84 protein-coding genes, 1 rRNA gene and 2 riboswitches (1 of these 87 running past the window's edge) are annotated in these 115343 nt (G+C 49.1%); of the genes, 21 read left to right on the forward strand and 64 right to left on the reverse strand.

The annotated features are described in order from the left end of the window. Positions 1–94 (reverse strand): 16S ribosomal RNA (locus GC101_RS09670); the annotation flags it as partial. Positions 95–496: 402 nt separating this feature from the next. Between GC101_RS09670 and GC101_RS09675 the strand changes: the two genes are divergently transcribed. From GC101_RS09675 to GC101_RS09685, 3 genes are all read left to right on the forward strand, one after another. Continuing rightward, positions 497–1747: an MFS transporter gene (locus GC101_RS09675; RefSeq protein WP_171717074.1), complete on the forward strand. Its 1251-nt coding sequence runs from the start codon at positions 497–499 to the stop codon at positions 1745–1747. A 170-nt stretch (positions 1748–1917) separates the two neighbouring features. Beyond that, the gene (locus GC101_RS09680; RefSeq protein ID WP_171717075.1) at positions 1918–3192 is read left to right on the forward strand and encodes a molybdopterin-dependent oxidoreductase; all 1275 of its coding nucleotides are present in this window, start codon (positions 1918–1920) and stop codon (positions 3190–3192) included. Positions 3193–3400: 208 nt separating this feature from the next. Beyond that, on the forward strand, positions 3401–4672 hold the full coding sequence (locus GC101_RS09685) for an alkaline phosphatase (protein ID WP_171717076.1): 1272 nt from the start codon (positions 3401–3403) through the stop codon (positions 4670–4672). Between the two features lie 82 nt (positions 4673–4754). Here GC101_RS09685 and ligA read toward each other — a convergent pair whose 3' ends face one another. The 17 genes from ligA to GC101_RS09770 all read right to left on the reverse strand — a co-directional run bounded on the left by ligA (position 4755) and on the right by GC101_RS09770 (position 27856). Beyond that, positions 4755–6767 carry an NAD-dependent DNA ligase LigA gene (ligA, locus tag GC101_RS09690; protein ID WP_171717077.1) on the reverse strand — a complete coding sequence of 671 codons (2013 nt, stop codon included), beginning with the start codon at positions 6765–6767 and terminating at the stop codon, positions 4755–4757. Positions 6768–6843: 76 nt separating this feature from the next. Further along, on the reverse strand, positions 6844–9207 hold the full coding sequence (gene pcrA, locus GC101_RS09695) for a DNA helicase PcrA (RefSeq protein ID WP_042140155.1): 2364 nt from the start codon (positions 9205–9207) through the stop codon (positions 6844–6846). A 36-nt stretch (positions 9208–9243) separates the two neighbouring features. Next, the gene (gene pcrB / locus GC101_RS09700; protein ID WP_171717184.1) at positions 9244–9960 is read right to left on the reverse strand and encodes a heptaprenylglyceryl phosphate synthase; all 717 of its coding nucleotides are present in this window, start codon (positions 9958–9960) and stop codon (positions 9244–9246) included. A 218-nt stretch (positions 9961–10178) separates the two neighbouring features. Then, the gene (locus tag GC101_RS09705; RefSeq protein ID WP_171717078.1) at positions 10179–11045 is read right to left on the reverse strand and encodes a phosphatidylinositol-specific phospholipase C/glycerophosphodiester phosphodiesterase family protein; all 867 of its coding nucleotides are present in this window, start codon (positions 11043–11045) and stop codon (positions 10179–10181) included. A gap of 123 nt (positions 11046–11168) precedes the next feature. Beyond that, positions 11169–12569, reverse strand: coding sequence for an undecaprenyl-phosphate glucose phosphotransferase (locus GC101_RS09710; RefSeq protein WP_171717079.1), 1401 nt, complete (start codon positions 12567–12569; stop codon positions 11169–11171). Continuing rightward, the gene (locus GC101_RS09715; RefSeq protein WP_047014025.1) at positions 12566–13465 is read right to left on the reverse strand and encodes a glycosyltransferase family 2 protein; all 900 of its coding nucleotides are present in this window, start codon (positions 13463–13465) and stop codon (positions 12566–12568) included. The genes GC101_RS09710 and GC101_RS09715 overlap by 4 nt, the downstream gene beginning before the upstream one ends. 428 nt (positions 13466–13893) lie before the next feature. Further along, positions 13894–14907 (reverse strand): glycosyltransferase family 2 protein, encoded by a 1014-nt coding sequence (locus GC101_RS09720; RefSeq protein ID WP_171717080.1) that lies wholly within the window; start codon positions 14905–14907, stop codon positions 13894–13896. A gap of 441 nt (positions 14908–15348) precedes the next feature. Further along, positions 15349–16209 (reverse strand): dTDP-4-dehydrorhamnose reductase, encoded by an 861-nt coding sequence (gene rfbD, locus GC101_RS09725; protein WP_171717185.1) that lies wholly within the window; start codon positions 16207–16209, stop codon positions 15349–15351. 8 nt (positions 16210–16217) lie between these two features. Continuing rightward, positions 16218–17240, reverse strand: coding sequence for a dTDP-glucose 4,6-dehydratase (rfbB, locus tag GC101_RS09730; protein WP_171717081.1), 1023 nt, complete (start codon positions 17238–17240; stop codon positions 16218–16220). A 233-nt stretch (positions 17241–17473) separates the two neighbouring features. After that, positions 17474–18391 carry a glycosyltransferase family 2 protein gene (locus GC101_RS09735; RefSeq protein ID WP_171717082.1) on the reverse strand — a complete coding sequence of 306 codons (918 nt, stop codon included), beginning with the start codon at positions 18389–18391 and terminating at the stop codon, positions 17474–17476. A 330-nt stretch (positions 18392–18721) separates the two neighbouring features. Beyond that, positions 18722–19726, reverse strand: a complete 1005-nt coding sequence (locus GC101_RS09740; protein ID WP_042217967.1) for a glycosyltransferase family 2 protein — start codon at positions 19724–19726, stop codon at positions 18722–18724. A gap of 49 nt (positions 19727–19775) precedes the next feature. Beyond that, a complete protein-coding gene (locus GC101_RS09745; RefSeq protein WP_171717083.1) occupies positions 19776–21272 on the reverse strand; it encodes an ArnT family glycosyltransferase in 1497 nt (498 codons plus the stop codon). Between the two features lie 25 nt (positions 21273–21297). After that, positions 21298–22404, reverse strand: coding sequence for a glycosyltransferase family protein (locus GC101_RS09750; protein WP_171717084.1), 1107 nt, complete (start codon positions 22402–22404; stop codon positions 21298–21300). After that, the gene (locus GC101_RS09755; RefSeq protein WP_171717085.1) at positions 22397–23446 is read right to left on the reverse strand and encodes a glycosyltransferase family 4 protein; all 1050 of its coding nucleotides are present in this window, start codon (positions 23444–23446) and stop codon (positions 22397–22399) included. Before GC101_RS09755 ends, GC101_RS09750 begins: the two co-directional genes overlap by 8 nt. Continuing rightward, positions 23424–25757 (reverse strand): methyltransferase domain-containing protein, encoded by a 2334-nt coding sequence (locus GC101_RS09760; RefSeq protein ID WP_171717086.1) that lies wholly within the window; start codon positions 25755–25757, stop codon positions 23424–23426. Before GC101_RS09760 ends, GC101_RS09755 begins: the two co-directional genes overlap by 23 nt. Next, the gene (locus GC101_RS09765; protein WP_042217973.1) at positions 25747–27042 is read right to left on the reverse strand and encodes an ABC transporter ATP-binding protein; all 1296 of its coding nucleotides are present in this window, start codon (positions 27040–27042) and stop codon (positions 25747–25749) included. The genes GC101_RS09760 and GC101_RS09765 overlap by 11 nt, the downstream gene beginning before the upstream one ends. Positions 27043–27058: 16 nt before the next feature. Then, positions 27059–27856: an ABC transporter permease gene (locus GC101_RS09770; RefSeq protein ID WP_042217975.1), complete on the reverse strand. Its 798-nt coding sequence runs from the start codon at positions 27854–27856 to the stop codon at positions 27059–27061. Between the two features lie 401 nt (positions 27857–28257). Here GC101_RS09770 and GC101_RS09775 point away from each other — a divergent pair, with 401 nt between their 5' ends. Continuing rightward, the gene (locus tag GC101_RS09775) at positions 28258–30999 is read left to right on the forward strand and encodes an O-antigen ligase family protein (RefSeq protein ID WP_171717087.1); all 2742 of its coding nucleotides are present in this window, start codon (positions 28258–28260) and stop codon (positions 30997–30999) included. Between the two features lie 121 nt (positions 31000–31120). Here the strand turns inward: GC101_RS09775 and galU are convergent, their stop codons facing one another. The 5 genes from galU to GC101_RS09800 form a co-directional block, all read right to left on the reverse strand. Beyond that, positions 31121–32008: a UTP--glucose-1-phosphate uridylyltransferase GalU gene (gene galU, locus GC101_RS09780; protein ID WP_042217979.1), complete on the reverse strand. Its 888-nt coding sequence runs from the start codon at positions 32006–32008 to the stop codon at positions 31121–31123. A gap of 245 nt (positions 32009–32253) precedes the next feature. Further along, the gene (locus tag GC101_RS09785) at positions 32254–34773 is read right to left on the reverse strand and encodes a U32 family peptidase (protein ID WP_171717088.1); all 2520 of its coding nucleotides are present in this window, start codon (positions 34771–34773) and stop codon (positions 32254–32256) included. A gap of 318 nt (positions 34774–35091) precedes the next feature. Further along, complete coding sequence (locus GC101_RS09790; RefSeq protein ID WP_171717089.1) at positions 35092–37053, reverse strand: stalk domain-containing protein; 1962 nt, start codon at positions 37051–37053, stop codon at positions 35092–35094. Beyond that, positions 37034–38179: a S1C family serine protease gene (locus GC101_RS09795; protein ID WP_246354260.1), complete on the reverse strand. Its 1146-nt coding sequence runs from the start codon at positions 38177–38179 to the stop codon at positions 37034–37036. Before GC101_RS09795 ends, GC101_RS09790 begins: the two co-directional genes overlap by 20 nt. A gap of 128 nt (positions 38180–38307) precedes the next feature. Then, positions 38308–38517: a DUF2759 family protein gene (locus GC101_RS09800; RefSeq protein WP_039307102.1), complete on the reverse strand. Its 210-nt coding sequence runs from the start codon at positions 38515–38517 to the stop codon at positions 38308–38310. A gap of 425 nt (positions 38518–38942) precedes the next feature. On the opposite strand from GC101_RS09800, the gene GC101_RS09805 reads away from it, so the two are divergent. After that, positions 38943–39182, forward strand: a complete 240-nt coding sequence (locus GC101_RS09805; RefSeq protein ID WP_171717090.1) for a DUF3977 family protein — start codon at positions 38943–38945, stop codon at positions 39180–39182. Between the two features lie 69 nt (positions 39183–39251). Here the strand turns inward: GC101_RS09805 and uvrA are convergent, their stop codons facing one another. Continuing rightward, on the reverse strand, positions 39252–42128 hold the full coding sequence (gene uvrA, locus GC101_RS09810; RefSeq protein ID WP_171717091.1) for an excinuclease ABC subunit UvrA: 2877 nt from the start codon (positions 42126–42128) through the stop codon (positions 39252–39254). Positions 42129–42595: 467 nt separating this feature from the next. Next, on the reverse strand, positions 42596–44587 hold the full coding sequence (uvrB, locus tag GC101_RS09815; RefSeq protein WP_042140176.1) for an excinuclease ABC subunit UvrB: 1992 nt from the start codon (positions 44585–44587) through the stop codon (positions 42596–42598). Positions 44588–44768: 181 nt separating this feature from the next. Here uvrB and GC101_RS09820 point away from each other — a divergent pair, with 181 nt between their 5' ends. The 3 genes from GC101_RS09820 to GC101_RS09830 all read left to right on the forward strand — a co-directional run bounded on the left by GC101_RS09820 (position 44769) and on the right by GC101_RS09830 (position 47164). Continuing rightward, the gene (locus tag GC101_RS09820; RefSeq protein ID WP_171717092.1) at positions 44769–45557 is read left to right on the forward strand and encodes a flagellar motor protein; all 789 of its coding nucleotides are present in this window, start codon (positions 44769–44771) and stop codon (positions 45555–45557) included. After that, complete coding sequence (locus GC101_RS09825; protein WP_171717093.1) at positions 45554–46447, forward strand: OmpA/MotB family protein; 894 nt, start codon at positions 45554–45556, stop codon at positions 46445–46447. The genes GC101_RS09820 and GC101_RS09825 overlap by 4 nt, the downstream gene beginning before the upstream one ends. Positions 46448–46531: 84 nt before the next feature. Next, the gene (locus GC101_RS09830) at positions 46532–47164 is read left to right on the forward strand and encodes a hypothetical protein (RefSeq protein WP_171717094.1); all 633 of its coding nucleotides are present in this window, start codon (positions 46532–46534) and stop codon (positions 47162–47164) included. 133 nt (positions 47165–47297) lie between these two features. Here the strand turns inward: GC101_RS09830 and gcvH are convergent, their stop codons facing one another. Next, a complete protein-coding gene (gene gcvH / locus GC101_RS09835; protein ID WP_171717095.1) occupies positions 47298–47690 on the reverse strand; it encodes a glycine cleavage system protein GcvH in 393 nt (130 codons plus the stop codon). Positions 47691–47874: 184 nt separating this feature from the next. Further along, a riboswitch (glycine riboswitch) is annotated at positions 47875–47971 on the forward strand. Between the two features lie 3 nt (positions 47972–47974). Next, a riboswitch (glycine riboswitch) is annotated at positions 47975–48074 on the forward strand. An 86-nt stretch (positions 48075–48160) separates the two neighbouring features. Between gcvH and gcvT the strand changes: the two genes are divergently transcribed. Genes gcvT through gcvPB form a run of 3 tightly spaced genes read left to right on the forward strand, consistent with a single transcriptional unit; the run spans position 48161 to position 52091 of the window. Next, the gene (gene gcvT, locus GC101_RS09840; RefSeq protein ID WP_171717096.1) at positions 48161–49282 is read left to right on the forward strand and encodes a glycine cleavage system aminomethyltransferase GcvT; all 1122 of its coding nucleotides are present in this window, start codon (positions 48161–48163) and stop codon (positions 49280–49282) included. After that, the gene (gene gcvPA, locus GC101_RS09845) at positions 49282–50634 is read left to right on the forward strand and encodes an aminomethyl-transferring glycine dehydrogenase subunit GcvPA (protein WP_171717097.1); all 1353 of its coding nucleotides are present in this window, start codon (positions 49282–49284) and stop codon (positions 50632–50634) included. The genes gcvT and gcvPA overlap by 1 nt, the downstream gene beginning before the upstream one ends. Then, positions 50631–52091 (forward strand): aminomethyl-transferring glycine dehydrogenase subunit GcvPB, encoded by a 1461-nt coding sequence (gcvPB, locus tag GC101_RS09850; RefSeq protein WP_171717098.1) that lies wholly within the window; start codon positions 50631–50633, stop codon positions 52089–52091. Before gcvPA ends, gcvPB begins: the two co-directional genes overlap by 4 nt. A 117-nt stretch (positions 52092–52208) precedes the next feature. Here the strand turns inward: gcvPB and GC101_RS36720 are convergent, their stop codons facing one another. Further along, a complete protein-coding gene (locus GC101_RS36720; RefSeq protein ID WP_171717099.1) occupies positions 52209–53015 on the reverse strand; it encodes a LuxR C-terminal-related transcriptional regulator in 807 nt (268 codons plus the stop codon). A gap of 215 nt (positions 53016–53230) precedes the next feature. Here GC101_RS36720 and GC101_RS09860 point away from each other — a divergent pair, with 215 nt between their 5' ends. The 4 genes from GC101_RS09860 to GC101_RS09875 all read left to right on the forward strand — a co-directional run bounded on the left by GC101_RS09860 (position 53231) and on the right by GC101_RS09875 (position 56441). After that, positions 53231–53581: a hypothetical protein gene (locus GC101_RS09860; protein WP_171717100.1), complete on the forward strand. Its 351-nt coding sequence runs from the start codon at positions 53231–53233 to the stop codon at positions 53579–53581. 201 nt (positions 53582–53782) lie between these two features. Continuing rightward, a complete protein-coding gene (locus tag GC101_RS09865; RefSeq protein WP_042140186.1) occupies positions 53783–54799 on the forward strand; it encodes an ABC transporter ATP-binding protein in 1017 nt (338 codons plus the stop codon). Positions 54800–54814: 15 nt separating this feature from the next. Next, positions 54815–55624, forward strand: coding sequence for an ABC transporter permease (locus GC101_RS09870; protein ID WP_246354261.1), 810 nt, complete (start codon positions 54815–54817; stop codon positions 55622–55624). Positions 55625–55643: 19 nt separating this feature from the next. Further along, positions 55644–56441 carry an ABC transporter permease gene (locus GC101_RS09875; RefSeq protein WP_171717101.1) on the forward strand — a complete coding sequence of 266 codons (798 nt, stop codon included), beginning with the start codon at positions 55644–55646 and terminating at the stop codon, positions 56439–56441. Positions 56442–57579: 1138 nt separating this feature from the next. Here GC101_RS09875 and GC101_RS09880 read toward each other — a convergent pair. The 5 genes from GC101_RS09880 to GC101_RS09900 form a co-directional block, all read right to left on the reverse strand. After that, entirely contained in the window at positions 57580–60603 is a 3024-nt protein-coding gene (locus GC101_RS09880; protein WP_171717102.1) for an efflux RND transporter permease subunit, read from the reverse strand. A gap of 238 nt (positions 60604–60841) precedes the next feature. Then, positions 60842–61996, reverse strand: a complete 1155-nt coding sequence (locus GC101_RS09885; protein WP_171717103.1) for a cation:proton antiporter — start codon at positions 61994–61996, stop codon at positions 60842–60844. A 166-nt stretch (positions 61997–62162) separates the two neighbouring features. Beyond that, positions 62163–63326, reverse strand: a complete 1164-nt coding sequence (locus tag GC101_RS09890) for an ABC transporter permease (protein WP_171717104.1) — start codon at positions 63324–63326, stop codon at positions 62163–62165. Beyond that, entirely contained in the window at positions 63319–64485 is a 1167-nt protein-coding gene (locus tag GC101_RS09895; protein WP_171717105.1) for an ABC transporter permease, read from the reverse strand. Before GC101_RS09895 ends, GC101_RS09890 begins: the two co-directional genes overlap by 8 nt. A 16-nt stretch (positions 64486–64501) precedes the next feature. After that, a complete protein-coding gene (locus GC101_RS09900) occupies positions 64502–65437 on the reverse strand; it encodes an ABC transporter ATP-binding protein (RefSeq protein WP_171717106.1) in 936 nt (311 codons plus the stop codon). Between the two features lie 216 nt (positions 65438–65653). Between GC101_RS09900 and GC101_RS09905 the strand changes: the two genes are divergently transcribed. Continuing rightward, positions 65654–66814, forward strand: a complete 1161-nt coding sequence (locus tag GC101_RS09905; protein WP_171717107.1) for a sensor histidine kinase — start codon at positions 65654–65656, stop codon at positions 66812–66814. Between the two features lie 52 nt (positions 66815–66866). After that, positions 66867–67526: a response regulator transcription factor gene (locus GC101_RS09910; RefSeq protein ID WP_171717108.1), complete on the forward strand. Its 660-nt coding sequence runs from the start codon at positions 66867–66869 to the stop codon at positions 67524–67526. 751 nt (positions 67527–68277) lie between these two features. On the opposite strand, the gene GC101_RS09915 is transcribed toward GC101_RS09910, so the two are convergent. The 5 genes from GC101_RS09915 to ftsE all read right to left on the reverse strand — a co-directional run bounded on the left by GC101_RS09915 (position 68278) and on the right by ftsE (position 74286). Next, entirely contained in the window at positions 68278–69600 is a 1323-nt protein-coding gene (locus GC101_RS09915) for a PDZ domain-containing protein (protein WP_425497140.1), read from the reverse strand. A gap of 169 nt (positions 69601–69769) precedes the next feature. Beyond that, a complete protein-coding gene (locus GC101_RS09920; protein WP_076246471.1) occupies positions 69770–71236 on the reverse strand; it encodes a S41 family peptidase in 1467 nt (488 codons plus the stop codon). Between the two features lie 117 nt (positions 71237–71353). Then, positions 71354–72652, reverse strand: a complete 1299-nt coding sequence (locus GC101_RS09925; RefSeq protein ID WP_171717109.1) for a murein hydrolase activator EnvC family protein — start codon at positions 72650–72652, stop codon at positions 71354–71356. A gap of 43 nt (positions 72653–72695) precedes the next feature. Further along, a complete protein-coding gene (gene ftsX / locus GC101_RS09930) occupies positions 72696–73610 on the reverse strand; it encodes a permease-like cell division protein FtsX (RefSeq protein ID WP_171717110.1) in 915 nt (304 codons plus the stop codon). After that, the gene (ftsE, locus tag GC101_RS09935; RefSeq protein WP_171717111.1) at positions 73600–74286 is read right to left on the reverse strand and encodes a cell division ATP-binding protein FtsE; all 687 of its coding nucleotides are present in this window, start codon (positions 74284–74286) and stop codon (positions 73600–73602) included. The genes ftsX and ftsE overlap by 11 nt, the downstream gene beginning before the upstream one ends. Before the next feature lie 289 nt (positions 74287–74575). Here ftsE and GC101_RS09940 point away from each other — a divergent pair, with 289 nt between their 5' ends. Then, on the forward strand, positions 74576–76003 hold the full coding sequence (locus GC101_RS09940; protein ID WP_171717112.1) for a VanW family protein: 1428 nt from the start codon (positions 74576–74578) through the stop codon (positions 76001–76003). Between the two features lie 209 nt (positions 76004–76212). Next, positions 76213–76611: a CBS domain-containing protein gene (locus tag GC101_RS09945; RefSeq protein WP_171717114.1), complete on the forward strand. Its 399-nt coding sequence runs from the start codon at positions 76213–76215 to the stop codon at positions 76609–76611. 54 nt (positions 76612–76665) lie between these two features. Here GC101_RS09945 and GC101_RS09950 read toward each other — a convergent pair whose 3' ends face one another. The 8 genes from GC101_RS09950 to GC101_RS09985 all read right to left on the reverse strand — a co-directional run bounded on the left by GC101_RS09950 (position 76666) and on the right by GC101_RS09985 (position 85123). After that, positions 76666–77268: a DL-endopeptidase inhibitor IseA family protein gene (locus tag GC101_RS09950; protein ID WP_171717115.1), complete on the reverse strand. Its 603-nt coding sequence runs from the start codon at positions 77266–77268 to the stop codon at positions 76666–76668. Between the two features lie 222 nt (positions 77269–77490). Continuing rightward, positions 77491–78102, reverse strand: a complete 612-nt coding sequence (gene pilO / locus GC101_RS09955) for a type 4a pilus biogenesis protein PilO (RefSeq protein ID WP_171717116.1) — start codon at positions 78100–78102, stop codon at positions 77491–77493. Then, positions 78086–79690 (reverse strand): pilus assembly protein PilM, encoded by a 1605-nt coding sequence (pilM, locus tag GC101_RS09960; RefSeq protein ID WP_171717117.1) that lies wholly within the window; start codon positions 79688–79690, stop codon positions 78086–78088. Before pilM ends, pilO begins: the two co-directional genes overlap by 17 nt. A gap of 15 nt (positions 79691–79705) precedes the next feature. Beyond that, on the reverse strand, positions 79706–80455 hold the full coding sequence (locus tag GC101_RS09965) for a prepilin peptidase (RefSeq protein ID WP_171717119.1): 750 nt from the start codon (positions 80453–80455) through the stop codon (positions 79706–79708). 79 nt (positions 80456–80534) lie between these two features. Next, a complete protein-coding gene (locus GC101_RS09970; RefSeq protein ID WP_171717120.1) occupies positions 80535–80996 on the reverse strand; it encodes a prepilin-type N-terminal cleavage/methylation domain-containing protein in 462 nt (153 codons plus the stop codon). Between the two features lie 192 nt (positions 80997–81188). Then, positions 81189–82394, reverse strand: coding sequence for a type II secretion system F family protein (locus GC101_RS09975; RefSeq protein ID WP_171717121.1), 1206 nt, complete (start codon positions 82392–82394; stop codon positions 81189–81191). Beyond that, positions 82394–83443: a type IV pilus twitching motility protein PilT gene (locus GC101_RS09980; RefSeq protein WP_171717122.1), complete on the reverse strand. Its 1050-nt coding sequence runs from the start codon at positions 83441–83443 to the stop codon at positions 82394–82396. The genes GC101_RS09975 and GC101_RS09980 overlap by 1 nt, the downstream gene beginning before the upstream one ends. Before the next feature lie 15 nt (positions 83444–83458). After that, a complete protein-coding gene (locus GC101_RS09985; RefSeq protein ID WP_171717123.1) occupies positions 83459–85123 on the reverse strand; it encodes a GspE/PulE family protein in 1665 nt (554 codons plus the stop codon). Positions 85124–85430: 307 nt separating this feature from the next. Here GC101_RS09985 and GC101_RS09990 point away from each other — a divergent pair, with 307 nt between their 5' ends. Further along, positions 85431–90245, forward strand: a complete 4815-nt coding sequence (locus GC101_RS09990) for a collagen-binding domain-containing protein (RefSeq protein ID WP_171717125.1) — start codon at positions 85431–85433, stop codon at positions 90243–90245. A gap of 75 nt (positions 90246–90320) precedes the next feature. Here the strand turns inward: GC101_RS09990 and GC101_RS09995 are convergent, their stop codons facing one another. From GC101_RS09995 to GC101_RS10005, 3 genes are read right to left on the reverse strand one after another with little or no spacing between them, the layout of a single operon-like run. After that, on the reverse strand, positions 90321–92201 hold the full coding sequence (locus tag GC101_RS09995; protein ID WP_171717126.1) for a hypothetical protein: 1881 nt from the start codon (positions 92199–92201) through the stop codon (positions 90321–90323). Positions 92202–92216: 15 nt separating this feature from the next. Further along, positions 92217–92798 (reverse strand): PulJ/GspJ family protein, encoded by a 582-nt coding sequence (locus GC101_RS10000; RefSeq protein ID WP_171717127.1) that lies wholly within the window; start codon positions 92796–92798, stop codon positions 92217–92219. After that, positions 92782–93384, reverse strand: a complete 603-nt coding sequence (locus GC101_RS10005) for a type IV pilus modification PilV family protein (protein WP_171717129.1) — start codon at positions 93382–93384, stop codon at positions 92782–92784. Before GC101_RS10005 ends, GC101_RS10000 begins: the two co-directional genes overlap by 17 nt. Before the next feature lie 205 nt (positions 93385–93589). Here GC101_RS10005 and GC101_RS10010 point away from each other — a divergent pair, with 205 nt between their 5' ends. Next, positions 93590–94393: an alpha/beta hydrolase gene (locus tag GC101_RS10010; protein ID WP_171717131.1), complete on the forward strand. Its 804-nt coding sequence runs from the start codon at positions 93590–93592 to the stop codon at positions 94391–94393. Between the two features lie 235 nt (positions 94394–94628). On the opposite strand, the gene argH is transcribed toward GC101_RS10010, so the two are convergent. From argH to GC101_RS10090, 16 genes are all read right to left on the reverse strand, one after another. Next, positions 94629–96044 carry an argininosuccinate lyase gene (argH, locus tag GC101_RS10015; protein WP_171717132.1) on the reverse strand — a complete coding sequence of 472 codons (1416 nt, stop codon included), beginning with the start codon at positions 96042–96044 and terminating at the stop codon, positions 94629–94631. A 137-nt stretch (positions 96045–96181) separates the two neighbouring features. Then, a complete protein-coding gene (locus GC101_RS10020) occupies positions 96182–97417 on the reverse strand; it encodes an argininosuccinate synthase (protein WP_039302739.1) in 1236 nt (411 codons plus the stop codon). A gap of 687 nt (positions 97418–98104) precedes the next feature. Continuing rightward, the gene (gene argF / locus GC101_RS10025; protein ID WP_171717133.1) at positions 98105–99073 is read right to left on the reverse strand and encodes an ornithine carbamoyltransferase; all 969 of its coding nucleotides are present in this window, start codon (positions 99071–99073) and stop codon (positions 98105–98107) included. Further along, positions 99070–100362, reverse strand: a complete 1293-nt coding sequence (gene argD, locus GC101_RS10030; protein ID WP_246354262.1) for an acetylornithine transaminase — start codon at positions 100360–100362, stop codon at positions 99070–99072. The genes argF and argD overlap by 4 nt, the downstream gene beginning before the upstream one ends. A 151-nt stretch (positions 100363–100513) precedes the next feature. Continuing rightward, the gene (argB, locus tag GC101_RS10035; RefSeq protein ID WP_171717134.1) at positions 100514–101329 is read right to left on the reverse strand and encodes an acetylglutamate kinase; all 816 of its coding nucleotides are present in this window, start codon (positions 101327–101329) and stop codon (positions 100514–100516) included. Between the two features lie 112 nt (positions 101330–101441). Then, positions 101442–102674: a bifunctional ornithine acetyltransferase/N-acetylglutamate synthase gene (gene argJ, locus GC101_RS10040; protein ID WP_171717190.1), complete on the reverse strand. Its 1233-nt coding sequence runs from the start codon at positions 102672–102674 to the stop codon at positions 101442–101444. Between the two features lie 22 nt (positions 102675–102696). After that, positions 102697–103746 carry an N-acetyl-gamma-glutamyl-phosphate reductase gene (gene argC / locus GC101_RS10045; RefSeq protein ID WP_171717135.1) on the reverse strand — a complete coding sequence of 350 codons (1050 nt, stop codon included), beginning with the start codon at positions 103744–103746 and terminating at the stop codon, positions 102697–102699. 189 nt (positions 103747–103935) lie between these two features. Next, positions 103936–104820 (reverse strand): YitT family protein, encoded by an 885-nt coding sequence (locus GC101_RS10050; RefSeq protein ID WP_042140219.1) that lies wholly within the window; start codon positions 104818–104820, stop codon positions 103936–103938. A 97-nt stretch (positions 104821–104917) separates the two neighbouring features. Beyond that, a protein-coding gene (gene prfB / locus GC101_RS10055) for a peptide chain release factor 2 (RefSeq protein WP_340985084.1) occupies positions 104918–106031 on the reverse strand; the annotation gives its coding sequence in 2 pieces (ribosomal slippage) (positions 104918–105958 and positions 105960–106031; 1113 coding nt in all). A 552-nt stretch (positions 106032–106583) separates the two neighbouring features. Next, the gene (secA, locus tag GC101_RS10060) at positions 106584–109088 is read right to left on the reverse strand and encodes a preprotein translocase subunit SecA (RefSeq protein WP_076246415.1); all 2505 of its coding nucleotides are present in this window, start codon (positions 109086–109088) and stop codon (positions 106584–106586) included. Between the two features lie 312 nt (positions 109089–109400). Continuing rightward, a complete protein-coding gene (gene hpf / locus GC101_RS10065) occupies positions 109401–109958 on the reverse strand; it encodes a ribosome hibernation-promoting factor, HPF/YfiA family (RefSeq protein ID WP_042140221.1) in 558 nt (185 codons plus the stop codon). Between the two features lie 260 nt (positions 109959–110218). Continuing rightward, positions 110219–111658 (reverse strand): S-layer homology domain-containing protein, encoded by a 1440-nt coding sequence (locus GC101_RS10070; protein ID WP_171717136.1) that lies wholly within the window; start codon positions 111656–111658, stop codon positions 110219–110221. A 340-nt stretch (positions 111659–111998) separates the two neighbouring features. Next, entirely contained in the window at positions 111999–112196 is a 198-nt protein-coding gene (locus GC101_RS10075) for a cold shock domain-containing protein (protein ID WP_019915069.1), read from the reverse strand. Positions 112197–112461: 265 nt separating this feature from the next. After that, the gene (locus tag GC101_RS10080; RefSeq protein ID WP_171717137.1) at positions 112462–114216 is read right to left on the reverse strand and encodes a glycosyltransferase; all 1755 of its coding nucleotides are present in this window, start codon (positions 114214–114216) and stop codon (positions 112462–112464) included. A gap of 37 nt (positions 114217–114253) precedes the next feature. Next, complete coding sequence (locus GC101_RS10085; protein WP_171717138.1) at positions 114254–115315, reverse strand: tetratricopeptide repeat-containing glycosyltransferase family 2 protein; 1062 nt, start codon at positions 115313–115315, stop codon at positions 114254–114256. Then, positions 115316–115343, reverse strand: partial view of a glycosyltransferase gene (locus GC101_RS10090; RefSeq protein ID WP_171717139.1) — the final stretch only. The gene runs 1748 nt beyond the window's last position; 28 of the gene's 1776 nt are visible here — the last part of the coding sequence; its start codon lies beyond the right edge, outside the window — the gene reads right to left on this strand; its stop codon occupies positions 115316–115318.

The raw sequence follows: 115343 nt of genomic DNA on the forward strand, positions 1-115343 counted from the left end.
ATCCGGAGCAAGCTCCTTCATAACTCCGCTCGACTTGCATGTATTAGGCATGCCGCCAGCGTTCGTCCTGAGCCAGGATCAAACTCTCCAAATTGGTTTTAGAAAGAGCGATTGCTCATTTTGAAACTGACGATTCATTAAATGAATCTTGTAAAAATTAACGCGTTCCATTTGTTCAGTTTTCAAAGAACTTGCTCCCGGCGTTTCAACGTTATGTATCTTGCACAGGAATTAGATCATATCATGTTTCTATGTTTCATGTCAACTTATTTTTTCTTCGCCGCTTGTTTCAGCGTCGATGTCTCATAAGCACAAGAGATAATATATCATGCCGCCCAGATGTTTGCAAGCCTTTTTTATAAATAAAACCAGGAACGCATAATTACGCTCTATACCGCACAAATTGATTCCCATAATACATCGCTTATGGCTACAATAGGATTTATCTTCATCTTATAGATGCTCTTTCTAATTCCCGTCTCTGAAAGGAGTCCTAATGTCCAACAAGTCTATACCCGCTGCTCCTGCCACCGCTATTGAGGAATCCAGCAATTTGCAGCAGGCAACCATTTACCGGATTTTACTCGCAGTCAGTTTTGTTCATCTGTTCAATGATTCCATCCAGGCGCTTATTCCGGCAATGTTTCCTGTACTGAAGGATAACATGCTGCTCTCTTATGCCCAGATTGGCTGGATTGCGTTCGCGCTTAACCTCACCTCCTCGGTGATTCAGCCCATTATCGGCTTTGCCGCTGACCGCAAACCCCGCCCAATTCTGCTTCCTCTGGGGATGTGCTGCACTTTTGCCGGCGTCTTCTTACTCGCTTTTGCCGGGAACTACGTACTTGTTATCGTATCCGTGATGCTCGTGGGCTTTGGTTCAGCCGCCTTTCATCCGGAAGGCATGCGTGTAGCCCATATGGCCGCCGGTCAACGGAAGGGGCTGTCGCAATCTATTTTTCAGGTGGGCGGCAACGCCGGTCAGTCCTTGGGTCCGCTTCTGATGAAATGGGTATTCATCCCCTTCGGGCAGATGGGGGCCCTCGGGTTCACCGTAATCGCTGCTGCCGGGATCGCCGTCCAGACTTATGTGGCCCGCTGGTACCGGGAAATGCTTGATGCCGGGTATACTTTTCGCAAAAAATCGGTGTCCCGCTCCATTGACCCCGCCCGCAGCAAACGTATTCTGATTACAACGGTCATTCTGGTCTTCATTGTGTTTGTACGCTCCTGGTACGGCGCCTCCATCGGCGGCTATTATGCCTTCTACTTAATGGACAAATACGGAATGACACTTGATGATGCCCAGATCTATATTTTCATGTACCTCGCGGCTGGTGCAGTCGGGACGTTCTTCGGAGGGCCGCTCGCCGACCGTTTCGGCCGCCGTAATCTCATCCTCGTCTCGATGATCGGGACAGTGCCGTTTGCACTTGCTCTGCCTTTTGTGAATCAGTTCTGGGCGGCAGTGCTGCTGATCATCTCCGGGTTCATCCTATTATCCAGTTTCTCCGTAACTGTGATCTACGCGCAGATGCTGTACCCCGGCAATATCGGTACGGTCTCAGGTCTGATTACCGGACTTGCCTTCGGTCTTGGCGGTATAGGATCTGTCGTAATCGGACATTTAATTGATACGATCGGAATTGCGACGGTGTTCGTGGCATGCGGATTTCTCCCCCTGCTTGGTCTGCTTGCGCTGTTGCTGCCCGGTGACAGGAAGCTTGAGGAATGGGCGGCTGAGTAAACAACTGGACCCGCTATCTCTGTATGAGAATAGTCCATCCTTCCCTGGCGGGAACTTGTAAAAAACGCGGTGAATCGCAGAGAATTATTCAAGGGACTTTTTTTGCGGTACAATTAGTTTAAACTTGAATTAATTATCGTCAGGCTGAAGGCTCCTAAGGAGGTAGGCACATGAAGAACATACTTACAAAAATCCGCAAAGGCTACGGCAAAAAACTTGTATCTATTCATATGTGGAATGCTTGGCTGGTCCTGTTTCTGGCGCTCAGCGGCCTGATGCTGGTGGGCGGTTTCTGGAGGGAGATGCTGGGCGAAGGCAGAGTGTGGCTGAAATGGGGCCATATTGTGTTTGGACTAGCGCTGCTGATCCCTGTCGTCTATTATCTGCTGCTGGCTGCGAAGCATTGGAAGCGATTGAAGGGCAAAACGGGTCAAAAGGCTAATGTCATCTTCGTGCTCACTCTTCTGATCGGCTGGCTGGTCTCCGGAGTTGTCCTGTGGCAATTCAGACTTGCCGGGCCCAGAGCGGCTAATAGTGCGCTGTTCGTTCATGATCTGCTGACCTGGGTAGGACTCCCGGTGATCATCTACCATTCCGTTACCCGGGTTAAATGGCTGAAGGAGCCTAAGAAGCGCTCTATCATAGCGGAGACGTTACCTGTAGAGAGTAATACTGAACCTACTGTACGGCCACGACCCGCAGCTTCGTCAGAAGCTCAACCTATGTACACACGCCGAGGTTTCATCAAAGTAGCTGTAGGAGCAGGTCTCGCCGTAACGCTCGGCCCAACCTTTGTACGCTGGATCGGCAAATCCCTGCAGCTTCCGGGTACAGCCGATTATGCGGCCTCCAATGCCAATGCCCTGATTCCCGATCCGGTTCCGCTGGCGGAATCAGCCCCTCCCATCGGCGGGGGAGCCGAAGGCAGCTTCCGTGTATACACCGTCACTGACATTCCCGCCTTCGATAACTCCAACTGGTCTTTTACAATCGACGGTCTGGTGGACAAGAAGTTTACCTGGAGCTGGGAAGAATTCGTCAAGCTGCAGCGCGAGGTGCAGGTCAGTGATTTTCACTGTGTAACCGGCTGGTCGGTCTATAAAAACACATGGGAGGGTCTTCCACTCTATAAGCTGCTGGATATGGCCGGTGTGCAGGATGATGCTGTCACGGTCAAGCTCTACTCGGGAGACGGTGTCTATACGGACTCTCTAACGCTGGCTCAAGCGCGGATGGAGGATATCATGGTGGCTGTAATGCATGACGGCAAACCTATCCCTAATCAGCTCGGCGGACCTGTACGCCTGGTTACTCCGCAAATGTATGCCTACAAGTCAGTTAAATGGCTGAACCGCATCGAATTGATCGCAGGTGATCATGTCGGCTATTGGGAACAGCGCGGGTATGACATCGATGCCTGGCTGCCTAACGCCAAGCGGGTCTAACTCTTCCACTCTACTCTATTCCATTCTACTCTCTATAAGCTGTAACTTAAGGCTACTCTTAATCTCTCGCTTCCCTGGATCAGGGGCGGGAGATTTTTATTTTATCGAAACAGCCTCATCTTTACATTATATGTATATTCGAGTAACACTCTCTTAATGAATGCTCTCTAGTATAAGGGTGTAAACCATAGATTATAGGAGGGTAAATATGAAATCAGCTAAAAAGTATGGAGTGAAGACAGCTTTTGCCGCATCTGCAGCCGCTGCGCTGCTCGTCTCAGGTGTAGTCACCACAGGATCTTCAAGCAATCAAGCCGACGCGGCAACCTCCAAAACCAAAAATGTAATTCTATTCGTCGGTGACGGCATGGGGACTGCTCAGCGTAATGCCATCCGGTTAGCCACTGTAGGTGAAAAAGGCAACCTTGCTATGGACTCAATGCCATACGTCGGCCTCATTCATACAAGCTCCACGGTTCCGGTAACGGACTCTGCGGCATCCGCAACTGCCTACGCAAGCGGTGTGAAGACTTATAACGGGGCCATCGGCATGGATGCCGACAAGAAATCGGTTGCGACTCTTATGGAATATGCCAAAAAAGCGGGTAAGTCCACCGGAGTGGTGACGACGAGCCAGGTTACTGATGCTACGGGAGCTGCTTTTGGCGCACATGTCGAAGACCGTTCCAAGCAGAGCGATATCGCACTGCAGCTGCTGACCAAGAGCAAGGTAGATGTACTCCTCGGCGGAGGGGAGGATTTCTGGTATCCGGCAGGGCAGCCCGGCAAATTCCCGGACGAGCCTGCTGAAGACCCATCCGAGAAGAGCAAGGGAACCCAGGGCAACTTGGTAGATAAAGCGAAACAGCTGGGCTACAGCTATGTTTCCACTAAGACCGATCTGCAGAAGGCTAAGGGCAGCAAGCTGCTGGGGCTTTTCGCCAATGAGGAAATGTTCCAGCAGAATGAAGAAGGCAAAGGCGATATCTATAAACCGGTAGTGTCTCTGGCTGAGATGACGAAGAAAGCGATTGATACGCTGGACGCTAACTCCAAAGGATTCTTCCTGATGGTTGAAGAAGAGGGCACGGACGAGTTCGCCCACAAAAACAACGCCAAAATGACGATTAAATCCGGCCAGGAGCTTGACAAATCGGTTCAGGTGGCCAAAGACTATGCGAAGAAAAACCCTGACACTCTGGTACTTGTACTAGCTGACCATGAAACTGGCGGATTCTCGATTGAAGCGGTGGATGCAGAGGATGAGAGCGGAGACAGCATCTCCCAGGAAGATGGTCCTTTTGCCATTGCCAACTCTAAGCTAAACTTTGTAGTCGACTGGACGACTTCGGGACATACCGCTGTTGATATTCCGGTTACGGCTATGGGCAAGAATGCCCAGCTATTCACTGGCGTCTATGAGAACACTCTTATATTTGATAAGCTTCTGCAGTCAATGGGGCTGAACGCAGCGAAGTAATTCAGGCATAGTCTATATTTGAGATAAAAAAAAGTCCCGGTGTCTTTCGCTAAACGCGAGGACCCCGGGACTTTGTGTATGCTTAGCTTTCCAGAAGCCGGATCAGTTCGTCTTCATCTTCAATAACCTGAATGCCGAGTTGCTGCGCTTTGGCCAGCTTGCTGCCTGCCTTCTCGCCGGCAATGACCAGATCGGTCTTCTTGGAGACACTTCCGGAAACTTTGGCTCCGAGAGCCTCCAGACGCTCAGCCGCTTCCTCGCGGGTCATTTTCTGCAGGGAACCGGTCAGGACGACTGTTTTGCCGCTAAAGTAGGTGTTGGTACTGACTACACGCGGAGCTTCAGGCGCCTTAGCCTCGACACCCAGCGCCAGCATGCGGTTAATGCTTACCACCACGAAGGGGTCGGCAAAATAATTCACGATGCTCTCAGCTACAATCCCGCCAATATCCGGCAGACCAGCCAGCTCCTCCGCCGTAGCGGACATTACAGCGTCCAGACTGCGGTAGTGGTCAGCCAGCATTCGGGTGGTTGCTTTTCCGGTATTCGGGATACCGAGGGCATATAAGAAGGAGGCGAGATCCCGCCCTTTGCTCTCTTCCAGTGCTTGTAGCAGATTATCCGCCTTCTTCTCCCCGAAACGGTCCAGCTTCACCAGCTGCTCGAAGGTCAATTCATAGAGATCCGCCGGCTCACGTACACTAAGCTCTTCATGCAGCTGAGCAGCCGTCTTCTCACTGAATGTCTCAATATCCATGGCATCTCTAGAGGCAAAATGCGTAATCCGGCTGACAATCTGCGGCTTGCAGTCCAGCTTGTTATTACAGAACAGATGTGCACCGCGCATCTCCAGCGGGAAGCCGCAGGCCGGACAATTCTCAGGGAAAATAATCTCCCCGCCGTCACTCTCTTCTGTCACCTTGCCCAGAATCTCCGGGATTACATCATTGGAACGGCGGATGAACACCCGTGTGCCCAGTGCAAACTTAAGATTCTTCCGTTCAATGTCGCCCACGTTGTTAAGCGTGCAATTCTGCACAGTAACACCGGCCAGTTCCACAGCCTCTACCCGTGCCAGCGGCGTCACTTTGCCGGTACGGCCTACGTTCCAGCTGACCGATTCCAGGATCGTCGTGGTTTCTTCCGCCTCGAATTTATAGGCAACCGCCCAGCGGGGAAACTTATCCGTATAGCCCAGCGCTTCACGAATCCGGAAATCTGTCACCTTGATGACTGCCCCGTCAATTAAATAGTCGAGGCCGGAACGGCTCTCTTCGATCTCAGCCAGCTGCTCGGTAACGTCATCGAAATTACTGAAGTAGTTGAGATACGGGTTGACCTTGAACCGGTTGCTGCGCAGGAAATCCATCATCTCCTGGTGATCGGCAAACTGTACGCCTTCCGAGTACCCCACATTATAAAAGAATGCATTCAGTCTGCGGTCTGCAGTCATCTTCGGATTCAGGTTGCGCAGCGCACCGGCTGCACCGTTGCGCGCATTCTTCAGCGGCTCCGCCGCACGTGTATTATAGTCAGCCAGTACAGACAGGTTCATGATCCCCTCGCCCTGCACTTCGATCAGGCCTTCCTTGAACGGGATGTTCAAAGGAACGGACTTGATCGTCTTCACCTGAGCAAGGATACCTTCGCCTGTTACGCCGTTGCCCCGTGTTGCTGCCTGGATAAGTACGCCGTCACGGTAGGTCAGGTTCAGTGTTAAGCCGTCAAACTTCAGCTCCACCGCATAACACGGGTCAGGCAGAGGATTCTCCGGATTCTTGGTGTTGTAGTCATTCACCAGTTTCAGCACACGGGCGTTCCAGGTCCGCAGCTGTTCAATGTTCTGCGCCTTGTCGAGACTCCACAATGGCGCCAGATGGCGGTGTGGCGTGAAGCCCTTCAGCAGCTCCCCGCCCACCCGCTGGGTTGGAGAGTGCGGCAGTACAATTCCGCTCTCCGCTTCCAGCGCCACCAGCTTGTCATAGAGCGCATCATATTCCTTGTCGCTGATCTGCGGCGCATCCATTGTATAGTAATGATAGTTATATTGATTCAGCTCGGCTACGAGCTCTTCCATCGTGAACATAATATCCATCCGGCACATCCCTCCGTCAAATAGGTTTCCTACGGTTAGCGTGATCCAAAAACACAATCGTTAATCGCAGCTTGCTTTATTCAACTTTGGTGATCGGTGCAAAGCCGGCCAGCAGCCGCTTCACGCCCACCGGCGCCGGGAAGGCAATCTGCAGCTCCGTATCGTTGCCGCTGCCCTTCACGGCCACAACGGTGCCTATGCCCCATTTGCCGTGGGAGACCTTGTCGCCCGCCTTGAAGCCCGCGGATGCTGCGGCCCCTGCTCCCGGAGCGCTCTGCGCGCCTCCGGTCGTCACTACGACACGGCCCGCGCCCGGCACCGCGCTCGCCGAGCTGCCGCTGCCGAAGCTGGCGGCCCCGCCGCCTGCCGGCGCATTCCCGGCAGCAGCGGTGCGGCTGCCGAAGTTCCCGCGGCTGCCTCCGCCTCCGCCGAAGCCGCGGCCGCCATAAGCACCGCCAACCTCCGCGCCTCCGCGCCGGAAGCGGTCCGATTCCTTCACGGTGTCTTCCTTCAGCTCCTCCGGAATCTCCTCCAGGAAGCGGGACGGCGCATTCGCGGTCGTCCGCCCGAACAGCGTGCGCATCCGTGCACAGCTGAGGAACAGCTGCTTCTCCGCACGGGTAATGCCCACATACGCCAGCCGGCGTTCTTCTTCCAGTTCGTCATTGTCCTGGAAGGCACGGCTGTGCGGGAACACGCCCTCCTCCATTCCGATGATGAATACAGTCGGGAACTCCAGGCCCTTCGCGCTGTGCATCGTCATCAGCACGACGGCATCGCTGCGCTCTTCTTCGTCATTCACGCTGTCAATGTCGGCGATCAGCGCCAGATCCGTCAGGAAGGAGACCAGCGACTTATCCTCGTTGTTCTTCTCGAATTCCATCGTTACGGACAGGAATTCATCGATATTTTCCAGACGGGAACGGGATTCAAGAGTATTCTCATTCTGCAGCTCCAGTCGGTACTGGGACAGTTCAAGAATCTTCTCTGTCAGCTCGGTCACCGAGAGGAATTCCACCATGCGGTGCAGGGCTTCGATCATATCATAGAACTCCACCAGCGTATTACGCGTCCGGCCGGCAAAACCCAGGTCATCCACCGTCTGCAGCGCCCGGAAGATTGATACTCCCTGGGAAGCCGCTGCTGCCGCCAATTTACCGACAGTCGTATCCCCGAGGCCACGCTTGGGAACATTGATAATCCGCGTCAGGCTGATATCATCATCAGGATTGGAGAGCAGGCGCAGATACGCCAGCAGATCCTTGATTTCTTTGCGGTCATAGAACTTGATCCCGCCGACAATCTGGTAAGGAATATCCGACTTGATCAGAATTTCTTCTATTACACGGGACTGGGCGTTCGTACGGTACAGAATCGCATGGTTCTGGTACGCCTGGCCCTGCTTCACATTCTTGCTGATCTCTCCGGTGACGAAGTATCCTTCATCATGCTCGGAGTCACCGCGGAACACCTTGATCTTCGCGCCTTCGTCCGAATCGGTCCACAGCTTCTTCGGCTTGCGTCCGGTATTGAGTGCGATAACACCATTGGCTGCGTTCAGAATATTGGAGGTTGAACGGTAATTCTGCTCCAGCAGAATGGTTTTGGCTTCCGGGTAGTCTTCTTCGAAATTAAGGATGTTCGAAATATCCGCCCCGCGCCAGCGGTAGATCGACTGGTCACTGTCCCCGACTACGCAGATCCGGTGATGACCCTCGGCCAGCATCTTGCAGAGCATATACTGCGCCCGGTTCGTATCCTGATACTCATCGACATGAATATATTTGAACTTCTTCTGGTAGAAATCCAATACCTCAGGAACTTCCTTGAACAATTGGATCGTCTTCATGATGAGGTCATCAAAATCCAGCGAGTTATTGCTTCTCAGCCGTTGCTGGTATTTGGTGTACACTTTGGCCACAAGGCCTTCGAAATAATCGCCGATCTTCTGCTCATACTGCGCCGGTGTAATCAGCTCATTCTTGTTCGTACTGATCACAGCCTGAATGGCCTTCGGCTCGAATTTCTTGGTATCAATGTCCAGATCCTTCATACAATTGCGGATAACGGATAACTGGTCTGTCGAATCCAGAATGGAGAAGTTCGAAGTGAAGCCGATTCGCTCAATATCCTTCCGCAGGATCCGCACACACATCGAGTGGAAGGTGGATACCCAAATATCCCGGCCCTCCGTCCCTACCAGCTTGGAGACACGATCCTGCATCTCCCGGGCGGCCTTGTTCGTAAAAGTAATCGCCAGAATCGCCCAAGGCGGTGCCTTGCGGTTCGCAATCAGCCAGGCGATCCGGTGGGTAAGCACGCGGGTCTTACCGCTGCCCGCTCCGGCCATGATCAATAAAGGCCCTTCGGTAGCTTCTACAGCCTGACGCTGCGGGGGGTTCAGCCGGCTTACGGCGTCTTGTATGTTAACAAGTTGCATGTGTGACATGCTCCTTTCTGAATATAAGCTTGAAATTTATAAGTTCTCCCGGTCCAGCTGCGGCGTATTTCTCACTGCCTGAACGGTCAGCAGCGCCTGCTCCACATCATAGTAAATAATATTGCCGACCACTACTGTATCACATAGAGCAGCTGCCTGCATGGCTTCTTCCTCACCTGTAATACCGCCTCCATAAAAAAGCTGGCTGTGCTCGACCATTGCCCTGACCTCACGCACAGTCTCCATATCTCCGAACCTTCCGCTGTACTCCAGATAAACCACCGGCAGATTCATCAGCTTGTCCGCAATCTGTGCATAAGCCGCTGCCCCGTCTGCGCTAAGCGAGTGGTCTGCTCCTGTAAGCCGCGCTACGGATGAATCGCCATTGAGCACAATATAGCCCTCAGTCAGCAGCAATTCCCATGGAATCAGACTGCCGAAACGTTCAATTGCCCGGCGGTGATGACCAAGAATCCATGAAGTATCGGCAGTGTTGAGCACCATGGGAATCATATACAGATCAAATCCGGGCACAGCGGCTTCCAGATCCGACACCTCCAGCGCACAAGGCACATCATACTGCCGGATTCTCGAGAGAAGACTCACCGTATTCTCATAAGTCACGCCAGTGGAGCCGCCTACCAGTATCGCATCGGTTCCCGAGAGACAGACAGCAGCGAGTTCCTCGTCACCAAGCTCACGGTCCGGGTCCAGCTTAAACACATGCCGCCACGGCTTGATCATTTGCCGCATTCCATTCATTATCGTCCATCCTCAATGTTCATCTAAGTGAATACTCTATTTCCCAGTAGTTCAAAACAACAAATATACTCCTGCACACGCAAAAGCCGTATCTCTAGTCTAAGTCAGTACGAAGGCGGGTGTCAATTTAAAGCGAACAAAAATGCGAACATTTTTTCGTATTTTTAGAGTATAAGCTTTTGATGTACAGAAGCCGGCACGTTCAACTACTAGCGGACACCCTTGATCCGGCTTAAGTCGTCCTCAGAGACAAAATCGGTATAGAATCCGTCGACTCCCATCCGGGACAGCTCCGAAATTTCTTTCTCGTCATTCACCGTATGCACATAGATTCTTGCCCCGGCATTCTTCAGCTTCCTTACGAAGCTTTTGGTAGCTCTTACCGTCGGCATTGTGATGTCCACTCCGGTTTGACTGGCGAAATCAATGACCACCTCATCACTGTCTTGCGTCTGATACAGCGTAAAGATCACTTCAGGAAAAGCGTACACCCGGTTCACCACATCCAGCATATCCCGGCTGTAAATCTGCGGAACAATCCGCTGCAGCAGGGCAGGGTCCTTCTTCTCGGCCGCTTCCACAATAAGCTGAAATTGTTTCGTTACCCGCTCCGGTTCGAGCTCTTTCGTGTCCGTTACAATGTAGGCATCCGGATAGATCACCATCAAGTCCATGATCTTATCAATATCCAGCGGGGAGTAGAGTTCTAGAACCGGGCTGCTCATGACATCCTCATAGTTCAGCACAGCCCCTTGCTTCGCCGCGGGAAGAACATTCTGCTGGCCCAGCAGTTTGCTCATATTGGCAGTCCATTCATGCCGGGCCACCAGCTTATCATCACTAGTCAGCAGCAGATCCGCCTCAAAAACCCGGGTTCCCTGCTCATAGTTAGCGATAAAAGCATCCAGTGTATTCGTATACGTATAGTTATGAATCCCTCCCATAGCGTGAGCTACAATTCTATGGGCTGCAAAGCCGGTAGCGGGCTGTTTCTCTTTTTCCCCAAGTGTGAGTACAAGCAGGAGTGCAATAGCTCCGATCATAATGACGGAGGCGATAATCTTTTTCTTATCCATGATGGCAGGTTCCTTTGCAAGTGTTAGAGTAGTTGGCCTGAAAACAAGAAGAAACGGCTGTGTCTTCCTCCGGGGAGGGTCGGCAACCGTTTCTATGGAATAATATAGTATGAGACCGGTCCATTAATAAGCGTTCTTGAAGCCGTTGCGAATGGTTTTGGCGATGATCCGGATGTCGAACAATAGTGACCAGTTCTCGATATAGAAAATGTCATGTTTGATCCGGTCCTCAATCGACGTGTCCCCGCGCAGACCGTTACTCTGAGCCCAGCCGGTAATCCCCGGACGCACATGGTGCTTCACCATATACTTCGGAATCTCACCGCGGAACTGCTCTACAAAGTACGGGCGCTCCGGACGAGGACCGACCACACTCATCTGGCCAAACAGCACATTGAAAAATTGCGGCAGCTCATCCAGACTGGTCCGGCGGATAAATGTCCCAAAACGTGTGCGGCGCGGATCTTCACGCGTACTCCAGCCCGTATCCACTTCACCGTCTGTCTGCATCTTCATCGAACGGAACTTGTACATCATGAAGTTACGGCGGTTAAGTCCTACACGCTCCTGCTTGAAAATAATAGGTCCAGGCGAGGTTAGGCGCACACCCAGCGCTACAATCAGCATTACAGGAGACAGCATAATAATGGCGAACAGGGAAAATACCAGATCAAACGCCCGCTTCGCCATTTTGTTCCCGGCCATATCCAGCGGAATGTCGCGTACGTTAATCATCGGCATCCCGGCGAAGTTATCGAAGTAAGGACGGGCCGGCAGGTAGTCGAAGAAGTCAGGGATAATCAGTGTCCGTACACCCGCCTTCTCGCAGGTAGCGATAATGGTCGGATATTTCGAATGGGCATCCAGCGGAAGTGCCAGAATGACCTCATCGACAGGCAGCATCTCCAGCATGCCTTCCAGCTGATCCACGGTGCCGAGAATCGGCTTATACCGTTGTTCCTCAATACCATCCCATTCGTGGAAGTCATCCAGGAACCCGATAGCCTCATATCCCAGCTCAGGATACTGCTCAAGATTGTTGTAGAATCTTTTACCCAGCGTACCTGCACCGAGAATCAGCACAAACTGGCGGTTAAAGCCTTTTTCACGCAGCGATTTCAGCATCTTCTTCAGCACATAACGGTACAGCATAATGGAAAGAATATTGAAGCCCATATATATTGCGAGATATTGACGGGAAACGTCAATTTCCTTCAGGAAAAACATCAGGCCGAGCAGAATGAAAATACCCATGGCGTGAACCTGAAAGATTTTAACGAATTCGTCAATGAACCGTTTCTTGCGCTTCGGCAAATACAATTGAAGCACAATTCCGATCAGAATAGCGATGGCTCCGTAAATAATACTCCAGTAAGCATAAGACTCTACAGGAAGGGTCCTGTAGGATTCCAGCAAACCGCTTTTGAACTTCAGCCACCAGGCAGCCAGAAAGGCCACTTGAATGACCAGGAAATCGGCAACCATATATAACTGTGTTAGAAACTTTTGATTACGGCGGATCATAATCTCACCTCAGCATTCGATTCATTGCGTAAACCGGCTTCCCCGGGGACTGTCAGACTCTGTGCTGGTGTTGGAACCTTGCGTGGAGCAATCAGCGCATTGCGCAGCAGCGAAAGCGTGAACTTGACGCCGACTCCCGCATACACCGCTCCGTTTATCATACTGTTGTACCGCCTGCTATAATGCTTCTTATGGAATAAAATCATCGCCCGGTGAAATTCGTACACGATCTTGAACGGTCTGCGGCGCGCACTGCCACCTTTGAGATGCACGATCGATGTCTGCGGATAGTAATAAATCCCCCAACCGGCTGCTTTGATCCGGTAACACCAATCCAGATCCTCTCCATACATAAAGAACGTCTCATCCAGGCCGCCCACCTGCTCGATGGTCTCCCGCCGCAGCAGCATGAACGCTCCAACCAGACAATCTACCGGGTAAGAGTCATCCGGGTCCAGATAACCCAGCTGATAGCCGTTGAACCTTGGACGGTCCGGAAACAGCTTACTGAAGCCAAAAGCATAATAGAAGGAAGCGGATGGTGTCGGGAATCCTCTTTTGCAGGCCTTATCCAGCGAACCATCCGGCAGTATCACCTTGCAGCCAGACGCACCCAGATCCGGACGGCTGTCCATAAAAGCAACCATAGTCTCCAGCGTATCCTTACGGACCACTGTATCGGAGTTAAGCAGCAGCACATAGCGCCCGGAGGCCGCTTCCATCCCCTGATTATTACCCTTGGCAAACCCTACATTCTCCGAATTGGCAATCAGCAGCACATCCGGGAATTCCTTGCTTATCGTCTCTACCGAGTGATCGTGGGAGTTATTATCTATTAAAATAATTTCATAGGAGTAGCGGGTCTCGGAGTCATATACCGACCTCAGACAGTCCATCGTCAGGCGGCATGTGTTGTAATTTAGAATGATTATACTAACATCTACATTCACTGCTATACTCTCCTGACAAATATAGTAATCTATCGACAATTATTATAACACAAAACCTCCCTTGATAGGCGCAGCCTGTTCAGGGAGGTTTTTACAAGTGTGAGGATAAGTATTTTTTCTATTATAGGATTGCCGTGACTCCAAAGAATGTTTGGCCCTCCGGCCGCTGTTGTCTGCAGATTTCTTGATTTTTACCGCAGTTCGCGGTGGAAATCCGCAGACAAAGGCGGACGCTATCGCTCCTACAGTTCCAAAATTCTCCTCCGCCACTTTTCCCTGTCCATTTATTTTTAAGTTCAATCTAAATAGCTGACGGAAATCCGGGGAATAGAAGAATCTTTTTCACAATCGGTTGAGTTCTCTCTCGTTTCGCTTCATAATCCCTGACGCTTAGCCTTCTCCTGAATATAACGGCGCTTGCGTTTCAGAGCTGTCCACTGCGAGAAGAAAGATGACCAAGCTCCCATTAACTTTGGTTCCTTCAATAGCGAGTAGCCATGTGCGGCGATCTCGTAAGGCAGAGAATATAGTAGGGTAAGCAGCATCCTGCCGGAGGACTCGTTCTTGTAGATCATTTTATAACGGTTGATATATGAGATCCGCTTGATGAACATCGCCTTGCCGCTCCGCCCGGATGTCTTCCAGCCCCGTTCGTGGTAACCTATCGCTTCCGCATCATAGTAGGCCTGCCAACCGAACAACCCGGCGCGCCATGCCACATCCACATCCTCCTTATAGGCAAAAAAGTCCGCATCAAAAAACTCACCTTCAACGCTGATATCCTCAATCATCCGCCGGGAGTACATCGCCGCCGCACCGGATACGCCGAATACAACACCGGACTCGTTCCACAGATCAGCGGACTCTCCCGCTCCACGGTCAAACGCCCGCCGGGCTTTATTCATCCGCAGTCCTGTACTGTCCACAAGTGAGTGGTCCGCCCTAAGCAGTAGCTTGCCTGTGGCACTGCCGATTAGGGGATTAGCTTCAAAACGAGCGACTAGTCTGGATATATAATCCGGGGCAAGCGTAAGATCAGGGTTTAACACCAGCACATAATCTGTATTTGTACCGGCAATAGCCTGATTGTGCGCGGAGGCAAAGCCGGTGTTATGTTCATTTTCAAGAAGGACAAGAGATGGCATTCGGGTAATGCTACCTGCAGAGTTGGGCGCCTGAGAGTCTGCTGAGACTACTTTAGCTGAGTTAGAATGCAGCTGGTGATAGAACGCTCTGACTTTATCCGCCGAGCCATCTGTTGAAGCGTTGTCCACTATGACAATTTTTTTGACTGGATAATCCTGAGCCAACACAGCCGATAAGCATTCAATGATGTCATCCGCGCTGTTATAGGTAACGATATGTACACTGACTGTTTTAGGGTTCATAGGTGACCTCGAATTTCTGGTTCTTTAATCAAATCTATATCTATTATAGCGAAAAGAAGGTTGACAGGCTATGTTAAGCACAATAGAAGGTAATGTTAGTTACATAGTTATTGTGGTTCCCCCCTATTGCTATATTGTCTAAGACAGCAAAAAACTCCTTACCGCATATGCGATAAGGAGTTTCATTTGTGGCTATATAAGAGGCACTTTTGATTTGAACTTGAAGCTTCGTCGTCACTGCGGTGAACATTTGGACTTCCGGCCGCTGATGTCCCCAGATTTCTTGATTTGAACCGCTATTCGCGGTAGAATCCGATGACAAAGGCGGTCGCTACCGCTCCTACAGTTCCAAATTTCCCCTCCGCTTCTTTCGCTTTTTGTTCTTTTTTTAGTGCGTCTTATATAGTTAGTTAGTTCTTTCTGCAAATCCCGTGCCAGTGATTACTTCAGCTCCATCAAAAAGTCTCTTAGACCTTCCCGCCAAGGACGGATATCCTGGAACCCGTTGGTACGGATGGCCAGATGCTCCATCACCGAGTTGCGCGGACGCGGCGCAGGACGCGGGAACTGTTCGGTAGCACACGGCTCAAGCTTCGCTGTGAACTTCAGCCCCAGAATATCTTCTGCTTCCGCAAAGATGGCCTGGGTGAATTCATACCATGTACAAGACTCTGTGTTCGAGGCATGGTACACTCCATACTTTTCAGTCTGGATAAGCTCAAGCAAGAATCTTGCCAGGTCCACCGTATAGGTAGGCGAGCCCTTCTGGTCATCTACAACCTGCAGCAACGGCTTTTCCTGCCCCAGCTTCAGCATGGTTTTCACAAAGTTATTGCCGTATTTGCCATAAACCCAAGAGGTACGTACGATAAAGAATTTAGACGATAAAGACTGGACCAGGATCTCTCCAGCCCGTTTAGACTTACCGTAGATACTCTTAGGATCTGTATTATCATATTCATGATAAGGCTCTACACTCATACCATCGAACACATAATCCGTGCTGATATAGACCAGCTTAGCTCCAGCCTTCTCTGCGGCAAGAGCGACATTTCGGCTTCCGGTAGCATTAATCAGATACGCTGCGTCAACATCGGTCTCTGCCGCATCAACCGCTGTATGGGCCGCACAATGAATGACAGCATCAGGAGCAAAAGCACCGATAACCTCCTGGCACTGGTCCAGATCAGTAATATCCATCTCCTGACGGTCACAGCCCAGAACCTCATAATCCTGACCTTGAAGCAAGAGCATAAGATCTTGCCCCAGCTGTCCTCCCGAACCTGTAACTAACACTTTCATTTTCGCCATTAGAGTGAATCCCCCAGACGGCTGCCGTACTGAAGTGCGGCATACTTCTGGTATTCTCCGGACTGAATGCGCGTCCACCATTCCTTGTTATTCAGATACCACTGAATGGTTTCCTTAATGCCGGTTTCAAACGTGTGTTTAGGCTTCCAACCCAGCTCGTTCGTAATCTTTGCCGGATCTATACCGTAACGGCGGTCATGTCCAGGACGGTCCTGAACATAAGAAATTAACGAATCTGGTTTACCCAGCTCCTGAAGTACGGTATTCACGATATGCACATTCGTCCGCTCATTATTGCCGCCGATGTTGTAGACTTCACCATTCACACCTTCATGAATAACCAGATCAATCGCGCTGCAGTGGTCCTCCACATACAGCCAGTCACGGATATTCATTCCGTCACCATATACAGGCAGCGCCTGATCAGCCAGCGCACGGGAGATCATCAGCGGAATCAGCTTCTCCGGGAATTGATAAGGCCCGTAGTTATTGGAGCAACGGGTAATATTAACCGGCAATCCGAATGTTTCGTGATAAGCTCGAACCAGCAAATCCCCGCCCGCTTTGCTCGCGGAATAAGGACTGTTCGGTGTCAGCGGTGTTTCTTCAGTGAACAGACCCGTAGCGCCAAGCGATCCATAAACCTCATCCGTGGATACTTGCACGAATTTAGTTATACTGTATTTCTTAGCTGCATCCAGCAGCACTTGAGTACCCAGCACATTCGTCTTCACGAACACTTCCGGCTCCAGAATACTCCGGTCCACGTGAGACTCTGCGGCAAAGTTAACCACGACATCCACACCGTCGCCGATCAGCGCATCCATCGCCGCTACATCGGTAATGTCCGCTTTGACAAATGTATAGTTCGGATGATTCTCGATTGATTTTAAGTTTTCAAGATTCCCTGCGTAAGTCAACGCATCTACGTTGACGATCTTGTAATCAGGGTGTTGCTGCAGCATGTAAATTACGAAGTTGCTGCCGATGAATCCGGCTCCGCCGGTGATGAGGAGTTTCATTTGTTGACCACCTTTATTTTTATGAAATTTATAATTTTAAGTTTAGCACAACAACGAATATTTTCACTTCAATATCGGGTTATATCATTATATGCTGTAATTATTTTGTGGATAATGGTATTAGCCTTAAAATGAATACTTTAGGTGTTGAAGTTAGTCCGTTCCATGAATTAATATATTAAGAAATCCTTGTATTTATACTTAACAGAGAATAGAGCATATACTTCTTGAAACTAGATATACCCAATTAAAATCAGAATTTTAAAAAGCAGATCTTCTAAAAACGAATTCCTATATAACTTTGACTTTTGAAGGAATTGATACTTCTCTTTTATTGACTTTCGCTCTTGAATGAATAGATGTAACTGGTCTTTTTTTTCATCATCTAATAAATTCATATAGAGCCTATTGAATTCAATTGCTTGTTTTTTTAAAAGCTTATGACCCGAATGCTTACGAAAGCTACTCCACTTATTCCTGAACTCATGTAGAATGCTTCTATGACCACCAACAACATTATTGTTATGCTGCCTATAATAAATCGTCGGTCGCTCATCATAAAATACATTACCAAATGCAGATATACATATGTAAATCCACCAATCATGCATTTGAAGGTTTTTTATATTAATTTTTCTAGAGACGATTATGTCTCTTGCTGCTTTATTAATAGCCACGGTTGCACCTACAGCAATGTTTTGCACTATAGCATTGTAGAAGTCTGGATCCTTTTTCGGAGGAATTGGCCATACTTTAATCGGACTAAGATTTTGATCTGCTAGCATTGTAGATGAGCAGTACATTCCAGCAGTATGACATGAATGCAGGTACTGTACCGATCTTTCAACTTTATCATTCATCCAAACATCATCTTGATCACAAAAACAAAAATATGATGCATCTAATTCAGTTGAATTCAGTAATTCAAAAAAACTTTGGATCACCCCTACATTACTCCCTTTAATGAGGTGGAACTTACCGGGGTACAAACCCATAAATTTTTGAATTATTGGTACGGTGTTATCGCTTGAACCATCGTCACGAATAAGGATGAATATATTATGATAGGTTTGTTGAAATATACTCTGAAGTTGTTCTTCGATATATGCCTCGCCATTAAATGTCGACATGAGAATTTGAACTTTCTCCAATTTTTTCACCCTACTTAAATGAGTTGTGGAAGATTATTATTTATCTTCAATGTTAGATTATAGAGCAATTAAATCTAATGTGAATTATTATTTGGACTACAAAGAAAGAGACCACTACGATAAAAGCAGCGGCCTCCATTAGTGCATTTCGACAAGATTGTAACTCTGTAATCCATTTGTACGGTTGAATTATTTGGGAATTGTGGAGTTTATAAAAGCAGATAAAACAATCGCCGATTTACGTTCTAATCTTGTCTTTACTAAGCAAATTCAGAGAGCTATTGGCTATCTCCCCCAATACTAGCCGAACCTATAATGTAGAGGATTTAGTCATTTACGTAATTCTCTAATTAATGTAGGTTCAATATCCAGCTTAAATTCTGTTGACTCAGTCAAATATTCCTCAACAATATAGAGTGGACGTCTTTTCACTTCACTATAAATCTTTGAAATATATTCTCCTATAACCCCTAAAGCTAATAGTTGAATACTACCAATAAACCAAAGAGATATCATTATTGAGGTCCACCCAGAAACTGTATGATCTGCTAATTTAGAGAATAATGCATACAATCCAACTGCAGCGCTTATCCCTAAGCTTATAAATCCAACCGTTGTTACTAAACGAATTGGCTTGTTGCTAAATGATGTGATTCCGTCCCAAGCGAATGCCAACATTTTTTTCAAAGGATATTTTGACTCACCTGCAATTCTTTCCTTACGATCATATTCAATAGTACATGAACGAAATCCTATCAAAGGGATAATTCCTCTTAAAAACAAATTAGTTTCCTTAAACTCGTTCAAATGATTTAGCACTCTAGAACTTAACAACCTGTAATCCGCATGATTAAAAATGACAGGTACCCCTAACTTGAGCATTAACTTATAAAATGACTCCGCACTTACTCTCTTAAACCATGTATCTTTGTCACGACTCTTTCTAACACCATATACAACCTCAAAGCCCTCAAGATATTTAACTACAAAGTCTTTAACTACCCAAATATCATCCTGCAAATCGGCGTCCATAGAAATTACGCAATCAGCAAACTTTCTGGAAAACATTAATCCAGATAATAATGCTTTTTGGTGGCCTGAATTTATTGAAAGTTTAAGTCCTAGAACCATTCTTTCCCTTTGATGTTTACTTTTTATAACCTCCCATGTACGATCTTTACTTCCGTCATCAATAAATAATAATCGGCTTTCTTTTGAGATTAACTCACTATTAATTAAATTATTCATTACAACTAAAAGGTGATCAATAGTTTTGGCTAAAGCTTCTTCCTCGTTATAACAAGGTATGCTTATATATAATATTGGAGCTTTCACGACGTACCCCTTCCTAAACGAAGCGAAATTTGATTATTTATAAAATACACTAATTAGACTCTCGTTTCTTTGTATTCAAGCTCAAGCCAATTGTTTTAGTTAAATTGATATTTTTAAGTTTTTGACTAAAATACTTATTTATAAAGCTAAGAGAGTAACCAAAAAATATAATTAGCACAGGCATAATGAAATATCTATATCTTGTCTGTATCTCGATAAATAGGTGAATAGTTAAATACCCTAATACAAGTAACAAAATAAATATATATTTATTATTTTCTCTACGACTGAACATCAAACAGATAATAGAAATAAATGAAAAAATATAAATTAATAAATAAACTACCTGCGAACTAACAATAAGTGAAGCCGATAATTGAGGCTTCCCTGATTCACTAAGACTCCAATAAATCGAGGTGTCACTTTCTCCCCACATATTCCCGATTTTTTTTATCAACAATCCAGGGATTTTTTCGGTTTCATTCAATCTATTTATTACTATCTTTTTTTCAAACTCATCACGTTCTCTTCCAAGCGGATACTTAATAACTTCTTCATAGTCCGAGTTCGAATATGAACCAGTTGTTTCATAATTCATACCAAGCACAAATTTCCACATAGGCTCGTGATTAGTCAAATGCGAATTTGAAAATCCTGCTCCAATTGCTATATAACTAGTTATATAAAACACGCTATAGAAGCTAATTATGAATATAAATATTAACTTTGAAAGATAAATAAATGAATTTTTTTTCATTAAATATAAATAGATCAACACATATAGAATAACGGCTATAATCACCAACGCGCCAATTGGACGAATAAGATTTCCTAAGCTAATTAATGCTGCTGATATTATAAAGGTTTTATAATTTAACTTATTATTCCTAATAAGCAAATAAAATCCAAAATAAAACAAAAAAGAAGATAAATGATCATTAGTTAAAACAGAGCTCAATACTATATTAGGAATAAATAAGGCATATGTTAAACTAGAAATTCTTGCAGTAAATTCATTAAAAATAATTTTCGCAATTTTGTATATCAGTACACATATCCCTGTAGAAAACACAACATTAAGAAGCTTCAACACTATGTCATAGTTGCCAAACAACTTCATAATAGCGGCTTGATACATTGTAAAACCAAGTTGATACGTCCAACTTTGGAAATATGGGTACGAAAGATAAGACATATCGCCTTTAGATAATTTCAAAGCAGAGTCATACAAAAGGGAATAATCAGATATTTGTTTTGAATCTATTGTAAATATCCACATCCATCTGATTGTGAAACTCAACATAATAATAATTAATATAAACTGTTTAGATTCGGGATAATATTTTTTTGAAATAAATGAAATAATAAATACAATTGGGACAAACAAAAAAGAAAGATAGTAAGTACCAGTGTGGCTTGTTGCATACGGAGTAGTTGCTCTTAATGTAAAATAAACAATAAAGGAAATAAAGACCAACGCTATAAATAATAATATTTGCTTTAATACTACACCAATTTTCAAATCACGTAGATCAGAAGAGTCCATATTCTACCTACTTTCATAAAATTAATTACTCCTCCAATTTTAAAGCTAAAATGATTACCTTTTTTATTTCATTAATCCTTTCATTCCATGTATTTTCTTTCAAGTATTCAAATGACTCTTTAGTTTCGTGTGGTCCTTTCATCACTTTATTTATTTCTTCTAAAATTTCATCCTTGTCTTCATAAAGATATACATACTCTTCAAACTTCTTTACTTCTGGGTACCTTATACAGAATACAGGTTTGTTAAACAAAATATATTCATACATCTTGACTGGATCAACAGCCTCTATCAACCTATTTACAATAAAAGGCATTATAAATGCATCAACATCTTTTATATAAGAAGCTAGAGAATCATGGCTAACTGCACCTACATAAATAATCCGTGGATGCGTAATCTTTTTCACGGTGCTAGGGCCTATAAGTTTAAATTCAATTTTTTCATTTTTAGAAAGAATATACTTAAGTAAATCAAAGTCAAACCAATCACTTATTGTGCCAATATATCCAATTACATAATTTCTATTTTTATTATATGTAGTGTGAATATTGAGGTAATCATCTCTTTTACTTAACCATTTTTGACTAAGTGCGTTATTGATTACATATACTTCTTTAGTATTAATAATATTTTCATAACGGCTTTGAAGACGATCTTTTAATGTACTTGATGAGGTAATAATAATAGCCGACTTGTTAACCAATTCTTCTTCCAATTGCTTGTGCTTATAGATGTCTTTCTGATGTTCAAAAAACTCTAGATAATCATCCATACAGTCATAAATAACCTTACAATTATTTATATTATCAGCATCAATGAAGTCTAATATAATGGGTGAAGTCACCCAAATTAAATCATACGAAGAAAAGTCGATGTCTAAAATTTTCTGATTCAATCTATCTTGGACTATTTTCAACCACTTATTCCTTCCAGAATAAGGAAGTTTAATTAATTTTAACACGTTTAAGTTTTTACTAACTTTTTGTTTTTTATATCTGCTACTATTTGCAACTTGTTTTATATATATCAGATCTACCTCATAGACCTCTGATAATTTTTCGGCAATAAAGTGAGGTCTCTGTTTTGCCCAATTCCAATCTATATGCATTAAATATGCAATCTTAACCATATTGCTTACCACTCATAAGATTATTCCAATCCTCTATGAATTGATTATATTGCAGTTTAGATTGGTGGTTTTTTAATGTTATTTGATAATCATTATAGTGCCTATTAACTTCTGCTAACTTAGATACCGCTTCTTCTATATTTCCGATAGTGTATAAAAATCCATCATCACCTGAAACAAGCTCATTGTGAGCCACTATGTCTGATAATATCACTGGTATATCACTGCATATCGCTTCAGCAGCAGAAAGTCCAAAAGTTTCTTGCGTTGATGAAGATATAAATACTCCTCTATGATTTCTAACCATCTCAAAAATTTTATGAACATTTTCAAATGCAATAGGGGGCATAATAATAGTCCTTCCCCTAACTTGATATTTATCGAGTAATGAAATTAAATCTAGTTCATGTTTAATAACATGACCAACTAGTACTAGAATCATGTCATCATCAATATTCTGCTTATATTGAGAAAAAATTTTGATAACCTCTTCTACATTCTTAAGTTTGTCCATTCTTCCCAAATAGAGCATCGGCTTTTTATTCCATATCCGTTCGAAATGCTCACTTTTATTTGTAGGTGCAATTACAGCATTAGAAATTTTGAAGACAATATCTGTATGGCTGTTAGTAACTTCTTTTATTAAAATATTTCTAAAATGATTGCTTGGAACAATGATACCAGCAATATTCTGAGGTAATTTGCGAATATATGCTCGATTTTCTTTGTAAGCAGTATGGCATTCTATAAATACTTTCTCATTTAATTTAACCATGTCAAATATTTCAGGTGTATCAACTGAAAAAATAAAGTCGTACTTTTCTTCATCGATTGAGTCAACCACTTGAATAAAACTATCTAACTCATTCCTCTTAATATAATCTTTAAATTGTGTCAACCCACCACTATCATACATAAAATAAATATCATATATAACGGGGCAATTGTATTCTTTAAACGCATGAGCTCTGTTTAGAAATACCCTTTCTACCCCGCCCATTGTCGCCCATTTATATACATTAAGAATTCTTAGCTGTTTCATAATGATATATCTCCGTGTTATAGATATTTTTGTATTCCATCATCTTTTTAAAACGTTGATCCCAAGAGGATTCATTCAGAAATGTTTCAACAACCAGATCATTATTTTCTATTGGATCCTTATATACTTTATAAATAAAATCAGCTATCGGGATTTCATCACTATATAATAATGTATTTGGAAACAACTCAAGATGTGGAATTCCCGTTACAACTACCTTTAATCCAAAATAAATATATTCATAAATTTTTATTGGATCTACAGCTTCAGATAATTTACTTTTTTTAAAAGGTATCATCCCTATATCCCAATTTTGAATATACTTATATAAATTTTTCGGTTCAACTTTTCCAATATATTTAAAATTAGAGTATTTTTTGAGATTGTTGATCGTAGCTTCTTTAGCGCCGTATCCAATGATCTCAACAAAAATCTTCTCATTTTTAAGCATACTTTCCACCAATTGCCAATCGAACCATGACTCAGTCAGATGACCAAAATATCCGACCGTTATTTTATTAGAAGTATTATTTTTTCTGGAGATATATTTATTGTTTTCTCCCAATAAGTCATCGTAATAGCCATTACCAATACATATAATATCAGTCCGCAAAAAACTAAACTTTTCCGATAGTGGAGGGGACACAGCTACAACACTATCTACATTGATAATCATTTCTTCCTCTAACTGTTTATTGTACCAAGCAGCTTGTCCTACTTTGTTGAACTCTTCCCAATCATCCATAATGTCATATATAGTACTATACCCTAGTTCTTTAATACGATATAAAGCGGTATTCCATTGTTCCGAAGGTATGTTTAATATAGCTTTTCTGTTACTTATTTCATTCATTAATTGCAGCTTCTCTATGTTTTCTGTAAACTCAAACAAAGGTATTTGGAAGACGTTTGGATACACTTCTTTAAATGCACCTGGGATTATTTCATTTTTATTCCACTGCCATACAACAAATAAAACTGCTTTATTATCTTTAGATGAATATTTCGCCAAATTTATTGTTCTTTGATTGTATAATTCATCAAACTCAAAAGCTGAGGGAATAATAAAGAGGCCATTTATTTTATTTTCTTGATATTTTTCATTAATATTGCTATACAATGTCTCAATATTTTTATTCACTTTGTTTTGAGGTGTTGGTTTAGTGATTTTATGTTTAATTTGCCGACACAATGCATAAAAACCATGTCTTTTCCAAATCCGCAAACCTTTATAAACATGTTTTACGATCGGCACATTATCCCTAATTTTGTAATATTTTCTAGATATTTTATATATATTTGAAGATTTAATCTCATTAATCTCAGTATCTAATCTATACTTTTCTGCTATCAACCATTTTTCTTGTTTATCGAAAAAATCCAACTTTTCTTTAGAGGCTAAATTTTGCGAAATAGAAGTATTCAATTCATTTTCTAGGCTATTCACTTGTTCTATATATCTAATTTTTTCATCGTTAAGTTTATCTGTGTTAATTATATTAGTATGGATCAATGCTAATTGTTCTTTGTTTGTTTCTATTAAGTGATTTAAATTAATTTCAAGTTTCTTGTTGTTCTCTTTTAAAGAAGTGTTTTCAAGTTGAATTCCTTTCAATTCTTTCTTTAAATCACTATAGTTATAAGTTAATGAATTTATATAATCTTTTAAAGTTACATCTTTCTTTCTTTTCTGATTTTCTTGGTTTCTTTCATAAATCACCAATAGTTGCTTTCCAGCCCAAAAAATATTTTCTTTTATTGAACAATCATATTCCTGAGCATAAACAACAGTAAAACCATTATATTCAACATTAAAATCCTTATAATCAAAAGTATGAAAATGCTCGCTGAATCTTTCATATTCTTGAAAGGGAATTAATACCACAGTGTATTGGGAAGATATTCTAAATAAATCCCTAATAATGTCAAATGGATTAATGAAATGTTCTAAAGTATTAGATGAGAATACTACATCGAATTTCTTATCAATAGATTTAATATCTGCTTGGATGAATGTTTGTTCTGGATAATATTCTTTTGCTTTCCTTATAGCTGATTCAGAAAAATCAATACCTGTGAAATCGGTGTTAGGAAATAATTTGGAGAAGAAATTCGTGCAGTCTCCTTCTGCACAACCAACATCAGCAAACGTTACCCCCTCTGATAAAACGTTCTTAAACCAATCAGGAAGCATTTCAATAGCAATACCCCCAAAATATAGTGTTTGTTCTCTTCCTGAATAGGAATCCCAATTCGTTTCAAATCTAGTATCCCAGTACTCTTTGCTATTCACTGTAAATTCATTTTCCACTTGTTAGGTTCACCTCTTTATTCAACAATATACGATAGGGTGTATGAACTACTCCAAAGAGTTGCTTTGTCGCAATCGATTTAAAGTATGCTACCCCTTCTATAAAATCATAATATTCTGGTTGTATTCCCTTACGATTTTCCAGTGCAGCCACGAGAATATAATCGCCTTCTGTTAGATAATTAACAAATTCAAAGGTCAGTTCAATCTCATTAGATGTTGATTCAAATATAGTATTTTTTTCATCATGAGTAGTAAACACAATTAAATCGAGTCCCATTGTATTTTTAATCGAGATGGCTGCACTGAAATGCAATAAATCAATATTTTCTGGCAAGGTAAATTTAAGAATGATCCTAACCGTCTCACCATGTTGAAACACTGTTGTGGATCTTCCCTTTTCGTTTATTAAAGCCACACTCTTTATTGAATTTTTGTGAGATCCCCACCGATTTATTGCATCGATTTTAATTTCACTAAACATTTCAGCAGGTTCCACATCTGACAAACCCTCTTCATCAAGTGCTTTAATATCAGGCTGTTCTGATTCTTCTGAATTCATAAATTCCATATATTCCGCTGTCACGCCCAGTGTATCACCAAAAGCAACTAACTTACCTTGATGCAACCACATAGCCTTATCACAAAATTTACGAATACTAGATACATCATGTCCTACAAACAGAATAGTAGTTCCTTTGGTTTTCATCTCTTCAAACTTCCTGAAGCATTTCGCTTGAAATTTCATATCTCCAACCGCTAGAGCTTCATCAACAATTAAAATATCTGGTTCGACATTAATTGCAACAGCAAAAGCTAATCTAGCGAACATTCCACTCGAGTATGTTTTAACCGGCTGATTAATAAAATCACCAATATCTGCAAATGCCAAAATATCATTTAGTTTTTTGTTCATTTGTTCCTTATTCTTCCCTTGGATCGTACCATTTAAATATATATTTTCTAATCCGCTATACTCTTGATTAAAGCCTGCACCTAGTTCTAATATTGCTGAAACAGAACCTTGAATGTGAACACTACCTGTTGTCGGAGTAGAAACTTGTGCTAATATTTTCAATAAAGTCGATTTCCCAGATCCGTTCCTACCAATTATACCCACTGTTTCCCCTTTATTTATTACCAATGAAATATTATTAAGTGCATGGAAATCTGATGAAAATTTTTTCTTAGTTATACTTAATGTTTCTTTCAATCTATCTCCAGGAGTATTATAAACTCGATACACCTTAGAAAGTTGGTTGATTTTAATTATTGGGGTTGCCATAATAGCTCCTTTCAAATCAAAGCACATCTGAAAAATGGGGACTCAATTTTTTAAACAAACTAGCTCCAACTACCAAAAGAAATCCAGTGATTAACCAAAAATAAATGGTTAAGTTATAGTGATGCCAAAACCATATTTTATTAATCAATGAATCTCGATAACCTTCCACAATGTAATACATAGGATTTAATTTAAATATCCAATGAAATTTAGTAGGAACTTGATTGAACGACCAAAATATTGGTGTAAGCCAAAAACCAAATTGCAATATAATATTCACCACTTGCCCAACATCTTTCAAAAAAACATTAAGTGCAGATACAACCCAAGATAGTCCAGTCAGAAAAAGAAATAAAATAAATGAATAATAAAATATCTGAAACTGATATAAATCTATGGGTCTACCATAAAAGTAATAAATTATTAAACTCAACGCGATAAATACAATATGAACTATTAATGCCGACGCAATTTTAACAACAGGTAACAAGAACGTATTAAACGCTACTTTTTTTACTAAAAAACTATTTTGTTCAATTGAAGTGGTAGCTGACGCCAAACTTTCAGAAAAGAAAAACCATGGAACAATACCCGCTAAAAGCCATAAAATAAACGGTGCATTTTCAACAGGGTTATTTCTAAACCCAACTTGAAACACAAACCAATAAATTAGAATCAATAAAATCGGTTGAAAAAAACCCCAAAAGCTCCCTAACGTTGATCCAAGATACCTAGCCTTAAAGTCTTTTTTAGCAAGCTCTTTAACCATGTTTCTTTGTTTAATAATACTGAGGGTATAATTAAATAACGTCATAATAATTCTCCTTCTAAGTCACTATCTCAGATACATATTAACAAGCTCGTAGCCCTTTACTCAAAAAACACCAAGAGTGCACGGCATAATTTAGTGTTATGAATAATTCCGATTTAATCCGTTGATAATCGTAAATAGGCTTTCAAATCAATAACTCAGATAACATTATTATCAAAAAATCAATGAGAGTCATTTATTATTCTATCAATAATTAATCTGAACTTTTTAACAAGGTAAAAGAAGAACTAAAATTACCATCTAATACAGCAACATTTCATATGATCCCTCTCTTTAACGTCATCAGAAGTATATGTCTTTAATTTCAAAACGAATATATACTGACTCTGAATATAATCATATGTTAAAATATCCTCGTACCTACAGGAAAAGGAGATCATAACGTGTCGAAACCAGTATACGGTAAAAATGCTGTACAGTCGAGAAATGTTGAAAAGATATCCAGTTACATATGGGCTTTGGTTATTGGTTTCATTGTGTTTTTGGTTTGGACCCCGTTTCAAGTGGGATTGTTTAATGGGCAGCAGATCGACTTTGAGAAGCCGATTTATGTGTCATCGCTGCTGAGCAGCCTCTTGCTGCTGGTATGGATAGGCTTGTACTTCACAAAATTCAAGCTGGAAGGACAGCGTGACTTACTGGCTATGGCCTCGTTGCTGCTTCCCGCTACGTATGCGTTGTCGCTTATTGGCGCTGTTTCGCATTATATGGCGATGAACCTGCTGTTTATACAGAGCATGTATGTCGCAATATTCATTATAGCGTTATATCTGCTCCAGCAAAAGCAACTAAATGTTGTCATTCAGAATGCCATTCTGGCGATTGCCTATTTCATCGTGGGCTTTGGCCTGCTGAACTGGCTTGGAAGCTGGAAATTCGCTGGAGGCCTTGTAGGCTGGTTCTCCAACACAGTACGCAGTGGTAAATACTTGGATGCCGTGATGACAGACTCGAACGGCTTGCGTCTGACTTCTATTTTCCAGTATGCCAACACTTACGCTGCGTTCCTGATGGCTTTCTTGTTTGTTGCAGTGTTCGCACTCGTCCGCTCTAAAAAATGGTACGGCACATTGACTCACAGTTTCATGCTTGTACCGATTATTGTATCTCTGCTGCTGACCTTATCCCGTGGCGGACTCGTAATGCTGCCAGTTGTGTTTATTCTTCTGCTGTTGTTCCTGAAGCCTGCTCAGCAGATTCTGTGGATTATTCATCTTGCGATTTCCGGTATCGCTGCTCTGCTGGTTACCAGCCCGCTAACTACGCTTGGAACAGAGTTGAATACCACCTTCACTTCGTCAGCCGCGTTAAAGGCCTGGGCTTACCTGCTTGTGGCCTCAGCGGTTGTTGCAGCTTTTGGCTGGGCGATTCAGCGGTTTGCCGCTCCGTGGCTGCAAAAGAAGCTGGGAAGCTGGGAAACGCGAAAATTAACAGGGCTGTGGATTCCACTCGGCTCAATCGTTCTTGTAGCTATTGTTGCTTTCCTGCTTATTGGGACAAGCGTACGCAGCGTTTTGCCTGATAATATTGAAACACGGCTGGAGAACATCAACTTCAAACAGCATAGCGTACTGGAGCGCATCACTTTTTATAAGGATGCTATGAAGGTTGTTAAGGATTATCCGGTCATTGGATCCGGCGGGGGTGGTTGGGCCTCCCTTTATGAACATTATCAGAACAACCCTTATGTAAGCCGTCAGGTTCACAATTTCTTCCTTCAGTATTTGATTGAGGTCGGAATCGTCGGATTTATCGTGTTTATGGGCTTTATCGGATATATTTTCTATAAATACATCCGTGCTTACCTGAAACGGGACAAGGACGAGTTCAATAATGGATTCTTCTTCTACATTATTGCTCTGTCCATTCTTGTTCACAGTCTGCTGGACTTTAACATGAGTTATGCGTTCATGGGGATTCTGGTATTCATTGGTTTGGCTGGTATGGGAGCGGTTATGGACAACAAGCCTCTACGCCAGAACTGGAACAAGGCTGGACTACGCTTCGGTTACTTTGCTGTACTGGCCATCGGCTCTGTGTTCCTGCTCTTCCTGTCCATCAGCTATATCGGATCCAGTAATGCCGCACTCAAAGGTAAAAATCTAGTTAGCGTGAGTCAATCATACGAAGAGATTAAGACTCCGCTGGTCGAAGCACTGCAGAGTCGTCCTTTCCACCCGGAATCGGCAATCTATCTTGCATCCCTTGACCTGACGGTCTTTAAACAAACACAAGATGAGCAGTATCTAGCTGAAGTTTATAATGTTCTGAGCCGTGCACTCAAGGATGAGCCATACAATAAAGATTTACTGAAACAATTGATCAGTTACTACGATCTCAAAGGACAAAGTGATCTGGGCTTCAATGTCTACCGCGACAACGCAGATAAATTCAATTGGGATATCGATTGGTATGAGGCATTGATTAGCCGTGCACAGGCTTTTGCAGCTGCAGCCAATGTGCAAAAAGACGAAGCTAAGAAACAGGATTACCTAACTGCCGGTCTTGAAGCATACCAGCATGTGGTTGACGGTGTAGAGCACCTGAAGACTTTGCCGCCTGAACAGCTGCAGGGCCGTCCGTTCTCGATTACTCCGACGATTGCATTGAATGCCGGCAAGCTGCAAATGCTGTCAGGCCAAGCTGAGCAAGCTGCTGCTACGTTGAAGCTCGGTTTTGCAGACAACTATGCAGATATCGTCAGTAGCACAACACTATGGGACACTAACTGGTATAGCTCTCTGATTGCCCGTGCCTTCGAATTGGCACAACAATCCTTCGCTCAGCAGGATGAGGCTAACAAAATCATTCATCTCAACATTGGACTGGATGCCTACAATCAAGTGGCATCTGATCTGCAAGGCCAGCCTCTTCCTTCGTCAATCAACTTGAATGCAGGGAAACTCCAGTATATGGCAGGTCAGGTGCAGGCAGCCGCAGCCACTTTAAAGCTTGCCTTGAGCGATGATTACAGTGATGCAGCCAATCGCGAAGCAGCCCGCTGGTATCTAGCTGCATTGAAGAAATCTGAGACCGCGCAAGACCAGACGGTCTATGATAAGCTCATCGCCGCTGATCCTGCAGAGGCTGCAGAGATTGACGTCATTGTTAATACACAATACTAAAACGTTCAAAGGATACAACCCTAAAAACGCATAGAGAAAAGCGGTCCACTGTCTGAGTACAGTAGACCGCTTTTTTTATGATTAAATGATGATATTCTGCGCAAGATTGTAATACAACCTGCTACCTGCTGTACAGCTTCTCTTCATTTTCTATAACCTCTTTAAGATACTGCAATAGCCCTTCTTTAAGCTCCTCATGCTGAAGTGCATAATGGATGCTTGTCTGAATGAAACCCATCTTCTCACCGACATCATGACGTTTGCCTTCAAAATCATAAGCAATAATCCGCTCTACTTCACTTAAACGTGAGATAGCATCCGTAAGCTGAATCTCTCCACCTACGCCCACCTGCTGTTCGCCAAGCATGTCGAAGATACGCGGAGTCAGGATATACCGTCCCAGGATCGCCAGGTTGGATGGAGCATCTTCTCTCTTCGGCTTTTCGACTAGGCGGTTGGCCTTGTAGACACGTTCTGCTAATTCAGTTCCATCCACCAGTCCATACCGGGAAACTTCTTCCCACGGCACCTGTTGAACTCCCACAATAGAGGATTTGTACTGATCGTATACATCAATCATCTGCTTCAGACATGGCTTATCCGACTCTACAATGTCATCCCCAAGCAGAACGGCAAAAGGTTCATTGCCGATGAATTTACGTGCGCACCAGATGGCATGTCCGAGGCCGCGCGGTTCTTTTTGACGGATGTAATGAATATCGGCCATCTCCGAGGATTTACGTACCGATTCCAGCAGCTCCCACTTCTGCTTCTCAGCCAGGTTGAATTCCAGTTCGAACGAGTTGTCAAAATGGTCCTCAATCGCACGCTTGCCCTTCCCCGTCACAATAATGATATCTTCAATCCCGGAAGCTACTGCTTCTTCAACAATATATTGAATTGTCGGTTTATCTACAATCGGCAGCATTTCTTTGGGCATCGCTTTGGTCGCAGGCAGAAAGCGGGTACCCAGGCCAGCTGCGGGAATAATGGCTTTACGGATCTTCATGACATAGCTCCTTCTGGCTTCTTGTTTTCATTACTGATTTCTTATAGAAAAATGGCATATTTGATTCAATTATAGCAGTTCTAGCAGAATATTGGCAGACTGTTTGTGCTACATCTTGGAACAGATGTAGAAAAAGCAAAGGCCAGATGTCCTGAGAGTGTATGGCTCCTCAAGGACAGTCTGGCCTAGCATGTATTATTTGATCCTGCATCAATACATATACGTCTGAAGATTACACAAATTGCCTATTTCGCATTAACCAACTGCCCGCGTGTAACCCCAAGCTGGTTGGTGGCCTTCAGGCTTTTCCAAACCTGCGTTCCGGAGATTTCTCCGCGCAGTGCGCGGCTGTATAGGCTGATAACCTCAGCTACCTGTTCCGGTGTTTCCTCTAGGAACTCTACACGGAAAGAAGATACGCCAAGCTCACGGAAGTGATTCAGGTATTCTGCACCTGACTGTTCAACAGCGTTATAGACAGTGTTACGGCAGCCTTCATCTACACGGACGGGATGGGACATACCGATCCGGTCCTGCAGTGAAGCACGCTGCTCCTCACAAGGGCGGCCACAGTTGGTGTAGTCAGTGCCTTCACTCATGAAGGTACAGTACACGCAGTGCTCGGTGTGGAACATCGGCAGATGCTGGTGAATAACAACCTCCATCCGCGAGGTGTCGCTATGTCCGAGCAGATCAACCATCTGCTGGATGTTCAGGTCATACGATGGAGTGACCACGTCACAGCCGGTATTCAGGAACAGATCAACTGCTCTGTGATTAGCGATATTCAGCGAGAAATCGCCGATCAGCCGGGGATGCACAGCATCCGGATGCTCCATCCGGTGGCGCAGGTAATAATACAGCGCGCCGGTATTGCGCACCAGCACAGCATCCGGCTGCAGCCGCAGGATGTTGGCATGGTAGCCGTTCTCGTTCGGCATATGGATGCGCGGTGTGGCCAGCGTGATGCTGGCCCCTGCAGCCCGCACAGCGTCTACTGCCGCCGGGAACTGCTTGATGAACTCGAAATCGGCGTAAATGTTCGTCACGCCGGCTTCGAGCGCAGCCTGCACCTGCGGCAGGCTGCGGCACAGCGCGGTGAGCTCCGCTTTACCGCGCGCCTCTGCAGCGCCCCTGCGGGAAGCGCCGCCGTAGACCTCTACCTCCCGTTTCACATACACGGGAGGCTTCGGGCGCTCGCCTGCAAGCAGCTCCACCGCCTGGCGGCGGATGCTGTTCAGCTCGCGCATGGGCACAATCACGTCGCCTTGCAGATGCGACTCCAGCGCCTCAAGCTGGAACACGGTTCCGCCCAGGCGGCCGAATTGTTCTTCCAGCAGCGCGGTATCCATCGGACGCTTTTGCGCTGTCTCCAGCGCGAGCTCCGAATCCACACGGACGGTTACCTTCTTCTGAATGTCCGTCCACCAGGTCGTCAGCTTCTCACCCGCGCAGCCTTGCACTCTCACATGAACCGGGAAGACCCTGTAAGGTTTCTCGGTCTCATACGACTGGCGAAGCGCTTTGTCGAGCGCCGGATCGTTCGTCTTCCAGATGCGGACGCCTACATGCAGACGGCGCAGATCCACGTCATTACGGCCGGGTACGATGTCGATAATCCAGCCTTCGCCGGCTTCGCCCTCCAGCTTGACGCCTTTGCGGCGCAGATCGTAGACGCGGCCGCCCTCCTCCTTCTTGGTCGGATCTCCGGCATCGAACACGATTCCGTCTCCGCGCTTAAGCGGAGCATGAATACGGCAGACTACACCGTCGCGCAGAATCTGTTCGACGGTTCCCATGAACACACCCCGGCTTTTCGGGAAGGTGCCATCAACTAATTTCTTATTGTTAGTACCGTCCAGGAAACCATGAGTGAAGCCGCGCGAGAAGCTCTGCTGCAGCTCACGCATGTCCTCCTTCGAGGTCGGTGTCCAGTTACCGTCAAAATACTTATCAATCGCTTTGCGGTATTTACTAACCACATTCGCAACGTATTCGGGAGTCTTGAGCCGGCCTTCAATTTTGAAAGAGGTCACTCCAGCTTCAATCAGTTCGGGCATCAGATCAATAGCGGCAAGATCTTTCGGGGACAGCAGGTAGGTTACATCACCCATCGGCTTCACTTCTCCGTCTACCACCAGGTCATACGGCAGGCGGCAGGCCTGGGCACATTCTCCGCGGTTCGCAGAGCGTCCGCCCCACATTTCGGAAGTCAGACATTGTCCGGAATAGGATACACATAGTGCACCATGCACGAAGACTTCCATCGGCAGGCGGGCTTGTTCGCCAATCGTGCGGATCTGCTTCAGATTATTTTCACGGCCAAGGACTACACGTTCCAGCCCCCAAGGCTTCGTGAACTCCACCGCTTCCGGTGAAGTAATCGTCATTTGCGTAGAACCGTGAATCGGGAAATCCGGAGAGATCTCTCGGATCATTTGGACCAGACCCAAGTCCTGTACAATTACCGCATCCACACCGGCATCTACGCAGGCATCAATAAGTTCTTTTGCATCCGGCAGCTCATTCTCAAACACCAGTATATTAAAGGTCAGAAACCCCTTCACTCCATAGCTGTGCAGAAAGGCCATAATCTCCGGCAGCTCGTCCATGCGGAAGTTGTTGGCTCTGGCCCGTGCATTGAATTTCTCTACGCCAAAAAAGACAGCATCCGCCCCGTTCGCCACTGCTGCACGCATGCAGTCCCAGTCTCCCGCCGGAGCCAGCAGTTCTACGTCTTCTCTGCGTATTTGTTGCTCTTTCATTTATATCCTCCTAAACCGCCTGTTCGGCGGGTCATTTACAGCTTTTTAACTTATTAATTGTATCAAATATCACACCTCTGCGCCATCAAAATGGCAAGAATTATATGAATAATAGGAGGACAGAAGCATCATGCTGCATTTTTTTGTCTTTTACATCGCAAATCACCAGGGTACGAAATACCGTCCGGCTGTAGTCCATCAATCTTTTCCAATATCCGTACAAACTCCACAAACTCTTTCCCATCATAAAAAAACGTCCCGCTGCCTGCCGGCAACTGAGACGTTCTTAGTCATAGCTAATTATACGCTAACATTAAACTATGAGGATTCCCCCCACCCAAACGACCCCAGCACCCTCTCCAACACCGCCAGCTGGCTGGCCGTTGCATTGGCATCGTTCAGCGTGACGGTGATCGTGAACACCACATCATTCTTGCTGAAGATAACATTCCGAGTGCTCACAGGGATGCTGCCCTTGGTCTGCTGTACGGTGAGAATTGTGGCAGGCACTCCCGCAAAGGTGGTTTCCTCCACACTTGTCACCTGCGGCCCTTTCGGGTCTTTTTTGGTGTTCTGATAATAGCTCTGCAGCTGGCTGACGGCATATTCCATGGTTACATCCGGACTGGCATAAATCTGGAACCGTCCGCCGGTGAAGCGGTATTCCACGGTCTGGCTCTCAAAAAGATCCTGATATGGCGTCCACAGGCGCGGAATATCAATGCTGTAGCCGTATGCTTTGGAGCTCTTAGGGATCGACTTTGTGCTGAGCAGCGCGTAATCATCGGTTTCCAGACGGCCAAAGTTCTCCTTGATCTGCGCAAAATCAATATCAATGGAGTTAAGCACATCTGTGAACCGCGCCTTGTCGCCATCCTGTCCGGACGCTGTCCGGTATTCAAAATAATAGCGGTAGCCGTTCTTCAACAGCAAAATCTGATATTCCGTACTCCAGCCGTTGCCTGGATTGAGTCCGATTTCATTGATCAATGCCGGCTCACCGGAGACTTTGCCTGCGATGCCGTTCTTCAGCGTATAAGCTTCGGCCACGTAGGTGTCACGCAGCTGCGACTCCAGTTCCCGGCTCCAGCTCTCGAGCGTTGAGCCCGCAGGGGCAGAGCTCACTTTTACACGCAGATAGCTTCCCTGTTTGCTCTCATAATATAAATGCTGGTCATCCACACTCCAGTCTGCCGGCACCAGCAGTGAGATTCCGTAGTCTTCGTTATATCCTTCGCGCAGGCCGTTTGTGACTGTGGAGAGATCACGGATGCTTTTGTCGGAAGAATTATAGGAAGGTTGGAAGGAGTCCAGCAGCACGGCATACTGATCCAGATCTTTATAGTTCACCGCGTTATCGTCCGTCAGATAAATTTCATACAGCCTGCCGTCAGCATAATATTGCCTGCCTTCCCACAGCGCTCCGCTGGAATCCTTGCTGACTATCCGGGCGTAAGGAACCTTGGCTTCAGGCACGACCTCCCGGTCCAGTACAGTCTCTCCGCCCTCCTCCGATGACCGCACCAGATTCTCCAACAGCCCTTCCGGATCAAGCAGCACCTCCTGCGGTGAAGCATGGACCTCCAGATAACAATCATTCTCTGCACTCATAAAAGTCGCTACATTCTCATTCCCCCCGCTGTCACCCACAACAAGTCCGGGAGGATAATTCATGCTCCATTCAAAATAACTGTTGCCGATCCGGGTCTTGCCGACATCACTGTCGATGCCGCTCTCCGATTCTGCTGCCGCTTCCTTCTCCGAAGGAGTAAGTGTAACCAGCAATCCCCCGCCATCTGCCGCAGTAATCCGCGCACCGAGCACTCCGGTCACGAACCGCAGGGGCACCATCAGCACACCGGAAACCATCCGCGGCGGCGCAGCAAGCTTAATTTTGATGCCATCCTTCCAGGCAGTGGTACTGCCTATCGTCATCGCTCCGGTATGTGCACCGTACATCACCTTCACCACATCGCTACCTTCAAGCGAGACTGTGCTGCCGAATGCTTTTTTGAAAATTCCCAGCGGTACCATGACCGCCCCGCTCTCCGTAAAAGGCTTCTGAATCACTATCGGTTCCCCGTTAACCTTTGCAGATGTACTGCCTACTTTGAGGCTTAGCTTTAGAATCGGAGTTTCTGCCGCATAAGCATTCATGCCCGGAAATACAGCTAGCAACAATAGCACTACCAGCATGACAGACAGTCCGCGGAATATATATCCCATCCCCAATCGCGGCGTTCCTGCTCCTGCAAGCCTTCTACTCTTCCGCCTGATCATCGCCATCCCCCTCCGCCTCTTCCGCATTCACCAGAGGATCACCTTGCCCCAGAACAAGGCTTCTGGCGACGATATCGCCGTCACTTTGCATGAGCAGCTTGACCACTGCACCCGGTTTGTATTGCTTGAACCATTCGTTAATGTCCACAAGTGACGTAACCCGGTGGCCATCTATCGCATACAGTACATCTCCCTCGGCAATCCCCGCCTTCCGTGCTTCTGCAGTGACCACCTTCGTAACCGTTAAAGGCTCCTCGGTAGGCAGCCCGACAATGACGGGCCAGCTCTCCTCCAGCTCCACTCCGAGACTCGGACGGCGGACTTCACCGTATTTGAGCAGCTGATTCATAATATACTGCACCGTATCCGCCGGAATGGAGAAGCCCATATTTTCCACACCCACTGCCGCATATTTCAAGCTGTTGACCCCAAGCACCTCACCCTTCATGCTGATCAGCGGCCCTCCGCTGTTGCCGGGGTTAATCGCTGTATCGCTCTGGATCAGCCGGTAAGCCGCATCGACCGAACGGTTGAGGCCGCTAATCACTCCTACTGTAGCCGAATTTCTGAGGGAGAACGAAATAGGCGTACCGATCGCTATAACCTTTTCTCCAACTTGTATGCCTGCCGGGCTAGCGGCGAACTTTGCCGGCTTCAGGGATTTGGCTGTAATCTTGATCAGAGCGAGGTCACTCACCTCATCCAAATATGTATCCGTAATGTTATAGCTCTTGCCGTCTGAGGTAACCACCACTGCATTCTGCAGCCCCTCCATGACGTGGGCATTGGTAATAATCCACCCGTCTGCTTTGACGATAATTCCGGACCCGTGTGTCAGATTGTAGCGGTCATCCGGGCCTACGGGGTCGCCACTGGCTTTGCCGATAATGCCCACGACTGATGGCGACACAGCGCGGATAATTTGTGGTACCGGATCCACTGCGGGTTTAGCCGTTTGCTCCTTGTTAACGGGTTTGACTCCACCTATTTGTCCAGCCGTTACAGGGCCTGTCCCTCCGTACACTGCGCCAAATGCAGACAGCGGACTACCTGTGAATCCCGACAATATCAACCCGCACAACAGCACAACGCCACTCCGGGCAACTGCGTTCTTTCCCCCGTTCATCGCCTTCCCCCTTTCTCCTGTACAGCTGATTCCTTTATCCTGTTAAAAAAAGACGCCTTTAGGCTCGCCGGGTGGCGGATAAAGGTGTCTTTGAAAGACCTTGCTTCTGAAGTTAGTTGTGCCTGAACTTAGCTGAACCAATTCATAATCATTGCATAGTCAGAGACTGCAAAAACCAGCAGGCTCACCACTCCGAAGCCGATTGCAAATTTGTTCTTCTGCGGAGCTTTCAATAGCCGGACCACACCAATAAGAATCAGGATCGTGAATAGAATCATAAATACATCGAAGGTATGAAATGTAGACGGTTCTTGCGCGGCAGCTTCTGCAAGCAGCATGGCAATCCCTCCCTGAAAGTGTTGTCAAGCAAGTTCATCTAATCCATATCACCTTCTATGTTATCGCTACCATTTCAGTGACGCAATAGAAATTGTCTAAAAATTATGTATTTGTCATAAAAAATATTTCCGAAGCCGGAAATCAGCTGAAATACAGAGATATTTATCATTGACCATTCGTTGTAATATGTATTTTTCAAGGAGCTGATTTCTATTGCAGCTGCAAACAGCCTCTGCTAATCATTCAACGCAAAACCCTCTCTTTGAATCTTACTGCGGACATGCTGTAGTTATGACTGTTCTGATTCTCTCCCGCCAGCTTAATTTTTGTCTGCACACATGAAATCGCATGCCACAACCCTCACTGTAAAACTCCAGACGACGATGTTATGATCAGTCATGCAGAACTGGAGGTGCCCGCCGGCTTGAAATACATCGAATTCGGAATAGGAAATAGATGGCTGGTACGAACTGAGACCGAGAAGCCTGATGGTACAGAGATCGAAGCACGGGGAATTATCGGGCCTGTTAAATGCCGTTCCCTGTATATAAGAGTCTGGATCAGAAGAACGGTATGGATTCTGGATTCACAGGATGGCTTCAAGAAAGCCACCAAAGCGCGCAATCAATTCAAAGTGATCTTCGGCATCCGGAGTGAGTTGTAATTAAAAAAAACAGCCCATGTCCCACCTCGCAGTGGACCATGGGCTATTTAAGTTTGCAGCTTCCTCCGGTTACACCGTATCAGAGGTCTGAAGTTCAAGCGCCTGAGTACGTTCGGTGTCGCGTATGAGGACTGGCTTCAGATACCGGCCTGTGTAGGATTCCTCGACAGTAATCAGCTTCTCCGGAGTTCCGGTTGCAAGCACAGTTCCTCCGCCGCTGCCGCCTTCCGGACCCATATCAATTATATAGTCAGCAGTCTTGATTACATCGAGGTTATGCTCAATGACCAGGACCGATTCACCGGAATCCACCAGACGGTGCAGCACCTCAAGCAGACGGCCAATGTCGTCTACATGCAGGCCGGTCGTCGGCTCATCCAGAATGTACAGCGTCTTGCCGGTACTGCGGCGGTACAGCTCGGAAGCCAGCTTCACGCGCTGCGCTTCACCACCGGACAAGGTTGTCCCCGGCTGGCCGATGTTGATATAGCCCAGACCCACATCAAGCAGCGTCTGCATTTTGCGGTGGATACGCGGGATATTCTTGAAGAATTCCGTTGCATCCTCGACGGTCATCTCCAATACATCGGAGATACTCTTGCCTTTATATTTCACTTCCAGCGTTTCGCGGTTATACCGTTTGCCCTTGCAGACTTCACAAGGCACATACACATCGGGCAGGAAGTGCATCTCAATCTTGATAATCCCGTCTCCCCGGCAAGCCTCACAGCGGCCGCCCTTCACATTGAAGCTGAAGCGCCCCTTCTGGAAGCCGCGTACCTTAGCCTCATTGGTCTTGGAGAACAGGTCGCGGATATCATCGAACACACCTGTATAAGTGGCCGGATTGGAGCGTGGTGTACGCCCGATCGGTGACTGGTCAATCTCAATTACTTTATCCAGATTCTCAAGACCGCGGATTTCTTTATGCACACCGGGACGGACCTTGACGGCCTTGTTGAGCTGGCGTGCCAGGCTCTTATAGAGAATTTCGTTAATAAGCGAAGATTTGCCGGAACCGGATACTCCGGTGACTGCTGTAAAGACACCAAGCGGAATCTTCACATTTACATTCTTCAGATTATTCTCTTTAGCCCCGCGAATCTCTATCCAGCGCTCATTATCGGTAGGACGGCGTGTGGAGGTGACGGGAATGAATTTGCGTCCGCTTAAGTATTCACCTGTCAGGGAGTTCGGATCGTCCATAATCTCCTGAGGCGTACCTTGAGCAATTACCTGTCCGCCATGTATTCCAGCACCGGGACCAATATCGATAATATAGTCGGCAGCCATCATGGTATCCTCATCATGCTCAACGACGATCAGAGTATTGCCCAAGTCGCGCATATGAGCCAGCGTGGCAATCAGCCGGTCATTATCCCGCTGATGAAGCCCGATGCTCGGCTCATCCAGAATATACAGTACACCCATCAGACTGGAGCCAATCTGTGTCGCCAGCCTGATCCGCTGCGCTTCACCACCGGATAACGAGCCCGCTGCGCGGCTAAGCGTCAGATAGTTCAGCCCTACATTTACGAGGAATCCTAAGCGGCTGCTGATTTCCTTAAGAATCAGGTTAGCGATGGCCGTTTCTTTCTCACTAAGCTTGAGATTCTCGAAGAAGTCCAGACAATCTCCTATCGAAAGATCCGTAACATCGGCAACATTCTGCTGATTAATCGTCACGGCCAGAATCTCTTTCTTCAGTCTTTTGCCTTTGCAGACATGGCATGGCTTGGCGCTCATGAAGCCTTCGATAAACTCACGGATGCCTTCAGAAGCAGTATCGCGGTAACGGCGCTCCAGATTCGGGATGATCCCTTCAAAAGCAACAAGTGCATCCTTGCGCTGGCCAAAGTCGTTCTCATAACGGAAGCGGATCTTCTCGCTGCCCGTTCCGTGCAGCAGCTTGGTCATATGCTCCGGCGACAGGCTGCTGACAGGAACATTCTGTGGAATTTTGAAATGCTCACATACCGACTTCAGAAACTGCGGATAGTAGTTCGACGTACTGCCTGTCCAGGCCAAGAATGCACCTTCTTCGATGGACTTCTCCGCATCCGGGATCAGCAGATCCGGATCGACTACCATCTTCACACCAAGCCCGTCACATTCCGTGCAGGCACCAAACGGGCTGTTGAACGAGAACATACGCGGAGCAAGCTCTTCTATACTGAACCCGCAGATTGGGCAGGCAAAGCTTGCGCTGAATAAAAGCTCTTCCTGGCCCATCACATCGACCAGAATCTGACCGCCTGACAGCTTCAGTGCAGTCTCCAATGAATCAGTAAGACGTGTCTCTATATCATCCTTAACAACAATCCGGTCAACAACGACTTCAATTGTATGCTTCTTATTCTTCTCCAGTACAATATCTTCCGTAACTTCGCGAAGCTCACCGTCAACACGCACACGAACGAAACCTTGCTTGGAGATATCCGTGAACAAGCCTTTATGTTCACCCTTACGGCCTGAAATCACAGGTGCCAGAATCTGCAGGCGGGTCTTCTCCGGGTATTGCATAATCCGGTCAACCATCTGTTCCACAGTCTGTGATGTAATCTCTATGCCATGATCCGGACAATGGGGATGTCCAACCCGGGCAAACAGCAGCCGCAGATAGTCATAAATCTCTGTAACCGTACCTACGGTTGAACGCGGGTTACGGCTTGTAGTTTTCTGGTCAATTGATATCGCCGGGGATAGCCCGTCAATGGAATCCACATCCGGCTTCTCCATCTGACCCAGGAACTGGCGGGCATAGGCAGACAGCGATTCAACGTAACGGCGCTGGCCCTCGGCATAAATCGTGTCAAATGCCAAAGATGATTTACCCGAGCCGCTCAGTCCCGTCAGCACGACGAAGCGGTCACGCGGAATCGTTACGTCGATGTTCTTGAGATTATGGGCCCTTGCGCCCTTGATTATTATACTTTCGTTCGCCAACGGTACCTCTCCTTTATAAAAAACTATTTCAAAAGCTAGTTTTTTTCTATTTAAAAACTTAATTCAAAAGTTCTAATTCAAAAGCTATTTAAAATATTTTCGATCCCTCCCAAACCCTCCCTTCCAAGGGAGGGCCCCAAGGGTTGCACCCTCTGGACACCCGCAAGCTCGGCGGAAAGAGTTAGGACTGGGATGGAATTGGCTACTGGGGCAATGGGAGCGCTAGTCCCTACGGGACCGCTATACTGTAGAGCAGGACACAGTTAGAGCAAGATACGGCTCGCTACTGCTTGCCGATAACGCTGTCCCTACGGGATGCGCGAACTGCGGCTGTTCCTACGGAATGCGCTAAGGGCGTAACTGCAGCTGTCCCTACGGGATGCGCTAAGTGCAAATGTATCTTCAAAAAGAACGGCCAGTGAAGCGCCGTTCCGTGATCATTAAGTGTAAGTGCTGGCGGGGCCAGCTTACTCGGCCCGCAGTTCGAGTAAAGCATCGCGCAGCTCGGCGGCGCGTTCGAATTGCAGGTTCTTGGCCGCGTCCTTCATCTCGGCCTCCAGACGCTGCATCAGGCTCTGCTTCTCTTTCTTGTTCAGCTTGCCGCCGGCACCGGTGAGATAATCGGCCTTCGACTCGGCCACCTTGGTGGCCTCGATGATGTCACGCACTTTCTTGTTGATTGTCGTAGGTGTGATGCCGTGCTTCTCATTATGGGCAATCTGAATTTCACGGCGGCGCTGGGTTTCGCTCATCGCCTTCTCCATGGAATCCGTAATACGGTCGCCGTACAGAATGACACGTCCATCAGAGTTACGGGCCGCGCGGCCGATGGTCTGAATGAGTGAACGCTCGGAGCGGAGGAAGCCTTCCTTGTCAGCATCTAGGATGGCGACAAGGGAGACCTCCGGCAGGTCAAGACCTTCTCTTAATAAGTTAATACCCACCAGTACATGGAACGTACCGAGCCGGAGATCACGCAGGATAGCCATCCGCTCCAACGTCTTGATATCGGAGTGCATATAACGTACCTTAATCCCGATTTCCTTGAAATAATCGGTCAGATCCTCGGACATCTTCTTCGTAAGTGTTGTAACGAGTACACGCTCATCACGCTCTACACGGTCACGGATTTCACTGATCAGATCATCAATCTGCCCCTCTGTAGGGCGTACTTCGATGATCGGGTCCAGCAGGCCGGTAGGACGGATAATCTGCTGCACCATAGTATCGCAGTGCTCCATTTCGTATGGTCCCGGTGTAGCAGACACATATACAATCTGGTTCACTTTCTCTTCGAATTCCTCGAACTGCAGCGGACGGTTATCCAGCGCAGACGGGAGGCGGAAGCCATGCTCTACCAGCACGGTCTTACGCGCACGGTCACCATTATACATAGCCCGGATCTGCGGCAGCGTTGCATGGGACTCATCAATAACAATCAGCATATCATCCGGGAAGTAATCCATTAAGGTATATGGAGTCGCTCCCGGCTCACGGAAGGTAAGCGGGCCGGAATAGTTCTCGATACCGGAGCAGAAGCCCACTTCCTTCATCATCTCAATATCGTACCGCGTCCGCTGCTCCAGGCGCTGGGCTTCCAGCAGCTTGCCCGCATCACGAAGCACGGCCAGCCGTTCCTCAAGCTCCCGCTCAATGTTGATAATAGCTACACGCATCGTTTCTTCCTGGGTGACAAAGTGTGAAGCCGGGAAGATCGCTATATGATCGCGCTCACCAATCAGCTCTCCTGTGAGAACATCAATCTCCGTAATGCGCTCTATCTCATCTCCGAACAGCTCCACACGGATCGCATGCTCCCCCTGTGAAGCCGGGAAGATCTCGACCACATCGCCGCGTACCCGGAACGTCCCGCGTACGAAGTTAATGTCATTGCGCTGGTACTGGATCTCCACGAGCCTGCTCAGAATCTGATTGCGCGGCTTCTCCATCCCTACCCGCAGTGTCAACAGCATACTTCCGTATTCCTGCGGCGAACCGAGGCCGTAAATACAGGACACACTCGCAACAATAATAACGTCACGCCGTTCAAACAGCGAACTGGTGGCGGAGTGCCGGAGCTTGTCAATTTCTTCATTTATGCTGGAATCTTTCTCTATGAAGGTATCGGAGGAAGGAATGTACGCCTCAGGCTGGTAGTAATCGTAGTAACTGACGAAGTAGTCAACGGAATTGTTCGGGAAAAATTCTTTGAACTCACTCGCCAGCTGCGCCGCAAGCGTCTTGTTGTGCGCAATGACCAGCGTCGGGCGGTTCAGTTTGGAAATCACTTGTGCGATGGTAAAGGTCTTGCCTGTACCTGTCGCTCCCAGCAGCGTCTGGTGCTTCTTGCCCTGCCGGATGCCGTCCAATAATTCTTCTATGGCATGAGGCTGATCGCCCTGGGGTGTATACTCGGACTCCAGTTCAAATGTCTTTGTACTGACGACAATATCACTCATTTGCCCGTCTCCCCTCTATCGTCTAAAATATATGAATATATTATAATTGTAGCCCTAATAGTTGCCTATCCATACCGTACTGAAAAATATGGAAGATAGGAATACACGTTCCCGTTTATTATACAGCGTTGCCCAGATTGATGCAAACCATAATATATAGAAATTTAAGGAGCTTGAACTTATGGATATCACTTCAATTATCGGCCTGCTGGCAGGCATTGCCGCAATGATCGGCGGCTTTCTCTGGGAAGGTGGAAGCTTATCCGGCCTGCTGCAGCTGAACGCCGCGCTGATCGTATTCGGCGGCACCCTTGCCGCTGTACTCATCAGTTTTCCGGCCTCCAGATTACGCAGCGTCCCGGCGGCTCTGCGCCTGGCATTCGGCAGACATCCCGACACCACCCAGGAGAAGGCCGAAGAGCTGATCTCCATGGCTGCAATCACTCGGCGCGGGGGTGTGCTCGCACTGGAGAAGAGAGCGGAGGAGCATCCCGATACCTTTACCCGCGAAGGGCTGTTCCTTATTGTCGACGGCAACGATCCTGATCAGGTCCGGCAAATCCTCGAGCTGGAGATGGACGCCAAGGAACTGAAGTATGAAGGCTATGCCAAAATCTTCGAAGCCGCCGGCGGCTATGCTCCGACTATGGGCATTATCGGCACCGTAATGGGGTTGATACGGGTACTCAGCAATCTGACGGACCCTTCTAATCTGGGGGCCTCGATCGCTGTAGCTTTTACAGCAACGCTCTATGGCGTAGCCAGTGCTAATCTTATATTTTTACCCATCGCCTCCAAAATCAAATCCCGCAGCCAAAGCGAACTGGGCAGCATGGAGATGCTGCTTGTCGGTATCCTGTCCCTGCAGAATGGGGATCATCCGCATCTGGTCCGCAAAAAACTGACCGCCTTTATTCCCGATGTCTCACCTAGACGCAGCAGCAATAATAACCCGGGAGACCCGCTATGAGACAAAGAAACCGCCGCCAGGGACGTAGTAGAGGTAAGGAGAACCGAGACCGCTGGATGATTACTTATGCGGATCTGATTACGCTTCTGCTCATTTTTTTCATCATCCTGTACGCCATGAGCAGTCTGGATACGCAAAAATACGCGATCGTTACCGGTTCATTATCTGATACCTTTAAGAGCGGCAGTCCTGTGCTTGAAGGCGGAAATGGAGTGCTGGATGGTAATCAGGGGAACACGGGAGCCGCAGTCTCGAATGAACAGGAAGCAGGCGGAAGCACTGGTAGCGGTCTTTCTTCCGGGGGCAATGTGAAGGAGAATGGTTCGAACGGAACCGGGACGGGCACAGATACATCCGGGCAAAACGGGGAAACTGCAGAACACCAGCCTTCGGCGCGTGAGCTCGCTTTTCGTGAGCAGGAGGCCAAACTGGCCGCGCTTATGGGTGTAATCACCAAATACGTAGAAGATAACAACCTTGGGGAGCAGATCTTTGTAGCGGATAAACCGCAGGGCATTGCCATCACGCTTAGCGACCGGTTCCTGTTCGATGCCGGCAAAGCCGAGCTGAAGTCACCTGCCTTCCCGGCACTGCGCCAGCTCTCCGGCCTGTTCCGCGGAATCGGTGCCACGATCAGCATCGAAGGACATACCGACAATGTTCCGGTAACCGCCGCTTCAGATTACACGGATAACTGGGAGCTATCCGGCGCCCGCGCACTCTCTGTGCTGCGCTTCTTCCTGGATAACGAGGGGCTTAGCCCCGATACTTTTCAGTATGCCGGTTACGCGGATACCAGACCTGCTTACGATAACACTACCGCTGAAGGACGGCAAAAAAACCGCCGGGTCGAACTCATTGTCCTGCGGCAGCTTCAGGAGGAAGAATAACGCGTATCCGCAAGCGAATCAGCTCAGAGTTCTGCAGATGAGAAGGCACGGCAACCATTTGCTAGTATAAGGAGATTGAACGCTATGCAGACTACAAACGGAACGACACCGGACGCCACCCGTTTTCTCTATTTTCTGCGGCAGCTGATTTCGCTGATCATGATTGTTTTTGCCCAGGGAATAATCACCTTCTTCGCGGGTTTATTATCTGTATTTATGATGTTCTTCTCCTCCGATTACTTCTGGGGGGACCTGGCCCATGTGTATCCACCCGATAAACTGATGTATATAGGCATTGACTTCCTTATTGCCGGCGCAGTCTTTGCCCTGCCCTGGCTCGGGGTCTGGTGGATGCTGTACGGTTTGTCCGAGGATGGACGCATCCGCTGTTTCCCTCTTCTTTTACTCTTCGCCTATCTGACATTTGTGATCCTCTTTCTGCAGATCAATCCGGTCTATAACCCAGAAGCCATGATCCCTTCCTCCGCCGGGGAATCCACCTTTCTGGTCTGTATGGGCATGTCTGCCGTGGTGTTTTTCCCGTTTTATTCGGCCGGTGTGTATTACTTCGTGCTCAAACCCAATACCCGTCCCAGAAAAAGATACCGGTTCCTATTGCTGTGCCTTATCTTTGCCGTTGCGGGTCTGGCTCTGCTCCCCGCCCTTTGGCACTTGGCTCCCCGCATTTATCCGGGCCTGCTCAGCTTTCCGGAATGATACAGAAACGCAAAAAGACAGACCTCTCACATTAGTAACATCTAATGTAATAAGAGAAGCCTGTCATGTTCATCTGTTCGTAAATCCAGTTCAGTCATCTATTCAAAAAATCCCGGTACATAAACGGTTGAAACTATTCCCCAACCAATTCCTTGTAAGCAGCCGCATCCAGCAGGCCGGAAGCTGCCTCGGCGAACTCACCGTCAAGCTCCAGCTCAAAAATCCATCCGCCGCCGTATGGCTGATCATTGATCAGCTCCGGACTGGTTTCGAGTGCGTCGTTGATCTTGGTTACCTTGCCGGATACCGGCGAGTACAGCTCCGACACCGTCTTAACAGACTCGATGCTGCCTACGCTGTCGCCCGCGGAAATGGCTGCGCCGACTTCCGGAAACTCAACAAACACGATGTCGCCCAATAAATGCTGCGCATGATCCGTAATTCCCACACGTACTACGCGTCCTTCACCCTGCTGTGCCCATTCATGCTCTTCGCTGTATAGCAGGTTGTTAAGCACTTCACTCATTTCCAAGCCGCCTCTTTTCCACATTTGGAGTTCTAAATTTAGTTATAGCCTAAGTTATGACCTTGCCTAATGTCAATATAACTGACAAGAAAATTAAATTTGTCATCTTTTTGACGTTTTTTGATTGACATCGTGCTTGTAAACCCGGTTTAATGGAGTCAGTAGAAAAACATATGGTTTGCGAATGATGGCATAGGGAGAGACTGCCCCTCGAGGGGCAGCGCCGAAGGAGTAAGCCCGGGATGGGTGAATCTCTCAGGCAAAAGGACCTTTGCCGGACGCATCTCTGGAGAGCATCCACAGCCTGGACAACAGGAAACGGATCACCAACGGGGAAACCTGCGGGCAGGATAGCAGGGTAACTCTCAGGTACAAAGGACAGAGCGAACGTCTATTGATGCATGTTTGATGTGCATTGATGGACTTTCGCCTGTCCTTTTTTGCATGTAAACAGACTAAGGGGTGACACGATGGAGTCTTTGAGAAGAACGCCTTTTTATGATCTCTATGCCGCTTATGCGGAGTCCAGATGCATTGATTTCGGCGGCTGGGAGCTGCCGGTGCAGTTTACTGGCATCGTTAAGGAACATGAAGCGGTCCGCCAGCAGGCCGGACTGTTCGATGTATCGCATATGGGTGAATTCATGGTTGACGGCAGCGGCGCTGAAGCCTTCCTGCAGCAGATGACCACCAATGATGTCAGCCGCCTAGCAGATGGTGCAGCGCAGTATACCCTGATGCTCTATCCGAGCGGCGGCGTAGTAGATGATCTGCTCGTCTACCGCCTGGGCCATGAGCGCTACATGCTCGTCGTGAACGCCTCCAATATCGACAAGGACTTCCAGTGGCTGCAGGAGCATCTCACCGCTGAATTCAGCGGTGTCAGCCTGAAGAATGTCTCTGATGAGACGCTGCTGCTCGCTCTGCAGGGGCCGCTGGCTGAGACGATTCTGACCGAAGTTACCTCTGCCCCGCTCGCAGAGCTGAAGCCCTTCCACTTCATCGAACACGCCGAGGTCTGCGGCGTATCTGTACTGCTCTCCCGCACCGGCTATACCGGTGAGGACGGCTTTGAGCTGTACGCCCCGGTCCACACAGCGGCTGCACTCTGGAACGGTCTGCTGGCCGCAGGCGCGCCGCATGGCCTGACCCCTGCCGGACTCGGCGCACGCGACACGCTCCGCTTCGAAGCCAAGCTGCCGCTGTACGGCCAGGAGCTCTCGGCGGATATTACGCCGCTCGAAGCGGGTGTCCAGTTCTTCGTGAAGCTGGACAAAACCGGCTTCATCGGCCGTGATGCCCTGCTGAAGCAGAAGGAAGCCGGCCTCCCGCGCCGCCTTGTAGGCCTTGAAATGATCGACCGCGGGATTCCCCGCTCCCATTATCCCGTATATGCAGACGGTGTGAAGATCGGTGAAGTCACAACCGGCACACAATCACCGACGCTGAAACGTAATCTCGGACTTGCCTTGCTGGATGCTGCCTATACTGAGATCGGCACAGAGGTGTATGTGGAGATCCGCGGCAAACAGCTGAAGGCTGCCGTGATCAAAGCCCCGTTCTACAAAAAGAGCCAAGGAGTGAAGCCGTAATGAAGCACCGCTATCTGCCTATGACGGAGCAAGACCGCGCAGAGATGATGGAAACTGTAGGGATTCAGTCCATTGATGAGCTATTCGCTGACATCCCTCAATCTGTCCGCTACCAGGGAACGATGCCAATGTCCGGCCCGCTGGACGAATATGCGCTGCTGCGCCATATGAAGGGTCTGGCTGACAAAAATGCCGACTTTGATACCCATGCCAGCTTCCTCGGCGCTGGCCTCTATGACCACCACATTCCTGTTGTCATTAACCATATTATTTCCCGTTCAGAATTCTATACCGCCTACACCCCTTATCAGCCGGAAATCAGCCAGGGCGAGCTTCAGGCAATCTTCGAATTCCAGTCCTATATCTGTGAGCTGACCGGCATGAAGGTCGCCAATGCAAGTATGTACGATGGTGCAACGGCCTTCTCCGAAGCAGCCGTGCTTGCCGCAGGCGCCACCAAACGCAAAAAGCTGATTGTCTCCCGTACGGTACACCCGGAAGCACGCCAGGTACTTCGCACTTCCGCCAATGCCTGGGGCCTGCAAATCGTGGAGATCGATTATAAGGACGGGGTTACCGATCTTGCCAAGCTGGCTGAGGCCATTGATGCCGATACTGCCGCCGTTCTGGTCCAGTCGCCCAACTTCTTCGGCGGCATCGAGGATATGCGCCAGATTGAGCCGCTGATCCATGCGGTCAAAGGCCTCCTTGTAGTCAGCGCGAACCCCATTGCACTCGGCGTGCTGGAAACGCCCGGCAAGCTGGGCGCCGACATCGTAGTCGGCGATGCACAGCCGCTGGGTATCTCCGCATCGCTCGGAGGACCAACCTGCGGATTCTTCGCGGTTGCCGAACCGCTGATGCGCCGCATGCCGGGCCGGATCGTCGGCCAGACCGTTGACCGTAACGGCAAGCGCGGCTTCGTCTTGACCCTGCAGGCGCGTGAGCAGCATATCCGCCGCGAGAAAGCGACGTCGAATATCTGCTCCAACCAGGCGCTGCTGGCGTTATGTGCTTCTGTCTACTTGTCCGTCATGGGCAAGGAGGGCATGCGTGAGGTTGGCGAGCTTAATATCCGCAAGAGCCATTACGCCGCCGGACGGCTGGCTGAAATCACCGGTGCAGAGCGCGTCTTCACCGCCCCGTTCTTCAATGAATTTGTCCTGAAGCTCCCGGAGGGCAGCAGCGTCAGTGAAGTGAACTCCAGGCTGCTGAAGGCAGGTTATCTGGGCGGCTATGATCTGGGCCGCGAGTATCCCGAGCTGGCCGGACATATGCTGGTTGCCGTGACTGAGAAAAGAAGCAAAACCGAAATTGACGAATTCGCCACTGCACTGGAGGGCTGTATATGAAACCGGAACAAACCCTGATCTTTGAATTAAGCCGTCCCGGCCGCTCGGCGTACTCTTTGCCTCTATGCGATGTGCCGCAGGAAGAGAGCATCAGCTCACTGATTCCTGAGGGCCTGCTCCGCAGCGAGCCCGTAGTGCTGCCGGAGGTATCCGAAGTGGATGTTATCCGCCACTATACTGCCCTGTCCCGGCGTAATTTCGGGGTCGATAACGGCTTCTATCCGCTCGGCTCCTGCACGATGAAATATAACCCGAAGATCAATGAAGATGTCGCCCGCTTCCCCGGCCTTGCCAAGATCCATCCGTACCAGCCGGAAGAGAGCATCCAGGGTGCACTTGAGCTGATGTATACGCTGCAAAAGGATCTCGCCGGACTGACCGGCATGGATGCCGTCTCCCTGCAGCCTGCCGCCGGAGCCCATGGCGAATGGACCGGCCTGATGATGATCCGCGCCTACCATGAGAGCCGCGGCGAGGTCCGCTCCAAGGTCATCGTGCCGGATTCCTCGCACGGCACCAACCCGGCCAGCGCCGCAGCCGCCGGACTCGATACCGTCACCATCCCTTCCAATGATAAGGGAATGGTCGACCTCGAAGCACTGAAGGCTGCGGTCGGCAGCGACACCGCCGCGCTGATGCTCACGAACCCGAGTACTCTCGGACTGTTCGAGACGCAGATCGTAGAGATCGCCGCGATTGTCCATGAAGCCGGCGGTCTGCTCTATTATGACGGAGCGAACTCCAACGCCATCATGGGCATCACCCGCCCGGGCGATATGGGCTTCGATGTGGTCCATCTCAACCTGCACAAGACGATGAGTACTCCGCACGGCGGCGGCGGTCCGGGAGCCGGACCGGTCGGCGTGAAGGCGAAGCTGATTCCGTTCCTGCCCCAGCCGTCGGTTGTGCAGAACGAAGACGGCAGCTTCTCGCTTGACACCGGCGGGCCGCAATCTATTGGCCGCGTCAAAGCCTTTTATGGTAACTTCGGTATTCTGGTCCGCGCTTACGCCTATATCCGCACCTACGGCCCGGACGGACTGCGCGAGGTGTCCGAGAACGCTGTGCTGAATGCCAATTACATGATGCACCGTCTGGCACCTTATTTCGAAATTCCATTCCCGGGTGTCTGCAAGCATGAATTCGTCATGTCCGGCAGAAACCTCAAGCAGTACGGCGTACGTACCCTGGATGTTGCCAAACGGCTGCTGGACTTCGGCTACCACCCGCCAACCGTGTACTTCCCGCTGACCGTAGAGGAATGTATGATGATCGAGCCGACTGAAACCGAAAGCAAGGAAACACTCGACGGCTTCATTGAGACGATGATTCAGATCGTCAAGGAAGCGCAGGAGACACCTGAGGTCGTTATTAATGCACCGCATACCACGGAGATCAGCCGTCTGGATGAGACCCAGGCCGCGCGGAAGCCGGTACTGAACTGCTCCTGCGGCTAAATGCGACTGGCGGCAACGCGCAGGCTAAATGACTTCACCGCAAATAAATAGCCGGGCAAGCGATACGCTAGTATCACTGCCCGGCTATTCTTATGTATATATAGCGTTGCGCGCCTTCTATGGCGTAAGCCGTTTGACGAACTGGAAGCGGTCATTCACCCGCATTTTACTGTAAATACTCTTCAGCATATTCCGAACCGTCCCTTCACTGATGCCCAGATCACTCCCGATGTGCAGCGCGCTTTTCTCAAGTAACCATAGCCGTGCTACATCCTGCTCCCGCGCTGTCAGCTTATATTCCTGTAAAGTGGCTTCCAGGCGGTATTGCTGCATCTCCGGGTTCTTCTCCATCCACTTCTCCATAATATTCTCGGCAATCTGCTGCACGAACGGAATGGCGAATTCAATCGGTTCTCCTCTATTAAAAGAAATGTCCACATATCCGAAGACGGTATCCTCATTCTGCAGCGGAGCACACACACAGTTCCAGTTCTGGAAGGCCTGGTCGGAATGTTCCGCCCCCCGCACTACCCCGATGCAATTCATCTCCATGGCCAAGGATACGGCATTCATGCCCGAGCGCTGCCTGCATAAGCTAACCCCCGGACGCAGCTCCGCCTGTTCCATCTCATCCCGGGTAACCGGAGAAGAACAAACCAGCTCCAGAATGGTTCCCTCCCTGTCCGTCAGGAATACAACATAAGGAATAGAGAGCAGCTGGCTTAATTTATTCATTTCACTGCGGATGGAAGATATCATGGCTCTATGATAGATATGCTCTTTCGATTCTTCTGGAAAAGAAACCCCGGACTGCCCGCTATGTAATTCGATTTGCTCTGCGTCAAGCGGCCGGAAAGCTTCAAGCTGCTGTGCTTCCAAATCTCCGGGCACGCTCCATGCTCTCGATTGTTCAAAGATTCTCACGACGATCCTCCTCCATTTTTACCATTTCCTATATAACCGATTTTAAAAGAAAGTATTATAACATACAATCACGGAATAAAAAACATTCAGCATTGGACCTGTAAATGAACCTGCAAGCGCTGTAAAATAGAAAAATCTGCAGTCAAAAATCACCAGTGAAAACGGCTATGTTGGCCTTTAATAAGGACCCTACCGTTTCAGCAAGGAGGTTCTACATGCTTCGAATCAGCTATATTTCGGTAGCCCTGAATCTGGCAACCGCTATAGTATCATTCCTGCGCTTCGGCAGTAATTATGCACTGGTGATCATGATAAGCCATACACTATTGCTCTTCTTGGGTTACCGGCTGCTCCGCTCCAAAAGCCATCTGGCCCTAATCCCGCTGCTCACGGTCAGCTGCTCCTTCCTGATGTACAACGTGGTCTATGTTCTATTGAAGCAGATCAACCTTGTAGACCTGTACGCTGTAGACTGGAGACTGGAAGTTCAGCTGTTGCTGCCACTATTAATAGGGTTACTCCTCAAAGCCATTCTCGAACGAAGCGGCAAATCCCGGTTAGTCTAGTTAACCAGGGTAGCCGCTTTTTTGCAGCATCATTCGCCATAATAATCTAAATAAATATATTCATTCGATGGATTGTGATAGTTTTCGACATTGCCGCAGTGATATATTTATTCATACGTCTTTTACATAGATTGGATTCATAAATTTATATGCTGCGAACAAGCGAACGCGCTTTCAAAGTAATTTCCAGGAGGGTTAGCCTTGAGTATTATTGAAGCCAGAGGGCTGAGCAAGTCATTTATGCAGGCAGTGAAGGAGCCGGGCCTGGGGGGAGCGGTTAAGCACCTCTTCCTGCCCCGGCATATCGAGAAGGTGGCGGTTAAGCCGCTGGATTTGAGTGTAGAAGCAGGCGAGACGGTGGCTTACGTGGGCCCGAACGGTGCAGGCAAATCGACCACCATCAAGATGCTGACCGGAATCCTCATGCCCTCAGCCGGCACTGTTTCTGTAAACGGTATCAATCCGTACAAAAAAAGAATGGATAATGCCGCCCAGATTGGCGCCGTGTTCGGCCAGCGTACCCAGCTGTGGTGGGATATCCCGATTGTGGAGTCTTTCTCGCTGCTGAAGGATATTTATCAGATTCCTGGCGCCGTCTACAAAACGAATATGGAGCTGTTCACTGAAATGCTGGGAATGAGCGAGTTCATCCATCTCTCTGCCCGGAAGCTCTCCCTGGGTCAGCGGATGCGCGCCGATCTGGCCGCAGCCCTGCTGCATAACCCGCCGATTCTGTATCTGGATGAGCCGACGATTGGCCTTGACGTATCCGTGAAGCAGAAAATCCGCGAGTTCATCAAACAGATCAACCAGGAGCAGAACACTACGGTGATGCTGACCACCCATGATCTGGGGGATATTGAGGATCTGTGCAAACGGCTGATTATCATCGACCATGGGGCGATTATTTATGACGGCAGCCTGAGCGAGGTGAAGGCCCGTTTTGCCAAAAACCGTGTCATCTTCTTTCAGGTCGGATCACCGATGCCGGAGTTATATGCGCAGCTCGCGCAGACACCGGGAATGAAGCTTGCGCAGCAGAGCGCGCAGGAATTCTCGGTCTCTTTTGACCGGTACGAATATACCGCCAGTGAAGTGGTGGGCCGGGTGATGAGATATGGCGAAGTGGTCGACTTCCGAATGGAAGATACTAATATTGAGCAGGTCATCAAGGCCGTCTATGACGGCAAGCTGGATCTGACCGGAACCGGGGAATAAGGAGGCTTACACACGATGATGACTGCTGCCCAGTTTAAAATGTACAGAAGTATCGCGAACCGCTCCCTGCAACGGGTTTTGGCCTACCGGATTTCTTACATCATTACCTTTCTGGCGAACTCTATCAATCTGCTGGCCATTTACTTCCTGTGGCAGGGCATTTACAGCGGGCGGGAGGTGGTAGGCGGCTATACCTGGGACCAGATGAAAACCTATCTGCTGGTTACCTTCCTGGCCAACTCCGTGTTGTCCTGGTATTCGGAATCGGCTATTTCCGGCAAAATCCTTGACGGCAGCGTCGCCGTAGACCTGCTGAAGCCGGTCGATTTCCAGACCGCAAGATTCGCGGAAACCTTGGGCTCGAGCCTGCTTGAAGGCGGCATGAGTACGGTGCTGCTGATCCTGTTCGCTACCTTCCTGACCGGAGTCACCTTTCCGGGTTCGCTCTCTGTCTATGTCTTGTTCGCAGTCAGTCTGCTCGGTGCAATCGTGGTGAAATTCGGCGTTGTCTATCTGGCAGCACTTTTATGCTTCTGGTCCACCGGATCGATGGGCATCGTCTGGACACGGATTGCTCTGACCAATCTCCTGTCCGGAGCTTTGGTACCTCTGGCCTTCTTCCCGGACTGGCTGGAAAAGCTGGCGCTCCTGCTGCCCTTCCAGGCCATCATCCACACGCCGTCGATGATTTTTCTGCAGCAGGCAGATACCGGGGAGAGTCTGCGGCTGATCGGTATTCAACTTTTCTGGGGGGCAGCACTCTGGATTGCCGGCAAGGCAATGTGGAACTGGGCGGTACGCCAGGTGACCATCCATGGAGGCTAAGGCAGGAGGAGGCCGCAGAATGAAAATGTCCCAAATGCTCTACCTCTATAAACGGCTGTATGTGCAGCAGCTTAAAGCGATTTTGGAATATAATAAGGACTTCTATATTTTGATGTGCTCGGCCGCCTTGACGCAGATTCTGGGGTTTGTCTTCCTCTGGGTGATCTATGACCGGATTCCGGATATTAACGGCTGGAAGTTCTGGGAAGTTACGTTTATGTACGCCATGATCTTTCTGACGGAGGGCATCGGCTCTTTGTTCTTCGAAGGCACCTGGCGCCTCGGGCGGCTGGTCAACATGGGCGAGCTGGACCGTTATTTGCTGCGGCCGGTGCCCGTTGTCCTTCAGGTGTTCTGCACCGGGATCGGCATCAACGGACTCGGCAATCTGCTGATCGGCGGAGTGATTGTCTGGCAGTCGCTCGTTCATAGCCCGGTTCACTGGACGCTGGGCAAAGCCGCCATCCTGATCCTGCTGTTTCTGACTGCGGTCATCATCCGGGTATCGATCAACCTCGCGGGGAACTCCGCCGCCTTCTGGATCCGCAATGCGGGCAATGCCTTTCCGCTGATGGTGCATAACCTGTCCGATCTCGCCAAATATCCGATTACCCTGTTTCCGCAGGCGATCCGCATCTTTATTTCTACTGTGCTGCCCTATGCGTTCATCAGCTTTTATCCGGCAACCTATATTTTCGGCAAAAGCGGATGGTCCGGCTGGTGGCTGCTCGCCCCTGTTGCGGCAATAGGAAGTGCGGCTGCGGCTTATGGTATCTTCCGGTATGGATTGTCTAAGTATGAGAGTACGGGGAATTGAACTATGAAATAACAGCAACAACATTGAATAAATTAGAGTAGGATATACGTGAGCACTTGGGTGGACGCTCCGCAAACGGAACGTTGTTCCAATCGCTGTTGTGTCCAGATTTTATTATTTTACCTTATCGGTGAAAATCCGGACACAAAGGCGACCGCTAACGCTTTTCCACAATCGTTCCGTCCGCTCCGCTGTTTAAGCGGGAATCGGTTTAACACCTTTAAACACATAAATGCCTGGACACCTGAACACTGCAAAAAGGAGACCTCCCTATAAAACTGGAAGTGCTGGATCCAGTTCATTAAGGAGGTTTATTAGTGCATACGGATATTTCCACTTTGCCTACTGTGCAATAAATTGCCGCTTGCCCAGATCTAACTCGTATACATGTGGCTCCAGTTCGGGTTCGCCACCAGCGCCGATCGGCGGTTACACACATCCGCTTCCTTGAAGCTGATCTTATCGAATCGAACTCCAGAACATGGTGAGATGGCCGCACGAATAAGAATGCAGGCAGCTCTACTAGTAACTGATCCTGATGGTCTCCCTGTAGATGATGGTGTCGTAGCAGACAATCCGCAACTCAAGCACGATGTCCGGCTGCTATTATCGCCTTTCTCGAAAATCCTGCCCAAAATACAACAATTCCCTCATACAAACGGCCGTAATCCAAAATTGTTGTACAAAAGACAACAATCCCCCTCATCCCGGCGGCTTAGCGGAACAATTCATGCATTTCATACAACAATTGCCATGAATACCCTTGAATCTATGTAGCCGAGTTGTAATACGTACAACATTCTGTCTACACAGTGTGAACCTGAGATTCTCAATCCTGCCAGCAACAGATCTGGTATGCAAAATGAAGGGTTTCACTAGTCTGGTCACATTATTGCAGGATCAGTTACTTGTTGGGCTGCTGTCTCAAGTGCGGCCTGGTTTGGACGAAGCTGACGAAGAAGACTCCACTGCCGCCCGCAGACGGCGAAGAGCAGTGCGGACATTTCCGCACTGCTCTCATTTATGCTCTCACTACTGCTGCCAACTCCCATTGCCGTCCCAATAACTACTACTTTTCATCAACTACTACTTCCAGCTATTCCATCCCGTTCCCTTCTTCCTGCAGCTACTTCCCCAATCAGCTAGGCAGATCCGTTGACGCCACAGTTCCGGCTGCGGCAGGCTGCTTGCGTTCTTTGGCCGATTTGCGGAAATAGAGCAGCTCATAGATTGCCGGAACTACGATCAGAGTTAACAAGGTTGCCGCAGTCAGGCCGCCGATAACTACAATGGCCAGACTCTGTGAGACGATGCTTCCCTGCTCGGACTGCCCGAACAGCAGCGGCAGCATGGCGCAGACGGTAGCAATGGCTGTCATCAGAATCGGACGCATCCGCGTGCCGGCTGCCTCCAGAATGGCTTCGCGGACCGTCATATGCTCCTCATTATGCTTAATGCGGTCGATCAGCACGATCGCATTGGTGACCACGATGCCGATGAGCATTAATGCGCCGAACAATGCGGTGAAGTCAGGGGTCACGCCCGAGATCAGCAGGGCTACGATAGCCCCGATTGCTGCGAGCGGCAGGGAGAACATGATCGCCAGAGGCGCACGCAGCGTCTTGAAGGTCAATACCATGATCAGGTATACCAGGCCAATCGAGATCAATGCGGTCATGCCCAGATCACTGAAATCTCCGGCCTGATCGGCCGAGGCACCACCTGCGAACAGGGTGACTCCCTCTGGCAAGGTAATGCTGTCAGTCGCTGCTTTAATATCTGCACCGATCTCCGAGACCCGCTTCGGATCTGCCTCTGCGGTAATCCGTACATAAGGCTTGCCGTCTTTATGATACAGCATTGCCGGCTGGTCGGTGACCGTAAGCTCTGCCACCTGTGACAGCGGCTGCGGGCCGGCGGATGTCATAAGCGTAATCTTCTGCAGTTCCTCCTGCGATGCAGGCTGAACCACTGGCTCCAGCACTACTGAGGCAGGGGAACCATCCAGCTCGATCTGGCCCAGCGGAACTGGATTTAGCATCGCACTAAGCTGCATGGAGATTTCCTGAGCATTCGCCACAGCCGGATTTACTTTGAACGCAAACACCGGCTTGGTATCCTCCATGTTGCTGGCTACCTTCCCTACGCCTTCAATCGTTTTCACTTTGGCAGCGACTTCCCGGGCAACCGCATTAATGGCCGGAAGATCATCGCCCACAATATCAATGTATTCATTGGTTGAGCTGGAGCTCATCATACTGGCTGCTCCCACGGTCAATGCTGCTCCGTCATAGGAAGACTGCAAGCTGCGGATATGGTCCATGAATACCTGCGCATCTGCATCTTCCTTCATCATGACGGTATAATCCACTTGGGTCAGCGACACCACACTGCCCCATTGTGCCGAATCTGCGCTATTACCGGATTGCATAATGACGATCTCCGCCTGCGGCTGCTTCATCAGTTCAGCTTCCAGCCGCTTGCCGTTCTCCAGCACCTCTGATACCGGAACATTATTCGGATAGACCAGCTGAACGGTTACCGTGTTGGCATCTGTAGCATCGAGCGCCCCTTTGGGCATCGTGACATAGGCGCCAATGGAACCCACAAGCAGCAGCAGTCCGAGGGATAACGTAATCCACTTGCGCTGCAGATTCCACTCCAGGAAGCGGCTGAACTTGCGGGAAGGCTCATGCTCCTTCAAGGAGGAGCCCTTCAGCAGCAAGGAGCTGAGCAGCGGTACTACCGTTAAGGCAACTATTAGCGAGGTCAGCAGCGAGTAAGTGACAGTCAGCGCAAACGGCAGCAGGAAGGCTTGCAGCCCGCCGCGCAGCAGCCCCATCGGCAGGAATACAGCTACCGTGGCAATCGTAGAGGTAGTAATCGCCCGGGCGACCTCTCCAGTTGCGCTGACTACCATTTCGCGGGACAACCGTTCTTTTTGCATCCGCCGGTAGATGTTCTCGATCACCACGATGCTGTCATCGACCAGCCGTCCAACCGCAACGGCAACGCCGCCCAGCGTAACTATATTCAGCGTGATCCCGGACACCTTCAGCAGGTACAAGGTAACCGCCAGCGATAACGGAATGGAGATAGCCGTAATCAGCGTTGCCCGTACATTGCGGAGGAAGATCAGGATCACAATCGTGGCGAATAAAGCGCCGAGCAGCACCTCACGCAGCATGCTGTTTACCGAGGTCACGACCATATCCGAAGTGCTGAAGATCATGGATACCTCGGCATTTTTGACGCTGGCGCTAAGCTCCTCTGCTGTACTGCGCACCTTGTCGCCCACATCCACCGCGTTGGCACTTGCTTCTTTGGTGATAATGAGGAACAGTACATCCTTGCCGTTCGAGCGGCTCACACTCTCTTGGTCCAGCTTGGGCTCGACAGCAGCAATATCTCCCAGCGTCACTCCCGCTGCCACCGGCAGCTTTTGAAGCGTATCGACGCTCTCAATGGACGAAACCACGTTCACATTGCCCGTGTGGCCGCCAATCGTCTGCTCACCCACAGATGCCGATACGCTGCGGCCCTGAAGCAATCCCATGACCTGCGCCGTGTTTACTCCCTTCGCCGCCATGGCTGCCGGATCAAGCTTCACCCGGACCTGCGGAGAAGTTTTACCGTAGAGGGCTACACTCGCTACACCATCAATTTTTTGCATCTCGGGCAGGATCTTGTTCTCGGCAATCTCCAGATTCTCCTTGGTAAGCCCTTCATCGAACGCTACAGTGACCTGCGACACAGGAATCATCGAGGTATTCAGCTGAATGATGAACGGGTCCATCACACCTTGCGGGAATTGCAGGGCATGAACTGCCTTCTCAACCTCCTGCGCCGCTTCCTTCATATTGGTTTTGCCGTCAAAATAAATATCCACCTTGGCATAGCCGTCAGCGGAAGTGGACATCTGCTCCGTCTTGCCTTTCACCAGTGAGGTCGCAGCCTCAATCGGCTTCGTCACTTGCGTCTCCATCGCATGCGCATCCTGGCCAGGACCCAGGACCGCAACGGTCACCTGAGGATTATCTGCCTCCGGCATGAATTCCATCGGCAGCGAGGTATAACTCATGATACCGACCACAAGCGCCATAACTACCAGCAGCCCGACTGCCCCCTTATTGCCAAACGACCATTTCGTAAGCCATGTCATTTCTTTTACCCCTTCCATTTCATCAAATGTATTGAACGCTTTATGTCTGTTCTCTTATGTATGAGCTGCAGATTCTTGCTTAAGTGTAGAAGCTTTGGGCTGATGCCAAAACGGTCCGGCGGAGGGTTTCGTTCTCGGTCTTAAGGCGGGTGGCGGCTCCTTCCAGAGGTACAACGCAAAAAAGCTGCCCTGTAGAGGACAGCCTGTTAAAGAATAGCCTGGTATCGACGCATAGCAATTAAGGCGAATTCCGTACCGCTTCTTCCCGGAACACACTCTTTAGCAGCGGCGGTGTCACCAGTGTGGTAATAATTACAGCAATGATAACGCCGGTGAAATATTGCGGCAGCAGCAGCCCGCTCTCAAGCCCCGTGGCCGCAATGATCAGGGCGACCTCGCCTCTGGAGATCATTCCCGTACCAATGACCAGTGATGAGCGGGCATTAAAGCCGGTAAGGCGTGCGCCGATTCCGCCGCCAAGCAGCTTAGCCAGAATGGCGACCAGGGACAGCACCACCATGAATCCGAGCTGGCTGCCCAGACCCTCAAAGCTGACACTGAGTCCGATGCTGACAAAAAAGACCGGCACAAACAGCGAGTACGCAATCGGCTCTACTTTGGACTCTACCACATGCTTGAAGGAGGTTTGTGCAATAGCAATCCCGGCAGCAAAAGCGCCGATAATTCCGGCCATCCCCATCATTTCAGCGAAATAAGCATACCCGAACAGAATCACCAGGGCGGCCGTGATCGTCGCTTCGGTCACCCGCAGCGGAGCAAGCCACCGCATCAACCGGGGGACAACCAGCCAGCCTGCAAGGACAGCGACGGCGAAGAACAGCAGTTTTTTGCCGATCAGCAGACTTATCGAAATATCATCGCCCGTGCCAAAGAAGCTCATCAGCACCGCCAGCAGGACCACTACCAGAATATCATCGACAACCGCCGCCCCCAGAATTGTGGAGCCTTCCGGCGTATTCAGCCGGTTCATCTCCTTCAGCACCTGAACGGAGATACTGACCGAAGTAGCACTCAGAATCACCCCCAGGAACAGCGCGTTATGATACGCGAAGCCGAACCATTCTCCGATGGCAAAGCCGCCTGCGAACGGCAGGATAATACCGCCAACCGCTACCGCGAAAGCAGACTTCCAGTTTTTGCGCAGCTGATCGAGGTCTGTCTCAAGGCCCGCGATGAACATCAGCAGCAGCACACCAATCTCCGACATGTAGTGAATGAACTCGCCGTCCTGCACCCAGCCCAGCACCGCCGGTCCCAGCAGGATACCGACAATCAGCTTGCCCAGCACGGCAGGCTGCCCCAGCCGCACAGACAGTTCCCCGGCCAGCTTGGTGAATAACAGAATCAGCAGTAAATATAAGATGAATTCCATGATGTACTCTACTCCTTTGATCTATATTGGCCCCTAAAAAAAGACAAAGAGGAGCCCTTGGTGACAGGCTCCTCCTAAAAACACATAAATATTCAGTTCGGGTCAAACTATTATCTCTAGTATAACTTTAATGATAATGGCTGTAAACCGCTATGCTTATTTAATCTCAGCCACTGATTCCCGCTTCATTCGGACGCAGTATGGTGGAGCCAATCGTCAGCAGGACTGCCGCCATCAGGCTGAGAATGGCAAAAGGGAGCCACAGCTCGTTCCAGCCTCCGCCCGTTGCGGCGATATCTACCGCCTGGATGGCCCATTTCTGCGGTGTGAAATTAGCTAGCTTCTGCATATAATCCGGCATGATCGAGATCGGCCAGAAGCAGCCGCCCAGCATACAGGTGGGTATAAGGATCAACGAATTGAGCATGCCGGCATTGCGCGGATTACGGATCAGTCCCGCTACGGTGCTGGCGATGCCCATGGAGACCAGCATGAATGCGGCCAGAACCAGGAAGTAGAGAAACATCGGCATCTCATAATCGTAGCGCAGTATCCATTTCCCCAGCGAGAGCACCACGATGATCTGAATAATCCCTACGAGAAAGCTGCCAAGGAAATTGCCGAGGGCAATTTCGTAAGAGCGGACCGGGGCGCTGAACATCCGCATCATCGTGCGTCCCCGGCGGTCATCGTTAATCAGGGACACGGAGCTTGTCACCAGTGTCATCAGGAACATGAGCGTCAGACCGGTAATCACACCCAGCGTCTCCCGGGGGTATAAATCATAATCCGTACGAAGGCTTCCCACATGATGCTGCTCCGCCTGCTTCAGCACAGCAGCGAACTGCGCCTGCTGATCTGCTGACGTGCCGCCGCTGACCGCAGCAACGGCATGCGCAGCTTCAGCCATGTTTCCGGCAATCGCATTGACCTTCATCTTGACGATAATCGAGCTCTCGCTCGCGCGAAGCTCATAGATGCTAATCTGCGGCTCCTGCCCGGCAATCAGGGCGGCTGAATACCCCTCTGGGATCCATATCCCTGCCGCCCCCTCCTGCCCGATCGCCGCTTCCTTCAATGCCGCCTCATCCCTGCGCTGCTCTAACTTGTAATCGCCGGTCTGCTCCAGTTCGGAGAGCAGATGCTTTCCGGCAGCACCCGTATCCATATTGGCGTACAATACGGTCGCCGGACCATCGCCAACGCCCCCAGTGAGTGAAATGATTCCTGCAACCACAACACTGGGCAGCAGAATAAATATCAGCACCCCTTTGACAGAGCCAAGGCTTCGGCGGATCATATTCCAGGCAATGGTTATTATTTTATTCATGGTAGCCCACCTTCCGGTATGAGACAGTCATTACACACAGCAGAACTGCACAAATCAGACACATCACCCATAAGTTCGGCAGAATCTGCTTCAGACCGGAATGGAGCATCATGCGGATAATCGCCTGCTGTGCCCAATGGTTGACTGTGAATGCACCGATGCTGTTCACCCAGGAATCAGGAAGCGGAGCCATCCCCCCGCTGACGAAGGTCATCACTACGGTCAGAACATTAATAACATTCGTTGCGCTAGCCGAAGTTTTGCTGAACAGGCAGATGACAATGGAGAACGTCATGGACGCGATGATCATCAACAGGCAGAACAACAACAGAAGTCCCGGCCGGTTGCCCCAATAGACACCGAACAGCCGGTCTGACAGCACAATGATCGCCAGACACTGAAGGATGCTGACCAGGCCTACCCCCAGCATTTTGCCGATAAACAGCTGGGAGCCCTTGACCGGCATCGAATTGATCCGAAAAAGCGTATGGTTCTCTTTATCACTGAAGAGAGAGCCCGTTACCGTCAGCCCGGTGTACAGAAGAAACATCATCAGCATGGAAGCCGCGTAGAACTGGGAGGCTGTGTAGGTTTTACCCCCGTTATTCAGATCACCCATCACCACTGCCCCTGCCTCTGCCGTTACCGGAGGAACTGCAAGTGCTTCCGGCCCAAGCGCTACCACTGCCGACTGCTTGTAATTGATTGTACTGAGAAAATTGTCAAAAGCCGTTCCCGCAACCAGATTATCGGTATGATTCTTGCCGAGAATAAACTCCAGCCGGGCGCGCTCTCCGCGCTGTACCTCTTCATCGAAGCCGGAAGGGACAATGACCGCATAGGCGTATTTGCCTGTACGAAGCCCTCTTTCAGCCGCCGCCCGGCTCTCTGTCTTGTGGGCGATGATGAGATCCTTCACTTCAGGAGCCTCCAGAAAAGCGGTTATCATAGCAGAGGTCCCTGCTTCTCCGCCTGCAGCATTCACAACAGCTACCCGTACAGGGTCGATCTCATCGGCTTCTTTCATACCCACCACCCCGGAGAGCGAAGCCCCCAGCAGAAAGATCAGCACCAGCGGCAGCAGAAACATATTAAGCAGCATCGAACGTGAGCGGAACAATCTGCGCAGTTCATAGATCATAATGGTCCAGGTATTCATCTCGCTGTCCTCCCCTCTAATCCCGTAATGTCCGCCCGGTCAGACTGAGGAACAACGTCTCCAGATCCGGCTCTTCAATGTTAAGGGAGGCAATTACCCCTTCATGCTTGGCGATAATAAACAGAATGTCCTGCAGCTCATTTTGTGAAGAAGGCAGATACATCTCCACAGCATCCTGCACGACCTCTACCCGGCTAATCCGTGGATGCTGACGAAGCTCGTTAATTAGAGCGGGAGTAATATTCGCCGCTTTAACCACTATTTTCTCCTCATGGGCTACCCGTTCCCGCAGCTCGCCCTCCGTGCCGCAGGCAATAATATGACCTTTATCCATAATCGCCACCCGGTCACAGACCGCTGCTACCTCCTCCATATAGTGGCTGGTATAGATAATCGTTGAGCCCAGCTTATTCAGTGTTTTGACCGATTCCAGAATGTGATTGCGGGACTGCGGATCAATGCCGACGGTCGGCTCATCCATAATGATCAGGCGCGGCCGGTGCATGATGGCACAGGCGATATTGAGGCGCCGTTTCATCCCCCCCGAGAAGGTGGACGGCTTATCCCTGGCCCGGTCGCTAAGACCTGTGAATTCCAGCGCTTCCTGAATCCGTTCCTTCAGCAGCTTCCCGCGCAGGCCATACAGCTTCCCGAAGAAGCTTACATTCTCTGCCGCCGACATATTCTCATATAACGCCAGCTCCTGGGGGACAAGCCCTATACGCTTCTTAACCTCCAGCGGCTTCTCCCTTACGGACAGGCCATCGATCATAATCTCGCCGCTGTCCGCCTTAAGCAGACCGCAGATCATGCTGATTGTTGTGCTTTTCCCGGCACCATTAGGGCCGAGCAGACCGAATATTTCACCTTCCTGCAGACTGAAATTCACATGGTCTACGATCAGTTTGCTGTCATACCTTTTCACCACATCGGTTAATACCGCAAGTGCCATTTGCCATCGCTCCTGTTCCCTTAGTTCTCGTATTCCCATTGTAGCGCAACGAAGGCGCCGCCGAAGGTACAGAAGGTCATCCTCCAGAGGTGACCAAAGTCATCTCCTGAACGATGGCGCTCTTATGCTAAGATGGAGATACCTGAATAGAGATAGAAGGATAAGTTATTGCGCAAGACATATAAATTCATTTATTTTAAAAAAGGATGACCCTAATTGACCAGAGAACTGAATATGCTGCGTTACGGTCTCATTATCATTCCTGCAGTACTATCTATCTACGTCTATGAGTACGCCGACTATGAACACTTCACGCTTCATTTCCTCCTGCTGCTCCTGATCGCGACGCTTGGCACAAAACTGCCGAAGCCCTTCCCTCTGCTCACCGGGGGTATTGAGCTGATCTTCACAGCCTGGCTGTGTTACCAGTACAGCACATTGATGATTTTCCCGGCCCTGTCGGCGGTACTGTCCTACTCCTGGCTGCAGCGTAAGAACACGGCAATTGCCTTCTTCTGTATTCACCTGGTCCTGCTCAATGTTGCCTTCCGCGATGCTGCCCCGGCTGTGCAGGCGTTCACGAACCTTACCTTCCTGCTGGCCGCCGCACTGAATATACAGCTGATCCGGACGGGACGCGGCCGCACAGATACCTTGTTTCTCTACGATGAGCTGCGTAAGAAGCATTTCGAGCTTGAGGAAGCACGCTCGCGCCTGCTCCAGTTCACCTCGCAGGTAGAGGTTGCCGCGCAAGCGGAGGAACGGGTGCGGATTGCACGCCAGCTGCATGATGATATCGGACACCGGCTAATCCGGGTCAAAATGATGACCGAAGCCGCCATCCATACCCTGCCGGCTGCTCCCGAAACTGGCCTTGGCATGATGCATCAGGTCCGGGACCAGCTCTCGGCCAGTATGGACGATATGCGGGCTGCGCTGAAGCGGATCAACTCTACACCGCAGCTTGAAGGTGCGTATGCGCTCGACCGGCTGCTGGAGGAGGTAGGCCGTGATACCGGCATTGCAACCGCCTATACTGTGCAGGGAATTCCTTATCCGCTCTACCCGAGCATTCAGGTCGTGCTCTACAAAAACGCCCGGGAAGCCATCACCAATGCACTGCGGCACGGCAAGGCGGACTCTGTCTGGATTACCTTATCGTATAGGGATCACGAGATCATGATGGAGGCAGGAAATAACGGCCGGCTGCCCGAAGAAGACGCCCTGTATAAACTGCAAAGCGGCGGAGGCATGGGTCTAACCGGTATGACGGAACGCACCGTCCTGATCGGCGGGACCCTGGAGCTGCGGCCTGTGCCGCAGTTCACAGTCATTACCCGGTTGCCTGTGTACAGGCAAGGAGAGGATTTTCAGTAATAGTTATGGGCTGGCAGAGCCCCAATTACAGTGAGAAGGAGCTAAGCATAGGATGATTAAAGTATTGATCGTGGACGACGACTCTTTTATCCGTGAGAGCTTGAAAGTGCTGGTTGGGCTGGACCCCGAGATTGAGGTGGCCGGTACGGCAGGAGATGGCTTTGAAGCGCTCGCTTTGCTGGGGACACCAGGCGGCGGGGCTGATGTTGCACTCATGGATATCCGGATGCCGGGCTGCGGGGGCGTCGAAGGCACACGCCTGATCAAAGAAGCTTATCCGCACGTAGCCGTTCTGATGCTGACTACCTTCGACGATGATGAATATATCATTGAAGCACTGCGTAACGGAGCCAGCGGTTATCTGCTCAAGAACATTCCGCCGGATCGGATCATTCAGGGCATCAAGACTGTACATGAGGGCAACATGCTCATTCATCCGGATATCGCCCGCAAGCTGGCCGGCTTCCTCCAGCCGCCTGTCCGTCAGGAGGCCGCCCCTAGGCAGGCTCTGGAATCCTACGGGTTGACTAAAGCAGAGCTGACCATAGTGTCCTCGATTGCAGAGGGACTTACCAATAAAGAGATTGCCGGGAAGCTGTTCCTAAGCGAAGGCACGGTCAAAAACTATATTACCGATATCCTCAGCAAGCTCGGGCTGCGGGACCGTACACAGATCGCCATTCTCTATTTGAAGAGTCAGGGGATCGGGTAGGAGATCGTGGCGGCTCGGGGAGCGGCACGGTTGTACATGTGGAGGCAGCACGGGGACGGCACGGTAGTACATGTGGAGGCAGCTCGGGGAGCGGCACGGTAGTACATGCGGAGCAGCTCGGGGAGCGGCACGGTAGTTCATGTGGAGGCAGCTCGGGGAGCGGCACGGTAGTACATGCGGAGCAGCTCGGGGAGCGGCACGGTAGTACATGTGGAGGCAGCTCGGGGAGCGGCACGGTAGTACATGCGGAGCAGCTCGGGGAGCGGCACGGTAGTTCATGCGGAGCAGCTCGGGGAGCGGCACGGTAGTTCATGTGGAGGCAGCACGGGGAGCGGCACGGTAGTACATGCGGAGCAGCTCGGGGAGCGGCACGGTAGTACATGCGGAGGCAGCAATCTCTCCTCCACTGGCCGTTTGTGGGTTGCCTCAGCACATTGTTGTACTTTATGCAGGATTTCTGCCGGATTGGCGGGTGCTGAGCGCATATTGTTGTACTTTTTGCAGGATTTTCGCCGAATTAGCTGTTGCTGAGCGCATATTGTTGTATTTTGTGCAGGATTTCCACCTGATGAGCGGGTGGTGGGCGTATATTGTTGTACTTTGTGCAAGATTTCTGGCGGGTTGGCGGGACGGTGGAGCCTTCAAGTTGCAGGATTAAGTAAGTAAACTCTTAAATTCACTCAAAAAAGGCCAGTTCCCTGGATGTTAATCTGGGAACTGGCTTTTAACTGTTACAGGTTAATTAATTCCGTCAGACTCCGGCAGATTTCTGCTTAGCCTCCGCAGAGGCGGCCGGCTTCTTCCGGCCCCGCCGCCCGGGCGTATGCCCCTGCTGGCGGGTTCCCGTCTGCATCCCGATGATGCTGAAGATGCTGGATGGCTTGGCCTCTGCGGTCACGCTTCCGTCCGGCTCCGGCACCAGAATGATGCCGAGCTGATGGTGATCGCCATCGTAGATCGCGCGCTGGAGGTATTTGCTCTCGCCTTCGCGGTTCAGCACCTCCAGCTTGCAGAACGCCGAATTCATGCGCAGCGCCTCATGCAGCTGCGCTGCGCCGGTCAACAGGACCCCGTTGACCTTCAGCAGGACCTCGCCGGGCAGGATGCCCAGCTCCTGCCCGGGGCTGCCCGGCAGCACGGCCAGCACCTTGCGGCCGGCCGGGGGATGCACGAAGACGGGACTGATACTGCGCTCCTCCAGAGCGCTGTACCAGCTTAACCCTTCGTGCAGGAGCACTGCACTGAGCGCCGCGACCACGGTCAGCGGGCTCCACCAGTCCGCAAGCAGGCTTAAGCCGAGCAGGACGATGCTGTATACCAGCAGCCGTCCTGAAGTGCGGGCCGCCTTGCGTCCGGGCAGCATGCCCTGGGTCATCTCGCTGAAGCCGATGATGACCGGCAGGGAGACCAGGCCCAGGCCCCCGCCCAGCAGCGGATGCCAGGGCAGTTCGCCGATTCCCGCACCCGGGGGAATCAGCAGGAACAGCGGCAGCGGCCAGAAGGCCTGCAGCTGGTAGCCGCCGACCACCTTGCCGCGCTTGCCGGCCAGGAAGAGCGGGGTCGCCAGCCTGGCGCCCTGCCAGCGCGCCAGCAGCGCTTCAGCCAGATGGAGCAGCGCGGCCAGCACCAGCAGCGCCGGGATATCCATCTCCCGCAGCGCCCCGGCAATCGTTCCCGCGGCTCCGCTCTGCAGCGTATCCGGAAAGAACGAAAGAACAAACTGTACAATTCCCAGCACACCTATAGAATACGCAAAGCATAAATAGCGCACACGAAAAAGCATTAATACCAGACTGACCACCCAGATGCAGGCTACAGCCGTATAGGATAAGGAGATACCCAAGGCTACAGCTGCTAAGGAAACAATAAGTCCCGCAACCCCGCCGGTCCACACCGTCCGCCATGTTTCCCGGCCCCAGCTGTGCAGCTTCACATGGATGAGCTTCCGCTCCAGCGCAACCTGCCTGCGGTAATAGAGTGCAATAAATATAAGAGCGATATAGTAATAAGGCTGAATCAGCAGATGAATGACCGCTGTACCCCAGCTAGCAAGCAGTTCCAACATCACATTCAAACCGTTCGTCACACTCCTTTTCGTCCGGGACCAGTGGAAATGTATTAGGTGTCCTCTAAAATGAGTCTATGTTATCGAAGCAACAGTACTCTGTATCGCCTTCAGCCTTTAATGTGTAACATAAACTTTCTTCTATTTGTAGAAAAAAAGAAGGCTGGAATCAGCCTTCTTACTTGTTCGACGCCGTAGCCTTGATTTCCTTCCGGATCTCTTCGATTCCCTTATTCCGCTGATTGTCCTTGGCCGGGTCCTGAATGACCTTGATCAGCGCCAGCTCCAGCGCTTCTGCGGTCTTGGCATCAATCACGCCTGTTGACTTCAGCTTAGCGGCGCTCTGGAATTTCTTGACCGCTTCCTTGGTGCCGGCATCGAAATATCCATCCTTGCGGCCCGGCTTATAGCCCAGACCATCCAGCATCGTCTGTGCGCTTTTGACATCCGTGCTGTTCATATTATATTGCAGCGTTACACTCTTATTAATCGGCGCCACCGAGAAGTAATCCGGCTGGGCGACCGCAATATCCGGCTTGATGCCCTTGCCGTGAATCCAGGTGCCGTCTGGTGTCAGCCACTTGGCAATCGTAATCTTCAGCAGACTGCCGTCACCCAGCTGCTCTTCGAAGCTGGTCTGGACGGTGCCTTTTCCGAACGAGTCCTCACCGATCAGCTTTGCACCCGCAGATTGCTGCAGTGCTCCTGCCATGATCTCCGAAGCGCTCGCGCTGCCTTTGTTCATCAGCACAACTACCGGATACTTTTTACTGGATCCCTTTGAGGTACTGACCTCGCGCTGTTTGTTTTTGTCTTCGACCTGCACGATTGCTTTGCCGGCCGGCACAAATTGCTCTGCCATTTCGATAACGACCGGCAACACACCGCCGGGGTCATTGCGGACATCAATGACAAGTCCCTTCATGCCTTGCGTTTCCAGCTTGGTCAGCTCTTCCTCGAACCGCTTCCCAGTATTCTGGGAGAATTGCGTAACCTCGATCACTCCGATATTGTCCTTCTCCATCGTAGCGTAGACCGTTTCCAGTCTCACATCATCGCGGGTAATGACGAATTCGAGCGGCTCTGCTGTACCGGTACGCTGAATCTTCAGGGTTGCATCGCTTCCCTTGGGGCCGCGGATTTTGGCTACAGCATCATTAAGCTCCAGCCCCTCCAGCGATTCCCCATTCACGGAGAGGATTACATCCTTGGCCTGAATGCCGGCCTTCTCAGCCGGTGATCCTTTGATCGGCGAGACTACAACGACCTTGCCGTTATCCGAGGAGACTTCAGCACCGATGCCCGAGAAAGAGCCTTCGATACTCTCTTCGAATCTTGCTGCCGTTTCCTTGCCCATATAGTTGGAATAAGGGTCGCCCAGTGCTTCCATCATACCGTTGACAGCGCCGTCGATCAGCTTCTCGCGGTCCACGGTCTCATAATAATTGCTCTCGATCAGGCTGAGGGCGGTACCTAGCTTCTTGGATTCCTTGTCTTGCAGTCCGGCTGTCTGCAGGACCGTCGCAATTCCCTCGCCTGCCGCTTGTCCGAATACATGCGCATAGCCGGTCACGCCCAGGGTCAGCAGGCTGCCGCACAGCAGCGCGGCGACGATCATAAAGGCCGCGGTACTCTTCTTTAACATGATGTTCCCACCGTCCCTTCTTGTCCATCTTATCACCCGCAAGGGTCCGTTCCATGAGAAACGGCATCTCTTCCAGTATATGCCGCTGAATCAAATTATATTTATTAGAGCTTAAATTTACAGATACGGCATAGGATTAACCGTCTTGCCGTCGACCCGCACTTCGAAATGCAGATGCGGTCCGGTCACGCGTCCGGTGGCACCGGATTCGGCAATCGTCTGTCCGCGCTCTACCCGTTCTCCCGGTTTCACTTTGATTCCGCCTTCGCGGATATGGCCGTACAGCGTCCATACCCCGCCGCCATGGTCAATGATTACACAATAGCCGTAACCGCTCCACCATTCCGCCACCAGGACAGTACCGGAATCCGCCGCATGAATATTCGTGCCCTGCGGAACTGCAAAGTCTACGCCGGTATGCATTTTGCCGACTTCACCCGTAACCGGATGCGTCCGGACACCATACGGCGAAGAGACACGCGCTGAGCCTACCGGCAGCAGGAACGGCCCGTCACCGCCGGCATATTCCTCTACGCTGGCAATGGAGCTTCCGCCGCTGCTCGCAGACTTGGCGGCCTTAGCCGCAGCGGCCGCCGCCCGGCGTGCCGCTTCGGCTTTGGCGGCCGCTGCCCGGCGGGCAGCTTCCTCAGCCTTGAGCTTGTCCTTCTGCTCCTCCAGGGCAGAGCGGTTGCTGGCCAGCTGCACCAGCTTGGCATTCTGCTCTTCGGAGATCACCTCAGCCTCTTGAATCTCTTCATCGTAATACGCGATAAGCTCCTGCTTCTCCGCTTCCTTCTCCTTCAGCACACTGCGCTGGGATTCCAGATCGGTATACAGCTGCTTAGCCTGGGCGTATTGGCCCTCCAGCTCCTGCTTCTTCGCGATGACCGTCTGCTTGTCCAGCTTATGCTGCACCAGCAGATCCTGATCCTGATCCACGATCATCTTCAGGGAATCGGCCCGGTCAAGGAAATCCGAGAAGCTGGTGGAAGACAGCAGCACATCCAGATAAGAGACTGCACCATCCGTGTACATCAGGCGGACACGCGATTCCAGCAGTTTTTCGCGGGAAGCCACACGTGCCTCTGCATCGTCCAGTTCAGTTGCCGTCACATTAAGCGACTCCTCCGTACTGGCGATTTTACCGGAAATGGTCGTCATCTCACCCTTCACCTGGTCAATCTGGTCCAGCACATACTGGAGATTCATCGTCGTCTTATTCTTATAGTGCTGCGCTTCCTGATTGCGGGATGCCGCCTTCTCCTGCGCCGCCTTGGCCGCCTGGACCTCCTGCTGCAGCTGCTTCAGCTGCTTGTCAATCTCGGCAACACTTGTTTTCTTCGCATATCCGTCAGAGGGCCCGAACATTGTGACAGCCAGCAACATTACGGCTATTCCGGCGACAATCTTCTTCAAATCGCACTCCCCGTCCTTTGTTCAAATGTGAATTTTATCTATGCTATACCTTCAGGAACTTGCGGATCGACACGGTACTTCCCCATACACCAATCAATACTCCGAGGCCAACCAACAGTCCGCAGAGCAGCAGCCAGATATCCTCAAAAGGGATCAGCTGCAGCCCCAGCATCGGATCTCCCTGCACCGAAGAGACCAGACTGCTATAGCCGACATACAGCGCACCCGAAGTAACCAGTGAACCGATCAGCCCGATGAGTGCACCTTCAATAAAGAACGGCCAGCGGATAAAATAATTCGTTGCCCCTACGAGCTTCATGATGCCGATTTCCTTGCGGCGGGCTAGAATCGTTACGCGGATGGTGTTCGAGATCAGGAACATGGACATCAACGCCAGACCTGCCACAAAAATAAACCCGATGTTGCGCACAGCCTTAGTTACTTTAAACAAGGTCTCCACCGAGCCTTTGCCATAATTCACTTTGTAGATCGGCTGCTCTTCATGGGTCTTGTTCAGTGCTTCTATCTTCTCAGCTACAAACGGAACAGTTGTCGGCTCGATCACCTCTACGAGCAGCTTGTCCGGCAGCGGATTATTATCTTCATCGAAGCCTTCCAGGAGCTCGGCGGCATCCGGCCCCATATCTTCACGGAATTCCTTCAGACCCTGTTCTTTGGAGACGAACTCCACCTTGCTGACTTCCGGCATACTGCCGATTTCGTTTTCCAGCTTCTCCCGCATTTTCTGGTCCGTATTCAGCGTCAGATGCACATTGATCTGCACCTGGCTGTCTGCTTTGTCCGCTACTTCATTGACATTGAGCACCAGCAATATAAACACTCCGAGCACGAAGAGAGAGACAACGATGGACGTGATGGAGGCCACTGACATCCAGCCGTTGCGGAATACGTTTTTGAAGCCTTCCCGCACATGCCGCAAGAAGGTTTTAAAACTCATAACCGTAATCCCCTCTCAATTGGTCTCTGACAATCGCCCCGTTCTCAATAGCCAGCACCCGTTTGCGCATTTTGTTGACAATATCCCTGTTGTGGGTAGCCATTACGATCGTTGTTCCGCGAAAATTAATCTCATCCAGCAGCTGCATAATGCCCCAGGAGGTCTCCGGGTCCAGGTTGCCTGTAGGCTCGTCCGCAATAATGACGGAAGGATTGTTGACAATGGCTCTGGCAATGGCGATCCGCTGCTGCTCTCCCCCTGAGAGCTGTGAGGGCTCACGTCCCGCTTTGCTGCGCAGTCCCACCAGATCGAGCACTTCATTCACGCGTTTCTTGATAACCTTCTTCGGCGCCTCGATAACCTCCATGGCAAAAGCGACATTCTCATAAGCCGTCATCTTCGGCAGCAGGCGGAAATCCTGAAACACCACGCCGATGTTGCGGCGGACATAAGGAATCTTGCGGGGCTTGAGCTTGCCGATATTGAACCCGCCTACAGAGATCTGTCCTTTGGTTGGTGTTTCTTCTCTATAAATTAATTTCATGAACGTTGATTTACCTGCGCCGGACGGTCCGACGACATACACGAACTCATTACGGTCGATCTTGACAGATATCCCCTGGAGCGCATGGGTTCCATTAGGATAGGTCTTCCATACATCCTGCATCTCGATCATCTTTTCACTTCCCGATTCTGACATATTCCGCCGGGCCTTGTCCACCGGGCACCAAACTGCGGAAGCTTCCATAAACTGCATTATTATCGCAGGCGTATCTATTGTAACAAATCCCTAACCCCTTGAGTACCCGAAAGTTTTACCGAATCCTTACATATACATAAAAATATCAGGTTTACTCCAGCTCTTGCTCTTATATATATCGGCATTCCCAGGCGTTCCTTAACACTTGTGTCCATGGCCCGCGCCGCTTCCGGCGCAAATCCGCCCCTACAGAAGGAGATTGCTTATGAAAAAAGTACACGCTGCCCTCATCGCGGGTTTCGGCCTGATTCTGGCCGGCTCGCTGGTTGCCGGAGGGTTTCATTTATATGGCACCCAGACCACCCTGCCCAAGGGAACTGCCATTGCCGGCTGGGATATCAGCGGCCAGGACATCACCGAGGTGCGGGCCGCGCTGGAGGCAAGACTTCAGGCGCTGGAAGCTACGCCGCTCACCCTGAAGGCCAAGGGGGATACCGGGCTGAATGTCTCACTGCAGCAGGCAGGGGTAACCTATGAAGCCCAGGAATTCCGGCGCGCCCTGAAGACGCTGACGGACGGTCCGCTAATGGACCGGGTACAGGCCCGGTACAATTGGAACGGGAACTGGAATATCGGAATTCATCTGGAGATTTCGCAGCTCATGAACAGCCTAAGTCCGGCCTGGGAAAAAGAATCCTTCGGCGTTCCTGTCGACGCGGTGCGGCAGATTACCAGTGATGATCGTGTCGTCTATACTCCCGGGACCACCTCCTTCGAGGTAGACTGGCATGCGCTGGAGCTTGCCCTGCAGGCGGCCCTGCCAACCCGTCTTGCCGGCAACGGGGCACTGGAGGGGGAGCGCATTTTGCTGGAGGTGCCCTTAACGGTCAAGCAGCCGAATGTCACGCTGCAGGCGCTCAAGGATCAGGGCATCGAACGCAAAATCACCCAGTTCAGCACCTCACTCGGGGCCAGCGGACCCGGGCGCAGCTTCAATGTGGAGGCTGCCGCCAAAGCCGTCAACGGGACCATACTGCCGCCTGGCGCTATTTTCGATTACGGAAAAGCGATCCAGAAGGCCCAGGCGGAATATGGCTTCCGCGAGGCTCCGGTGATTGTAAACGGCAAGCTGCAGCCCGGCACAGGCGGGGGAATCTGCCAGGTCTCCAGCACCCTGTATAATGCCGCGCTGCGCTCCGGGCTTGAGATCGTTGAACGGCGCAACCATTCTCTTCCGGTCAGCTACCTGCCCAAGGGCCAGGATGCCACTTTTGCCGAGGGCTATATTAACTTCCGCTTCCGCAACAGTACCGGCAAATATCTGATTATCAAATCCGAAGTGAAGGGCCGCACGCTGACCGTCAAGCTGTTCGGTACTTTTCCGAGAAACGTTACTTATTCCGTAGAATCCCGCACTGTTGAGGTACTTCCTCCCACCGACAAGTATGTGAGCGATGCCTCGCTCCCCCGGGGCGGAACAAGGGTACTGCAGGCCGGCAAAACCGGCTATGTAGTGGAGACTTATATTACCCGCTATGTTGACGGCAAAGCCATGGAGAAGAACAAGCTCTCCCGTGATGTCTACTACGCCCAGAAACGCGTCATTGCCATCAACCGCGGCGGCATGAGCAAATCTGCGCAGCCGGAATCCCCGGGCAGACAGCTGGTGGAGGACGGAGTAAAGGGCCAATAAGCTGCTGCAAGTAAAAACGGCTGTGCCCTCCTTGTAAAAGGGAGGCACAGCCGTTCGTGCGTAACATTAGGCGGAAACTCAAACTGTAGTCCAAGCATGCTTTTTAATAAATAATGGCATCCTTTACATAGGGCTTACCCGGGAAGCCATTATAATTTACGATTGCGCGCTACAGTTGAAGTAGACCTCTTCAGAAAGGATGAATTCTTATGACTACAGCATCAACAACCGATCTGTCCGCGATCCTCCGCCAGGCTCCTGCTGTTCTGCCTTCCCTTACCTGCCGCGAAGCCCTGAGGGTATTGTTCCAGCATCCGGAGTCCAAATGCATCGTCGTCAGCAGCAGCAGCAATGAACCCGTGGGACTGATCATGTGCGAACGCTTCTTCCTCAAGGCTACAGGCCGGATGGGCATGGACAGATTCTACCATGAACCTGTATCCCAGCTGATGAACCGCAAACCTCTGGTGGCCGACATCTCCACCCCGGCTGAAACACTCTGGGCCGAAGCCATGCAGCGTCCCGAACCGATGAGAAACGACTGCATTATCGTGACCGATCAAGGCCGGATTGCCGGTATTCTTCACCCTGCGGAGCTGCTGCACTGAGTGCGGCAGAGCTGTTGGCCTCTTAGTTATGCACAGTTCCTTACCATCCCCGTACTAGAACACCGTCGCCGGCGAGACATCAATTCTCCAGTATCCGCTTACCTTTTTGAGTTTCACCACTACATTCTCATTCACACCTGTCGTTCCAACTGGCGGTACGCTGAGCTCGAACACTGCTGTCTGTGCAGTTTTTGAAACCATCCGGGCTGTGGCTCTGCTGTAATCCAGCGTGTTGCCCAGATCTACATTAGGCTGCGCCATTCTACCGTTATACTCCAGAAATTGAGTCTGCAGATAGAAAGCTGCGGCGTTGTGGGTGTAGGCCCGTTTAATATAGTTCATCAGCTGCTGCTTGCTGCCAAGATCACTGGAGAGATAACGGTACTCTACTGTATTATAATTAAACAACTCAGGATTGAATTCACTGCCCCCCCGGCTTGCATACGCGTATATCGCCTTCGCATGAACCATGAGTGGAATAATACTCTTCTCGGTCAAATTATTGATTGTAGCGGGACCTTCCTTGCCAGGTGCAGACACTGCTACTGTTCTTACTCCCTCTATTCCCACCGCTGGCGAAGCCGCGAGCGCTCCGCTTCCCGCAGAAACCAGACCCAGTGATAGTGCTAATGAACCGATCAACATTTTTTTGTTCATCCTGAATGCCTCCTTGTAATCCTGTTTTATAGATTGAAGAACATTTCTCTCCAACTGCTGCGATAAGTACTATATAACTTACGATAGCCCGTAAGCTAAAATACCCAATACTACCCCATGTGTAAACGGTTAAACCCCAAAACAGCATAAAAAAGCTCCGCCCTCCTGTTTATAGGGGCCAGAGCTGGAATAAATGGAACTATATAGCATGAATCACCTTAATTACTGAGGCTGTGACGCAGCTGCTTCAGCTTCATAGTAAGCGGTAAAGGAAACATTCGCGGTCAGAATACTGCCCGGTTTCGTCAGTGTAGGGAATTCGTATGGCTGCTGAAAGGAAAAGGAGTCTACAGTGATGATACGCGGAAGGTCATGTAGCTGCTTTAACCATTCGTGAATCTCTGCATAGCCGCCTTCTACAATGGCCGCCATTTTAATTTCTTTCAGGCTACTGGTAGCCTCCGGGGGAATCCCCGTCCACCCACTAATTCCGTTAGTCTCTGTTAGCGAGAATCCAATATCCTTCAATCTGGCGTGGGAGCTGTTGCCAATGCTTTTCAAATCCAGAATCAGCCCCTCGCTGTCATCGCCCTGCGGGATTGCTGCCAAGGCAGTGTCTTCACTTGAATCCGGCCCAGCTTCTGCACTTTTAAGCTCATTGATCTTATTCGCCAGAATTTCTTTTTCCTGCTGGAGCATCGAAAACTCATTGTTTTGCAGGGCTATGTCATTATTCACCGGACGTATGGCGAACATATAGAAAGCAAACAGAATCAGGAACAAAACGAGCAACCCTAGTACGATGGACGAACGGTATTTATTGATTTGTTCCACTGCTATCCGTTCCTCCTTCAGCCGGTGTCTGGGCGTCTACATTCTGTTCTGCCACAGGTGTCATATCCACCCTGTAGACAGCGGTGTATTTGGCAAGAGAATTGCCGGAATTCTGAGTTCCTTCTGTCAGCTTCTGAATAGAGGCTCCCTTGGAGAACGACATCTGACGTAATGCAGTCAAATAAGTTGTGCTATGCTCCATTGCCGTGAAGTTCACTGAAAGGGCAATTTCTCCATGGAACGAATAATTAATGTCCCTGATGACTGCGCCATAGGGAAGACCCGCCTGCAATTCGTCGAGAACGGCGGCGGCATCCGAACGGTTGGCCGACATCGCTTCAATAACAGCTGTCCGATCAAGACCTCCCGAGGATGGATTGCTGTTGTTTAATCCGGCTAACTCTGCCTGAAGCATTGCATTCTGATCCTGATAAGCTTGAATCTGTTCGCTCCGCTCCGCATATTGCCCCTGGGCAGATGCATATAGAATGCCTGTCCCGGCTACACCCAGAATCCATATTGCCGCTAAGGATATAGCGAAATAGGGAAAAACAATCATTTCACGGTCTTCACGGGGCAGCAGATTAATGCTGCGGATTTTGTTGTCACGCAGTGCCGCTCCGGCAGCAATCCTGTAATCATTAAGACTACTATCCGGCTTCGCCCCTTGTGAGAATTGGTCCACTGCGATCGGTGCAATTGCCATCTCCGGAAGCGCTAATTGAAGTTCCTGCTGCAGCTGTACCCGCATCTCCGGAGACCCGGTAATCAGCATCTCTGTAATCCGCGTGGAACCATCATGCAGACTGTACTGATAGAAGCTGAGCATACGGGAAATTTCTGCTGTTATTTCTACGACTTGCTCGGTAGAGAGGTATTCCTGTGACGCAGCTGCAACTTCGGATTCAGCCAGGAATGGCAGCTCCTTTTGGAGGTTCAGCGGCTGCTCATGCGTCAGATCTACCAGGTTAATGGTTCTCATGAACACAGGATTACCACTGCGGAACATATAAATATCCAGCAAAGATTGCTCCAGATGAATCAGCATCGTCTCACTGAATTCATGTCCATAACCTGCCACAATACTTCGCGCAAGCGCAGTGGCTGTTACTTCTACACTCCTGATCCGCAGACCGGCAGCTTCGAGAACATCCACATAATCCTGAACAACCTTACGCGGCGCAGCAAAAATGATTAACTGGCTTTGGCCCTCATCCTGACCGGTAATCACATAATCATATACCGGATTCTCAAACGGCAGATGCAGGCCGGTTTCAACCTCCAGCTTCACAAGCTGGTCAATCTGCTTGTCGCCGATACTGGGAATCATCATCTTACGGACAATCATTTGTGAGGGAGGAATCGACAGATCCACTACACTGCCGCGCAGGCCCTTATTTTTGACCCATTGCTTCAACCGGTCAAGCAGAGCCTCCCTGTCAGCAATCTGATTCTCTACAATCATCCCCGGAAGCAGGGAGATGAATTTCTTTTTATGAACCTGCTTATTGTTATTCTTGAAGCTGATATAGCGGATTCCAGTCTGCTCAATGGAGATACCGGCCGCTCTGTGACCTAATCCAAACATGCTCTAGAGTTCCTCCTAACGAATGAGCGCAAGATAACCGCTGATAAGATGTGACCCGTATGAGAAGGCAAGTAGCGCTCCTGCTGCCAGCCAGGGTCCAAAAGGAATATGCTGCTTGCGCTGAATCCGTCCCGTAAGCAATAAAGTACCGCCAACCATAGTCCCTAACAGGCAGGCGATCAGAAAGGCCAGAATGACATTAGGGAATCCCAGCACCAGACCCAGCAATGCCATCAGCTTCACATCCCCCATGCCCATTCCGCCAAACAAGGCTAATAATAAGAGAATACCACCACCCGACGCCGCTCCCAGCAGATGAGAGACTAGCGACGTTTCAGGAAACAGCAGCACTGCTATAGAGAGTAATGGGAGAAAAAACAGCAGAACCTTATTCGGAATCCGCATAAACTTAAGATCGGCCAGCGTTACAATAACCGCCAGACTCACCAGTAGAAAACCAATAATCCCCTTGCCCGTCAGGCCGAATTGCAGGTATATCCATAGAAATAATAAGCCTGTCGCTAGTTCACCAAGCATATATAACGGTGATATCCTGCTCCCGCAATGCCGGCACTTGCCCTGTGTGAACAAATAGCTTAGGACAGGCACGAGATCTCTTGCTTTCAGTTGTGTACTGCAGCTTGGACAATGCGAGGGCGGCCGCAGAAGTGATTCGCCTGCCGGTATACGCAACGCCACTACATTGAAAAAAGAGCCCAGAATCAGACCGATAAGCGTGATGTAACATGCTAGAAAAATCGTCATGGTTCAACGGTTCCTGTCTGGTGAATTTTAAAAAAGGAATCGGGAATTCCGATTCCTTTTTGTTGAATTATCGCTACCTTTATTTTTTAGAACTTAAAACTTGGATATCTGTGAAAGTATTTTTATCGTTAGTTCCGGTACCCCATACTAATACTACGGATGTCAATTTTCCTGCTGCAAAGTTTACAGTTCCTCCGGTAATTTCCTTTTTAGTGCTAGGAAGATAAAGCTTGGCATCCAGGTAACCTTTTCCTTGAAGTGTATCAGATGCAGCAGCCCCAACAATATTTACTACTGTAGTATCTGTAAAAGCTCCGTTCTTCTCACCTACGATATATAATCGGGCAGCGTCATAAACTTGTCGTGCTGTAGCAACATCAGCGTTATCTCTAGAATCTTTAATTATATTTCCAATGAGGGGTACTGCAATTATTGAAATAATACCAATTATCACAATAACCGCCAATAACTCAATCAACGTAAACCCTTTTTCCTCTTTAACTGCCTTGCCCAATTTCTTACGAATAGCTTGTGCCAACATGCCGTTTCCCCCTTATAAATGATGTTATTGAATAAGACCGATACTCCGTTATTCCGTAATTTCTTGCTGCCCTACTACTCTCATCGAAATGTACTTGTCCTATCCCAGCTAGTCGAGGAGCCTACTTATATTTAAGCCCCCGGTCCGCCTGTTTGGCGTCACCCCTCTCAATCTATGCAAGGAGCACAAGGCTCACATATTGCTGTAAAGACTGAACATAGGCAACATTATGGCTGCTACTATGATTCCAACCACCCCTGCCAGAAAAGCAATAAGCAACGGCTCAAGCAGTGATTTCAGACGGTCAACGGTATTCTCTACATCCATTTCATAGAAATCAGCAACCTTGGAGAGCATCTGATCCAGCGCCCCTGTCTCCTCACCGATGGCAATCATCTGCGTAACCAGCGGCGGAAATACCCAGGCTTTCTTCAACGGCTCTGACAACGGCTTACCTTGACGAAGAGAATCACTCGCCTTGCGGATATATCCGCCAATTACCCGGTTACCTGCCACTTCTTCCACAATCGCGAGCGATTGAAGAATAGGCACGGAGCTGGCATACAACGAAGAGAAGGTTCGCGTGAATTGCGCAATGGAGCCTTTTTGATTCAGCTTGCCGAACACCGGAATCTTGAGCTTTGCATAATCAAGCGCATACGCACCACGTTCTGTCCGTTTGGCAAACTGATAGGCAGTTATAAGCAGAATAATTACCAGCAACCAAATATACCATTGCCCCTGAATGCTTTTACTGAGTGCCAGTACCATCTTGGTAATAGCGGGCAGTTCTGCATTCATTGACTCAAACATGCTGACGAACTGGGGCACAATCGCCCAGAGAAGATACACCACGGCCGCAATGGCCATAACTCCAACTGTAATTGGATAAGTGAGCGCTGATTTGATCTTCTCAGTGGTTGTATGCTGCTTCTCGAAATACACCGCCAGCCGCTCAAGCGTTCCTTCCAGATCACCTGTTTCCTCACCTGCACGGATCATACTGACGAAGAGCGGCGGGAATATTTTCTTATGGTCCTGAATGGCTTGCGAGAACGCCGTCCCCCTTAACAAGCTGGAATTCACATCCAGTAATGCCTTGCGTAGAGGTTTACTCTCCGTCTGCTCCGCCAATATACGCGTAGCATCAACAATAGAAACACCGGCACGCATTAGCGTGGCGAACTGGCGGCAATAAATGATGAAATGAATCGTCTTGACCGGATTCCCGATGTAAATCTCCATAGACAGGATTGTGGTTTTGCGTTCTACAAGTGAGAACACTGTCAATCCGCGTTTACGGAGCTCTTCCATCGCAATGGCCTTGTCCGTTGCAGTGAGCTTCCCCTTCAATTGCTTTCCGGCATGAGTCTTAACCTGATATTCGAACTGCGGCATCAGTTGCCCACCTCCGTGAGATAAGCACTGGCAGCTTCGGGTTTAATAAGCCCATACTGCAATTGTTCACGGATATTCATTTCAAGCGTGTGCATTCCGAGTGAACGCCCGGTTTGCATCACATTTTTGAGCTGATGGGTCTTTTCCGTGCGAATGAGATTAGCGACAGCCGGAGTATTGATTAGCAGCTCCGTTGCGCTCAGCCGCCCCCGGCCTCCTGCCCGCGGGAACAGCCGCTGCGAGAGTACCGCCAGTAGAACCGAAGCCAGCTGTGAACGAATCTGACCTTGCTGATGGCCTGGAAACGTATCAATAATCCGGTCAATCGTCTGCGGTGCATCTGTCGTATGTAGAGTGGCCATCACAAGGTGTCCGGTCTCCGCAGCGGTAACTGCTGCCGACATCGTCTCCAAATCGCGCATTTCACCTACCAGAATTACATCAGGGTCCTGCCGGAGCGCAGCCCGTAATCCGCTGGCGAAGCTGCCGGTATCACTTCCCACCTCACGCTGATCTATTAAACAAGTGCCGTGATTATGCAGGAATTCTATCGGATCTTCCAGAGTCACAATATGCTTGCGTTCTGTCCTGTTGATATGATTCAGCATTGCGGCAAGTGTTGAGGATTTACCGCTGCCTGTGGGACCCGTTACTAATATTAGACCCTGCGGTTTCATAGCAAGACTGGAGAGTATGGGAGGCAATGATAACTGTTCAAGAGTTGGGATCTCTACAGGTATTGCCCGCGCCGCTATACTGACTTCCCCTCTTTGCCTATACACATTGACACGATACCGGACTCCGTTGTCCAGAGGGTAAGAGAAATCCATTTCTCCAATATTGCGGAAGATTTCACTCCCGCTGCTGCCAAGCAAAGTATCCGCCATGCTTGCAGATTCTTGGGGGACGATGTTCTCTCCCTCAAGCGTATGAAGCATCCCATCAATCCGGATAACCGGTGGCGATCCAACAGATATATGCAAATCCGAAGCTTTGGAAGTAAAGGCCATGTGCAGCAGCTGAACAATATCACGATTGAATAATGGCATTCTTACTCCCCCTAACTAATGCGATACCGTCTCACGCATTACTTCCTGCAATGTTGTAATTCCTTTGGACACTTTGATGAACCCGTCTTCCATCAATTGCACCATTCCCTGTTCTCTTCCGGCTGCACGAAGCTCTTCTATGGAAGCAGAGTCGGTAATCAGCTGCCGCATACGATCATTAATCTTCAGCACCTCATGTATGGCAATCCGTCCCCGGTAGCCCGTATTATTGCAGTTACCGCAGCCTCTCCCGCGGTATATCACCTCAGCAGGCAGGCTATGGCGCCGTAACATAATGGCTTCCTGTTCAGTGGGCTTGTGTTCCTCTTTGCAATCCGGGCAAATTTTGCGCACCAGCCGCTGAGCGACAACCCCCAGCAAGGAAGATGCAATCAGATAGGGCTCAACACCCATGTCACGCAGTCTTGAGATCGTGCTGATGGCATCATTTGTATGCAATGTGGACAATACGAGATGTCCTGTCAGCGAAGCACGCACAGCAATTTCCGCAGTTTCCGTATCCCGTATTTCTCCTACCATAACGATATTCGGATCCTGCCGAAGAATGGAACGGAGGCCCGCTGCGAAGGTCAGGCCAATCGCCGGATTCACATGTACCTGATTAACGCCCTCAAGCTGATACTCCACAGGATCTTCGATTGTAATAATATTTGCATTCTCAGTGTTCAGCTGACTCAAGGCTGAATATAAGGTTGTTGATTTACCGCTGCCCGTCGGGCCTGTAATCAGGAGTATTCCGTATGGCTTGCTGATCATATCTCTAAAGGTTTCCGCGTTCCCGTCACTGAATCCCAGAGTATCTACAGACTTCACTCCGGTACTTAGATCCAAGAGCCGCAGTACGATCTTCTCGCCATGCATAGTTGGAAGCGAAGAGACACGTATATCGACCATCTTGTAGTCAAACTGCATTTTGATCCGGCCATCCTGCGGTAATCGCCGTTCTGCTATATTTAAGCGGGCCATAATCTTAAGTCTCGCGGTTATAAAGCCCTGCATTTGCTTAGGAATGATCCGTTCTGTACGTAAAGTTCCGTCAATCCGGTAACGGATGGAGAGATTATTCTCACCCGGGTCGACATGAATATCCGAAGCCCGTAATGACACAGCCTGCTGAATCATCTGGTTGACCAGACGGACAATCGGTGAATCCTCATCCGTAATTTCTGTTTCTTCTATTTCTTCCTGAGTAGGAAGCTCAACCATCATCTGGCTCATAGAGTCCCGCATGCCATAGTGTCTGGCTATCGCTCTTGTCAGCTCGTCCCGGCTGGAAATCGCCGGTTCAATCCGGAATCCGGTACTCATGCGCAAATCTTCAATGGCGAAATAATCCAAGGGATCTGCCATCGCCACCATCAGCTTGCTGCCTTCCTTCATGAAAGGGAGCACTTGATAGCGTTTAGCCATACTCTCAGGGATAATCTGCGTGATCGCCGGGTCTATTTGATATTTAAACAGGCTTACATGGGGGATACCTAACTGAAACTCCAGCACTTCAATGAGCTGTTGCTCAGTGATATAGCCTTGAGTAATTAGAAGATCTCCCAGCTTGCGTTTGGTTTTGCGTTGCTCCACTAGCGCTTCTTCAAGCTGTTCTTGAGAGATAATCCCGTTCTCTACAAGCAAATCTCCCAGTCTCTTCTTCATGATAGCCATATCCGTTTCACTCCAGAGCGCTTTATTTTTGACCTTAGTACAAACTAATCACTCTAATCCGCTGAACTCAGCGTATCTATTGTCCCCGCGTAAAATATCTTAAATTTTATAGTTATTTAGTCTCAGTTTTCTAGGTTAATATGCATATCTTTTAATTGCCTATCTACTAAATATGTCCTAGAATGTATATAGCATAGAATGGATAATTTTACAACGGAAACCGACCTAAACTGCAGACTTTATAAGGCAAAATAGAAGTTTATATGACAAATTTTGTGTTATTTATAACTATTGGGGAGAGATCGCGATGAAGGTCTTGAAACGAAAAAGACTGCTGCTTATGCTTAGCCTTCCACTGGTTTTGATCATGGCTGGTATCGTCTGGAGCATGGTATCCAAAATTGACGCTGGCCCGGCCAGTTATCCGATTCGCCTGCTTGAAGTCACGGAAGACGGTGCAAGCCAGTTATCCTCCCTCAAGACCGGATTGACAGACTTTACAGTCGTTACCATGAGCATGAAGAGATTTGTAGCATTACGCGATGATCTGGATGGACAATATGACGGCATCTACATAGGTAAAGGTACCTACAGTCCCGTAACCCTGGGTAATCTTAAGGATACGGACCCTTCTGTCCGCTCCAAAGCAATGAATACCTCGGCAGTCCAGAACGATATTACGCGTCTTCGGGCGGACGATATTACTAAGCTCTTCATTGATAAGGGCTTGTATGTAATTTTCCATGAGCAAACCTTTTTAAATCAAGAGAAGTCAGGCGCCAGCAAAGGCATCCTCTATGAAGCTTTCAATCCCTTGCGCAGCTCTTCAGCTAAGAAAAGCAATGTTCTTTTTCTGAATGATAATGGACTGACTGATTTCTTCAACGGTCTGAAGACCGACAGTTCCATCCTGAAGCAACGCCCACAACTTGAAATTACTAACAGCAGTGAGATCCAAAACTACGTTCCCGCCTCCACAGACGGAAAGATCTATGTTCCAGGTGATAAGTTGAAATTCAACTTCAGCGTCGGCAACACTATAGACCTCGAGAATCATCCTTTGACAGCCAAGTTGTACATTAACCTTGATAAATCCATTGCCATGAGCGAACAACAGGTTGTAACTTCAGTCAAAGTGAACAAAGCAAACGGAACACTGGAGTATACGCTCCCCCGGACTTTCTCAGGGCTGTTGTACTGGAAGCTTGAAATTAGCAATCCTACCAGTACTCTGCAATTAAAAGATTTTGAACGCGGAAGTATCCGTTACCGGAATGAGAAGACCGTTGTAAAGGTTCTCCAGGTTACTCCTGCCGGAACCGGCACTATTCCCGAAAGCAGTTTGAAAAAAACTGTAAACATGAATCAGGATTATCTGGCTTCAACTGATTACTCTTTAGATATTACTGTCATGACTATGGATGAGTTCAATTCTTATGTTGAGAACACCTACACAAAAACTCAGAACTATGGCCTCAATGGCGTCTATGATATGTTATTGTTCGGTTTCCGTGATGAATATTACTTAAAAGCAATCATGAAGACTATATCTATAGAAGCAGTGAAAAATTTTATTGGGATCTCCCACCAAAGCGTTATGTTCACACATGACACTGTCATTAACCTTTATGGCGGAAATACCTGGGTAAACAACTTCAAAGAAATTACGGGCCAAAAGGATCCCGTTGTCAATCTCGGCCATAATGCGCTTAATCCATCAACCAAAGTAAAACCGGTGAACGATGGCTTACTTATGCAATATCCTTTTTACCTGAGTCAGCAGAATAGCGACGGTGCACAGACCAGTATAGATGTGCCTAAGGTAGCAAAAACACATAACCAGTACTTCACTCTCGATCTGGAAGATCCGACAGTTGTGCCGTGGTATAACATTATCAGCGAGTCTAGCGATAAGGACCAGCGGACACCTGATGATAGCTGGAACCACTACTACACTTACTCCAAAGGTAATGTAACCTATTCCGGCACCGGCCACCTTTTTGGATCCGGTCTTTCAAGCAGCGAGGCTGTATTCCCGGTTTGGGAACAAAAACTATTCGTCAATTCTATGTATAGAGCATTCATGGGTTCCAATCACGCTCCCAAAATCACCGTTTATGCACCTGACAGCGGAACTGTTATCCCATCCTATCAAGATAAGCTGACTGTAAGCTATTCAGTAGCCGATTTGGATCTGAAGGACCGCAGCGTGACTACCAGTCTGAAATTTATTGTGAATGGAACGGAAATGACCAGCCCGGATTATATTATTAAAGACCGGCGCGTAGGATCGGAAGAAACAATTACTCAGACCTTCCGAAATCCGCTTTCTGAGAGCGGGGATATTCAAATTGTGATTACGGCAAAAGATGACCAGGGCGCTTCCGCTTCGCCAGTTACCATCCCCTTGACCGTAAAGAAGGTGGATTCTTCTTTATCGATCAGCCGAAGCCAATCTGCTACCAAAATAGGTAGAGACAAGACGGTAACGATAGACTACAGCATTACTCCAAAAACATTACCATTAACGGAAGTTCAACCTCCACATCAAGGGAAAGACAACCTGGTGATTTCCAATCTGCGCTATGAGGAGACATTTGCTCCAAATCTTGAAATCAGTGAAAAAACACTGCCGCAAGGTTTCACCAGGACTGGTAGTCTCACAGAGGGTTACACAATTACAGCAACCTTCGATGACATCAAGTTCCTGCTAACTACAGTTGATGGAATCAAATATTATAAGCCTATTAACCCTAACAGTACGGTGGACCCGCTTATATATAAATTCACCTTAAGCTTCATACCTAAGGCTGCGCAGAAATATGTTCTGGATAACTCCAGCATTACGTTTGATGAAATCCATGCTGTTGCTGCACCTGTGACTACAGCTACGGCTACGGCTTCACCAACAGCAGTACCAACAGTTGCCGCAACAGCAACGCCGACGCCTATACCGACTCCTGTTCCTACAGTAGATGCTTTTGATCCTTCATTATCTACTACTGGTTCTACATTGGGACTAGCTGGTGATTTTAATATTTTCGCTTTAAAGAATATCGATATTAGCATAGGAAACTTAAATGTAGATGGAAATGTTGCCGCAGGTTGGGATATCACTATGGGTAACAGATCTGGTGGCGTAGTTATAAAGCCAAAAGGAATTATGATCGCCGGTCAAGATTTTACCTATAACAGCAATAGCGGCTCTGACACTGGTATTGAAATCAATGCCGATATTACTTACGGCAGAAATTTCAATAATAATGTTAGAAGCTTAAGTAATATTCACGGCGACATCAAGCAAGGAAATCCTATTAATTTTGATAAAACAGCTGCATATCTAAAGGCGTTATCAGTTCATCTGAACACACTTTCTCCAGCGGTAAGCACTAAGCCTGTGAACGGCCTGCTTGTATTCGACGGCCAACGTGCCGATTATAACGTTTTCAAAGTAAGTGCTGATGATATTAAGCCTGGAGGAATGAAGTTTAATATTCCCAAAAACTCAATTGCCATAGTTAATATCATCGGGGATAGTCCACAATTCACCAATATCTGGTACAATTTTGGCGAAACTGATTCAAGTCATATTCTTTACAATTTCCCAAATGCAAGCACATTAAGAACTGAGGGCACTTTTTATGGAAACTTCCTTGCACCGTTAGCTGTTATGCGCTCTGACAGCACGAACATAACCGGTTCAATTATCGTGGAATCGTTCAGTGTTCCTGGTACACTAGGTGGTTCAATGAACGCTCATCTTGCAACACTAAAAGGAACCCTTCCTTTACCAGCCGCCACCGCAGTCCCAACGGCAGTCCCTACAGCGACGTCTACTCCGGTAGCTACCGCAACAGCTACGCCTGCACCTACTACTGCTGTCGCAACACCAACGGTTACACCGGCTCCATTAATAAGTGTGACCCTGACGTTCACTAGGGTTGATCTCGAAGTGATTATTGAAATCACTTCAATAACTGTACGGGATGAAACTATATTAGTTGACAGCCCGTTATCACTCCAATCTTTAGTGACGGCGATAGAGCCACCGGATGTAGAGGAAAAGAACAAAAAGCTCCTGTGGACAATCGTCAACGGCAGCAATATCATCGAATTCACAAGTGATGGTGTGATTAAAGGAATAGCTGTCGGGCAGGCAAAAGTCACAGCTACGGCCCAAGATGGAAGCAATGTTATCAGCAATACAGCAACAATTACTGTAGATCCCCTTACTCCTCCTGAGCCAATACGCGAGATAACACTAACAGGAGATAAGTCGGGAACTGTCAATTCTTCTATAGACCTCACTGCTTCATATATCAGCCAACCGGTTGAGACGGGGATTAACTATAGCTGGACTGTTACAGATGCTGGAGAGAACGTGGTTAATAATTACCTGACAACGACGGGTCCCTCTTCACCTATTGGAGTTTTCAATGCGTCTCAAAGTGGGAAATACACCATCACCGTAACTGCATACAGCAATAGTAATACGGCTGGTACTCCTGCCTCTAAAATAGTTACCATCACCAACCCTTTAACAGACTTTACCATTGAAGGTGCCGGCAGTGTATTTGTAGGTAAATCCATTGAACTGAACTTAAAGAATTTCACGCCTGATAATGCGGATGACCGCAAAGTTAACGATTGGATCCTGGAGGCCGATGGTAGACAATATGCAACCCTTACTAAAGCTGCCAACGATAAGACCAAGTATATTCTCACCGGCAACAGTCCGAAGGATAACATTACTGTTTCTGTTACAGCAGGAGGCGTCACCAGGACCAAGTCAATTAAGATTGAAACACTGGCTCTTACTGATATGCAGTTCACCGGTACTATAGTGGAAATGAACGTCGGAGATTTCAGGTATCTAGACCAGCTTCTCTGGTTTTCCCCTAGAGAAATTGTTCTGGAGGATGTACGAGATCAATTGAACTGGGAAAGCACCTTCTCAGGTATTGCTTCCTTCCAAACTCCGGTGGACTCAAGCAACCGAGGGAAAATTCATGCCCACAAAAGCGGAAGTGCATTGGTAACTGTTCAATATGCCAATAACCCATTAATCAAAGCAACTATTCTTGTCAAAGTAAACCCTCTTGATACGGATGACCGTTATTAAAGAAATCTAAACTAAAAGGAGCCATTTTGCGCAGTTGATACTGCCGCGAAATGGCTCCTTTTTTATTGCAGCTCTTCAGTTCACCAGTTGCATAGGTCCGACATTTACATTAACGGTTTGTACTCTGGGTAAGCTGGACTGCTGATTCTCATAAATATCCGGTTTATAATCAATTACAAAACGTTCAGGCGCAGGTGTCTGTGAAATGACAAGGCCCCCGCCTGTAAGTGGATCAGGCTCTACAACTTTCCCCGTGACTGCATTAACTGTCAGGTTGCCTTTGGCGAAAAACCCGCCTATCAGGTGGAACATAGAACCTACGCCATACAATTCTCCGCTGGAGTCTGTGTAGAAAAAAGCTTCCATCGTTTCTTCTACGCTTGGTTCGTTTACAGCAAAGGCATGCAGGCGGTTTATAAGCACTTTCCCTTTGGAGATCAGTACCAGTTCTTTAGTCTCCTCATTATTCGATCCGTTACTGCTTCGTATGCCCTTTATGTTGGCATCTTCTACAGTCGTCTCCCCCAACACCAGCATCGTCGAATCGAATTCAACATTCCCTTTGATTTTCACATTACCTGTAACTAATATATTGCCCCGGACCGGTAAAAAATCCGCTGTAAAGTTATTAATCTCCAAATTCCCGGCTACTATGAACCAGCGTGGCAACTCTCCGCTTTTGGGGTCATTTTGAGTAGACGTTTCCGGCGGATAGAACAGTTTCTTATAGGCCAAACCATCAACGACCAAATTCCCATTAAAGATCATAGTAGAATCCAGAGTCTCCAACTGCTGGAGTTTCATATTGTAATCATTCAAATCCTTTTCGTACTGCTCAACGACAGCTTCCTCAGCATCCGGAAGTACCTTGACCGGAGCTACCGGCATTCCTTGAATATGTGTAACTTCAGGACGGGCAACGATCCATGAGTTAAGGTTTGCAATGCCCAGCTTATATTGCGTACGCATGCTGTTTCTTAATGTTTTTTGAGCAGCCTCATCTTTTGAGAGGGTTAGGCCCTGTGCCAGCTTATCGAAGAACGACTCCTCTACGTTGATCTGGACAAATTTGTTCTTCTCTTTAATTTTGATATTAGACGAATTCACATGCAGGATCTTATTTAAAATGTCATTCCTTTCGTTCTCCGTCTCAGGAAGAGAGGTCATATCGCTTTCTTGATCTTCGGAAGTAACCGGCTGAGATCTCTCCTTGTATTTAATACTGCTTATTGACTGGACATGTACCTCACCCAAAGCCGATCCATCAGCATTACTGGTGATCCTAGGGAAACCCTTGGTGACCTCAGGATATCGCCTTCCCAAATATGTATACCAAGGTGTATTGGTTACTAGCAGCTTCTCCCCCGCATATACATTGCCTTTGAGGATAGGCGATCCATTAAGTCTAAGCGTCTTTTGTGAACCGAACACATACTTAAGGAAGTCCGGATAGCTGTCTATAATAACCTGCTGCCTCAATGTCCGCTCCACCCCGTTAACCACAGCCTTGGAACTAATAGTAATCGTATATTTAATGGACTGTTTTCCTACCTGTTTGTTCTTAGTATCATCGTATTCAATACCATCAACCGAACCGCTACTGGTAGACTGCAATTCCGTAGCTACTTTCAGGCTCGATTTATTGTCATCCAATTTCCCGAGAATATCTCCCAAGCTTTGCGGATCAATATCCTCCAGCTTGAGTCCCTGCAGCTCAGATTGGATGTAGGCAGCAGCTTCATTAAGTCCCTTCTGGGCAAGATGCAGCGACTGCACATCATTCTCCCTCGTCTCACTTCGCTGGGCTCCCCCAACTGTTGCACCAAGAACCGCCAAACCAAGGATTGTAAGGAGCAGCACCACGAACATGACCAGTACAAGAGCAGAACCGCGTTCCGACTCTATTTTGGCGACAAACCGAGACAAGCTGCCATTTTTCTTTTTGCTAAATTCCATTTCAGCCCACCGCCCCTAGAATCCGAATTTGCTCTCAAGATTGAGCTGCCGTGTATTGTCCCCGCGTTGTAAGACCAGTGAAAGATTAATATTCAACAAACCACTCTCACATGGCTGTATTGTATTCGCACTGCATTCCAGAGTGATGGAGGAAGCTGGACCCAGCTTCGAATCAGTCGAAGTACGCGTATTGTAGGTATCCGCTGGTACCGGAGTAGCTAGAGAATCTGCAGGATCTGGGGTTCCCGGGTTTGATGCAGGAATCTCGTTAATCACCAACTGTCCGCCCGCTATTCCAATTTCCACCTCATCGGTTCCTCCATTGATATTGTCTCTCTGTAGAAATATAGTTTGATTCGTGCCTGAACGCACAGTACTTGGAGCAAAGGTATAGATTTCAGTAATAATAGCAGACATCAACAGGTCACTTTCATCCCTTAATGTATTCTCCATCGTAACTCTCTGATAACTCTGCACACCAAACATCATCACGCCATAGATCAGTCCGGATACCAGGGAGAACAAAGAGAGCGCCGCAATAAGCTCAATAAGTGTGAAACCCTGTTCCCTGCGGAGAAGATCAACGAATTTTCTCATCGGTAATATACCCCTCCACAACTGTCTCCTTGACATTAGTCCCACCCTTGCCTGAATCCTTTACTTTAATTCGAACCGGCAAAAGAAACTCCGCAGTGGCTTGTTCAACCGGATCGGAGGAGCCGATCATCCCTTGATGCAAGGACGACTGATATTCAATATCTATATGATAATTGACGTTATTTATAGTAGGATTCAGTACCTTCGCCAAAGTGGTCACATCACTAACCGCAGTACTATAGACACTGCAGCTTACAGTGGGTGTCAACGGCACACAGCCAGCAGCTTGAATCGCCGGATGTCCTATGATCTGAGGTTGGGCTCCTGATCCGGGCTTCCCTCTGAAATAAAGCTCAAGCTTCTCAAAATCCTGCTTCTCCATATAAAACAGCGCATTACGCGCCAGATTGACCATGATCGTCTTATTCTGGTTCGATTTCGAATAGGACAGCGCATTGGTGAAGTAGGAGGTTAGCACCAGAGAAACTATCGACAAAATCACGATGGCTGCCAGCACCTCAATCAGCGTAAATCCCTCTTCCCTGCCCCGCTCACGGTTTCGGTTCCACTTGTCTCTCCAAGACATCCTGTTCGCTCCCTATGCTCTATTGGATTCAATCATCGGTCTTGAGTCCTGCACCTTTTCCGTTTCTCTGAATCTTTCTACCTACTTCCATTATATTCTTTCAACTCCGGCACCAGCAATGCTTGCAAGGAATAAATCTAGAGATTTCTACAATTTATATCGTTTAGCGGCTGTGCTATTATTTGGGCTGAAAGGGGATATGCAAATGGCTTTAATCGAATGCAAGTTTTATTCGGAAGTGCTGGGGCTGAACACCTCGATGACCGTGATTCTGCCGCAGCAGACCACTACACAGATCGGAATGAGCAACGTGTCACGGGGGAATCTTCACCCTACGCTATACTTGCTGCACGGCTTATCTGATGATGATTCGATCTGGCTGCGCCGGACCTCGATAGAGCGTTATGTAGCACAGATGGGCATTGCCGTTGTTATGCCTCAGGTCCACCGCAGCTTCTACACGGACATGGCGGCAGGCGGGCGGTATTGGACATTTATCAGTGAGGAGCTGCCGGCGCTGGCCCGTTCGTTCTTCCCGTTGTCAGCAAAACGCGAGGATAACTTCGTAGCCGGGCTGTCGATGGGCGGTTATGGAGCGATGAAGCTGGGGCTGCGCAAGCCGGAAGACTGGGCTGCTGCCGCGAGTCTGTCGGGTGCGCTGGATATGGCACATAATTTCTTGAACGGGGAAGATCCCGCGCAGAAGACTAAAGAATATGTGCAGATTTATGGAGACAAGGACATTGCCGGCACATCTGAAGACCTGCTGTGGTTATTGAAGGAAGTGGACCGCTCCAAAGGGCCGAAGCCCCTTCTCTATCAGTGCTGCGGCACCGAAGATTTCCTCTATGAGGACAATCAGACGTTCCGTAAGGCCTGCTCCAAGACCAAGCTGTCACTGACTTACGAGGAAGGGCCGGGCGAGCATGAATGGGGATATTGGGATACCAAGATCCGTGATGTACTGAACTGGCTGCCACTGGGCAAAGTAAAGTCCGCTGACTTGTAAGCGGGTACCCGCCACGCAAGTGAATTATAACTTTATTCCCTGCAAAAAAAGACTGTCCTCCCGCATCCTATCGATGCGGTAGAGGACAGTCTTTTTGAAAAGATAAGAATTTATATGCTTTGCACAATAAATGCTCCTTATCTTTCTCGCTGAAACGATACCGTCCTTATTAAAGGACAGCACAGCCGTTTCCACTTGTTGATTCAGTTATATCCGCTGCCAGCTTAGCTGCTTCTTATTGTGCAGCATTCCCATGCTGCACAACCCATTCATTGGCGGCCAGCAGAGCCGCCTCGGCCCGTTCAATGGCTGCCTGCACCTGAACAGTAGCTGTGCCGCCGTATACGTTACGGGCGTTCACAACCGCCTCCGGCTGCAATACACCGTAGATCTGGTCATCGAACAGCGGCGAGAACTGCTTGAATTCCTCCAGCGTCAGATCCAGCAGGAATTTGCCTTCGTTAATGCAGTACAATACCGTCTTGCCGATAACTTCATGCGCCTGACGGAAAGGCAAACCCTTGCCCACCAGGAAGTCAGCGATATCGGTCGCGTTAGAGAAATCGGTATTCACGGCTTCGCGCATCCGCGCCTTGTTCACCTTCATCGTGGAGATCATCGGCGCGAACAGCTGCAGCGCTCCTGTCAGCGTGGCAACCGTATCGAACATGCCTTCCTTGTCTTCCTGCATATCCTTGTTGTAGGCCAGCGGCAGCGATTTGAGCACGGTCAGCAGTCCGATCAGGTTGCCGTAGACACGGCCTGTCTTGCCGCGCACAAGCTCCGGCACATCCGGGTTCTTCTTCTGCGGCATGATGCTGCTGCCGGTGCAGAAGGCATCGTCCAGCTCTACGAAGCTGAACTCCGTGCTGCTCCACAGCACCAGCTCTTCGCTGAGCCGGGACAGGTGAGTCATCACCAGCGCTGCGTTGGCCAGGAACTCAACGATGAAGTCTCGGTCGCTGACGGCGTCCAGGCTGTTCTCATAGACGCTGTCGAAGCCCAGCTGCTCTGCCACGAAGTGGCGGTCAATCGGGAACGTCGTTCCCGCCAGCGCCCCTGCACCCAGCGGCAGCACGTTGATCCGCTTGTAGCTGTCGGTCAGGCGCTCCGCATCGCGGCGGAACATGGATACATAAGCCAGCAGATGATGCGCGAACAGAATTGGCTGAGCGCGCTGCAGATGGGTGTAGCCCGGAACAATGGTCTCCACATTGTCCTTGGCTTGCCCGATCAGCGCTTCCTGCAGCTCATGCAGGAGAGCCACCAGCTCTACTACACGGTTACGCAAGTAGAGATGCATATCCGTCGCTACCTGATCGTTACGGCTGCGGCCGGTGTGCAGCTTGCCGCCGACCGGACCGATCTCTTCGATCAGATTCTTTTCAATATTCATATGAATATCTTCATCGGCTACGGAGAACACAATCTCTCCCGCACGCACCTTATCCAGTACCTTATTCAGTCCGTTCTTGATCGTCTCCACATCATTTTGCGGCAGAATCCCGCATTTGCCCAGCATCGTGACATGCGCCAGACTGCCCTGCACATCCTCTTCTGCAAGTGCCTTATCGAATCCGATGGAAGCCGTATACTCCTCCACCAGCTTGTTCGTTCCCTTGGTAAAACGTCCGCCCCACAGCTTGCTCACCTGTTGTTTCCTCCTCGATTGACGTTAGAAGGGCCGCCCCTGTCCGGATGGGAGGAACGGCCTTCTTCTGTCCGCTTATATTGTGTGATACTTTATAAATTCTTATATTTTGAAAAACCGCTAAGAGCTACATGCTGCTACTTGTTGGACTCTGCTACGCCAGCCGATACCTTTAGGCGCAGAGCGTTCAGACGGATGAAGCCAGTGGCATCTCCCTGATCATATGCCTGTGTAGGATCTGCTTCCATAGTAGCGATATCCGGGTTGTACAGGCTGACCGGACTCTTCACACCGGCCCCAATGATATTGCCCTTGTACAGCTTGACGCGTACAGTACCGGTTACGTTCTTCTGGCTTTCCTTCACCAGAGCCTGCAAGGCAAGCCGTTCAGGAGCGAACCAGAAGCCATTATACACAAGCGTGCTGTAACGGGTGATCAGACTGTCGCGCAGGTTCATGACTTCACGGTCCATGGTGATCGACTCCATTTTGCGGTGAGCGGTGAACAGGATCGTGCCGCCAGGTGTTTCGTACACGCCGCGGCTCTTCATGCCGACAAAACGGTTCTCCACCATATCGACGCGTCCAATGCCATGCTTGCCGCCGAGCTCATTCAACTTCTCCATGACTTGCAGCGGCGATAACGGTTCGCCGTTCAGCGCTACACAGTCGCCCTTCAGGAAGTCCAGCTCCAGATATTCCGCTTCATCCGGAGCATCTTCCGGCGCATTTGACAGCAGGAACATTTCTTTGTTCTCCGGTGCGCTTGGATCAAACCAAGGATCTTCCAGCACGCCGCTCTCATAGCTGATATGTAACAGGTTACGGTCCATCGAATACGGCTTCGCTGCTGATGCTTGTACCGGAATACCGTTGGCTTCAGCGTAAGCGATCATTTCCGCGCGTCCCGGGAACTGGTTACGGAACTCTTCAAGACGCCAAGGAGCAATCACTTTGATGCTTGGGGACAAGGCTGCGGCGTTCAATTCGAAACGCACCTGGTCATTCCCTTTGCCGGTTGCCCCGTGAGCAATAGCAGTTGCGCCTTCGGCGATGGCGATGTCCACCATACGCTTAGCAATCAGCGGACGGGCGATACTTGTGCCCAGCAGGTATTGGCCTTCATAAAGCGCACCCGACTGGAACATCGGGTAGATGAAATCATTCGCGAATTCGTCGCGCAGATCATCAATGTAGACTTTGGAGGCACCGGTGGCAAGGGCTTTCTCCTCCAGGCCGTCCAGCTCTTCCTTTTGGCCGATATCGGCTGTAAAAGCAATAATCTCCGCGTCATAGGTTTCTTTCAGCCATTTCAGAATGACTGAGGTATCCAATCCGCCTGAATAGGCGAGGACGATTTTTTCTTTTGCCATGGGGGTGCAACTTCCTTTCAGTATGGGGGGTGTTATAAGATCAACTGCAATCTCATAATCGGGTTCTGGACGTCACTGCAGAGAATATTTGGACTTTCGGCCGCTGTTGTCTCCAGATATCTTTGAATATACCGCGTAGCGGCGGACAATATCCGGAGACAAAGGCGGACGCTAACGCTCCTACAGTTCCAAAATTCCCTTTCGATCCTTCTCCCCCTCTTATTTCAATCCAGTTCATCTTATATAGGTTTGTATATAAGATAAGATCCAAACAGGATTACCCCTGTTTTACTCTACGATTCAAACAACTAACAGAACTTACATAGGCCTAGTAGAATGTCAGATTTAAACTAGAAAAACTACTTTGGTAATTGGCTGCTGAGGGTTTGCAGTAACCCGATTACGGTATATATGCAGGCTTAATTGTACTTTATACAACTAAATCGTCTGATTTCCAACCGATTATCCATTTAGTTGTATTTCGTACAATTAAACTGCCAGTTGTACGCGGTTTTCACCAATTCGGGCAGATTTAGTTGTACAGACTACAGTTATAAGAGGCAAGCCTCCCTTTTCGCTGTTTTTAATTGCACAGTATACAACTATCACTGAATTTCACTTGGATCTGAATACATCAATTGCTTCTTTGTTGTATTAAATTACTTCTTTAGTTCTGGTTGTACTAGTCTAGCCCATCAAAGCAGCCATAAGCGCCTTCTGCGCATGCAGGCGGTTCTCCGCCTGATCGAAGATGACGGAGTTCGGTCCGTCGATGACACCGGTGCTGACCTCTTCCTCACGGTGGGCCGGCAGGCAGTGCAGGAACAGATAGTCGCTTTTGGCACCCTTCACGAGCTCCTCGTTGACCTGATAATCCTTGAACGCCGCCTCACGCGCCAGCTGCTCGGCTTCGAAGCCCATGCTCGCCCATACATCCGTATAGATCACATCAGCGTCCTGTACCGCCTCCTGCGGGCTGCGGGTAACGGTGATGACCGAACCTGTCCCCTCAGCGATCTCGCGCGCCTCGGCCACTACAGCCTCATCTGGCTCATATCCTTCCGGTCCGGCAATCGAGACATGTACGCCCAGCTTGGCACCGCCGATCAGCAGGGAATGCGCCATGTTGTTGCCGTCACCGATATACGCGAGCTTCAAGCCCTTCAGCTTGCCCTTGTGCTCGTACACGGTCTGGTAATCCGCCAGCACCTGGCACGGATGCGCCAGATCGCTCAGGCCGTTGATAACCGGAACGGATGCATAACGGGCCAATTCTTCCACTTTATCATGGCCGAAGGTACGGATCATGATACCGTCCAGATAACGCGACATCACCTGCGCCGTATCACCAACCGTCTCACCGCGGCCGAGCTGGATATCATTTTTGCTGAGGAACAGCGCATGACCGCCCAGCTGATACATCCCCACTTCAAACGACACACGTGTACGGGTAGAGGATTTCTCGAATATAAGACCGATCGTCTTACCCAGCAGCGGCTGGTAGACTTCGCCATTCTTGGCTTTGCGTTTCAGCTCAATCGCCAAATCAATCAAATACGTGATTTCCTCCGGGCTGTAATCATTCAGCTCCAGAAGATCACGTCCCTTGAGCTGTGCGGCAATAGCCTCTGTAACGCCCGTTGTTCCCTGACTCATGAATCTGCCTCCCCGTTTCCTTTGTTAGCATAAGTATGAATTAGTTCCGAAAGGATGTCCACCGCCTGGTCGATCTCCTCGCGGGTTACGTATAAATTAGGTAGCAGGCGAACGACATTCGGTCCAGCTTGAACGAACAGCAATCCGCGTTTCTGTCCGGCCAGCACAATCTCTGCCACTGGTTCTGCACATTCGATTCCGATCAGCAGGCCTTTGCCGCGGATATCCTTCACGAACGCAGTGTCCGCCAGCTTCTCTCTAAGCAAACCGGTCAGATAATCGCCCATCTCAGCAGCCCGCTGCGCCAGCCCGTCTTCCAGCATCGTCTCAATCGTTGCTTCCATAACCGCTGCCGCCAGCGGTGTGCCGCCGAAGGTAGTCGCATGACTGCCCGGGCTGAACGCTTCACGAAGGTAACCCTTGCCCAGCATAACACCTGCCGGGAAACCGCTGGCCACGCCTTTGGCCAAGGTGAAGATATCCGGCTCAATGCCGTAATGCTGATGGGCGAACAGCTTGCCGGTACGGCCCATACCAGTCTGTACTTCGTCTACGATCAGCAACAGCCCATGTTCCTTGCACAGCGCGACTACAGCGTCCAAGAAATCCTGCTGCACCTCAATTACACCGCCCTCGGCCAGCACCATCTCCAGCATGATTGCTGCCGTATGCTCCGTAATTGCAGCTTTCAGCGCCTCCAGATCATGGAGAGGCACGGTCTTGAAGCCTGCCGGAAGCGGCAGGAAGCCTTCTTTTACCTTCGCCTGCCCTGTTGCTGTCAGTGTAGCCAGCGTGCGGCCGTGGAAGGACTGCTCGAACGTGATTACTTCGTAGCGGTCCGCACCCTTCACCTTCTGGTGATACCGGCGCGCCAGCTTAATCGCTGCTTCATTCGCTTCCGCTCCGCTATTGCAGAAGAATACCTGGTCCGCGCAGCTGTTATCTGTAAGCAGCGCAGCAACCCGGTCCTGGCCCGGAATGTGGAACAGGTTCGAGACATGCCACAGCGTATCAATCTGTTCCTTCAGCTTCGCGCCTACCTTCTCCGGGGCATGGCCCAGGCTGGTTACAGCGAGCCCGCACATGAAATCCAGATATTTGTTCCCCTGATCATCCCACACCCAGCTGCCCTTGCCCTTGACCAGACTAATATCATATCTGGCGTACGACGGGAATACCGCACTCAGCTTGGCAGGAGCAGCAGCGGCCCCCTGTTCCTTCGTTTCTACAGAACGTTCCTGCGGCGCCCCCGTCAAAGAATCCTTATCTGCCTGTGTAAGCTCACTCATTCTCAGTCACTCTCCCACCATGCTGCTGCCGGATTACCGTCAGCGCTTCTAATTTACTCTCCACTACACCAGATACCCATCTGCCAGATGCCAATCAGATCAACCTTGCACTCTCTATACCACTCCGGCAGCTAAGCTGCTAACTGCATAATTATCGGACAATCCGCGTCCCCAGCTCTTCGCCCTGCAGCACCCGGCTGAGCACATTCGGCTCTTTGCCGTCGACAATGACAACCTCGGACACCTTGCCCTGAATGCAGTCCATCGCAGCACGCACTTTAGGAATCATTCCGCCGTAGATTTCACCATCCGCAATCAGTTCCTCAATCTGCGCCACCGTCACAGACGGGAGCACAACCTTCTCTCCGTCCAGCACACGCATAATTCCCGGCACATCCGTAACCACGATCATAGTAGGCGATTCCACAAAAGATGCCACCGCTCCGGCAGCTGTATCCGCATTAATGTTGTAACGCTGACCACCGCCGTCCACACCGATAGGTGCAATTACAGGAATGTAGCCCATCGCGAGGATACCCGTCACAATCTCCGCTCTGACCTCGGTTACTTCTCCCACCATACCCAATACATCGCTGTTCGCAACCGGACGCGCCATAAGCAGGTTGCCGTCAACTCCGGATAATCCGAGCGCCTGCCCGCCGGTGGCTTGAATCCGGCGGACAATCGCCTTATTAATGCTTCCAGCCAGCGTCATCTCTACCACATCGAGCACTTCTTCCGTCGTCACCCGCAGGCCGTTTACGAAGCTGCTCTCAATCCCAAGCTTCTCCAGATTCCCCGAGATCGCCGGACCGCCGCCATGAACAATGACAGGCTGAACCCCGCTTCGCTGCAGCTCCCGCAAATCCTCAAAGAACGAATCCGGCAGCGCAGCCAGCGTACTCCCGCCGCATTTCATCACGAACAGGCCACTGCCAGGCTGCTTCTCTATAGGTTCAAACGTCATCTCTCAGTTACCTCCCTATATAAGCTGAACTTAAGATACTAACTTAAAGCTCAGTCGTCACTACGGTGAATATTTGGACTTCCGGCCGCTGCCCGCCACCAACCAGCGCAGATCAGGTGCGGTACGCGGCATTAATGCGCACATAGTCGTAAGTGAGGTCGCAACCCCAGGCTGTAGCACTTCCGCTTCCGTCTGACAAGGTTACGGTGATCAGCACGGTATCACTTTTTTGCAAATAATGCAGCGCCTTCTCTTCGTCAAAAGCCACCGGACGCGACGTCCGCAGCACCTCTATATCTCCCAGCTTAATGTCTACCTGCTCCGGCGATACCGGCACTCCCGCACGGCCTACAGCGGCGATAATCCGTCCCCAGTTGGCATCCGCCCCGAAGATCGCTGACTTCACCAGACTCGATCCTACGACAGTCTTGGCAATAGCTGCAGCAGCTTCATCATGCACCGCACCATTCACCTGCACTTCGATCAGCTTCGTTGCGCCTTCCCCATCACGGGCAATCGCCATCGCCAGACTCCGGCACACATGCGTGAACGCCGCCGCAAAAGCCTCCCAATCCGGATGCAGCCGCGTCAGCTTCTCATTCCCCGCCAGGCCGCTCGCCATAGTGACCAGCATATCATTCGTGCTAGTATCTCCATCCACTGTAATCATATTAAAAGTAGAGTTGGTCGCGCTACGCAGCAAGCTGAGCAAATCCTCGGCATCAATGACAGCATCTGTTGTCATGAAGCCCAGCATCGTCGCCATATTGGGATGAATCATCCCCGAACCCTTAGCCGCGCCGGCGATCAATACCTCTGAACCGCCGACCGTCAGCTTGACACAGCTTTCTTTTTTGACCAGATCCGTTGTGAGAATCGCCTGGCTGAACTCCTCTGCACCGGCAGCGCCGCCATCCAGCTTCTCCGGCAGTCCGGCAATGCCGCTGCGCACACAGTCCATCTTCAGCAGCTCTCCGATTACCCCGGTCGAGGCTACCGCAACATCCAGCTCGTTCACGCCCAAATAACGGGCAGCTGCAGCGCGCATCTCATACGCATCCGCTTCACCCTGGTCACCTGTGCAGGCATTGGCATTTCCGCTGTTCACGATTACCGCCTGCAGTGTCCCGTTCGCCAGACTCTCCCGTGTCACCTTCAGCGGAGCCGCCTGAAAAACATTCGTGGTAAATACCGCAGCAGCCGTCGCCGGAACCTCGCAGAGGATAGCTCCGAGGTCGTTACGTTCGGTTTTTTTGAGACCGCAATGCAGCCCTCCTGAAGTGAAACCCTTAGGTGTAGTAATACTTCCGCCTTCCACGACGGTATATAGTTTGTTCTCGCTCATGTTATAGTTTGACCGCTGCACTTTATGGATACACTGGTGTGTAGCCAAGACCGCGGGTTTCCTCCCATCCCATCATCAAATTCAGGTTCTGAATCGCCTGTCCTGCAGCGCCTTTAACGATATTGTCGATGACCGACACAATGGTGACCCGTCCGGTACGTGCGTCTGTCGCGAAGCCGATGTCGCAATAGTTCGATCCGCTGACTTCCTTCGTCGCCGGAACCACTCCGGGCTCACGCACCCGCACATACGGTCTGCCTGCATAATACTTACGGTATAACTCCACGAGCTCCTGCTCGCTGTGTTCTCCGGTCAGCCCGGCATACATCGTGCTCATAATTCCCCGGGTCATCGGCACAAGATGCGTAGTGAACGTTACCGTTACTTTTTCCCCGGCGATATCCGTAAGCACCTGCTCAATTTCCGGGATGTGCTGATGTTTGTTGATTTTGTAGGCTTTGAAGTTCTCATTGATCTCGGCAAAATGAACCATCAGGCTCGTTCCCCGTCCTGCCCCGGACACCCCGGATTTCGCATCAATAATGATGCTGTCCGGTTTGATCCAGCCTGCCTCAAGTGCCGGAACCAGTCCCAGCAGCGTAGCTGTGGGATAACAGCCGGGATTAGAGATGAAATCCACACCGGCCGCACGCTCGCCGTATACCTCGCATAACCCGTATACCGCCTGCTGCAGATAAGCTTCCGGAGGAGCGGGATGCTTATACCACTGCTCATACTCCGCGCCGTCCTTCAACCGGAAATCCCCGGACAGGTCGACGACCTTGAGTCCGGCTTCGAGCAGCTGAGGCACCAGCTTCGCGCTCACTCCCGAAGGCGTAGCTGTGAATACGACATCCGCCCTGTTGGCAATCTCTGCCGCGTCCACACCATCCAGATTACGCTGCACAATCCCTGTTAAATGAGGGAAGCCTTCCTCAATCGGCGCACCGGCGCTCGAAGAAGATATTACTGAAGTAATCTCTATATCAGGGTGGCTCTGCAGCAGCCTGATCAGCTCCACGCCCCCATATCCCGTTGATCCGACAATCGCCGCTCTCAGCTTGCCTGTCATTGTCATCCCCGCTTCCCGTTTCTGCTTTATATCATTATTACCTGTGAATAACCGTTCTGCAAATATGTATTATTATACGACCGAATTAATATAAATACAACATGTAACGTTAACTTTATTCCGATATTCCCACTGGAAATGGCCATGCCTTTTATCAAAAGAAAAGCGCAGAGCTCCCCTAAAGGGAGTCTACGCTTCTCTTTTGAAACCTTCGCCCAGCACTTCATGGGCTTCCGTAATAATTACAAATGCACTCGGATCTACCGAGCGGACGATCGCCTTGAGTCTCGTAATTTCATTCTGGCCTACCACCGCCATCAGCACGGTACGATTATCTCCGGTGTAGCCGCCTTGCGCATTCAGCTTGGTCAGCCCGCGGTCCAGATCATTCAGAATCGCCTGCGAGATATCCTCCGTCTGATCGGAGATGATATACGCTACCTTCGTGGTGCTGAAGCCTACCTCCAGCGCATTGATTACCTTGCCCGTCACGAACAGCCCGATCAGTGCATACATTGCCTGTTCCATGCCCAGCACAAAAGCAGCCAGTGTAATCACCGTACCATCCAGCAGCACGACGGACAGCGAGAAGCTGAAGCCGGTAAGCTTTTGAATAATCTGCGCGAGTATGGTCAGTCCGCCCGTAGATCCGCGCCCGCGGAAGACCAGGCCAAGCCCCAGACCCACACCAATTCCTCCATATATAGAGGCAAGCAGCGGATTCGTAGTCGGTACCGGACCATCCTTGGTCAGGAAGATAAACAGCGGCAGCACAAAGCTCCCCAGCAGCGAGCGGATACCGTACTGTTTACCGAGGAATATGACCCCGAGAATAAAGAGCGGAATATTAAGCGCCCACTGGGTAAAAGCCGGCTCCGCCCCAAACCAGGCCTCGGCAAGCACGGATAACCCCGATACCCCGCCGGAAGCAATCTGGTTCGGGAGGAAGAACAGGTTGAACGCCAGCCCCGTAATCAGCGAGCCGATCAGAATGAGCGCAATATCCACTGTATGACGCAGCGGCCCGTTTAGCGGGATGAGCGGAGGTTTGTTGCGTGAATTGATTTTTTGCATGGATGCCCTGCTCCTTAGATGTGATCTTACTGTCCTTGTTATTCTTTTCAGAAAAAAATCCCTACACCTCCGAAGACGCGTAGGAATATCCATGCCCTTATTCAGTTTCCGTCTTAATCTGACTGCGCAGGTAGCCGTCAATGAAGCCATCCAGGTCGCCGTCCATCACCGCTCCGACGTTGCCCGTTTCTACAGAAGTGCGGTGATCTTTCACCATGCTGTAGGGGTGGAACACATAGGAACGAATCTGGCTGCCCCAGGCAATCTCCGATTGTTCGCCGCGGATCTCATCGAGATGCGCCTGCTGCTCCTGGATTTTGCGCTCATAGAGCTTGGAACGCAGCATCTTCATCGCTTGTTCCCGGTTCTTGATCTGCGAACGTTCATTCTGGCAAGTTACCACGACTCCGGTTGGCAAGTGGGTAATCCGCACCGCTGAGTCCGTAGTATTGATATGCTGACCGCCCGCGCCGCTGGCCCGGTACGTATCAATCTTCAGATCCTCTGTACGGATATCTACTTCCACATCGTCCGCAATCTCCGGTACCACATCGCAGGATACGAAGGAGGTATGCCGTCTGCCCGAAGAGTCAAAAGGCGAAATGCGCACCAGACGGTGAACACCCTTCTCCGCCTTCAGGTATCCATATACATTGTAGCCTTTAATCAGCAGCGTTACACTCTTGATGCCTGCCTCATCGCCCGGCAAATAATCGAGCACATCTACCTTGAAGCCCCGCTTCTCCGCCCAGCGTGTATACATGCGCAGCAGCATCTGGCCCCAGTCCTGGGATTCTGTTCCGCCTGCACCGGGATGCAGCTCCAGGATCGCATTCAGCTTATCGTACGGCTGATTGAGCAGCAGCTGCAGCTCGAACTCATCTACCCTGCTGCTTACACTGCGGATCGTTCCGGCAATCTCAGACGCAAGCGCGTCATCGCCTTCTTCATCCGCCAGCTCCGCCATCATCGATGCATCGTCATAATCCTGCTGCAGCTTATCGTATTGATCGACCACCGACTTCACGGCGTTCATCTCGCCAATAACGCTTTGCGCCTTCTCCGGCTCATCCCAGAACCCGGGCGCTGCCATCTTTTCTTCAAAGTTCGCTATAATCTCCAGCTTAAGGTCTAAGTCAAAGTGACCCCCTAAGATTGGTTAGTTTCTTGCCTATTTCACGCAGGTCCTGCTTCACATTAGGATCGATCACTTGGATCACATCACCTTTCAAAATAAAATATTGCGCCGGCCGCTGGGTTTGGAGGTTTTGCGGACAGGGGGAGATGCAGCTTCTGCCGCTGCATCATTGCTCTTAAGAAATGCCTATCGGTGTACGCCGTAACTGCGGGGAATGTTTGGACTTCCGGCCGCTGTTAGGATTGAATTTCCTCATTCAAACTGCTCATCGCAGTAGAAATTCAATCCTAGCATATGCTTTCGAAGCCAGCTTTCCTACGGAAAGCTCTTAGGCGGACACTGACGCTCCTACAGTTCCAAACTTCCCCTCCGTCACTTCCACCACAATTTCAGTTCTAAAGAGCCAATCCGTTCGCTTCGCTTGAAGCAATCGACCCATTCCTTCAATCATCCAAAAAAGCGGCCGGGCCGCAAACGGGGAGTCCCCCGGGCCCAGCCGCTTTTATTGTCATTATAACCTAAGTGCCAGTGAACAAAACTCGAAGTGCATTACGGTGAAACGTGCTCGCAGATTTAATGCCTGCTCGCTATTCCACCAGAATCAGACAATTGAATTTCTTCTCTCTTACGCCTGACCGTGACAGTTCTTGTATTTCTTGCCGCTGCCGCAAGGGCATGGATCATTACGGCCGACTGTAGATTCCACATGCACCGGACGTTTCTCAGCAGGCTCAGCGTTCGTGGAGATCTTATCTTCTTCCACTACCGACTGACGCTCCTGATTCGCCTCGATGTGCGCCTTCATAATATAGGTCGCCACTTCTTCCTGAATGTTCGCAGTCATGGCATTGAACATTTCGAAGCCTTCGAACTGATATTCGCGAAGCGGATCGGTACCGCCGTAAGCACGGAGGTGAATCCCTTGACGAAGCTGATCCATGGCATCGATATGATCCATCCATTTGCTGTCTACGGAACGAAGTACAATAACCTTCTCGAATTCACGCACCAGCTCAGCACCGAGACGTTCTTCACGTGCTGCATATTTCTCCAGTACACGGCCAAAGATGAATTCGATGATTTCTTCTACTTCTTTGCCCCATAGATCATCACGGGTCAGTGAATCTTCCTCCAGCAATTTGCTGTTCACGTAATCTGCAACTTCCTGGAGCTCCCAGTTTTCCGGGATATCGTCACTGCAGTGGGCATTAACAATACGGTCAACGACAGGTTTGATCATTTCCACTACAATGTCTTTGATATTGTCAGACTCGAGAATTTCGCGGCGCTGTTTGTAGATAATCTCACGCTGCTGATTCATCACGTCATCATATTGCAATACGACTTTACGGATATCAAAGTTGTTGCCTTCCACCCGTTTCTGGGCAGATTCAACCGCTTTGGTAATCATACGGCTCTCAATCGGCTGATCTTCTTCGAATCCAAGGCGGTCCATCATGTTCAACACGTTATCCGCGCCGAAACGTTTCATCAGTTCATCCCCAAGTGACAGGTAGAACTGTGTGGAACCCGGGTCACCCTGGCGTCCGGCACGTCCGCGCAGCTGATTATCGATACGGCGTGATTCATGACGTTCTGTACCAATAATATGCAGACCGCCAAGATCGGTCACGCCTTCGCCCAGTACGATATCCGTACCGCGTCCAGCCATATTCGTAGCAATCGTTACGGTTCCCGGCTGACCGGCAAAAGAGATGATTTCAGCTTCTGCAGCATGATGCTTCGCGTTCAGCACCTGGTGTCTGACACCTTTGCGCTTCAGCATTTCAGATACGCGTTCGGAGTTCTCAATCGATACCGTACCTACAAGCACCGGCTGATTCTTTTTGTGGCGTTCCACAATTTCAGCGACTACAGCGTTGAACTTGCCATTCTCGCTTTTGTAGACCACGTCAGGCATATCGACACGCTGATTAGGTTTGTTGGTAGGTACCTGGAGGACTTCCAGACCATAGATCTTCTTGAATTCCTCTTCTTCCGTCTTCGCAGTACCGGTCATTCCACCTAGCTTGCGGTACATACGGAAGTAGTTCTGGAAGGTGATTGTAGCCAGCGTCATGCTCTCATTCTGGACTTCAATCTCTTCCTTAGCTTCGATAGCCTGGTGCAGCCCGTCGCTGTAACGGCGGCCCTGCATTAGACGTCCCGTGAACTCATCGACGATCATAACCTCGTCTTCGTTGACCACATAATCTACATCGCGGCGCATAATTGCATTCGCCTTCAGCGCTTGTACGATATGATGGTTCAGCGTAACGTGACTGTGATCATACAGATTCTCTATGCCAAAAGCACGCTCAGCTACAGCAACGCCCTTCTCGGTTAAGGCAACAGACTTCACCTTGATATCAACAGTGTAGTCTTCTTCAGCAGTCAGCTTCTTCACGAAACGGTCTGCCGCATAATACAGCTCTGTCGATTTCTCAGCTTGTCCGGAAATGATCAGAGGTGTACGGGCTTCATCGATGAGGATGGAATCGACTTCGTCAATAATACAGAAATACAGCGGACGCTGTACCATCTGTTCCTTATAGAGCACCATGTTGTCACGCAGATAGTCAAAACCAAACTCATTATTCGTGCCATACGTAATATCGCAGGCATATGCTGCTTGTTTATCATTATGGTCCATGCCGTTGAGGTTGACCCCAACCGTCATGCCCAGAAAGTTATAGATTTGCCCCATTTGTGCGCTGTCGCGCTGAGCCAGATAATCATTTACGGTTACGACATGCACGCCTTTGCCCAAGAGTGCATTCAGATATACCGGCAGTGTACCTACCAGCGTCTTGCCTTCCCCGGTCTTCATTTCGGAGATCCGGCCTTCATGCAGCGCCATACCCCCAACTAACTGAACGTCAAAATGCCGCATGCCCAGCGTCCGTTTGGAAGCTTCGCGTACGGTTGCAAATGCCTCGGGAAGAATCTCTTCCAAGGTTTCACCCTTCTCAAGACGGGCACGGAACTCTACTGTCTTAGCCTGCAGCTCTTCATCCGTAAGCGATACGAAATCCGGCTCCAAACCATTGATTACTTCGACCGTCTTCATGAGACGTTTGACATCACGTTCATTAACGTCGCCAAATATTTTTTTAACAAGTCCTAGCATGGTTAACCCCTTTCATGCAACACAGATGGTGGAACCGAGCCCATCCTCAACAAATTGAAAGGGCCATATATGATTTCGATTCCGCTGCTTCATAAATTGTAACAGTTTGTAAGAGAAGCCGCAATACAAGCTGCCGCAACCTTATTATGCATAATGCCTTTTCATAGGAACAGATGCAGGTATTCTTGACTCTACCTTCTGTATATACGCACAAGAGCCCTATTCGCTTCAAGCGAATAGGGGCTCGTCTAATTGTCTACGTCAGGCTGAAACGGAAGCCCTTCCTTATACCAGCAATTTCCGGTTAGCAGGTTAGTTCTGTTCGATCAAACCATACTTGCCGTCATCGCGTTTGTAAACAACGCTAACTTCAGAAGTGTCGATATTGGAGAACACGAAGAATGTATGTCCAATCATGTTCATTTGCAGAATCGCTTCTTCCACATCCATAGGCTTCAAGGTGAAGCGTTTGTTCCGCACAACCTCAAGATCATCATAATCCTGTTCCTGATCCTCAACAGCTACGGCGCTGGCCGAACCTTCTACGAACAAGGTCTTCAAGCTGCCTTCCTGGCGGAACTTGCGGTTAAGTTTGGTCTTGTGCTTGCGGATCTGACGTTCCAGCTTGTCCACTACGGCATCGATGGATGCATACATATCATCGCTGCGGTCTTCCGCACGAAGCGTCACACCTGCCAGAGGGATTGTAACTTCCACCGTATGAAGCCCGCGAACGACGCCAAGCGTCACATATCCTTCTGAGGTAGGGGGTGCATCGAAATACTTCTCAAGTCTGCTGAGCTTCTTATCAACATAGTCTCTCAAAGCGTCGGTCACTTCAATTTGTTGACCTCGAATGCTGAATTGCATGGGCACTCCTCCTTTGTTTACCTTTTCATTATAGCAAATTGTCAGGGCTAAGTAAAAAACAAATCATGACAGCCTTTACATTTAGCTAACAAAAGATGTCATAGCCTTCCACTAAACAATAAACAGGTCCGGCTAGCGCATGAACTCGCCCTGGCCGGACCATTACAGCTACAGTATTATCTCACTTTGAAGTCTAGATTATGAATGATTGCTGACATATTGCATATTGCAGACAGTAGCGTCTGAATTATTTGTCTTACTTATTTGGTCTGGATGCGCAAAATCTCTACTGGGGAGAAGTTACCATTAGTACCAGTGATGAAAAAGACTTTATAGGCTGTGTTGGAAGTCAGTCCGCTCAGCGTAAAGGTATGCTTTACACCTGGAGATACTGTAGAATTCGGACCCGCAAAAGTTCCCGTTAAGACAACGCCAGCACTATCCTGCCCGGCAGCAATTTGCGCTGCGCTCGGATCAGCTTCGGTTGCTTTAACCACAACATATTTCAGCGGTGTAGCGAGTTCGCCAGTCTGGCCGTATTTAGCATATACATCGGCAGTCACCGTTCCAATGCTAGTCACTCCAACCTGTGTAAGCGATGTGGTGCTGCTTGCTGCTGTTTTCAATCGAAGCGGTGTTACGCCAGACCAATTGCCTGAATTATCTGCCAGAGCGACATATACGGTATATTCAGTACCTGCACTCAGACCATATACAGAGAACGCAACGGTTGTATTAGCAGTTGTTGCGATTGTGCCAGAGTGAACGCCTGCTGTTCCTGCACTAGTCAATCCGTCTTTCACTTGCGCTGTAGTTGGTGCTGTTACATTCATGCTGTAAGGAGCAACTACATAGTATACTGCCCCTGTTACCGAAGGCGTAACATATACATCTGCAGTAACCGAACCCACATGACCGTAGGTCACGTTGCTTACAGAAGGTAAGGTAACGCTGCCGCCACCACCGCCAGTGCCACCACCACTACCACCGGTAACCGGGGTTGCTGTTGGGCTGGTGCTTGGCACAGGTGTTGCTGTAGGAGCAGTCGTTGCCGTAGGGGCCGGTGTTGGTGTCACTCCACCAGTGCCTGCCGGTTTATAGACAACAGAGTTACTGATGATTCCTACCGCTTCGGCCCGTGTAAGTGATTTCTTCGGTCCAAAGGTTCCGTCAGGATAACCATTAATAATCTTCTTGTCTGCTGCTGCTACAACCGCACCTTTGGCCCAGGCTGCCACTTGGGCACTGTCCTTGAACTTAAGTGTAGTAGAGCTTGTACTCAGCTTCAGGACTTTGGCTGCAATGACAGCCGCTTCCTGCCGGGTAAGCGGATTGTTGGCACGGAAGGTATTATTTTCATACCCGCCGATGTAACCGGCCTTTACGGCTTTGGCTACTTCGCTGTAGACCCAATTTGTGCTTTTGACATCCGTGAAGCTAATGGAAGCCGTTTCAGTGAACCCGAACAGGCGATTGATCAGTGCCACATACTCACCACGGGTAATAGCCTTGTTCGGCTTCACCGTTCCGTCAGGATAACCGCCCAGGTATCCTTTATCCAGCCAGCTCTGCAATTGCTTCTGCGCCCAGTGACCTTGAATGTCTTTGGGGGTAGCCGCAGCTGACACACTGCCTAATGATCCGAGCAACATCGAAATACCAAGTAATCCGGCCATAAGGCCACGCCATGTTTTCTTCATTCTTTTGTTCATCCTCCTGAGTGTTTGATGGGCATAGGCTTCACTGCATGTCTTCTTATCTAGGTTCTTTTCGGAAGCATACGCCTAAGCTAATAATGAGGTGCTATCTAGGCAACAAAAAGCCCAACGTCTCTCATTACCCATATTTTGGAGGAAATTAACGGATTCTTGAAATAAAACTTTACAAAGTGTCTAATGATGTGTCTTTTCCGCCTTATGTTGCGCGTCATTTGTGAAATGAACGTAAAAAAGACCTCGGGGAGTATCCCCAAGGTCTAACGCTAGCGTTGTCTCAATTGCTAACCATCTACCATATATGTAGGTCGGCTTCGCCGGATGATTATAATTTGATGACGTTAGCTGCTTGTGGTCCGCGTGCGCCTTCAACGATATCGAACTCTACGGATTGGCCTTCGTCCAATGTCTTGAAACCGTCAGTTTGAATCGCGGAGAAGTGTACGAATACGTCGCCACCATCGGCAGTTTCGATGAAACCATAACCTTTTTCTGCGTTAAACCATTTTACTTTACCTTCCATTGACTAAACATTCCCTTCGTCATCAGATGAACGTGAGTCTTGCTCACAAATCGACTATACCACCGCTACTTCTCAGTTGTCAATTGGAAAAGAAAATGTTTACTTGCAATAAAATACCAATAAAATAGTAAGTTATTATTTTCAACATTCTTCTACAAAAGACGCTATTAAAAGATGAAATGGATTGTCGTTTAAGAGTGTTTAACCCATAAAAACAGTATTGAAACATCTATTATATATTTCTAAGATTTTGATATACTAGTGGCTAATTAAGTGTAATCTCATTGATCAACTCTTGAGTATCTTCATCCTTATCTGCTATTCGGTGAAGATACTCTAAGGCTAATTCTTTTTCATTAGCTTCGTATAGAATAAATCCTAAATTGTACAGTGTCTCTGTATGCTGTGAATTAATATTCAGGGATTGAGATAGCAATGGAATAATATGATCAAACATTCTCTCTTTGTACAACCCTATTGCTAAATAATTATAAGTTGTCTGCTTCTTCTGGGCATTTCCTTCTACCAACTTAATAATCTCTAAAGGTTCAATACTATTATTTTTTATTAATGAAATAATTTCCGATAAATCCATCTCCTGCTGAGATGTAATATCCATCCTTTTTATTAATCCCCCTAGATTCTCTATTAGATCATTCCTCTCTGCCTTCACTAACCACTGATAAACCCTATATTGTTGTTCTACAGATGAGCTTCCTAAACTAGCCAGTTTTGATATAAACTCTTCATCCCCTTCTGGAATCGGGATTACATTGCCCTTATAGTTCATATCCATGAAACCTGCATCATCGAACATTTTTTCGATTTCGTATATCGTAAAGAACCTTAGGTGCGTACGATCCAGAAGACCGGCATCTGCATATTCCCATCTGCCCTGTAAAGTATCACGCAATAAACTGTAATGCATTACATTAGGAATGCTTGCTATCACCTTGCCGTTATCTTTCAGATACCTCTTTAAGTTTTTCAGAACAGACCATGGATCATTCAGATGCTCCAGAACATCCGGAAGAATGATGTAGTCAAAATAATTCTCCTGATATTCCAACGTATGTTCTACATTTGAGGCACTAATCTTTGCAAAAAGAGAAGCTATCGCCGCTGAATCTTCATTTAATTCAATGCCATGCAATTCGGCATTCTTATACCTGTTCTTAATCTCAAGCAAGGTCCCGCCGCATGCACAGCCTACTTCTAATACATTAATCGGTATATCACTACGTGGAAGCTCCATAAAGTCAATAACGTCAAATCTAATATGGGTCGAGTATCTTGAGTCAAACGCCCACTTTTCTTTAAATCTCGCGGCACTTTGATGCAGAATATTGTGAAAACTTTTGGAATTGGCTGAGAAAGTTGCATGCCCATGATGATGAACAAACGTGTCCTTACATAATAATAGCTTGTAACCAGCCTTCATTATCCGGAAAGAGTAATCATCATCTTCAAAATTACCTGGTGAAAATATCTCATCAAGCAGTCCAATCTCGTTAATAACTTCCCGTTTAATCAACATGCAGAAACCAACGAGCTTTATTCGTTGATCCCACTCATGCGGATTATGTATATTGATATTTTTTGCGAATTCTTGCATCTCTTCTATATTCTTATAGTTAACACTGATACTTTGGTAATATGCACATTCGTTACTGATTGCTCCAACAGCTCCCACCTCAGCAGAACTGTTAAGTGCAAGCAATAAATTATCCAACCAATGGGTTGTAACGATGACGTCATTATTTAACAGAAGAATGTTGTCTCCGGTAGCAACTTCTATTCCTTGATTACAGCCTTTAGGGAAACCATAATTCTCATTATTGAAGATTGTTATAATATCGCTCTGATCTGACAGCCATTCTCTGCTACCGTCTGTTGAAGCATTGTCTATTACAATAATCTCGTAGGTTCCTACAGTAGTGTAATTTCTAATGCTCTCAATACAATCGATGGTAAACTCGAGTTTATTATAAGTTAGTATGACAATACTTGTTTTGTTCATATACTCACCCTCTTTGAAATACGATAATGTTCATCATTTAAGGCCCTTGTAACCTCGCTAAAGAAGGCTGATAGTTATAGGCAGCCGCCTTTCTGTACTGCTCTTGTGCCTTAGCGATATTTCCTGTCACCTCATAATAAACACCTAAGTTATGATGAGCAGCAAAACTTCCGGTTCCTATGACACTTCCTTCTTGTTCCGTTTCCCCTATCTCGAGTGCACGTAAGTAGAATCGTTCGATATAGGGAATCAAATCACTATATTGATCAGGATCACTCAGGATGAGCTCAAGCAGAAAAAGAGCAGAGACGAAATAAAAGTCAGCAGATTCACTAAGAAAATCCTGTTCAGCTTGGACTATGGAAAATCCTTCTCCTAAGTTACCCGAAGATATGATTGCATATAAGTAGTTCACTATAAGAGTCGGAGCATAACCTTCCTTATGAGTGATCTTGCCATATGCCTGCTTTAATGAAGCATACGACTTACCGTGTTCTTCTAATCCCCGATATTCCTTGGCAATTTGATAATAGTAATACGGATCTTCAGGGTTTTCTTCAATTACTTGCAAGAGTATGGGAATGTTTCTGTCTGACCTTTTATTTTCAAAATACCCATCATGCTGAATCTCCACACCCACTCTCACTCTAGGCAGGGCAGATACTACCTGTTCGTGAATTTTCCCGGAATACCGGCAACTTGATGGGAAAAGGCGTGAAATATAGCTTTGTTCAAAGCTCACTCCATCTTTCGAATTAAATTTATCTATTCTTTTGACTTGGCCTATAGCAACAGGAGAATGAGAAATAAAGCTATGAATCTCATCAGCACATTCGTTAGTAATATATTCATCAGCATCCAATACCAAACTCCACTCACCGGTCGCCTGCTCCAAAGCAAAGTTACGGGCAGCTGCAAAGTCGCTGGTCCACCGATAGTCAAAAACTCTCGATTGATATTCGAGAGCAATTGATTTCGTATTATCTGTTGATCCGGTATCTACAATTATAATTTCATCAACGTATTTAGATACACTATCTATGCAACGTCTTAAAGTAGATTCCTCATTTTTCACAATCATCACCAACGATAATCTCATTTATATTCTCTCCAAACTATGAAGGACA

Source organism: Paenibacillus phytohabitans (assembly GCF_013141775.1).
Classification (GTDB): Bacteria; Bacillota; Bacilli; order Paenibacillales; family Paenibacillaceae; genus Paenibacillus_AQ; species Paenibacillus_AQ phytohabitans.

Bases quoted from the DNA above. Each gene is read 5' to 3' on its own strand.
- GC101_RS10085 (WP_171717138.1), bottom strand. From the start codon at position 115,315: ATGAGATTATCGTTGGTGATGATTGTGAAAAATGAGGAATCTACTTTA.
- GC101_RS10020 (WP_039302739.1), bottom strand. From the start codon at position 97,417: ATGGCAAAAGAAAAAATCGTCCTCGCCTATTCAGGCGGATTGGATACC.
- argF (WP_171717133.1), bottom strand. From the start codon at position 99,073: ATGAGTCAGGGAACAACGGGCGTTACAGAGGCTATTGCCGCACAGCTC.
- GC101_RS09950 (WP_171717115.1), bottom strand. From the start codon at position 77,268: ATGAACAAAAAAATGTTGATCGGTTCATTAGCACTATCACTGGGTCTG.
- pcrA (WP_042140155.1), bottom strand. From the start codon at position 9,207: ATGCAACTTGTTAACATACAAGACGCCGTAAGCCGGCTGAACCCCCCG.
- gcvT (WP_171717096.1), top strand. From the start codon at position 48,161: ATGGAGTCTTTGAGAAGAACGCCTTTTTATGATCTCTATGCCGCTTAT.
- gcvPB (WP_171717098.1), top strand. From the start codon at position 50,631: ATGAAACCGGAACAAACCCTGATCTTTGAATTAAGCCGTCCCGGCCGC.
- GC101_RS09720 (WP_171717080.1), bottom strand. From the start codon at position 14,907: ATGAACCCTAAAACAGTCAGTGTACATATCGTTACCTATAACAGCGCG.
- GC101_RS09920 (WP_076246471.1), bottom strand. From the start codon at position 71,236: ATGTTAAAGAAGAGTACCGCGGCCTTTATGATCGTCGCCGCGCTGCTG.
- pcrB (WP_171717184.1), bottom strand. From the start codon at position 9,960: ATGCGGCAAATGATCAAGCCGTGGCGGCATGTGTTTAAGCTGGACCCG.
- uvrB (WP_042140176.1), bottom strand. From the start codon at position 44,587: ATGAGTGATATTGTCGTCAGTACAAAGACATTTGAACTGGAGTCCGAG.
- GC101_RS09675 (WP_171717074.1), top strand. From the start codon at position 497: ATGTCCAACAAGTCTATACCCGCTGCTCCTGCCACCGCTATTGAGGAA.
- ligA (WP_171717077.1), bottom strand. From the start codon at position 6,767: ATGGATATTATGTTCACGATGGAAGAGCTCGTAGCCGAGCTGAATCAA.
- GC101_RS09990 (WP_171717125.1), top strand. From the start codon at position 85,431: ATGAAGGTCTTGAAACGAAAAAGACTGCTGCTTATGCTTAGCCTTCCA.
- argJ (WP_171717190.1), bottom strand. From the start codon at position 102,674: ATGAGCGAGAACAAACTATATACCGTCGTGGAAGGCGGAAGTATTACT.
- GC101_RS09995 (WP_171717126.1), bottom strand. From the start codon at position 92,201: ATGGAATTTAGCAAAAAGAAAAATGGCAGCTTGTCTCGGTTTGTCGCC.
- ftsX (WP_171717110.1), bottom strand. From the start codon at position 73,610: ATGAGTTTTAAAACCTTCTTGCGGCATGTGCGGGAAGGCTTCAAAAAC.
- argD (WP_246354262.1), bottom strand. From the start codon at position 100,362: ATGAGTGAGCTTACACAGGCAGATAAGGATTCTTTGACGGGGGCGCCG.
- GC101_RS09885 (WP_171717103.1), bottom strand. From the start codon at position 61,996: ATGGAATTCATCTTATATTTACTGCTGATTCTGTTATTCACCAAGCTG.
- GC101_RS09790 (WP_171717089.1), bottom strand. From the start codon at position 37,053: ATGATCAGGCGGAAGAGTAGAAGGCTTGCAGGAGCAGGAACGCCGCGA.
- GC101_RS09685 (WP_171717076.1), top strand. From the start codon at position 3,401: ATGAAATCAGCTAAAAAGTATGGAGTGAAGACAGCTTTTGCCGCATCT.
- GC101_RS09825 (WP_171717093.1), top strand. From the start codon at position 45,554: ATGAGACAAAGAAACCGCCGCCAGGGACGTAGTAGAGGTAAGGAGAAC.
- GC101_RS09830 (WP_171717094.1), top strand. From the start codon at position 46,532: ATGCAGACTACAAACGGAACGACACCGGACGCCACCCGTTTTCTCTAT.
- rfbD (WP_171717185.1), bottom strand. From the start codon at position 16,209: ATGAAAGTGTTAGTTACAGGTTCGGGAGGACAGCTGGGGCAAGATCTT.
- GC101_RS10000 (WP_171717127.1), bottom strand. From the start codon at position 92,798: ATGAGAAAATTCGTTGATCTTCTCCGCAGGGAACAGGGTTTCACACTT.
- GC101_RS09980 (WP_171717122.1), bottom strand. From the start codon at position 83,443: ATGCCATTATTCAATCGTGATATTGTTCAGCTGCTGCACATGGCCTTT.
- GC101_RS09875 (WP_171717101.1), top strand. From the start codon at position 55,644: ATGAAAATGTCCCAAATGCTCTACCTCTATAAACGGCTGTATGTGCAG.
- secA (WP_076246415.1), bottom strand. From the start codon at position 109,088: ATGCTAGGACTTGTTAAAAAAATATTTGGCGACGTTAATGAACGTGAT.
- GC101_RS09765 (WP_042217973.1), bottom strand. From the start codon at position 27,042: ATGGCAACCCCAATAATTAAAATCAACCAACTTTCTAAGGTGTATCGA.
- galU (WP_042217979.1), bottom strand. From the start codon at position 32,008: ATGAAGATCCGTAAAGCCATTATTCCCGCAGCTGGCCTGGGTACCCGC.
- pilM (WP_171717117.1), bottom strand. From the start codon at position 79,690: ATGTTTGGATTAGGTCACAGAGCGGCCGGTATCTCCATTGAGCAGACT.
- GC101_RS09715 (WP_047014025.1), bottom strand. From the start codon at position 13,465: ATGGACTGTCTGAGGTCGGTATATGACTCCGAGACCCGCTACTCCTAT.
- GC101_RS10075 (WP_019915069.1), bottom strand. From the start codon at position 112,196: ATGGAAGGTAAAGTAAAATGGTTTAACGCAGAAAAAGGTTATGGTTTC.
- GC101_RS09975 (WP_171717121.1), bottom strand. From the start codon at position 82,394: ATGCCGCAGTTCGAATATCAGGTTAAGACTCATGCCGGAAAGCAATTG.
- GC101_RS09770 (WP_042217975.1), bottom strand. From the start codon at position 27,856: ATGACGTTATTTAATTATACCCTCAGTATTATTAAACAAAGAAACATG.
- GC101_RS09820 (WP_171717092.1), top strand. From the start codon at position 44,769: ATGGATATCACTTCAATTATCGGCCTGCTGGCAGGCATTGCCGCAATG.
- GC101_RS10050 (WP_042140219.1), bottom strand. From the start codon at position 104,820: ATGCAAAAAATCAATTCACGCAACAAACCTCCGCTCATCCCGCTAAAC.
- hpf (WP_042140221.1), bottom strand. From the start codon at position 109,958: ATGCAATTCAGCATTCGAGGTCAACAAATTGAAGTGACCGACGCTTTG.
- GC101_RS09710 (WP_171717079.1), bottom strand. From the start codon at position 12,569: ATGATCCGCCGTAATCAAAAGTTTCTAACACAGTTATATATGGTTGCC.
- GC101_RS09795 (WP_246354260.1), bottom strand. From the start codon at position 38,179: ATGAACGGGGGAAAGAACGCAGTTGCCCGGAGTGGCGTTGTGCTGTTG.
- GC101_RS09755 (WP_171717085.1), bottom strand. From the start codon at position 23,446: ATGAAACAGCTAAGAATTCTTAATGTATATAAATGGGCGACAATGGGC.
- GC101_RS09870 (WP_246354261.1), top strand. From the start codon at position 54,815: ATGATGACTGCTGCCCAGTTTAAAATGTACAGAAGTATCGCGAACCGC.
- argB (WP_171717134.1), bottom strand. From the start codon at position 101,329: ATGACGTTTGAACCTATAGAGAAGCAGCCTGGCAGTGGCCTGTTCGTG.
- GC101_RS09800 (WP_039307102.1), bottom strand. From the start codon at position 38,517: ATGCTGCTTGCAGAAGCTGCCGCGCAAGAACCGTCTACATTTCATACC.
- argC (WP_171717135.1), bottom strand. From the start codon at position 103,746: ATGACAGGCAAGCTGAGAGCGGCGATTGTCGGATCAACGGGATATGGG.
- GC101_RS09880 (WP_171717102.1), bottom strand. From the start codon at position 60,603: ATGACATGGCTTACGAAATGGTCGTTTGGCAATAAGGGGGCAGTCGGG.
- GC101_RS09750 (WP_171717084.1), bottom strand. From the start codon at position 22,404: ATGGTTAAGATTGCATATTTAATGCATATAGATTGGAATTGGGCAAAA.
- GC101_RS10070 (WP_171717136.1), bottom strand. From the start codon at position 111,658: ATGAAGAAAACATGGCGTGGCCTTATGGCCGGATTACTTGGTATTTCG.
- GC101_RS09785 (WP_171717088.1), bottom strand. From the start codon at position 34,773: ATGAAAGAGCAACAAATACGCAGAGAAGACGTAGAACTGCTGGCTCCG.
- GC101_RS09705 (WP_171717078.1), bottom strand. From the start codon at position 11,045: ATGGATAAGAAAAAGATTATCGCCTCCGTCATTATGATCGGAGCTATT.
- GC101_RS09945 (WP_171717114.1), top strand. From the start codon at position 76,213: ATGACTACAGCATCAACAACCGATCTGTCCGCGATCCTCCGCCAGGCT.
- gcvPA (WP_171717097.1), top strand. From the start codon at position 49,282: ATGAAGCACCGCTATCTGCCTATGACGGAGCAAGACCGCGCAGAGATG.
- ftsE (WP_171717111.1), bottom strand. From the start codon at position 74,286: ATGATCGAGATGCAGGATGTATGGAAGACCTATCCTAATGGAACCCAT.
- GC101_RS09900 (WP_171717106.1), bottom strand. From the start codon at position 65,437: ATGGCACTTGCGGTATTAACCGATGTGGTGAAAAGGTATGACAGCAAA.
- GC101_RS09985 (WP_171717123.1), bottom strand. From the start codon at position 85,123: ATGGCTATCATGAAGAAGAGACTGGGAGATTTGCTTGTAGAGAACGGG.
- GC101_RS09965 (WP_171717119.1), bottom strand. From the start codon at position 80,455: ATGACGATTTTTCTAGCATGTTACATCACGCTTATCGGTCTGATTCTG.
- GC101_RS09940 (WP_171717112.1), top strand. From the start codon at position 74,576: ATGAAAAAAGTACACGCTGCCCTCATCGCGGGTTTCGGCCTGATTCTG.
- GC101_RS09970 (WP_171717120.1), bottom strand. From the start codon at position 80,996: ATGTTGGCACAAGCTATTCGTAAGAAATTGGGCAAGGCAGTTAAAGAG.
- rfbB (WP_171717081.1), bottom strand. From the start codon at position 17,240: ATGAAACTCCTCATCACCGGCGGAGCCGGATTCATCGGCAGCAACTTC.
- GC101_RS09910 (WP_171717108.1), top strand. From the start codon at position 66,867: ATGATTAAAGTATTGATCGTGGACGACGACTCTTTTATCCGTGAGAGC.
- GC101_RS10005 (WP_171717129.1), bottom strand. From the start codon at position 93,384: ATGTCTTGGAGAGACAAGTGGAACCGAAACCGTGAGCGGGGCAGGGAA.
- GC101_RS10010 (WP_171717131.1), top strand. From the start codon at position 93,590: ATGGCTTTAATCGAATGCAAGTTTTATTCGGAAGTGCTGGGGCTGAAC.
- GC101_RS09745 (WP_171717083.1), bottom strand. From the start codon at position 21,272: ATGGACTCTTCTGATCTACGTGATTTGAAAATTGGTGTAGTATTAAAG.
- GC101_RS09895 (WP_171717105.1), bottom strand. From the start codon at position 64,485: ATGAATACCTGGACCATTATGATCTATGAACTGCGCAGATTGTTCCGC.
- GC101_RS09680 (WP_171717075.1), top strand. From the start codon at position 1,918: ATGAAGAACATACTTACAAAAATCCGCAAAGGCTACGGCAAAAAACTT.
- gcvH (WP_171717095.1), bottom strand. From the start codon at position 47,690: ATGAGTGAAGTGCTTAACAACCTGCTATACAGCGAAGAGCATGAATGG.
- GC101_RS09890 (WP_171717104.1), bottom strand. From the start codon at position 63,326: ATGAATAAAATAATAACCATTGCCTGGAATATGATCCGCCGAAGCCTT.
- GC101_RS09860 (WP_171717100.1), top strand. From the start codon at position 53,231: ATGCTTCGAATCAGCTATATTTCGGTAGCCCTGAATCTGGCAACCGCT.
- GC101_RS10080 (WP_171717137.1), bottom strand. From the start codon at position 114,216: ATGAACAAAACAAGTATTGTCATACTAACTTATAATAAACTCGAGTTT.